Below are 115,343 nucleotides of genomic sequence, written 5' to 3'. Positions count from 1 at the left end.
CAATATATTTCACATCGTGTGGACCCGGGAGGCTCAAGTCGAGCCCCATGGAAAGCGAAGTACATGAAATGGAAATCAAAATACTTTTTTAACAGAGCCTTTAGAAAAAATAAAAAAACCACCACAAAATGAAAGTTCATCTTGTAATAGTTTTTTTAAAGTAATGGTGCCATTAATCTTGATAACGATTCCATTATTCTCTTATAAATTGGTCTTTTCTTAAATTCATTTAAAAGAATCGGGGCAGAATCTAATAGATCTTGCTGGAAGTCTTTTACTAAGTGCTTAATGCTTTCTTCTAAATATAAAAATGCTGTAACTTCAAAATTCAAATGAAAACTTCTCATATCCATATTGGCTGTACCGACAGATGCAACTTCTCCATCCACAATTAATATTTTACTGTGTAAGAAGCCTTGTTTATATTCATAAATCTCTACACCTGCTTCCAATAATTCTGGAAAGTATGAACGAGATGCATAGAAAACAATTTTCTTATCTGGTCTGTCTGGCATCAAAATCTTTACTTTCACTCCACCATTTGCAGCCACTTTTAGAGCAGTTAATAGATCGTCATCAGGAACAAAGTAAGGTGAAGCAATTAAAATGCTATCTCTTGCACTTGTAATCATCGCAAAAAACAAATCTTTAATGACTTCTTGTTTTCGATCAGGTCCACCAGATACTAGTTGAATGGCCCCTGTTGATTGTATATTCTCGGTTGGGATCTCAAAGTACTCAGGATCATCTATAAACTCATTCGTCATATAATACCAATCTTGTAAAAATACAAACTGTAGTGACCTAACACCTTCACCATTTAAATATAAATGAGTGTCTCTCCATTTACCGAAATATTGATCCTTACCTAAATATTCATCCCCGATATTTAATCCCCCGACAAAACCGACTTTAGAATCAATCACAACAATCTTACGGTGATTACGATAATTAATCGTATCGTTTAATACCGGCACTGTCACAGGTGAAAAAGCTAAAATTTCAACTCCAGCTTTTTTTAAATCTTTCACGAATGTTCTAGATAATTTCCAACTTCCAACTGCATCATATAGGAATCGAACTTTGACCCCATTCATTGCTTTTTCGATGAGTACTTCTTTTATTTTCTGTCCAATATCATCATCTCTTACAATATAGAATTCAATATGAATATGATGTTTGGCTTTTTTGAGTTCTTCGATTATTTTTGGAAATGTTTCACTTCCGTTTGTTAGTACTTTTGTTTGTGTGTTCATTGTGACTGGTATATTACTTTGCTTTGATGCAATATTTATTAAATACTCCAATCTTTTATGAGTAACTAAGAATTCTTTTACCTCTAGATTGTTGGATTGTCTTAATAATTCAGAAGCGTTTTGATCATTAATTGCTTTTTTTCTGTATACTCTCTTTTTTTGATAGTTTTGTCCAAAAAGTAAATAAAAGAAGAAACCTATGACAGGAAAAATCGCTAAAATGACAATCCATGTTAAAGTTCTTGCAGGATTTCTATTCTCGAGGAAAATGATAATTGATACACCTATTGCGGTTAATGAAAATAGAATACTAATTGTTCGAAATACAGTAGACTTCTCAAAAAAAGCAAAATTCATTAGCCATATAAACTTAATCGATGGAGAAGCAAAGTATAATATGCATAGTACTATTGATAAAAATATTAAAATTTTTAGTCTAAATTGCATAAAAAATCTCCTTTTAAAAGAAAAGAAACCGATACTTAAGGCATCGGCTATTACAGTAATGGAAAAATAGATTTAAAATGTGGTATTGCTGTACTTTGGTGAATTAATTTACCATATTCTTCTAATACATGTATAGTTACCTTGGAACGATGTCCGTATTCAAGCAACATTGATGATAAATAATCTATTTGTAGTTCATCGTAAGCACTATCGTCAAACTTCACATGTAGATAGTAATTACCTTGGTGTGAATATAATGAGCTTTCAAATGATTCTTGCTGAATTGCATGAGATAATGAGATAAAGTCTTCTAAACTTTTGAAGTACATAATGAGTTCATAGTCTTCTTCATCCATTACTTCATATATATCGTCATCTTCTTCATCATCTTCAGTATCATCATCATCATCATCGACATTTAGAAAAGGTATTTCTAAATTCTTTTCACCTTCACCTAAATTAACTTCAACTTTTTTGCCATCTTTAGAAATTACAGCTTTTGTGACGACAACTTCAAGACCATTGTCTAGTGCCTGTACCTGGATCCATAGGGGGCCACCAGCAATGAATTCCTCTGTTAAATGTGCTTCGTCTATTAATTCCCAGAAAAGTTCTTCACTTCTTTCTCGATCTAACCAGACTTCATCCTTCGAGAATCCTCTTTCTTCAATGTCTAAGTAGGATATGGAGAACTTAAACGTATTTTCATTGATTCTTTCTATTTCCATTGTTTTCCCCCTCCTTATTGAACAACAAGTAATTGCGTTAGACGAAATGGAATAATTACATTCATTAAAGTACATGTATTTATGACGAAAATATAAAATATTGAAATAGTAATTTAGTTAAGCAATTGATAAAAAATTAGCCTAAAAGGTAAATTTTTATCTATCTTACCATGAAAAAAAAGTAAATGCGAATAGTAACTACAATTATATTTTATGATATGAATTCAATTTATGGAAATAAAATTCACCTATTTTTTTAAAATCATCATATACCTATTATTATTAGGACAATCAGTTTTAAAGACAATACTTAGTGAGGTGAATTCATGATTGATCTACCGTACATATGGTCCATCTTTATGATTGTCACGATTGACATCGTATTAGGTGGAGATAACGCGATTGTTATCGCATTGGCGTGTAGGAAGCTGCCTTTAAAACAGCGTAATATCGCAATTATTTTTGGTAGTGTTACCGCAATCGTTTTACGAATTGTATTAACAGTTGGAGCAATTTATGTCTTAAAAGTTCCTTTCCTTCATTTAATCGGCGGAATATTACTTTTATACATAGCATGTAAGCTAATTATTCAAGAAGACGACAATTTGTCAGCTGTTAAAGAAAACTATACTGTTTTCCATGCAGTACGAACAATAGTGTTTGCGGACTTAGTGATGGGTATTGATAATGTTTTAGCAATTGCTGGAGCTTCCAATGGAAATCCAACGCTTGTTATTCTAGGACTATCAATTTCAATTCCAATTATCATTTGGGGAAGTAAGATTGTTCTTTGGTTATTAGAACGTTATCCAATTCTAAGCTTTGTTGGTGCATCAGTACTTGCTATTACAGCAAGTAAGATGTTAATTGAGGAACCGATTATTTATCAGTACATTAATGGAAGAACCGATTTGGAATTAATCGTTTGCCTCCTCTGCGTTTTTATCACTCTATTAATAGGTTTTTATTTTAATTCTATAAGATATCGAAGAAAGCCTTCTTAAATATTGTGAAAAAAATAAAGCTGTAAAAAGTATCAATGATACTTTTTACAGCTTTTTATTATTTTATGACTAGATATTTGTTCAATATGATTGAGAATGCAAATCAATAATTGTATCTTTTTTCACAATTCAGTTTATAATTTTACTCATTTACTAAGCGTTGAGCTTCTCGTAATTGATATGTTCTTACTGAACGTGGTAAAAATCTTCTAATTTCATCCTCGTTATAACCAACTTGTAATCTTTTTTCATCAATTATAATTGGTCTTCTTAATAAACCAGGATGTTTTTGAATGATTTCATATAAATCTTGCAGTGGAAGGCTTTCTAAATCTACATTTAATTCTTGGAATATTTTAGATCTCGTTGAAATAATTTCATCAGTTCCACTTTCAGTCATGCGTAAAATTTGTTTAATTTCATTGATTGATAATGGTTCTGAAAAGATGTTTCTCTCTTTATATGGAATATGATTCTCTTCTAACCACAATTTAGCTTTACGACAAGACGTACAACTTGGTGAATTATATAAAATTACCATATTGCTCTCCCCCTAACTATGTTATCCTTATGAAAAAGTTATATAGTTATTATGATGTTATTTATAAGAATTTGTTATTTATAATAAGTTTAATCTATCACTATATGTTCACATTATACCGTATTGTACGTTAGAAATATAGACCAATTTGTAAAAAAATTTAAAAAAACTTATACAAAAGGTGTACAATTTTCAGTAAATTTTAAAACTTATTAATATACTCATTATTAAACTAAATAACGCGATTACCCCTTTATTATTCTTTCACTTTCTAATACAATAGTAGTAACGCTTACATTTTTAGGAGGCACATCTAATGTACGAATATTTTATTGATCTTTCAATCGTTGCAGTATTAGTGATTGGAATCACTGCATTAAATGGTGTATTTACAAACGCTATAGGCGAAAAAATATTTGGCCGAAATAAAAAAAGCCAATTTGTTGATATGTCTAACAAAATGTCAGCCAATTTTAAACAAGTTGGTGGCAAAGGAAATTTCCGCAAAAAAACATATTGACCAACTGAGGAATAAGATCAATCTTATTCCTTTTTTTCTGCCATTTTTAGCACTTCTGACGAACTCGTCATTTATTCTATTTCTTGTTTATAAACATGTACAATTTTTGTATAACAAAAAACCTAGTGAAGACTCACTAGGTTTTTCTTTATTACTTATAAAGTTGTTGATAGTTTTTAAATTCTGCTTCAGAACAAAGTACGAAGTGTCCTGGACGAACTTCACGTAACTTTGGTTCTTCATTTGTATAATCATGTTGAGATGGATCATAAACGATACGTTTACGATTGCGCTCATAATCAGGATCCGGAAGTGGAATCGCTGATAATAATGATTTTGTATATGGGTGCATTGGATGATTATATAATTCATCACTATCTGCTAATTCAACGATTTTCCCATGGTACATTACACCAATACGATCACTAATGTACTTAACCATTGATAAATCGTGGGCGATAAATAAATATGTTAATCCTTTTTCTTGTTGTAACTTTCTCATTAAGTTAACAACCTGCGCTTGAATCGAAACGTCAAGAGCTGAAATTGGCTCATCGGCAATAATAAAGTCCGGTTGTACTGCTAGTGCTCTAGCGATACCAATACGTTGACGTTGACCACCTGAGAATTCGTGTGGGAAACGGTTAGCATGTTCTTTATTTAAACCAACTGTTTCAAGTAAATCATAAACCATTTTCATACGCTCTTCTTTGTTACGAGCTAAGCCATGAATATCAATACCTTCAGCAATGATATCTGCAACTTTCATACGTGGATTTAATGAAGCGTATGGGTCTTGGAAAATCATTTGCATACGACGGTTAAATTTCTTTAACTCTTTACGATTTTTCTTACCATGTACATCTTCTCCGTCGAAAATTACTTGGCCGTCTGTCGCATTGTATAAACGAATGATTGCACGTCCAGTTGTAGATTTACCAGAACCTGACTCACCTACTAAACCAAAAGTTTCACCACGATAAATGTCAAATGTAACATCATCAATTGCTTTAACAGTTGTTTTACCTGTACTAAAATATTGTTTTAAATTTTTAACTTCAACTAATTTATCTGCTTTATTTGACATTTACTTCACCTTCTTTCATACGTCGGATACGCTTCTGAACAGCCTCAGGTGGTAATACCTTTGGTGCATCTTCATGTAATAACCATGTAGCAGCGTAATGTGTATCAGACACTTTGAACATTGGAGGTTCCATTTCAAAATCAATTTTTAAAGCATTTGGGTTACGAGGTGCAAACGCATCACCTTTAGGTGGATTTAATAGATCTGGTGGTGTACCAGGGATTGCTACTAATTCCTGACCTTGTTCATTATCTAAATCTGGCATTGAAGCAAGAAGTCCCCAAGTATATGGGTGTTGAGGGTTATAGAACACATCATCAACAGTTCCAAATTCAACTACTCTACCTGCATACATAACCGCTACTTTATCTGCAACGTTTGCTACTACACCTAAATCATGTGTAATGAAGATAATTGCAGAATCAGTTTTTCTTTGAATATCTTTCATAAGCTCTAAGATTTGAGCTTGAATTGTAACGTCAAGAGCTGTTGTAGGCTCATCGGCAATTAATAATTTTGGATTACAAGCTAACGCCATCGCAATAACAACACGTTGTCTCATACCACCAGAGAATTGGTGAGGGTATTGTTTGAAACGCTCTTCAGCTTTAGGAATACCAACAAGATTGATTAATTCTAAAGCAATTTTTTTCGCTTCAGTTTTGCTCATCTTTTGGTGTTTAAGAAGACCTTCCATGATCTGATATCCAATTGTTAATGTTGGATTTAATGATGTCATTGGATCCTGGAAAATCATTGAAATTTCTTTACCACGAATATTTTGCATTTCTTTATCACTAAGTTTAGCCAGGTCTTTTCCGTCAAATAAAATTTCACCTGATTTAATTTTACCTGGTGGGTTTGGAATTAACCCCATTAAAGCTTTTGATGTAACTGATTTACCTGAACCAGATTCACCTACGATTGCTAATGTCTCACCTTTTTTAAGATCAAATGAAACTCCGCGCACTGCTTGGACTTCACCAGCATGAGTATAAAAGGAGACACATAGATCTTTTACTTCTAATAATTTACTCATCGTTCATTCCCCTTCCAGTCTTTATTTACTCATTTTAGGATCTAAAGCGTCGCGTAATCCATCTGCAATTAAGTTGAAACTTAAAATTAGTAAACTGATTACAATCGCCGGAATAATCATCATATGAGGGAAAGTTTGTAAAGACTTAAATCCGTCACTAACTAATGAACCTAATGATGCTTTTGGTGGAGCAATTCCTAGACCGATGAAGCTAAGGAATGCTTCAGCAAAGATCGCACTTGGAATAGTGAACATCATCATTACGATGATTGGACCCATAATATTAGGGATTAAATGTTTTCCAATTAAGCTTGCATTTGTTGCACCTAATGTTCTAGATGCTAATACGAATTCTTGATTTTTTAATTTTAACATTTGACCACGTACAATACGCGACATACTTACCCAACCGGTTATAACCATCGCTAAAGCGATTGAAAGAATACCAGGGTTTTTGAAAATTAAGATAAACAAGATAACTACGATTAAATATGGAATACCCATTAGGATTTCAGCAAAACGTTGCATAATCGTATCGACTCTACCACCGTAGAATCCAGAAATACCACCGAATGTTACACCAATTAACATATCAATTGTAGCTGCTAATAAACCGATTAAGATTGAAACTCGAGCACCAGCCCATGTTCTAGTAAAGATATCACGACCTAGATCATCTGTACCAAACCAGAAGTTCTCAGTAACCTTTTTCTTCTCATATTGGTCAATACCATATTGGTCAACGCCATCAAATGGTAAGAATTTAACATTTTCTAATACACCAATTTTTGGTGGTAATTTCGCTCTTTTTAAATCTTGATCATCATATTTGTGACCACTCATCATTGGCCCAAATAATACGAAAATTAGTAAGATACCTAAAATCGTAAATCCTAACATTGCACCTTTGTTTTTAAGGAAACGTCTTCTAGCATCCTTCCAAAATGAGTCAGAAGGTCTAGAAATTTTTTCAGCATTCATTAAATCCAATTCGGCAGGTTGGAATAAATCTGATGGTATTTTTTTTGCTGTGTTGTTACTCATTATTTATTACCTCCCGCTAAACGAATTCGTGGATCAATAACACCGTATAAAATATCTACTAAGAAAATAACTAATAATAATAAAGCACTATAGAAGATGGTAGTACCCATGATAACTGTGTAGTCATTTGTTACGATTGAGTTAACAAATTGAGAACCTAGTCCAGGTACAGCATACATATTTTCGATAACTAATGTACCAGTCATTAAGTTTACAGCCATTGGCCCTAAAATTGTTACAACTGGAATCAATGCATTACGTAATGCGTGTTTGATGATAACTCCTACTTTTGAAATACCTTTTGCTTTCGCAGTTACGATATATTCAGAGTTCATAACCTCGATTAACTCAGTTCTAGAGAATCGAGCAACGTTTGCTGTTACGAATACTGACAATGCAATTGTCGGCAAGATCGTATGTGCAAAGCTTTCCCAATATGCTACTGGGAAGATTGGGAATTTTACTGCTAGATATAACTGTAGAATTGCCCCAAATACGAATGATGGAATTGATATTCCTATAACAGCTAGAACGGTAGCACTATAATCATAAATTGTATTATTTTTAAGTGCTGCGATAATTCCAAAAATTAATCCCATAAATGTACCTAATAATAATGCTTGTGCTCCTAATTGAGCAGAAGGACCAATACGACCAACAATCATATCTGTTACTGGACGATTGTCGTATTTATATGAAACTCCTAAATCACCTTTTGCTAGATTTTTCATATAGTTCGCATATTGAACTGGTACTGGCTTATCTAGCCCATACTTATGAAAAATGATTTGCTTTTGCTCAGGTGTAAGTTTCTCCGCATTTCGTAAAGGAGAACCTGGTAATAACTTCATCAAGAAAAATGTAACAGTACAAATTAAAAATAGTGTGACAAACATGTAAATAAATCTTTGTAGCACGTAACGTCCCACAACAGCACCCCCTTGTAAATTTTAAAAAGTTTTGTTTTTTTTGACAATTCTTTCTATAAAAGGAGAATATGCGGACTTACCATATACTCTCCAGAACTACTTCTTTCATTTAAAACATGACTACTTAAATTCGACCCATTAATATGTGTAATCTCCACCTACTGGTGCTTTACAATTCCATTCACATATTCTACAAACGCCCGTCCTTTTTGATCAATTAGAGCAATTGCATGGTCGGTCTTCCATTATGCTGCACATACTTTCGAACTCGGTAATTCTCTAACCTTTTCATTAAAGCGGATAAAGAATAGAGTAGTTGTGTTTTCATGTTTAAGCTCATTAGAGTCTTTATATTTTTCTATTAACTCGGAGGTTAAATTTGAACCATCTTATTTACCTGTTTCGTATAAGTTTACTGCTGCATGGATATCTTTTACGATATTGTAGTAAAGCTCTTTTAACTTAACAGTACTTTTATCCCAAAATTGAACATTTTTAGTCAACTTAAAACTTACATCGTGTTTCCATTTACTTAATGAAAATGGCCCATTGTAAGTTCCTTTATTGGCTTCTAATGCATATTTTTCACCTTGTTCCTCGATAAACTTTTCATTTTGCGGGTAAAAAGTTGGGAAAGTAACAAGATTTAAGATATAAGGTACTGGACTTTCTAACTGTACTTGTAACGTTTTGTCATCAATTGCTTTAACACCTAGTTGATCACTAGGTATTTTCTTTAGATTAATTGCTTCAGCATTTTTAAAATCGCACATAATGTAAGCGTATTCCGAACCGTGTTCTGGGTCAATAGATTTTTTCAAAGAATATTCAAAATCTTTTACAGACACTAAATCACCAGTAGACCATTTGGCATTATCACGTATATGAAAAGTACAGGTTTTACCGTCCTTACTTACCTCATATTGTTCGGCCACTCCATCTATTGGTTGATCATTTTTATCTAATCTATATAATCCTTCCATTACATTTGTCATAACTTCAAATGAAATTGCATTTGTTCAATTTTACTCTTATGGCTCATGCTGTAAACCTCCTAGGTGCTATTCCATGTTGGTTTATATTGTAAGCAATTAATATACAATTCTGACATTTTGTAGTAGAATTTTCGATAAGTATCGATTATTTTCTACAAATTTTATTATACATTTTTAATTGATTTTTACAACAATTTTGACAAACAAAATTTAATAATTTGTTAAAATTAGCTGAATTCTCATAAAAATGTTAACTATTTATTATTTTATTGTAAAGTTAATTTGTAATGGCTTACAATATTATTATAATATAACAATATACAGCGTACAATATTTTTTTCTATTTGAAGGAGGAGCAGTAACAAACATGTCCAAACACTATATTTTATCACTATTTTCATCGATTATTTTAGCGATAATCCTAACTTTCATTCAAGGAACAGCAGATTTTTTCCTTCATTTGACAAACATTATTTTCTATATTGGACTAACATTATTTGTAATAGGTGGTTTTCTACTTATTGTACAAAGCGGTTTTTTCAACATTACTCGATATGGGATTAGAAAAGTATTTGGCTTAAGAGAAGAAAAAATTGCCAAAATGACTGGTGACGAAACATTAGCTGTAAAGAAAGAGATGTTATATAGACGTTATTCATTTACTTCTACTAAACCCTTATTAATGGCAGCTATTACATTAATCGTTTTATCTGTTGCATTCACTTTCATTATTATTTCTTAATCAATGTATCAACGTCTTGAAAATTGAATATAATTAAGATATTATCAATAGAAAGAATAGTATTGCTATGACGAAGAGTAGTACACAGAATTTGCATGTATAGAGAGCTTGTGGTTGGTGTAAACAAGCCATGTAATCTGATGGAATGGACTTCCGAGCTTCGAACCGAACAGTTTAACAAAAGTAGGCTTCGACGTAACTCTAACGATAAAAGAGAGCATGACTTCATGCGTGAGTGATTCCCTGATTTGGAATAACTAGAGTGGTACCGCGGTATAATCGTCTCTATTTAATAGAGAGATTATGCCGCTTTTTTATTTTTTCAAGGCAAATAGGAGGTAAATTAACGTGCAAACAATTTTTAGTGGTATTCAACCTACATCAAGTGGTGGTATTACATTAGGTAATTATTTAGGAGCAGTAAAACAGTTTATCGAATTACAAAATGACTATAACTGCTATTTCTGTATTGTCGATCAACATGCAATAACTGTTCCTCAAGACAGATTAGCTCTTCGAAAAAACATACAAAGTCTATCAGCAATTTACGTTGCTGCTGGTTTAGATCCTGAAAAATCTACTATCTTTATTCAATCTGAAGTACCTGCACACGCACAAGCTGGTTGGATGATGCAGTGTATTTCCTACATCGGCGAATTAGAACGCATGACGCAATTTAAAGACAAATCATCCGGTAAAGAAGGCGTATCAGCAGCTTTATTAACATACCCACCATTAATGGCAGCAGATATTCTTTTATATGGAACGCATTTGGTTCCTGTAGGAGATGATCAAAAACAACATTTAGAGCTAACAAGAGACCTTGCTGAACGATTTAACAAGAAATACAATGATATTTTCACAATACCTGAAGTAAGAATTAGTAAAGATGCAGCCAGAATCATGAGTCTTGCTGATCCAACTAAAAAAATGAGTAAATCGGATGAAAATCAAAAGGCAACAATTTTTGTATTAGATGAACCTAAGGTAATTGAAAAGAAAATTAAAAGTGCAGTGACAGATTCAGAGGGTATCGTGAAATACGATAAAGAAAATAAACCTGGAATCTCAAACTTATTAAGCATTTACTCCGCATTTACTGGCGAATCAATCTCAGAATTAGAGAATAAATATGTCGGAAAGAATTATGGTGAATTTAAACAAGACGTTGCAGACGTTGTCGTAGCAGGTTTAAAACCACTACAAGAACGTTATAAAGAAATTATTAATTCAACTGAATTAGAAGAAATCTTAGATAATGGCGCTTCTAAAGCTAATCATGTTGCAAGTAAAATGATTAAAAAAATGGAAAACGCAATGGGTCTAGGTAGAAAAAGAAAATAATGTGCAAATAAAAAAAGCTGCTATACTAGCAGCTTTTTTTTAATTAACTTTTTGTTCATGTTCCATTTCCCATAGTTTTTCAAAAAATGGCTGGCCTTTAACAATTCGGCCACAAAGTTGTTCATGACGATCAGACCATCCGCTCTTTATCTCTTCATATAATTGAGTCCAAATATCTTCAAATGTAGAATCTTGAATATGTTGATATGAAGTTGGATTCCATTCTGTATACCAATATCTGATTTCTGAAGGATTTTTAGACGAATGAAGCTGGTCTAAAGCCATAAATAATAATTGCTTTAATTGTCGTTCTTTTCGAGTTAACCCGCTCATGATTACTGGCGAAGGAGAAAGTATATGATGCTCTTTTTGCTCCTCATTTAAGAAGCTTAGAAGATTATAACTATTCCCTTCAACCTCTGCAGTCATATCATATACCATTTGTTCCTGCCTTGGAATTAAACGACTTTTTCTGATTGGAATATTGTACCCAATCGTATCTACTGCAATAATTCCATTACCATCAGTTACAACAAAGCAATAATCTAACTGAATGCGTTCATGATTTTTTCTTACATAAGACTTTTGAAATACTTCTGTTAATAGACCGGATGGAAGCTCTAATAAATCATTTTCAATATACTGAAATAACTCTGGAGTAACTTTAATGATTGGAACTTGGTCTAATAATTCAACACTGTCATCTTTTCTCCATTCGAAAAAGTGACAGACATTGTAACCATTTTCTTCACCTTCAAACCAATTAACCCATACATCATGTAAATACAACATTTACTACCCCTCACTTCACAACTGTATGTAACTTTCAGTATGGTCAGTGATTCACTAAATTATTCCATTTATCCACTGAATTACGAAAAGTGTTCTTCAAACAGGATGTTTTTAGTCTTCTATTTTAGAAAAATTGAAGCGATTCATTCACAAAATGATAGATATTAAACGTCTACTTATCTATATTTAAAAATGACAAATAATATGAAATCGCTTGCAGTTAAAATGCAATATAATTTAGTGCATTATCTTTAATTTTCTCACTCGAAGTTCGTATTAATTTTTCACAAGACCATTCCGTTTGTTCTAAACAGCTTTTAACAATATCATAGCCGACACCGTAACCCAATAGTTTTGGAATTCCATTTTCACCATACAAATATTTGGAGAATTGTTCATCATGATTCGTAATCTTTAGATTATCTTTTAAATATTTATTAAAATAAATTTCGCATTGTGAAGAAGAATACAATGTTGTCCATGGGGCCTGTACTTCTTGCCCGTATTTCTCTAAAACTGCTGTTTCAGCTAGTCCTTCTAGGATCATTGCATCCAAAAGTGTGACTTTATTATTTTTATGAAGTTTCTTCAACCTGACGATATGGTGATACTCATGTAATAATACTGCTTTGTGTTGCAAAATTCCTTCTAATGGAGATAAAAATAAACAAATACAATTTTTATACGCAATTCCGCCTCTATGATAACTCACCTTCTGAAAGATCCCACGCGTGGCATGACAAGGCAAAATAACAATAGGTATATCAGGTCCATTCAATTCATTTCGTAGTACATTAAATTCGATACTTAAACGTTTGAAGATATTTTGTTCAATCAATTGTCTCATATCTTCCTTACTATCCTTTGTCAGTTTAGCAAGCCCATGTGTTTGAAGATATTCATACAAACTCTCTTCGTCATGTCTAGGAAAATACGGCAGTAGTTTTTTCATCATGGCAGTCGGATTATCAAAAATATCCATCCAGTTATATGTCGCTATTATCCCAACTCACTCACCTCAATTTACTATAAATTATGATGAGACCTTGGACTCCGTTACTTGTATAAATAAAAAAGCCTAGGAATCATCCTAGGCTTTCAAAATGTTATTAAGATTCTTTGTTATATTCTTTAAATGCTAGCGTAACATTATGTCCACCAAATCCTAATGAATTTGAAATAGCTGCCTTAACATTAAATGGTCTAGCAACGTTTGGTACATAATCTAAATCACAATCGCTATCAGTTTCTTGATGATTAATTGTTGGAGCAATTACTTTATTGTGAATTGTTAAAGCTGTAATAATCGCTTCAATTCCACCTGCAGCTCCTAACATATGACCTGTCATTGATTTAGTTGAACTAATTGGTACATTGTATGCATGCTCACCAAATACTTCTTTGATTGCCATTGTTTCAAATTTATCATTTAGTTCTGTACTAGTTCCATGTGCATTGATATAGTGAATATCCTCAATTGATAAACCACCATCTTCAAGTGCCATTCTCATTGCACGTGCTCCACCTTCTCCACCTGGAGCTGGAGCTGTAATGTGATGCGCATCTCCTGTTGTTCCGTATCCAACGATCTCAGCATATATCTTTGCACCACGTGCTAAAGCATGCTCAAGCTCTTCTAGGAATACAATACCTGCACCCTCACCGATAATAAATCCATCACGTGCATTGTCAAATGGTCTACATGCAGTCTCTGGATCAGGATTTAATGATAATGCTCTAGCAGCACAGAATCCAGCTAGACCCATGTCAGTAATTGGCGCTTCTGCACCACCCGTGATCATTGCAACTGCATCACCACGTTGGATAAATTTAAAAGCATCACCAATTGAACTTGCACCAGAAGCACAAGCAGTTACTGTACAACCATTTGGTCCCTTTGCTCCTGTCATAATAGAAACTTGACCTGAAGCCATATCAGGAATCAACATTGGAATAAAGAATGGACTTACTCTTCTTGCACCTTTTGTTTGAAACGTATTAAATTGCTCTTCGTAAGTCTCCATTCCACCAATACCAGAACCAATCCAAACACCAACTTTTGGCCCGTTCTCTTCAGTAATTGTGAAATTTGCATCTTCTAATGCCATCTTAGATGCAGCAATTGCATAATGAGTAAAACGATCCATACGTTTTACTTCTTTTTTATCAATATATTTTTCAGGGTCAAAATCTTTTACTTCTCCAGCAATTTTCACTGGAAAGTTATCAGGATCTTTACGTGTTAATACACCGATCCCACTTTTTCCGTTCATCAGACTTTCCCACATAGTATTAATATCATTTCCGATAGGCGTCACTGCACCTAAACCTGTTATTACGACTCTTTTTTTCATGTGTATATACTCCCTTCTAACATGGTGATCTTATTTATCTTCCAAAACGAAGTGTAATTGCGCCCCAAGTTAAACCTCCACCAAATCCTACAAGTACTAGGAGGTCATCTTCTTTAATATTACCTTTTTTATATTCTTCAACTAAAGCAATCGGAATAGAAGAAGAAGATGTATTTCCATGACGATCAATGATCACACTCATCTTTTCTTTTGGTAGTTGTAATCTTTCTCTTGCAGCATCCATAATTCTCGTATTCGCTTGATGTGGTATTAAGAAATCAACTTCTTCTTTTGTTAAACCTGCTAATTTTAATACATTTTCGCATGAATCGCCCATTTGACGAACTGCAAATTTAAATACTTCACGACCATTCATCACAAGATGGTCTCCACCTTTATATAAGTGTTTTCCACCAGTACCATCTGCACCTAGTTCATAAGAAAGAATACCTCTTCCTTCACTAACAGGTCCAATAATTGCTGCACCAGCTCCATCACCAAATAATACTGCAGTATTACGGTCTTCCCAATTAACAATTTTCGTTAATTTTTCTGCACCAATTACAAGTATTCTTTTATATGTCCCAGTATTCACGAATTGTGTTGCTGTAACTACGCCATAAATAAAGCCAGCACAAGCAGCACTAATGTCCATCGCAGCTGCATTCTTTGCTCCAAGTCTTTCTTGGATTACACAAGCTACAGAAGGAAATGACATATCTGGCGTTACAGTAGCAACTAATATCAAATCTAACTCCTCAGCTAAAACATTTGCATCTTTTAAAGCCTCTACTGCTGCTTCATATGCTAAATGAGAAGTATCTTGTTCATCACTTGCTATTCTGCGTTCTTTAATTCCTGTACGACTTACAATCCATTCATCAGATGTATCCATCATTTGTTCTAAATCACTATTTGATAAGATTTTTTCGGGTACGTATGAGCCAATCCCTAAAATTCCAGCGTTCATTAATATCCCCGCCTAACTTTCATATTTTATAACTTATTATTATTATCTGGTACTAATTTTATGAAATTAAAAGCTTTTTGTCTACATTTTTATCTTTTTATATGTAAATCACTCATTAAAAATATTGGAAACAAAGAAGAATATGACCTAAAAACTTATCAGATATACCAAAAGGAAGAAAATTAGAATCGAATTGAAATACTAATAGATTAATCAAGAAAAAGACCACTAATTATTAGTCATTAGTGGCCTTTTGAAATATCTTTCTTCAAACTTCGAGAAGTAGTTATAATTATTACTTTTAAAAAAGATTGTTGCTTTTTGGATTGGAACTTTAAAGACAAAAGTTGGTACGATGGAAGGTGCTCGACTCCTGTGGAAATTCGGGAAGGCTGAGACCCCACAGGCTTGCCGCGGAGACTCAGCTCACGCCCCCACGGAAAGGGAGCAACCTGGAGTTATAAACAACTAACGCACTCTAAAATGGCAATAATATATACGAAACATTTTTACAAAGAGACATTAATAAAGATGAAAATATTGTTGTATTTGTTGCTTTTGTTTTTTTACTCCATCCTCAATTGACATTGTTTGAATAATGACATATGGAGTTGAATCAATTGTGTTTTTCATTCTTGAAACCTTTATTTCATTGATCAGCTGGGTTATCCCAGTAAAATCACTTTCTTCAGGTAAATACACACTTTGTTTTGCAGTTATTGTGTATTTTTGTTCTTTCAATTCTTTTTCCGCTATTAATCTGATTGCTTTGCCGACATCTTCAACATATAAGATTTCGTTTGGTCCATAAACATTATGAAAGGTTGTTCTCTTCTTACCTAATTCAGAAACGATTAATTCGTGAATCAATCCAGTAGGTGGTTCCCAAGGTCCATACAATGCCGGTAACTCAATAAAAGTTACTTTCGTTTCTGGATTTTTGTTTAACTCACTTACTTTTTTTTCAATTGAAGAAAGCTTTTTTGTTGTTGATGTAAGAAATATAAGTTCCTTACTTTTTGAACTAATCATTTTATATATTGATTCAAATTGTGCCAAATCTACTGACCCTTTTAACCTTAATTCATCGAAATATTGACAAACAAAAATATTATCGTATTGCTCATCTTCTGTTGTAAACTGTTCTTCATCCACAAAGATTACTTTTGCGTTTCTTCCGATAGAAAAAATTTTTTCTTCACTAATCACATCACTTTCATTACCTTTTTCCGTGACAACAGCAGTAACATCGTTATACTCCATTAACTGACAAACTAATTCATATCCAATAAATCCACTTGAACCAATCACAGCACATTTTTTCACTCGAGCCCTCCTCCTTAAAGATGATATTAGTAGTGTTTTCTCTATAATTTATAAAACTGTTTGATATTTTTTTAAGAATTTCACTAAGTTTTTTCCACATTCATATTTTTTTTCTTCTAAGGAAATTAAAATAGAAATCGGTAAATTATTTCTATTTCTTTCTTCTTCTAAAAGACGAATATCTTTTTTCCACTTAAAATGATTTCTTGTAGAAGAATAAATTTTTATTGGAGAAATCGTTTCATAAAAATAACAAGTTCGACCAATCGCATAATAAATATCAGTCGTTTTATAAGCTTTCAATATTTCATGTACAGTTCTCTTATAAAAAAGTTTATTTTCTCTTTCTAGATCTAATTCATTTTTTAAATTTAAAGAAGGATTTAATAAACAAATACTTCTGACCTTTTCTTTTAAATGCGCTAATAATTTACAAACAACTAATGCTCCGGTTCCTTCTCCAATAATATGAATTGATGGATTCAAAATTTCTTTTCTCATAACCGAATGATATAAAACCTCTGCTAGTTCAACTGCATCATCACTGCCCCAATTTTTACCATATAAATTCGAAGTGAATACTGTATAACCTTCTTCAGTTAAAACCGATAGAAGTTTTCTTTTATCAAAATGTTGAAGTAAACAGCTTTGTTCCTCATCTACATAATGAGTATTTCCTCCAATATATAGAACTCCAAATCCATTTGGTCTGATCGGTAAGTGAATTACCGCATATTGATTTTCTTGTCTGAAATACCTTTCTGTTACTGGCATTCTTATCACCTTATTGTCAAATTTAGTATTTTGGGAATAATAAAATGGTCAAGTGACATTTCAAAGTTAAATTTTTTTAATAAAAACTTCAATTATCAAATTTCTAGGTATATAATATGATAAGAACCAACTAGATAGGAGTGATATAAGTGCGCGTAATTATGGCATTTATCTGGTGCTTTATTTTATCTCATATGGGAGCTTATGTTTTAAGTTCAATGACTGGTGGAGAATACAATTTCACTAGTGCTTCATTAATGGCGATTGCCTTTACTGTAGTTATTGCAATTTTAAGCGAAGCAGTAATTCCAAATGAACCTGTAGCAAAACACCACTAAAATCTATATTTAACATATGTAAGAGAACCCAAAAATGTTCGACAGTATACATATGAAAGAATATCGATTGAACGAAATTTAAAATACATCCTAATGTAGTTTGTAATTTAATTTTTGTAAACGCATAAAAAAAGCGCCTCGAATTTTTCGAATAGCGCTTTTTTTCTTTTTATATTTGATTTTCTTTTAAGCAAATTAGTAAGGCGGAGCGAGACGCCTCCACTTTTCTTGGTGTCTAGTTCCGGCTCCTAGCTCCTCGAGGTCATAAGCCAAATCCCAACGAAGGTTAAAAAGCAACCTTCATCGTTCTTCGTCTTATGCTTGTCGGAGCTAAACAGTCGCCTCCACTTTTCGTTGTGTCTAGTTCCGGCTCCTAACTCCTTGAGGTCATAAGCCAAAGACCAACGAAGGTTAAATAGCAACCTTGATCGTTCTTCGTCTTATGCTTGTCGGAGCTGAACAGTCGCCTCCACTTTTCGTTGTGTCTAGTTCCGGCTCCTAGCTCCTCGAGTCATAAGCCAAAGACCAACGAAGGTTAAAAAGCAACCTTCATCGTTCTTCGTCTTATGCTTGTCGGAGCTGAACAGTCGCTTCCACTTTTCTTGGTGTCTAGTTCCAGTGTCTTGCCCTTCGAGCCATAAGTCAAAGCCCATTGAAAGTTAAAAAGCAACTTTCATTGTTCTTCGCTTTATGCTTGTCGGGGCAGAGCGAGACGCTTCCACTTTTCGTTGTGTCTAGTTCCGGCTCCTAGCTCCTCGAGGTCATAAGCCAAAGACCAACGAAGGTTAAAAAGCAACCTTCATCGTTCTTCGTCTTATGCTTGTCGGAGCTGAACAGTCGCCTCCACTTTTCTTTATGGCTTACGTTTGTATGACCATTTTCGGTTGTGGTTTTGGGTTTCAGGGAATACTTCTCCTGCTTGTAATCTGATTTGTTTTGGTCGAGTTACGTTGCTTCCTGTCTCGCCAATTTCAATATATACGCCATTATTAGGGGCTTTTTCTCCCGGGCGAAATTGATGTGGTTGTCCCATTCTAATCTCCTCCTTCCATAATGATTATTATTGTTCCTCTAAAATAAAAGATTTTTCTTTTAAAAAGATGGTAGTATTAGTAATTATTGGATGCTTATCCAAATATATATTTTAATTCACTTAGCCCACAATAAAAGATAAAAGGAGATAACGATGAAATCGAAACATTTAATTGCACTAGACTTAGACGGTACATTACTTACTGATGAAAAAATCATTTCCGAAAGAACATTAAGAGCAATTGAACAATTAAAAATTGCTGGCCATGAAATTGTTATTTCCACAGGTAGACCTTATCGAGCGAGCAAAATGTATTATGATCAACTAAAACTTACTACTCCAATCGTTAATTTTAATGGTGCATATGTTCATCACCCATTAGATAACTCGTGGGGAGTGTATCATGAATCATTACCACTTGAAGTTGCGAAGGAAGTTATTAGTTCATGTCGTGAATATGCTTTGAAAAATCTTTATGCTGAAGTTTTAGATGATATTTATGCGGATATGCATGAGGAGCATATTATGCCAATGTTCGAATATGTAAAGGATGAAATCATTCACGGTGATTTACTATCAAATCTACAACACGCACCTACTTGCTTACTAATTGATAGTGACGAAGCCCATGTTTCAAGTATTCGAGAGCATTTATCGGACGTGCATGCAGAAGTAATAGATCACAGACGATGGGCGGCACCTCATCATATTATTGAGGTAGTAAAAGCTGGAATGAATAAGGCAGTTGGCTTACAAAAAGTCGCATCTTATTATAATATTCCTCGCAAAAATATTATTGCTTTCGGTGATGAGGATAACGACTTAGAAATGATTGAATATGCAGGGCATGGTGTTGCGATGAATAATGCAATTGAACCGTTAAAGCAACTTGCAAAGCATACAACTCTTTCTAATCAAGAAGACGGTATTGCAATCTTCTTGGAAGATTTCTTTCAATTAAAAAGAAATTAATCATTAATATGCCGAATAAATCAGTCATATGGAAAAAATGACAGACAAGAGAATATTAACCAGTCATAACAACTTCAAATTTGTACAATCTATAAAGGACTTCTTCAAAAGAGTAACTTCCACTTTTTGATTTTATATCAATTCTATTTGGATTTTACTATGAAGATTTCAACTAAGCTTTCCTATCTGGGAGGGAATCATCATGGGCAAAAGTAATAAGTCTAAGCGCTTTATTCAACAAAGTTCTGATTCTGTTACAAAATACTCTGAAAAGTTCCCTTATCATTTTACTTTAGCTGAGGCTGAAGAGCGAAAAGCTAATAGTCAAAGCTACAACTACAATGCTTAAGCCAAATCAAGCATAAAAAGAAAACAACCATAGGTCCTAACCTATGGTTGTTTTTTTACATTTTTATTCAAATTGTTGAAGCGCAACATTAATTGATTTGGTTACTTGGTCATCTTGATTTTTTTCATAAATAATAAGAGTAACAACCCCATTATTCGGTAAACTCTCTTTTGGAATATCTAGGCTAAAATCTAATAAATTAACTGATCCACTTTTTATTTTTACTGGTAGAATTGTTTCATCGATTAGATTATTATGACCATCCTCTACTGAGTAGAAAATTTCATCTTGCTCTGATAAGTAAGTTCCCTTGATTTCATAGTGACCATTCTCTCCACTAATAACTACTTTTGATCCATTTTCATTGATCGTTGTTAACTTATGATAAGAAAGAGGTTGTGTCAGCGCAGTGATTTCACCATTTAACTTTTTATCATTTACAGCAGTTGCTACAAAGTTAGCTGTAACTTCATAATTACCATAAGGAATACTGTTATCCGGGAAATTAACTTGCTCTTCCCATACTTTAGCAGATTCATTTGGCACTTCGATATTTGTTAAGGCCTGTGCATATGACATATCCTTGGATGATTGGTAAACCACTTCACCTTTATCATTTTTAATCGTAAAGTCAATTATTTGAGATGAAGGGAATGTAAAGTTTGCTGGAATATCATCTGAATTACGCAGCGAATATTTCATTGTTACAAGTCCATTAGCTTCCGTCACTTCTAATTTAGTCGAAATTTTCTTCAAATCAATTTCATTATTTTGTTCAATTGTTTGTTTAGTACTTGGTGTTGGCTTTATCTCTTTTTCGCTATTTGCTCCGCAACCTGAAAGTAGAAGTGAACAAGCAAACAAGAGAACATATCTCTTTTTCAAAATAATCTCCACCTTTTTTATATCCTAGACCTAAATTATACCAAAAAACTGAAAAATAGGTTTAAAAATAAATAAAAAGGTAGGGAAGTCCTACCTTTGGTCAGTTCAATATTAGAATAAAGTTGGAAAAGCAACCTTGATCGTTCTTCGTCTTATGCTTGTCGGAGCTGAACAGTCGCTTCCACTTTTCTTGGTGTCTAGTTCCAGCTCCTTGCCCCTCGAGTCATAATTCAAAGCCCATTGAAAGTTAAAAAGCAACTTTCATTGTTCTTTGCTTTATGCTTTTCGGGGCAGACCGAGTCGCTTCCACTTTTCTTGGTGTCTAGTTCCGGCTCCTAGCTCCTCGAGTCATAAGTCAAAGCCCATTGAAAGTTAAAAAGCAACTTTCATTGTTCTTTGCCTTATGCTTGTCGGAGCTGAACAGTCGCCTCCACTTTTCTTTTTACATTTTTCTAAATTCACCTAGTACGTCTACAGTCTGTACTACGTTTGTGAATGCTTTTGGGTCTACTTTTTTGATGATTCGTTCTAGGTCGTATAGTTCGTATCGTGAAAGTACAATCATTAGAACGTCTTTGTCTTGGTTAGTGAACGCACCTCGTGCATCCATTTTTGTGATACCACGGATTAATTTAGAGTGAATTTGTTTGCTTAGTTCTTCACCTTTTGTTGTGATAATCATTGCAGTTAGCTTAACATGGCTAGTATGAACGCTATCGATTACACGAGTTGTTACGTATAAGTTAATTAATGTATAGAGAGCTTTCTCCATTCCAAAAAGTTGGCCAGCTGTAATGACAATAATTGCATTAAACAGTAAGAAATATGTTCCAACTGGCTTTCCTTTTGATCTAGATAACACTAAAGCAATAATATCTAATCCACCTGTTGAACCACCAAATTTTAAAGTCATCCCAATACCAACGGCAGCAATAAGTCCTCCAAATACGGCATTGAGTAAAATATCATCAGAAAATATAGGATCAACTGGTAAAACCTCTAAGAAAAATGTCATGATTCCTACACTTAGAAAACTAAAATACGTAAAAGAACGACCGACTTTTTTCCAAGCTAAAATAATAACTGGAATATTTAATATTGCTAATAAAATCCCTGTTGTTGCTGTGAACGGGGTAAAGACTGTAATAATATTTGCAAGTAACTGTGCTAAACCCGCAAATCCACTTGAGTAAATATTGGCTGGGATTAAAAAACAGTTCATTGCAAATGCATTTAAAAATGCCCCAATAACCACCACTACTAGCTTAATGATAAGCTCTTTATTTCTTTCCAACTCTCAACAAACCTCCCCAAATTAAAAACTACATTTTTCTATATAAAGTAGTAATAAAAGAACGAATACATATTTACAAAAATAAGGGCAAAAATATATTTATATTCAATAAAAAAGGAGCTTAACTATGCCTCATACTAGTGATAATGATAAAAAAGCTAAAGATAACAATGCAGTTCAAGCAAAGAAAAATGAACTAGAAAGAAAAAATGCAAAAGCTGGTAAAAAATCATTTTCAAAAAGCGTCGATCATCTTTAATCTACCTTAGAAATAACATGTTTTTTTGTTAAATTTAATAGCTTAATTTAGCAATATTGTAAGCCAATAGTTTAAGTATATTTATTTCTATATGAAAGACAACAAAAAGTTTTGTTACTTTAAAAAGCCTTATTATTAATAAGATTCAAAAAATGAGCTATTCATTTACTTCCATTCATTAGAAGTGTGAATAGCTCATTTCATTTTTCATTACATTTTTCTAAATTCACCAAATACATCTACTGTTTGAACGACATTTGTAAATGCTTTTTCATCAACCGATTTGATAATTCTAGATAAATCATACAACTCATATCTAGACAATACCATCATCAAAATCTGTTTATCTTGGTTCGTAAAAGCTCCTTTAGCATTAATCGCTGTGATCCCACGAACTAATTTAGAATGTATTTCTTTTCTTAGCTGGTCACCTTTTGTCGTCACTATAAATGCAGTTACTTTAATATGACTCGTATGTATTGCATCAATAAATCTTGAAGTTACATATAAATTAATCAATGTATAAAGTGCTTTTTCCATCCCGTAAATATAACCTGCTGTTAAAATAATGACTGCATTGAAAAGAAAAAAATAAGTTCCTACAGGTTTTCCTTTTGATCTAGACAGCACTAATGCAATAATATCTAAACCGCCCGTTGACGCACCATATTTTAAAGTATATCCAATCCCTATTGCCACAATTAATCCACCAAATACAGAATTTAACAATATATCCTTTGAAAATAAGGGTGTTACTGGAATCAATTCTAAAAATAAAGTCGTTATTCCAACACTTAAGATTGTAAAGTAAGTAAATGATGGACCAATTTTTTTCCAGGCTAGGATAATAACAGGAATATTTAAGATTGCTAATAACACACCCGTGGACAAATGGAACGATGTATAATCTGACGTCAAATTCGAAAGTAATTGCGCAAGTCCAGAAAAACCACTTGAATAGACACTGACAGGAATTAAGAAGCAATTCATCGCAAATGCATTTAACAAACCACCTAAGGTGACAACAATTATTTTAATTAATAACTCTTTCTTCTCCTCCACTTACTAGCCTCCTATTCATTTATATCCTTAGTATGCCTGTAAGTTAGAAAAAAATAGCAAAAAACCACTTCAATTATGAAGTGGCTAGTCATTATTCTTCTGATTCTTTTTTCTCAAACATTTCTTTTGAGTATGTCCATCCACCTTCTTGGTAGACTTTTCCCTCTTTCATTAAGCGTCCAATTGAACGTTTAAACGATGCTTTACTAACACCAAATCGAACTTTTATATCTTCCGCATCACTCTTATCCCAATAAGGCATAGCTCCACCACGACTCATAATATATTCATATATTTCTGCCGCTTCTTGATCCATTCCTTCATGTACTCTAGGTAAAAGTGAAACATTTGTACTGCCATCTTCTTTAATATCAATAATACGACCACTTACTCTTTGACCAATTCTTGGTTCTGTCTTCCGCTGGGATTCATGTATAAATCCGATAAAGCGTTCATCAGTTAAAATATATGAACCAACTCGTAATGTACGATAAATAATTCCTGATACATTTTTATTTAACATACTTTCTTCAGCACGAACAGAATATTCTTGCATAACTGGTTCAGTTGCTAATTTAATTAACAGTCGACCTTTGTTCGTACGCTTTAATGTACAAAAAACTTCATCATCTTCTTGTGGCCATACTTCCTCAAGAGGTGGTAGGTCCCCCTTTTCTAAAAGGATATCTTTTGATATTCCTATATTCACAAAAACACCAATTCCATCAAGTTTATCAACTACTTTTGCAAATCCATATCCTTCAGTCGTAATATGTGGCATTGACATTGTTGCAGATAATCTACCTTTTGAGTCATGATATAAGAACACTGTTACTTCTTGATCTAATTCAATTTCTCCAGCCGTTTCATTTCTATGTAAAAATACCTCTTCTTGATCTTGGACAAGCATATACCCAATATCTGTTTCACGACTGCACACTAAAGTGACAATCTCACCTGCTTGTAAACTCATTTTTGTTACATCCTCTCTTAACTTATAACTAAAAATTATTATATCATGCTAATTCAAAGTTTGTTACTTCGTCTATCATACACTATAATACAAGTATTAACGATTTGGAGGGATTCTATCTATGTCAAAAGAAAGTTCATTTGATATTGTTTCTAAGGTAGACTTACCAGAAGTCTCAAATGCAATTCAACTTGCAACAAAGGAAATTGCTACTCGATATGATTTTAAAGGTAGTAAAAGCTCAATTTCATTAGAAAAAGAAGAGCTTGTTTTAGTTTCTGATGATGATTTCAAATTAGAGCAATTAAAAGATGTATTAATTAGTAAATTAGTAAAACGCAATGTACCAATTAAAAATTTAGATTACAGTAAAGTAGAAGGTGCATCTGGTGGTACTGTAAGACAAAGAGCAAAATTAGTACAAGGTATTGATAAAGATAATGCAAAAAAAATCAATACGATCATTAAAAATAGTGGACTAAAAGTAAAATCACAAATTCAAGATGATCAAATCAGAGTAACAGCTAAGAGCAGAGATGATTTACAAGCAATTATTTCAGCTGTAAGAGCTGCTGATTTACCAATTGATGTACAATTTTTAAATTATCGATAATTGATTACATAGTAAAAAGGATGACGCTGATGTCATCCTTTTTTATATTTTGACTATAAAACACCCTAAATATTTTTAGGGCAATTCAAATAATCAAACTAGCTTTTCACTAATTCTAAATCTTCTTTTTTCATGCAAGTGTCTCGAACAATTAATTTGTAAGGAACAAGAATACTTTTTTCTGATCCATCTGGTTCTTCAATTTTAGAGATAATATTTTTAGCAGCTTCATAACCTAGTTGGAAAATATTAATATCTACCGACGTTAATGGTGGATTTGCAAGTTCTGCAAGAATAGCATTATTAAAGCTGATAATTGAAATATCCTTAGGAACAGAGATGCCATGCTCTTGAAAAACACTGATGATGCCAAGTGATAACACGTCATCTGTTACGACAATTGCTGATGGCAACTCAGTTAGTTCCATTAATTGATTTACAGCTTTTCTACCACCGTCTCTTGTAAACGAAGTAAATATTATTTCTTCCTCTTTAACTGATAGGCCATTTAATTGCATCGTATCCTGGAATCCACGTAAACGATTTTTCGTTACAAGTAGACTACTTTCTCCTCCAACAAACGCAATACGTTTATGGCCCTGATCTATTAAATAATTCGTCACTTCTCTTGCCGCTGCATAGTTATCATTATCTACATACGTAATATCTTCTATATAGTGATACGGTTTACCAACTAAAACGAACGGAAAATTATGCTCGCTTAAATAATCAATAATGTTATCATTTTCTTTCGAATAAAGTAATATGATTCCGTCAACTCGTCTTCCTCTAACTGTCTTATTAACAGTTTGTTCAACTTCTTCCTCATTTTTACCAGTGATGAAGTATAATGAATATTCTTTTTGATTTGAATATGCAGTAACACCTCTAATTACTTCTGCAAAAAACGGATTTTGAAAAGAAGCATCTAATGCAGGAGGTAATACTAATCCAATTGACTTTGTTGAACGGTTCGCTAATGATCTTGCATTTAAATTTGGATGATAATTTAATTCATCCATTACTTTACGAACTTTACGCTTTGTTTTTTCACTTATTCTAGGACTATTTGAAATAACTCGTGACACTGTTGAAGGTGCTACATTTGCAAGTTTCGCAACGTCCTTTATTGTAATAGTCATTTTTTTACCCCTTACTCCATTATGTTTGTAACCGTTCTCATTTCATGTTATAGGTTAAGCGCTAAAGAAACTAGTCTTATGTGAACGAATGACACGGAAAACTTTCAAAAGCGCTTAATCCAATTTATTTTATTTACTTTATTTTACTTTGACGACGTTTTGCTGCCCATAAAAATATGACAAAACCTATAAATATCGATGGGATTGCGATCATAACACCTAAATTGATATGTGTTTTTGGTGCAACCGCATATATATTTGATGATTCACGCTTAAGTACAATATCGAAGCCTTTTTTACTTGGTCTCACTAAATCATCATTTTGAAGTCCTCTTAACTCATTTGTGTTTTTAACAACATCAAAATCTAAGTGAATTTTTTGATCGTATGACGTATTGTTAATTGCGATAAATGTTGTTTCTTTTTTATAGCTTCTCTTAAATAAAGTCATACCTTTTTTATCATATATTACTTCAAAATCACCTTTTGTTAAAGATGGTAAAGTACTTCTTAATTCAGTTAATTTTATAATATAGTTTGAGAAATCTTCATCTGTTCTAAAATCCATGCTTTTTCGATTCTCAGGGATTTTTGAACCATTTACTGCAATTTCTGTACCATAATAATTCATTGGTAAACCAGGTGTTGAAAATAAGTAAACAAGTGCTAATTTTAATCTAGAAGGAGGGTATTCTCCTTTGCTTTGTGCAATTGAAACAAATCTATCTGTCATTTCATTATCTAAAAAATTAACGCTTTGTGTTGAACCTAATTGTTTTGATAATTCATTATGTGCATTGTATAAATCAGTAATGGGTTCATTTTGAGATGCAAAGGAATCACTCAATTTACTTAATAAAGATGCATTATTAATTGCATCAAAACCTACATTACTATATTTCTCCACTTGTACGTCACTTGTTTCATTTAAATCTGCTAATACAATAAAATTCGAATCTGCATTTTTAATACCTTTTGTAAAAGATTCTAAAAATGAAACTGGAACATAATTTACATCTTGTAAATAGTAACCATCAAAATCTGCTTCATTAATCCACCATTTACCTAAATCAAGAAAGTATTTTTCAACATCTTTATTATTTTGATTTAAATCTGGTAATCCATTAACCCACTTTTCTTCATCGCTTGTACTACTCTTAGGATTAAACCAGTTCGCATACTGATCATTTTTTGCTAAATCACTATTAGGTGAAACATTATTTATAACAAAATCAATGATAATCTTCATATCACGCTTATGTGCTTCTTTAATTAGTTTTTTTAAATCCTTCATTGTACCAAATCTTGGATCTATTTGTTTAAAATTAATTACTGAAAATCCATCATATGAATCTGCATCATTTTCAAATATAGGTGATAATGATATTGTCGTATAACCAAATTCTTTAATATAATCAAGCTTTTGAGTTATCCCTTCAAGATCTCCACCTTGGGATTTGTTTAAGTCATTTGGATTTGTGTCTTTATCATTCCTAGGGTTACCATCATTAAAACGGTCAACTAGAACCCTATAAACCATATCGTTTTTTAAATCCGTATTTTTTTCTGCAAAAATTTTATTCGGAATCATATTCAAGATGAATACAATCGCAATTAATAAATAACTAAACCGCTTCATTCATTTCTCCCCCTGCAACGTCTCGTGCATGTACATTTTTCAATCTCTATCATTATTTTGCAAAATATTACAGTGAAATACAAATACTTTATTAAATTAATAGAAATGGAAGCGATTGCACAAGCTATTTTTATTATACTGGTTACAGTTTAGATAGCAAGGTAATTTCTTATATTAAGATTTTTTATCATTTTTAACGTAAGGATGATTGTATGCAAAAAGAAACCATCTTCCATCAACCTTATGATCAATATGCTTTTGCAATTAATGATCAGACATATTGCCTAAGATTACGTACAAAAAAAGGAGATTGTACTGAGGTTATTTTATATTATGGCGACCCTTTTCATTTCAAAGAATCAAGATGGAATATTGAAGAACCAATTCCGATGTATAAGGCTTTTTCTACCGAACTGTTTGATTTTTGGGAAGTAAGTGTCATTCCCCCAAACAAGCGTATGAAATATCAATTTTTTATTAAAAATGATCATTTTTCACTCTTTTACGGAGAAGCTGGTTTTTCTGATCAGTTTAATGAACATGATCTTTCAAACAGTTTTACACTACCTTATTTACATAAAAATGAACTGATTTCTCCACCTAATTGGGTAAAGAAAACTGTTTGGTATCAAATTTTCCCGGACCGATTTGCAAGTGGGAATCAATTAAATAATCCAACAAACACATTAGCTTGGGGTAAAAGTCAACCCACATACACAAGCTTTTACGGCGGGGACATTGAAGGGATTATTCAAAAAATCGATTATTTGAAGGATTTAGGTATTTCCGGAATTTATCTAACTCCAATTTTCGAGGCAAGCTCAAATCATAAATATGATACGATTGATTATTTTAAGATTGATCCTTCATTCGGTGACGAAACTACCTTAAAAAGACTGATTCAAAAATGTCATGATCATAATATTCGAGTGATACTAGATGCTGTTTTTAATCATACTAGCTATTCTTTCCCTCCGTTTCAAGATGTTTTAGTAAATGGTAAACACTCTAAATATTATCATTGGTTTCATTTTCATCCAGATGAATTAAACAATGGGGATCCTTCATATGAAACTTTTTCATTTGTTAAAGAAATGCCTAAATTGAACACAGAAAATAAAGATGTCCAACACTTCTTAATGGAAATTGGTTCATATTGGATTAAAGAGTTTAATATTGATGGTTGGCGACTTGATGTCGCAAACGAAATTGACCATTATTTTTGGAAACTGTTTCATCGAAAAATGAAAGACATCAAACCGGATATTTTTATAGTCGGTGAAATTTGGCATCATGCAATGCCTTGGTTACGTGGTGATGAATTCGATTCTGTAATGAATTACCCGTTATTGAAGTCATTACTTTCTTATTTTTCCTACGAAACTATTTCCACTGTTCAGTTCAAACATTCAATCAATGAAATGATTTCACTATATCCAATACAAGTAATCAAAGTTTTATTTAATATTATTGGAACGCATGATACTCCGAGGATTCTAACTCAATCAAATCACCAGGATAAAAAAGTGATTTTATTATATGTTTTTCTTCTAACGTTTTTTGGAACTCCTTGTATTTATTATGGTGATGAAGTTGGACTTACAGGTGGAAATGATCCCGAATGCAGAAATTGTATGGTTTGGGACTCTTCAGATCATAATCAACTCATTTACAATTCATTAAAAAAGTTAATTTCACTAAGAGGCTTGTATCCAGTTCTGGAAAACGAAGGCGAGTTTAAATGGATAGATCCAATTGACGAACAGAGCCAAACACTGATTTATGAAAGAAGTAGTGATGAAATGTCTATTTTCGTATTCATCAATCCCTCTTATGAAAAAGCTTCTGTTACATTACCAATTAAGATGAGAAATAAAAGAATCACAAATTTATGGAATCATTCACAATTTGCTGCTGAATCTGATTCTATATTAATCGATATACCGCCAATTGATTTTTTCATATTAAAAATAGAATCCACAGACTCATTAAATTGAGTCTGTATTTTTATGCAACCACATAATTCACGTTACATTTTCTAACATCTTTTCATTTTGTTAGCGTTTTCATATGTTTTTACGAAAAAAAATTTATTTTTTTGTGAAAAAAACATTGAATTTTGCATATATTCTGAATATGATAACTTATATAACATTCGATGTTATAAAATATAACATAACAGAAAAGGGGAATGAAAATGAACGGTATTCAAGCAGCTGATAGTGTGTTTCTCTTTATTTCAACAGTACTTGTTATGATTATGACACCTGGTTTAGCTCTTTTTTATGGTGGCATGGTTAAAAGTAAAAACGTTTTAAGTACAACAATGCACAGCTATGCAGCAATGGCCATTGTTTCAATACAATGGGTTTTAATTGGTTATTCATTAGCATTTGGTCCAGATGTAAAACATTTAATTGGTGATTTTTCCTGGGCAGCATTAAAGGATGTTAGCTTTACTCCTAATGAAAATTACAGCGCAACAGTTCCTCATAATCTTTTCATGATGTTTCAACTAATGTTTGCAATACTTACTCCAGCTCTTATTTCAGGCGCATTTGCTGAACGAATGAAGTTTTCTGCATTTTTATTATTCACTTTACTTTGGACAACATTTGTATATGATCCGTTAGCACATTGGGTTTGGGGCGTTGACGGATGGCTTCGAAACTTAGGAGCTCTTGATTTCGCTGGGGGAACAGTCGTTCATATATCTTCAGGTGTTTCAGGTTTAGTATTAGCTCTTCTTTTAGGTAAACGGAAAGATTTTGGAACTACTTCTCCTCATCATTTACCTTTAACAGTATTAGGCGCAGGTTTACTATGGTTTGGTTGGTTCGGATTTAATGTTGGAAGTGCACTTACATTAAATGATGTAGCACTTACAGCATTTATTAATACAAATACAGCCGCTGCCGCTGCCTCAGTTGGCTGGGTATTAGTAGAATGGTATGTAAATAAAAAACCAACCATTCTTGGTGGTGTAAGTGGAGCAGTTGCTGGTTTAGTAGCTATAACGCCTGCATGTGGTTTTGTAACACCTTTATCTTCTATCTTAATTGGTTTCTTAGGTGGAATTATTTGTTTCTTAGCTGTCACATACTTAAAATACAAATTCGGATATGATGATGCTTTAGATGCATTCGGATGTCATGGTATTGGTGGTACATGGGGCGCAATTGCAACAGGATTATTTGCAACAAAATCTGTTAATAGTGCCGGAGCAGACGGGTTATTCTATGGAGATGCTTCATTATTGTTTAAACAGTTGATTGCAATTGGATCTACTTATGTATTCGCAGGAGTTGTTACATTCCTCATCATTAAAGTGATTGGCTTCTTTGTTAACGTTCGAGTTGATCAAGAAGAAGAGAACTTAGGACTAGATTTGGCGATTCACGGAGAAAAAGCTTATCACGATGCAAGTATATAAGGAGGCATTAACATGACTGCGAAATTAACGAAAATTGAAATCATTACAAGACCAGATAAATTCGATGTACTAAAAGATGCCCTTTCGAAAGTAGGGATTACTGGAATGACTGTCACTAATGTATTGGGTTGCGGTATGCAATCTGGCTATACTGAAGTTTATCGTGGCACGAAACGAACAATTAACTTACACGAAAAAATCAAAGTCGAAATCGTTGTATGCGACGTCCCCGTACAGTCAGTAATTGACGAAGCTAAAAAAGTATTAAAAACAGGTAAGCCTGGTGATGGGAAAATTTTTATATACCCTATCGAAAATGCAATTAAAATCCGTACTGGTGAAGAAGGTCGCGATGCCCTTCAAAACGATTATTAATCGTAAAAAAACCTAGTCATGTTCCTATGACTAGGTTTTTTTAATAATTGCTCACTTTCTCATCATGAGTTCCGTAACCAAAATTAACATTCTCAAAAACTATATCTTTATCATGCGGTTTCAATGTATAAAGTGGCTGTTATCATAAACTACATATTTACAAAAATATAAACAAACAGTGAGGTGAAAATTCACCTCACTGTTTGTAGACAAAATACCAATACTCCAGAGATTCAGACTGATCGAAAAAACAGCCTGAGAGGTGAAAATTCACCTCTTTCTTTTATGCTTTAATATTAATATTGTACTTTTTAAACCAAACATGAATTTGGTATAAATGAGCTAATAATTGCGGTCCAGACATCAATTGACCGTACCAAGGTACTTTAAATGCTGTACCTTCACTCTCAACTAAACTATTTAATTGTTCCTTATCAAAAAACTCATAGAGTGCTGACCCTTTATCGCTCAGACTCTCTTTAAGCTTTTGTACTACTAAATTAGTATAAACCGGATTATGCGTTTTAGGGTAAGGACTTTTTTTACGGTATAATATATCATCTGGTAATAACCCTTCTAGGGATTTCCTTAAAATTCCCTTTTCACGATTACCATACATTTTAATTTCCCATGGTATATTCCAAACATACTCCACCAATCGATGATCAGCAAAAGGAACACGAACTTCCAGACTTGCTCCCATGCTCATTCTGTCTTTACGATCTAATAATTGCGCCATAAACCATTGTCTGTTTAAGTAAAACAATTGTCTTCTCTTTGCTTCTAACGGGCTTTCTCCTTCAAGAATCGGTGTCTCTCTTACTGTTTCATCGTAACGATCTTGAACATATGCTGTTAAGTTTAACTTCTTACTCCATTCATCCTTTAGTAGATTCTGACGTAATTCAGTTGACCTCATCCAAGGGAATGCCGGTCTATTCAAGTCGTCTTCACGATGAAACCATGGGTAGCCTCCAAAGATTTCATCAGCACACTCCCCTGAAAGTCCTACAACAAAGTTTTGTTTAATTTTTTGGCAAAACCATAATAAAGATGAATCTACATCTGCCATTCCTGGTAAATCTCTACACTCAGTTGCCTCTTCCAAATAGTGCACTAACTCTTCATTTGTAATCACACATCTATGATGGTTTGTATTAAATGTTTTTGACATTAATTCAATCCACGGTGCATCTGAATTTGGTTGAAAAACGCTTGAAGTAAAATATTTATCATTTTCTTCATAGTCAATTGAGTATGTTGTTAATTGACCTTTACCTTCTTTTTTATAATGATTTGCTGCGATTGCAGTAATCGTACTAGAATCCACACCACCAGATAAAAACGTACAAAGTGGTACATCAGAAACCAATTGTCTCACAATCGCATCTTTCACAAGAAATTGAACCTTTTCTGCTGTTTCTTCTATTGAATCTGTGTGGATTTTACTTTCAACTTCCCAATATTTCCATATTTTCAATCCATTTTGTGAGAAAGTCATTGCGTGCCCACCACGAAGTTCTTTAATTCCATCAAATACACCATTTCCAGGCGTCCTAGATGGTCCTAAACCAAATACTTCTGACAATCCTTCTTCTGTCAATTCTGCCTTTACATCTTTATGCGCCAATATTGCTTTTACTTCAGATGCAAATATTAATCGTTTATAATCTTCTTTATAAAATAAAGGTTTAACACCTAATCGGTCTCTGGCAATAAATAAACTTTTGTTCTCTTCATCCCATATAGCAAATGCAAAAATGCCATTAAATCGATCTACACATCCTTCTTTCCATTCAATATAACTAGTAAGTAAAACCTCAGTATCTGAATGTCCTTGAAATGTGTATCCACGTTTTAATAGTTCTTTTCTAATATCCTCGGTATTGTATAGTTCACCGTTATAACAGAGAGTATAATTGGATTTTTCCTTTGATTTATTCATCGGTTGCTTTCCACCCTCTGGATCTACAACAACCAATCTTTTATGCCCAAAGCTACAATGATTTGATGTCCATACATTTGTATCATCTGGACCTCTTTTAGATAATGTTTCAGCCATTTTTTTAACTGTAGCACTTACATTTAATAAATTTTTATCAAAATCTGCCCACCCAGTTATACCGCACATAATTTTTTATCTCCTTTCTGGGCTTTTTCCCTAGAAAAATAAAGTTAATTCTATATCTTATTACCACCAATATTAATGCGTGCAATTATTAATAAAAAAATTGCAAAGCTATCCTTATTTGTCCATACGCTTTTTGAATTTTTGCATAGTTATAAAATAGTTAAGTTATGTCAATAAATGAAAAAAGTAGCAGCTATATTTTATCTCGTACCTTGAAGATTAAATCAGCTGAAAACTAATGAAGTATATTACGCCTACTTCAGGCAATTTCTGATTGAAAATTAATCCATAAAAAACAATATTCGAAAGTTAATAAATGGTTCGAAGGAAATTATTAATTTATATTCTCCTTCTATATTTATGTTAATTCTAAATGTCCAAATCACTAATTTTCCATTAAATCAATATTTGTCAAATTTTACGTAATGATATAGAACGTTCGTAACTGGAGGTTACTTAATGCATTATAAGCACCGATCACAACTATTTAAAGAGCAACCTCGTGCTTTTACAATTGGATCAATAGAAGAAATTAATGATGAATGGGTCTTCTTTGATGATGAAACTGATGAAGCATTTATTCTCGATGAACTAATCGAAAAGGATTTTGAAGTTTCTATTAATGAAGAATGGACACCAGCTTCATTTCAAGATGGAGCGTATCTCATATTCCATTCTAAAAAGAAAAAATTACAAAACGGGGATGTATTACGAATTCAAAGGAAACTTTTATATAGCTTTGATTCACTATTAAAAAATTTAAGTGATGAATCATTTTTCTCTTTAGCATACTTACTGAATACCCATGGTTTTTCATTATATGATTGTCTTTACTGTCATAATTTCCTTTCATTTCAACCAGAAAACACACCAACTGAAGGTGTAAATTTCATTGTTTTTGACAATGAAGAACTAGTTTGTTCAGTCTACCATCAATTTAAAATTTCACCCGAGGAACAAAATCATCGATTTGAATTAACAAAAGCAACAGGAAACCGCTATTTATTAACACAATTATCATAATAAAAAAACTGTCACAAATTAATGTGACAGTTTTTGTTTTGTTTTGTATTAAGCAAAGAAATCAAAATTAAGTGGTAATCTAAAGCCTAAATATAATAAAGCTAAAATAAGAATTGTAAAAATTGTAACCGGAACAAGCATTTTACGTTTTTTCTTTGAAGAAACCGTGAAATACTCAAATACTCCAAGCATAATGATCCCAAGTCCCATTTTAATGTTGTAAAGCATTTTTAAATCTGATGGCATATTGTCTTTAGGTAGATCGATAAAGATATACAATCCTGTACCTAAAATAACAAAGTATAATAATCGTAAAATCATGTGTGCAACTTTTACATTTTGACCATTTTTATAGCCATGTCCTACATAAAGGGCTAAAATAATCGCCAATACCCACGAAGTGATATGTAAGTGAACCATTTTGTTTCCTCCCAAAAATCAGTTTCTAAAATATCATATCACACTCTATAAGAAATTGATAAATTTACTATGATTACTTTTTGAACGATTTATGAACATGTACGGTAAGGATTTGAAATTTGTTTCAAAACTCTTCCCATAAAATTACTTTAAACTTATAAAAATATATAACTTAATTATCCATTTAAAAATGCACTTTTTTTCAGAATGTCCTATTTTTCTAGGTCTAAATTAAAGGGATTCCTCTATCAATATAACTAGATAAAAATAATCTTTACTAGGTTAAATTACCTTTTGTCAGAATTCAATGCGAGTAAATCGCTAAAACACTAAATTAACATGAGAATATACCCATAATACCAAGTACTAAAAATAAGACTTATGATGCATTTATATTATTTTTAAATATTAATAATATAGGAATGTAATCTACTGTCGAATTATACATATAAACCACTACTCCTTTTATTCATTCGACAACAGACACCTTTTATACTACAAAATCTATTAGATTACTACTAAACTGATGATGAAACCGGTTGATTTGTGTAGTATAGTGTAGTTTTTTGTAACATTTACACTTCTTTTAGCGAATCGCTTTTCATATGAAAATGATTTTGTATAATAGCATTACATACATCGTGAGACATAGACACAATTCCCTATTCTTGAACAAAGTTGGTGACTAAATTGCTACTTCATGTTATAGAGAAAAAGCGCGCTCGTATGGTTTATTTTGCGGGACGATATGGCTTTACTAACAAGAAAACCGTCTCATGCAGCCAAGAACTGGACAAGCTCATGAATATGATATCAATCTCAACATTTTCAAAAAAGAGAGCATAATAGCTAGTTGCAATTACGAATTTAATTTCTAATTGCACTAGCTTTTTTTTTGCTTTCTTTATATATGAAACAGATAGACTTCTATCACAATTATCACGTTTTGGGTCATTTAGCCATATAATACATAATCATAAAAAGAACAAAGGGTGTACAATCATGCCTGCTTATGTTGGAGTTATTAATATTGTAAGTATCGGAAGTAGCGCCGTCGTTAATGTCGGAGACGCATATAGCATTAAACCTATGAGTACTGCTCAGACATATGCTGGTGCTGGTTCCTTTAATACTGGTGATTCTGTTACTGTTTATAATAACAAGAGTATTTCGAACGTTTACGATCAAGATCAAATTGACCAACCAATGATAGGAAATATGTAAAGGAGGGAGTCTCATGAACATCTATATACACCAAACAATTATCATTAATCAACTAAAAACAGGTGGAATTGTAAACTCATCTGTATTTCAAATAGGTACCTCAGGAAATATTAACGCAAAAACTGTTACGAATAATACTGGAGAATATACGGAGCCTGCACCGATTTTATCAGAGGACGGCCAAATTATTGCAACTTCTCAAGCGACTTAACCAATTCCTGCTGCAAATTGAAAGCGAGGGAATGAAATGAATCAATTAGAAATTAGATACGCCCAAATTGAACATTTACTATTTGAGCAAGCTCAATTAATTGATCAACTCAAATGTAGAGTTGCACAGCTTGAGGCAACTGTTGAAGAATTGGCTAAGCGTCCAGAAACTACAATTGAAAAGATTGAATACAAATTCGATCAATTAAAAGTAGAAAATTTAAATGGCACACTAAGTATTGGTTTAAATCCATTACAAGCTCCTAGTTTCGATGACCTTACTGTAGAAAATCAACAAATTACCATAAAATCAAATGAACAAATAAAAGAATTAAAAGATTATATAGGGAAGCGAATTCATTATCATTTAGATAAAGAAGCGATTACCACAATTCATCAACTAGAGGCCGAGTTAAGATGTACTGTTGATGATTATTACCGACAGATGATGATTGATGATATCCGAAATCAAATGGATATCAGATTACCTTATTATATAGATCTTTATAAAAATCGTCCTAATTTTGACGAAAATCCAATGAAGTACGCCGAAGAAATTACTTTGCATATGCTACAAGATATTAAGAATGCTTATACGGCGTTTTTAAATAACCTACCAAATAATATCCAAAAGGGAGGGTAAGGAATGAATTTAAATGTAACAAATTGCAATTTACAAGTAGATGAAATTAAATTCGCAGCAGTTTCATCTTCTTCTTTGTTTCTGATTGGAGATGCTCATAACATTACATTATCTTCAATTTTTGATACACCACCAGAGTCTTTAATTATTGGGCCATTTGTTCCTTTATCAATTAGCTAATGTTTACGATTGATCCTCGTTTTAGATTAGCTTCCGTGGAAAGTTTTGATGTTAATTCTGCTATCACATCAAGCATACTTCAATTTGGTGATGTTTTTAGCATTACAGCTGAATCAAACGCACTTGCCGTTCAACAACAAACTGCAAATTTTACTGAATTTGAAAAAGATCCATTTGAAATGATGCCTTATTATAAAAAGAAACCTACTCATGCACCTGTCTATCCAGTTATATTAAAACGTGTAAATTTGAATCCTACTATTCAAGTTCGAAGGGTCACCTTTAATGGTATAAGTACATCTGGTGTTTCGGTCGTTGGATCGGTTCACAGTGCAACAATGATGTCTAGAGTACGTCAAATTAGGCAATTTGATCAATATCCTCAAACTGCCCCACCACTTCATAGAAAGGAGAATTAATATGCCTACATTTCTTGGTGCAATCGTCATCCAAACGAATGCTGGAAATATAAATACGGGAGATTTAAATAATATCTCTCCAAAGTCAGCAACGAAAGCTTATAACGGTTCAGGTTCGGGTAACACTGGATTTATCCCTGCTACTTTTAATGGTGCAAGTGCAACAAATACGATTGATGCAGATATTGCTGATCAAAACGATGTTGCTACTCTATAATTCTTTAATTCGAAATTTATTTGGCTCTGGTACAATCTTAAAAAATATATGGGCATACGTTTAGCCCACGAAAATAATCATAAAAAAATGGCAACTAATTAATTAGTTGCCATTTCGTTTTGTCTTCTTATGGTTCCACTAAGAGACATTTAGTATCTACATCAACATTTTATAATTCAATGATATGTCCACCATCAAAGAAATATAAAAATTTGGATGTTACTTTTTTATCCATACTTGCTTCAATTGCTCTAGAATAAAGGTCTAACTGAATACCATAGCGTTTTATCGCTTCCGTTTTCAACTCTTCATCACTTGTAAAAGATTTTGTTCGATCAGTTTTATAGTCTACTAATATAACCTCTTCACCTTCAATTAATAGTAAATCTATAATTCCTTGAACTAGTACAATCTCTTTTTCTTCTTGCCAGTCTTTATATATTTCATCTGTATAAACACCGTAGCTAAAAGGCACTTCACGCATTTTTTGAGTTGCATTTTGAACAATGATTCCAAGTCTTGATTGACAGAACTTATAAATATCAGCGCTATTAACAACAGCAGCCTGCTCATTTGTAATCAACTCTTTTAATACCATTTGATTAATCTGTTCCTTTATTTCATCAATTGTAGAAACAAACTGATAATCTAAATTTTGCATGATTGCATGGGTAGCTGTCCCTTTTTCAGCCTGATTCATTTTCTGTTCAGACATGAATTTAGGTCTCTCTAAAGGAAAGCTTTTCGATGATTGATATGATTGAGTATAAGGATCTTCTTCTAGCATTTTTCTTTTCAGTTCAGTAACTGACTGCTTTGGGCGATGTAAAGTAGCTTGTTCGAAGCCATATTTCCAGTTTAAATTACTTTCAAGAATCTCTTTAAATTGCTCGCTCTGTAGTTCAATAGCTTCTTGCTTTTGAATGGCTTGATAAACTGCTGTTTTACTAGTTTTCTCTTCTTCTCCTTCAAATGCTTGAACAATAGACGCATTTACGATTGAATAACTCCATCTACATGGATAAAATTGAATCTCATTTGTTGTATTCCATAAATCATCTTCAGTACGGATCGCATTACTTGAATCGTGTCGTATAATAGACGGTCCAATCCAATCCAAATAACACTTCGCTCCACTAATTATATTTAAAGGTAATAACCATTCTTTATAATTTTCAATTTCTCGCCACTGATCAATTGTTTTTTCTACATCTTTTACTCTACCGACTAAGATTAACTTTTCTTTTGCACGCGTTAACGCAACATACAGAATACGTAATTCCTCTGAAATTAGCTCCTCACGTTCTTTTCGCTTAATTGTTTCCTTAAGCAATGTACTATTTGTCGTACGATAAATCGGATGAACAAAATTCATACCAAGTCCTAACTCTTTTTGTAGAATGAATTTTGCAGATAAATCTTGCATGTTAAACTGTTTAGACGTATTCACAACAAATACAACCGGAAACTCTAAACCTTTACTCTTATGAATCGTCATCATTTGTACTACATTTTCTTGTTCACTTAACATTCGTACTTCGCCTAATTCTTCGCCTCTATCCTTCATACGATCCAAGAAACGTAAAAATTGAAATAAACTTCTATAATTTGTTTCTTCTAAAGCTTTAGCTCGGTCAAATATGGTAATTAAATTAGCTTGTCTTTGTTTCCCACCAGGTAGTCCACCAACGAAATCAAAATAGGTTGATTCTTTTAAGACCTTCCAAATAAAAATTGAAAGTGATTCTCTTTTTACTAGTTGTTTCCATTTCGTCAATTGTTGAAAGAAATCGTTTAACTTATTCGTTAATGGTTGGTTCATATTCTCAACATTATTGAGGTAAGCAAGACACGCATCATAAAATGAGCCTTTACCGTTTAATCGAATCTTAGTTAAGTCCCGCTCTGTTAACCCAACCATCGGCGAACGTAATACAGATGCTAAAGGAATATCTTGAATTGTGTTATCGATTATTTTTAATAAATTAATAAACACAGCTACTTCAATCGTTTCAAATAAATCACGTGATTTTTCTGCATATAGTGGAATTCCAAGTGCCTTACATTCTTCAATATATAAATCAGCATTAGACAATGAGCGACCTAAAATTGCCATATCACTATATTTAACTGGTCTCATAACACCTGATTTATCCGTCACTAAATAGTTACTTTCTACTAATTCTTTCATTCGATTTGCAACATATCTAGCTTCAATTCGTTCAAGCTTTTCCTCTACAATCATTTCATTTTCGTCTTGAGTGGCCTCTTCATCTTCTTTCGTTAATAGTACTAATTCAGAAGTACAGTCTGAGTATTCTGGGTAAGTTGCACCAAGTTTTAGCATGGCATCTTCATCATACTCAATTCCACCAAGTTCTCTGCCCATGATCTGTTTAAAGATAAAATTAGTCGCATCTAACACTTCTGCTCTACTTCTGAAGTTTTTAGATAAATCGATGCGTAAACCTGTATTCCCATTTTGTTCTTTTTCAAAAGTATTATATTTTGATATAAACAATTCCGGCTCAGCTAAACGGAATCGATAAATTGATTGTTTAACATCACCAACCATGAATAAATTACCAGAAGCACCAACTCCTCTAGTAATTAGCCTTAAAATCGATTCTTGAACATAATTTGTATCTTGGTACTCATCTACTAAAACCTCAGTAAACTTATCTTGATAAACCTTCGCAACAGAAGAAGGTATCAGTTCATTCTGTTCGTTTTTCTCCATTAAGATTTCCAAAGCATAATGCTCTAAATCGTTGAAATCAAGTATCCCATTTTCCAGCTTGGCTTGTTTAAATAAGTGGATAAATTGTTCAACAAGTGAAATTAACTTCTCACACAAAGGCTTGAGCTCATGTATTTGTTTTAAGTGAACATCAATACTTCGACTAAAAAATTTGTTTTTTAGATCCTCGATGGTAGTTTTTGCATTATCTCGGAAGGATTTTGCAAGCTCCTTCTTACGCTGATCACCTTCCGTTTTCTTTATCGTAGGGAGTCTATTAAACGAAATGTTTTGAAGTCTTTTATGAATTTCTTCCCATGATAATTCACTAGCATGAAACAATGACTCTAAAGCAAAATATTCTTGTGTAAATAAATCCCCATACTTTTCTGGCCCATCTGGGCTGTTTATTAATTCTAGCGCCTGCTTATAACCATTTATACAAGTAGTTAAATCATCTTGAATATATTTCTTTAACACTTCCATAAATGGAATTTCATCAACTTCTTTACCAATTACATCATATTGATTCACGAATGACTGTAAGAATTCACTTGGATTTGGATTAGAAATAGCATGCCTGTACAGTTTTAAAATTAATGATGGTAAATCTGAGTCATCTCGATCACTTGTATACCGATCAACAAAATCAAAAAAATGATTATTTGATTCATCACTATACTCTGCTTCTAATAATTCTTCTAAGACTTCATCCATTAAAAGTTTAATTTCTATTTCTTCAGCAGTTCTAAAATTAGGATCTAATTCTAATAAATAATAATTAGATCGAATCACTTCCGTACAAAATGAATGGATCGTCGAAATGGACGCCTTATTTAATAAAGAAGATTGTTTTCGCAAATGATTAGAACCCGGATTTAGCTCTAACTGTTTTTCTAATGCGATCCCAATTCTTTCTTTCATTTCTTGCGCACTTGCTTTTGTGAATGTAACAACGAGTAGTTCATCAACATTAATCGGATTTTCATCACGTATTATTTTCTGAATCATACGTTCTACTAAAACGGCAGTCTTTCCAGAGCCTGCTGCAGCCGCTACAAGTATATCAGAGCCCTCTTTATCAATTGCTTTTTGTTGATCAGCTGTCCATTTCGTCTTGTGCGCCTTCGTCTCTTCCTTACTCATCGACTCTCACCGCCTCTATCATTTTTTGTAATGCATCATCGTCTTTTAAAGGAGGTAAAACTCGGTATTCATTGCCTTTTACATTTTGATCAAACTGACAAACTGATTGAAAAGAGCAATAAGTACAAGGAATTTTATCTTTTTGCTGATAAGGGTTTGCTTCAACGTATCCTTTAAAAATTTGTTCCCCAGCTTTCGTAAACTTTTGCTTAATATAAGTTGTCATCATCGGATATTGTTCTAAATTGACAGTTTTACTATTTGCTGTATATTCACCACTTTTTTTAATTGAAACAGGAACAATATTTGAAGAGCCTCCATCTTCCATTAAGGCTTCATCCATTAAAACATTGCTATCTCTATTAGCGAGTAATAAACCGTTCATTTTAAACTTTTTAAATATTTCTGTTTGAATTTCTTCTATATCATGTTTATTTCCTACATCTACAATTGGATTTTGGACATGGAAATATAAAATACCTGCAGGATCTGCCGGTCTTCCAAGTAAATTTGTTGAATTCGCAACAGCTATATCAAGATATGTGAGCAATTGTAGAGCTAATCCATAATAAACATCAGATAGTTTTAACTCTTTACTAGTGGATTTATAATCTAGTATTCGTAAATAATCTCCTTTTTCACTAGATGCTTTATCAATTCTGTCAATTCGCCCATTCAATACCATCTTCTTCTTTTGATCTATCGGAAGTTCATATGAGTTTAATTGTTTGCCTGCGCCAAAAGGAACTTCAAGTGCAATCGGAATAAATTGACCTGAGCCTTCTTGTTGGCTCAAAATTGAAGACACCTTTGAAATAACGTCCTTCATCTTTCTTTTTAAGAACAAATAACGATTTGAACTTAATAAAATCTCACGTTGGAATTTAGGAGATATTTCATCTACAACTTTTGCTGCTAGCTCATCACATTCAGAATTGGTTAAATTACTCCAGCTTTTCCCTTCTTTAAGTAAATTCTCACCAATAATTGTTAGCGCACTATGAAATAACTGACCCATATCGAACGCTTCGAATTTATATACTTCACGATCTTGAAGCTGTAAACCATAACGAGCAAAATGAGCATAAGCGCATTGATGAAACAGTTCAATTCTGGAAACAGAACCTTTTAATTCTTCACCGTATAATTCTGTGCTTAATTCCTCACCAAGGTCTGGCGCAACATTACTATAGATAACACTGTTTAATACTTTATAAAGATTCTCTTTTACCCCATCTTGACTGCGAAGTAAATTATAAAGTGACCACCACAAGTCCATATCCTTTTCAATCAGATTGGTTGACCAACTTTGGATTTGAGATACCAAATTCGAGATTGCAGTTTCAGTGTTCGTGACAAATGAAAGCTGTTCTTCAGTTGAAATGAATGATAACTCACCGCTCTCAAAACGAGTACGAATAGTTGGAAATAGTGATTTCATTTTCTGCACAATACTTGATGGAGCAAGAACTTTTCCATCGTCACTTGTTAGTGGATATGTGATGATTAGCTTCTGACTTGCACGATTCATCCCAACATAAATATTAAAGTTCTCTACAAAAAGTTGCTGCTTACTAGTTGGCGCAACTTCAATTCCATAAGATTGTAAATACTCTCTAGCTACATCCCCTAATAATCCATCTTCACTGACTTTTCTTGGTATAATTCCTTCATTAATTCCAATTAAATATGCGCATTTCACATGCTGTAATCTAGAATGATCAAAATTAGCTATATTTACTTGATCTAAAGAAGCAGGTACATTTGCAAATTGAAGAGATATAAATCCAGTCTGTAGAATTTCAAAAAATGTTTTCCTAGACAGCTTTTCGTTTCCGATTAACTCAACACATTCATCTAATAGTTGGATGAAACCCTTCCATACCTGCTCATGATCCTTACTTTCAATTAAGTTTGAGCGATTTTCTGCTTCATCCTTTAATCGTTGGAGCTTACGAGAAATATCTAATGACTCGACATACTGAAATAAAGCTATGCACATTTCTTTCACATTGCTAGCTTTCTTTAATTCACTTTGGAATGTAAGAATTGGTTTTACTAATAAATCACGTTCTTCATTAATTAGTTGTTCGAATTCTAATTCTTCGTTTGTAACACCTTTGTTAATACCATCCGTAGAACGATATTTTCGATATTGCCAAGCTTCATCTATTGTCCATTTTTTACCTTGTTTCCCATATGCAATACAATAGTTTTCAAACAAATCCAGTCTTTCTCTATTTTTATTTGAATTACTTTCATACGGGTAGATTAACCCCGTTTTATAAGCATTGAATACTGCTTCGTATCGCCAATTTTTTTGAATAATATCAAATGTTGACTGAAGTAAAGTAAATAGTGGATGCATAATCATTGAACGCTTTTCTTCAATAAAAATAGGTATTTGATAAGTATGGAAAATAGTTGATAGTAAATGCGAATATGATTCTCCATTTCTTAAAAATATAGCTATATCTTTGTATCGGTAGCCCTCATCACGTACTTTTTTGATGATGTCTCTGGCAATTGCTTGTACTTCTGCTCTTCTATTTGTTGCAGAAATTATTTCGATTCCTTCTGTTTCAAAAGATGCTTTAATCGGTCTACTGTCGAAATGTTCTTCAAGATGAAGTAAAGCTTTCGTTTTACTTCTTTGATTATGATGACAGATGACTGGTGCTTCGATTGTTTGATGACTACTTAATGCACTTTGTTTCATTTGCTGATACAAAATAGCTGGTTTGTGAAATAAATCTAACTCGTTAGGTAATGTATCATCATATGGACGGTCAATCGTCAATGCAAACTTAACATCATGACAATAATTCATTAACGTTTCTACTACACTTCTCTCTTGAGGTGCTAAGTCATAATAACCATCGATATAAATGATGCTATCTTTTACGTAGTTACTTTTTGGAATTTCTTGAATTAGTAGATTTAAATAATCTTCAGAATCAAGATACTTATCTTTCATATAGTTTGAGAAAGCTTCATACACGATTTGAACATCATTAATTTTTTGTTGAATAAATGTTTTGTCATTCGAAGACTCATTTTCCATTTTTCCAATGGCTGAAACTAGATCCTCCGATGAAACTTGAAAACCTTTAAACTCGGCAATTAATGATGATAGTTCTTTGTAAAATCCTTGTTGATCTGCTACATGATGAAAAATCTTCAAGTCTTCTTTTCGTTCCTCAATGATTTTTCGGAGTATCATTGAGATCCCTATTTCACCAATATGTATTCGACTAATCCCACCAGTTTCTTGTAAAACCTTCCAAGCTAAACGTGTAAAACTAAATACTTGTGAGTTTAATAATGCTTTATTTTCTTGTTTTTTTACAAGCTCATATTCCATCTGAAACGTCATTTGATCAGGAACAATTAAAATCATATTTCTGTGTTCACTTTTCATTCTTTCAGTCATTTCATTTATAATTGCATGTGTCTTCCCACTACCTGTTCGGCCTAAAATAAACTGAAATGCCATATCTTAGGTAACCTCCTTCAATTTATTTTCTATTTTTACTTATAAAGAAAAGCCCCCTAAGGAGCTTATTTGTTAAAGTTCGTATCCATATTAGAAATTGGCCAATATAGTAAATCTACTTTCCCCACAATTTTATCAATTTTTACAAAACCAAACAATCGACTATCATAGCTTTTAGGTCGATTATCCCCTTCAACAAACACATATCCAGGTGGAACCTTTGTTTTACCAGTAATTTCATTCAAACTAAAATCACCAGTAAACGGTACGCCTTTTAAAACATTTTTATATTCATTTAAATATGGTTCTTTCATTTTTTCATTATTGATATAAAGATAATCATTTTTATATTCAATAGAATCTCCAGGCAAGCCAATCACACGCTTAACATAATCCTCTTCTTCATTTGCATGAAAAACAATTACATCAAATCGTTTAATGTCACCCAGTTGGTAACCAAACTTATTAATGACCAGTAGATTTCCATCCTTTAAAGTCGGCATCATTGATTCTCCGTCAACTACATAAGTGGAAAATAAAAAAGTACGTACAATAAAGGCAATTGCAACTCCTAAAACTATCGCTTTACCCCAGTCAAAAACTTGTTTTTTTAACATAGTAGCTCGCTCCCTTAGAGAAATAATAAAATTATTGCTCGTCAGACGGTTGAGGCATACCTTGATTCTCAGTTGATTTTTCGTGGATGTTCATGCGTTTCTCAATCACTTTTCCAACGATCCATAATGCAAAAATAAAAATACCTATGTACAATGCTTTGATTGGTTTATCAAACACTGCTGTTAAATCTTTTCCTAAGTAACTAATCATGGCAATCATTGTAAATTTACCTAGAACTAAAGCGATTAGAAATTGAGATATATTCATTCTTGATAAACCTGCTACAATATTAATCAAAAAAGAAGGTGAAAATGGAAAGGCAAACATAATGAAAATTGGTCCAAAGCCTCTTTTTTCAATCCATCCAATTGATGATTTAACTTTTTTGTGTTTATTTATAAATGAAAAAAATCGTTTCTGACCAAATTTTCTAACAATATAAAATAATAAAATTGAACCTAAGCAAGATCCTATCCATGAATATAAAAACCCTAGTAGTGGTCCAAAAGCTGCTGCATTTGCAAAAACAAAAACGACTAAAGGAAGTATTGGAAATATTGCTTCTATGAAAGGTATTGATATTCCAATTAACGGGCCATAGTCTTTATATTGTTCGATAAGATGTAGAAAGTGTTCTTCTGTAAAAAAAGACTTTATATCATAAACGTTCATTTAAATGTGAATCTCCTTAAGCCATTTTTCAAAATTGTATCCTTACTGTTAACATTATCACATATAACTATTTATTCAATAATAATAAATCATTATAAGGCTTATTTTTGTAGAAATATTTTTATATAACTTTAACAGTTTATTATTTACTTTTTTTATTGGATAATATTACAAATAATAGTCTAATTTACGCGTATTTTTCTTGTATTAAAAAAAAGTATTTCTGGATTTACACTTCAGAATGCTCGCTTTCCATGGGGCAGGCGGTGAGCCTCCTCGGCTTCGCCTGTGGGGTCTCACCTTCCCGCATCTCCCATAGGAGTCGAGCTTTCTTCCGTTCCAATCTTTCTTTTTTTTGAAAGAGTGTTGTTCAAACTTTCTTTTAATGCAGTGTTGCTATTTGTTTTGTTAAATTAATAAAGAATTTGCTAGATTTTCACTTTAGGTGCTTTGTGAGCCTCCTCGAAAAAGGTAGGCATGCTAAAACCACGACGTCCTGTCGTAACGCATGCATGACCCACATTTGTGTTGATATTTGTGTTTTATTTGACTCTATTCTAAACTGATAAAGACTGTCTTTTTTAGACAGTCTTTATAAATTGCTTAAGGAAATTACTGCATTAGTTCAATTCCCTTGGCGAATAAAATAATTATGAGGGCAATAATATTTATCCAAACCATATATTTTATAATCCATATAGCCCAAGCTTTTTTGCGTAAACCAAAATTTAGGATAATTAAAACAAATAGGAGACTACATATCCCCCGAAGAATTTCACCATCCATTAATAAGAAACTTAAATTTATTAATGCACTTATCATATATAAAATTATGTAATTCTTATATACTTTTTCTTTTCTCTTTATCTCATGTTCGAATTCATACATTGCTTTACCCCAGTTTTTAGAAATCGATCTTCAACTAACGAATACGTTAGTTAAACATACAATTCTATTTTTTTAAATACTTTTTAAAAATAAACAAATGTAAAATACATATTATTATTCCAAGAACCGCAGAGAGCATAAATAATAATGTTAAAAATGAAGCGTTTTTTGACAAGGGATTAATATTAGCTTGAACAGCGAAATAGTTTGAAGCAATCCTACTGCAAAACAAGACTAATTGAAACTCCAAAACTATAAAAACACAATAAAGGAACATAACCCCTTTTTTCATCCTGTATCACCACTTATAGAAGTATTTTTTATTAATTATACCAATCTAATTAGTCTTTTGGTTTGGGGAATTTTTCCTTCTTCATCTATCCTGCCTGTGACTAAAATAAAAAAAAGCCGCATTTGCGACTCTTGATTTTATGCAACTAAATTAAGCTAAATATGTGAACAACATCGTACCATTGATTTTAGTTAGTTGTAAGATTATTAAGGAGGCGATTCGATTCGTAAATCACTTTTTCTTCGTCAATCGATAAGCATTTACCATCCTTTACAATTGTTTTTCCATCGATGTATACATCGCATACATCACTTCCTCGTGCCGAATAAAGTAAATGTGAATATGCTGCAGTTATTGGTTGTAAATGCTCTTTATTATAAGGATAAATTGTAATAAAATCTGCCTTTTTATTTACTTCAAGAGAGCCTGTATGTCCCATCCTTATCACTTCAGCTCCACCTCTGGTAGCCAAGGTTAATGCAGTTTGTGCAGAGAATTTAGTCGCATCTTTATATATCCCTTTTTGTAGTAATGCAGCAGTTCTAACTTCCTCAAACATATCTAGATTGTTATTAGAAGCTGTGCTGTCTGTTGCAATTCCTACTTTAATTCCCGCATCTAAAAGACCAACAACATCAGCAATACCAGAACCTAGCTTCAAATTACTAATTGGATTGTGAGCAACTCGTACATCATATTGCTTTAATATTGCTCTCTCTTCATCGTTAAGAACCACACCATGAGCCATCACTGTTAGTTGATCAAATATGCCTAGTTTACGAAGGTGCTCTACAGGTCGATTTCCATAACGAGTTTCAATGTCTAAGATTTCATAATCAGTTTCTGATACATGGATGTGAATCATTAAATCATTTTCCTTTGCAATTCTAGCACTTTCAATAAGTGCTTCCGGGCTACATGCATATGGACTATGAGGTGCTACCATTGTTGTTAGTCGCCCATCAGCAAAATTTTTGTAGTCCTTAGAAAACTGTTCAGCACCTATTAGATTCATTTTTTGTTCTTGTTCTGTACCGAAACTAAAAATTGAATAAGAAAATGCCCCACGAATTCCTGTTTCAGCAATGGTCTCCATTACAACATTAGGATCAATACCGTTAGGATTAAACATATCTGAGAATGTAGTTGTTCCTGACTTAAGCATCTCCAAAATGCCCAGTTGTGCACTCACAGATGCAATTTCAGATGTAAATTGCTTTTCGATTGGCCATATTTTCGTTTCAAGCCAAGGTTTTAGTAGCATATCATCACCGATACCACGTAATAGTGTCATTAATATATGCGAATGAGTGTTCACTAGACCAGGCATCACCCATTTACCAATAAGATCCACTACTTGATCTGCATCTGCGAGTAGTTCTTCATTACGTTCACCAATATAGATAATTGATCGATTTTGTACAATCATCATACCGTTTGAAAAGATTCGATTTTCCTTATCCATTGTAAAAAAAGTAGCGTTAATATATATTGTTTTCATCTCAAATTCCTCCTAAATCTTGTTAAAATAAAAAAAATCCTGATTACGAAAAAAAATGTTAAAAAACATTTTTTTCGTAATCAGGATTTTACGGTTCCTGGTAGAGACCCTCATACCATATCAATGAGGTTATACAATCGATTTATGAATTTATATGACTTATCATAAATGAATAATGGGCAAAGTTCAATATTTTCTATAATTTAACAGATTTTAAGATGATTGAACGTAGTACATGTCAAATTCATTCCCACTAATTTGCAATGGGTCTTAGTAGTCAAGTATATAACAATTTTCTTAGAGATTCTTCAATTATGAAAATCAAATTCCTTATTAGACTAACGCGCCAGTTAGTTGAATAAGAAATTAAAAATAGATTGATTAACCACCAACTTATAGCAAACGTTTTTTTATTTTTCATTTAAAAATAACTAGGAGCAGTTATTCAACTATCACATGCAAAATAAAATAAATAAATATGCACTTTCTAATTTTATTAGCATAATTAATCCGATTCATCAGCTTTAAGAATTAATAGAAAAGGACATTCCCATTAAAGAAGAATATCATTTTTTAATCAAGTGTATTAATTTAATAGGATATATAATTTAATGGGTAAAATATAAAGGATTTATCAAGAAATGAAAAGAAAGGATGTATGAATATGGAGTATTCAAAAAACAAATCCCCCAAAACAAGCATTAACTGTCCAAACTGTAATTCAAACATTTCCACTAATGACGAATATTCAAATAGTAGTAAGGTAATTCAAGATCATTATGAATATGAGTGCCCAAATTGTGGAAAACCAGACCTTTTTTATAATAAAAATTAATTTTAAAAACGACTCTTATGAGTCGTTTTTCTAAAATAAACATAAAATTGACTATTTTTATTATGAAAAGGTTGGAGAAGGGAATTCATCAATTTTTATACGAAGTAAACTATAAGGTTTCTGTCGTAAGTCTTCTCCATAATGAAATCTAGGCTGTCGATGTAATTGGTTCACAATGAAATACAAATATTGATCCGGACCAATTGAAAAAGTATCTGGCCACAAAATTCTCGGATCATGTGCGATAGTTTCCATTATACCATTTGGAAATATCTTACGGATACTGTTGTTTTCATAATCTCCAGCATAAACAGTTCCCTTTGCATCGGTGATCATTCCATCAGACGCACCTTTTTCTCCCCAATACTTCACATGATAAGGTACATCCATGTCCGATATCGTTCTGTCTCTCAGGGCTTCTGTTGAAATCGAGAACAAATGACGACTGGTTAGTGGAGCAAAAAATAATATCTTTCCATCGGGAGAAATCGCAAGACTATCAGACGCCAATCTAAATGCAGAAGTTGAACCGTCTTTGTTTCGATTCATTAAAATTTGTCCTTCTACTTTCGGTAAAAAATAGGGATCGGGTGAAGTTGAATTTGCCCCGTTTAACCGTCTAAACGCATTTCCATTTGATAAATCTACGACGATAATAGCTCCTGGTCCTCTTGAAGAAGAATCCGTTATATAGGCATAACCTGCTTTTCCAACACGAAAATCAAAACGGACATCATTCAGATAAGTTGTAGGCAGGACCACCTCTTCTGTAAAGGTATATACTTTTCTTATTGTATTGGTATCTAAATCAACAGCGACTAATTTTGCCCCCCCCTTAATAGGTTCAGAAAAATTGGGTGCCGCTGTATCTAATATCCAAAGCGTTCCCCTTCCATCAGCAACTACACTTTGGACACTGATGAAAGTCATTGTGATATTCTCGGGGTTTACCAAATTGGTTTGTAAATTAGGATAAGGCTGCAATTTATCGCCAACAATTTCCCCCACCGTAAATTTAACATCGTCTCCCCATTTCGGAAAACAAATAAAAATACGACCGGTTTCTGAAACAGTAACACCTGTAGGCATAGCCCCATAAAATTCATAAACTAGTTCTAAATTACCGAAATATTTTTCACTAGGTAACATAGGTTTCATAATATCCTCCTCTAGTATTCAAACGGGATATCTCCTATATATGATTTATATTTTTTCTAGTGCATGTTTCTTAATAAGCTTTTTTCTCTATAATCCCACATTTTTACCCAAGGATAAGTTTTTTCTGGTAAAAAGAAAGAACGCTCTTCTAGTGGTTTTATTACACTCATATCACATTTTATAAATCGACTATTCAGCCAATCGAGTTTGTTCTAAATAATAATAACTCCTCCGATTACTCCTAAGCCAATGATTAGTATATAGGATTTTGTAATCAGTGCGTCTGGGAGGCTAATTAACACCCCTAACAAAATTCCTTTTGTCCAACCATACCGTGGAAGAACAGTTATTGATAATAAGAAACCAATTGTAAAACGATCAATAAATGAAAACCGATCATAGCAATGAGCTTATCTTCAGATTTCGTCGGGAGCATTAATATTACAGATATACACCAAATAATAGACCAGATATAAATCCAAAGAAACTGATATTCATTGGTAATAAATATCCTTTCTCTAACTAACACATCAATTGATATGATTCTTTTAAAAGAATTAAAAACTCTTGATTTAGCTCGTCCACATTATGGAATCTAAAATTATTGTGAAATCGTTTTTTGGAAACTTGTTCAATTTTAGTAATCTTTTCGTGTTCAATTTGATGGTTTGTTACTAAATTAAAATCTAACCATTTCTTTTTTGGATGAACTCCTCCAAAGGAAGATTTATTCAAAAGATGAATAGAAGTCTTTTTAAACTCAATTTCAAATGCACCTATTTCTTTCAATAAATCGAGGATCTTTGAATATATTTCATAAACATTAGATGCCTTATTTGAGAATAATTCATCTTCTGACATATTGTCATCTCCTTATTTCTTCTTACCACAGAAGATTGTATTATCATTTATTTTGCCTCTTTTTACATCATTTTACAATTATCTTTATTCAACTAAACTGTCATTTCGTATTATAAGGTTAGCCAGATTTTTCTGGTTGACCTATTTTTATTAGGTTTTAGTTGAATAAGGAAAATCAACAATCGACTTTAACAGAGCCTATGTTGCTTGTTACAAAAATAAAAAACTACTTTATTTAAAGTAGTTTTTTATCTTTTATCTTTTAATTCTATTTTTCGTGTATCATTTCACCCTTTAAATAGGATGTGATCTCTTTGTCTGGGATTAGCTTATATGTTTTCTGTTGAATGTTTTCAGGGTTTAAACGATCTTCATAGATGGCTCTTAGGTGTGCTGTTCTGTATAGTTGATTTTCAAAGGACCCGCGGGAAATTTCTAGAGGTATTTCTACTCCATTAAAAAATTGGACAATTGAACGATTGTATTTTCCACCTTTGAAGTTCGAGACGTGGTTGTAGGAAATCCAGGAACATTCAATTTTTAGTGATGAGGAAGTGGGGAAAAAGAATATTTGATTCATTGCACTTATGGCAATTGGTGGCTTGTGCGTAATTGATATCATTTGCTTGGTTCCTTCACGCCTGCCTTTGTAGCTGGACCCAAAATAAGCGCAGCTTCTTTCAATTATTTCGATTGGTTTCATTAATACATAGAAATTATCATCTGTTTCATATATTTTAGAAACAACTGCTAAATCAACTGTATACTCTGGAATGATTGCCATAGTCGATTTATTAATTTCGTACTCAGTTAATACTTTTACCTTACCTTTCACATGATTCATTCTTTGATTCCTCCTTTTAATTCATAAAATAGTAATGTCTTCATGCGATGAAATAAAAGATTACAATATTATTAAGTCGAAATTATGTAAATACAAGGTTGCTAGAAGTATATTAACATAATTCAAAGGGCGAAAATCTTTTTTGTGAAACCTTTAACAAAATTGTCGAAGTTTACTAAAGTTTAATTGCAAAAAAGCCACTTATTTCTACTTAAATGTGAAATAAATGGCTTTTTTTACTTATTATTTTTCTGTAAATTGTTCCTCTTCAGTAGATCCTTTTAATGCTGTAGTTGAAGAAGTTCCACCTGAGATTACTTGAGCAACTTCATCAAAGTAACCAGTACCAACTTCGCGTTGGTGACGTGTTGCAGTGTAACCGAATTGTTCACTAGCAAACTCTGCTTGTTGTAATTCAGAATATGCTCCCATTCCTCTTTCTTTGTACTTTCGAGCTAATTCAAACATCCCGAAGTTTAGTGCATGGAAACCTGCAAGTGTTACGAATTGGAATTTGTAGCCCATTTCAGCAATTTGCTGTTGGAATGTTTCAATTGTTTCATCATCTAATTTCTTCTTCCAGTTAAATGATGGAGAACAATTATATGCTAAAAGTTTCCCTGGGAATTGTGCATGAATTTCATCTGCAAAACGTTTCGCATCTTCTAAATTTGGTTCTGACGTTTCACACCAAATTAAATCTGCATAAGGAGCATATGCTAGACCACGAGCAATTGCTTGGTCTAATCCCGCTCTCGTACGATAAAATCCTTCAGGAGTTCTGTCTCCAGTAATAAATTGTTGATCAACAGGGTCGATATCACTCGTAATTAAGTCAGCTGCATCCGCATCAGTACGTGCAACAATGATAGTCGGAACACCCATAACATCAGCTGCTAATCTAGCAGAAATTAAATTGCGAATTGCAGTTTGAGTTGGTAATAGAACTTTTCCGCCTAAATGGCCACATTTTTTCTCTGAAGATAATTGGTCTTCAAAGTGTACTCCTGCCGCACCTGCTTCAATCATGCCTTTCATTAATTCAAATACATTTAATTGTCCACCAAAACCAGCTTCTGCGTCAGCAACAATCGGTGCAAAATAATCTAACTCTTCTCCACCTTCAACATATTGAATTTGATCCGCACGTTGGAAAGCTTGATTGATACGTTTTACTACCGCAGGAACTGAGTTCGCAGGGTATAGACTTTGGTCAGGATACATTTGACCAGATAAATTTGCATCAGCAGCTACCTGCCAACCACTTAAATAAATTGCTTTTAATCCAGCTTTCACTTGTTGAATCGCTTGGTTACCAGTTAAAGCACCTAATGCGTTTACATAATTTTCTTCATTTAATAATTTCCACAGTTTTTCAGAACCACGTCTTGCTAAAGTATGCTCTATATCAATAGAACCTCTTAATTTAATTACTTCCGCTGCAGAATATGGACGAGTAACACCATTCCATCTTGAGTCAAATTCCCAGCTTTCTTGTAATTCTGCAATACGTTTTTCACGATTATTTGTCATTTTCATTTCCTCCTTGGAATTATAGGTAGTCATATCCTTTTAAAGTTAGAAAATCAGCAAACTCATCATTGCTAATTAGATCATCAAATAACTCAATTGCTTTTTTAAAATGTTTTCGTTCAAAAAGCTCTTTGCCAAGCTCAAGTTCTAGCTTCATCATTTCTTCCTGTTTTAACAAATCAACAAACTCAAGCGTTATGTTTGTACCATCCTCTAACACACCTTTTTCATGACGGATCCATTGCCAAATCTGAGCACGTGAAATTTCTGCAGTAGCTGCATCTTCCATTAAATTGTAAAGTGGCACTGCACCACGACCACTTAACCAAGCTTCAATATATTGAATGGCAACTGTTATATTCGTTCGAAGTCCTTGTTCGGTAATTCCCCCACTAGGTAGCTCGACTAAATCCGTCTCAGTTACATTTACATCTTCACGTTTTCTGTGAATTTGATTTTGTGTTGGCATATAGCGGTTGAATTGTTCTAGAGCGACTGGCACAAGTCCAGGATGTGCTACCCAAGTTCCATCATGTCCGTCTCTTGCTTCACGTTCTTTATCTCGTTTAACTTTTTCAAATGCAATTTCATTTTTTTCTTCATCATCTTTAATTGGGATCTGCGCTGCCATTCCACCAATTGCTGGTGCATTTCTCTTATGACAAGTTTGAATAACTTTTTGAGAATAAGCGCGCATAAATGGAACTTCCATTGTGACAACAGATCGGTCTGGAAGAATCATAGTTTTGTCATAACGCATCATTTTAATAAAACTAAAAATATAGTCCCATCTACCACAATTAAATCCCGCAGAATGTTCTTTTAATTCGTATAAAATCTCTTCCATTTCAAACGATGCAGCAATCGTTTCAATTAATACAGTTGCTTTAATCGTTCCCCCTGGAATATTTAATTTATCCTGAGCAAATACAAACACATCATTCCAAAGTCGAGCCTCTAGATAGCTTTCCATTTTAGGTAGATAAAAATATGGGCCAGATCCATTTGCAATCGACTGCTTTGCATTGTGGAAAAAATAAAGTCCAAAATCAACTAAACTACCAGACATTGAAACACCATTAACAGTGATGTGTTTTTCATCTAAATGCCATCCTCTAGGTCTGACAATTAGTACAGCAGGCTTCTCTTTTAATGAATAGGTTTTTCCTTTTGATTCAAGTGATATTGTTCTGTTCACTGCATCTCTTAAATTAACTTGACCTGAAATGATATTTTCCCATGTCGGTGAAGTTGCATCTTCAAAATCAGCCATAAACACAAATGCATCTGAGTTTAATGCGTTTATGATCATTTTTCGATCGACAGGTCCTGTAATCTCTACTCTTCTGTCCTGTAAATCAGAAGGTAATGGAGCAATTGTCCAATCACTTTCACGAATATGCTTTGTTTCCTCTAAAAAACAAAGCCTCCCTCCATTTTGTAAAAAATTCATTCTCTCTTTTCTACTTAAAAGTAATTGCTGCCTACGATTTTCAAAATGCTCATGTAGCTCCTGTAGAAACCGTAGTGCTTCATTCGTCAAAATGTCAGCTGATCTCTCTACTTGATTACCAAGTACTTTAATTCCCGATAGCTCAGTAGTCATACATTTCCTCCGTTCCAGTTATATAACAGTTTTTACTTTCTTGATTTATTATATAACAGACTATTCAAAATGGATATTAAATTCAGAAAATTTTTCCAAAGAATTTTCGACAACAATAATCAGAAAAAAAAAGAATGTTCACAAACTATTTACCAGTTTTTTACAAAACATTCTGACTTCTTTATATTTCCTCAACATTTCAAATGTAGGATTAACATTGTAATAAACATTACTAAATTCCTAGGGGGAAAGAAAATGAAGAAAGTAATTCCAGCTCTTGTTGTAGCTTCTACAATCATAACGAGCCAAGTAATACCGACCCTTCATGATTCTGTGCATGCTGCATCCAAAGTATCATCAGTAAATTATGTAACAGCAAAAAAACAGATCTCAGTTGACGGTTCATTAAAAAATATTGCAACGATCAAACACGGTAGCAAAGAATTATATTCTTTAAAGGATTTAAGCACAGCTTTAAAAATTACATCTAACCTCAACAAGAAAACGAACTCCATTGAATATAAATTGGTCTCCGGTAAAACAAAAACAAGCTTACAATTCAATTTCAAATCAAACTCAACTCTGTTAAACAATAAGAAATTCAATCTATCAATCGTAAATCATAAGGGTGTTCCATTTGGTGATGCGAAGGTGTTTGCTTCTGTTTTTGGAAAAGAAGTTATAAAAACAGAAAATTCTTCAATGTTATATATCAGTTCAACAAAACTAATCCAAGCTGATACATATGAAACACAATTTATAGCTGGTGGAAAGCTATTAGTAACTGGTGATACAGAAGATACTTTACAATCTTATATTCTGAATCCAATTTCAATGAAAATTGAAAAGACATTACCATACCAAGACTTAATTGTTTCAAATAATGGTAACAGTGCTGTTTTCGTTGATGACGAAGGAATCATTAACACGATTGATTTAAAAACATTTAAAGTAACTAAGTTCGATAAAAATGTAGAACCAAAAACTGGTTTAATTTGGTCTGGGGATTCTAAGAAGCTTTTCTTTATTGAAGGAGATAAAAATACAACCATCTCACAACTAGATTTAGCTTCAGGTGAATTTAAAACATTAGCAGCTGACAAAGTAGAAAATAAATCAGATTTAGTGATTGCATCAGAAGCACCATTAAAATTTGTATATTCTGTTACAAAAACAGCGACTTCTACAGTTGACCCTGAAACAGGTGAAACGACAGTAATTGATGATTCAACTGCTGGCCAAGATCTATGGTCAATTGATACATCTGTCGCTACGGCAACCGCTGTGCAATTAACAAATACACCTGATAACAAAATTTATCCAACAGTTCTTCCAAGTGGTTTCATTAGTTATTTATCTCAAAATACGGATGATGAGAATGCATTAACAAAACTGCTTGTTCAAAACCCATTAAATAACCAAACGATGACACTCTTTAACGGAAAACAATTCCATATATTAACGAAAACAATGGATGGAAAAGTTTTGCTTGTACAGTCGTTCGCATCAGGTGATCAAGTATTTGAATTAACAGAAAGCGGCTTGTTAAAACCGATTTTTAAAACAAATAAAACAATCAACTCAATTACAGCAACTTCTACAACTAAGCTAGCCTTCACTTATGGAGATGATGGCGAAGAAAAAACAGCCTTCGTCAATAACGGAAAAGTACTTTACATTACTAAGTAAATAATAAAGGGGAAATCAAACATGAAAATGATGACAAAAAAACTATCTATCGCTGTATTAACAACTGCTCTTGCATTTGGTGCAAGTAATACTTATACAAAGGACAATGTTGGAGCTGCAATTGATAAAAATCGTATCGTTATCGCTGGTTCTACTGCATTACTTCCTTTAACAAACCAAGCTTCTAAAGAATTTAAAAAATCAAATCCAAAAATTAAAATTTCTGTATCTGGTTCTTCTTCAATCGCTGGACCACAGGCAGTTAAAAAAGGTTCAGCAACGATTGGTGCAGCTGACTGGGATGCGACATCTGAAAAAGTAACTGGATTACCTACATTCTCTGATTTAAAAGCTTACAAAATTGCGGTTATCCCGTTTGCAGCAGTGGTAAGTAAAAATAATCCTGTAAGTGATCTTTCAACTTCAGAGCTACAAGATATCTACACAGGTAAAATTACGAATTGGAAACAAGTTGGCGGTCCTGATAAAAAAATCAATGTTTACACTAGAAGTATTGGTTCAGGTACACGTGTAAACTTTGAGAAAAAAGCATTAAAAGGGGAAGATATTAAGGATTCTGGATCAAACGTAGAGAAGGTTTCAAGTAGTGGATTAATGAAATCTAAAGTTGCTGGAGACGATTATGGAATCGGTTATATTGATTTAGCTTATATTACACCTTCAAGTGGGTTAAAAGCATTAAGCTATAATGGCGTGAAAGCAACTGTTGAAAATGTAAAAGCTAAAAAATACCCAGTTTGGGGTTACGGATATTTAATTACAAAGAGTAATGTTTCAGAAGCGAATATGAAATTCATCAAATTTATGCAAAGCAGCAAATTCCAAAACAAATCACTTAAAAGCTTAAAATTCATTCCTGTTAGTGAGATGAAGTAATTTTATAAGAAGCATAGATAAAACAAGCCCCATATTTGTGGGGTTTGTTTTTTGAAAAGGAGGACATTCATGGCTATTCCACAAGTAGAAATATCTCAAGTTTTCAGACAAACTCAAAAGAAAACTACATTTCAATCTACTATTTTTAATCGTTCATTTCTAATAGCCTGTTTTTGTAGTTCATTAATATTAGGAATTATTTTATTTACAATTGTTTATTTTATTGGGAAAACCGGAATTCATGTATTTCATGATGTATCATTTAAAGAATTTTTCTTATCATTCAAATGGGAGCCTTATGAAAATCACTTTGGTGCTGGTTCTTTCATAATCGGTACATTGAGCTTAACAGCATTGACTTTATTATTTACAGTTCCAATTTCATTAAGTATTGCGATCTTTAATACGCAATTTGCGCCAGTATGGCTTCGCAATTTTTTGTCATTAACTTTAGATATTTTAGTTGGAATTCCATCCATTGTGTATGGTTATATTGGTTTAACTTTACTAATTCCATTAATTAGAGACACATTTCAGACAGGTTTAGGTAGTGGTTTACTAGCTGCTTCGCTCGTTCTTACATTGATGTGTATTCCAACTGTTGTAAAAATCTCAGAAGATTCATTTATGGCCGTTCCGAATGATTTAAAAGATGCAAGCTATGCACTTGGAAGTACACATTTTCAAATGATTCGTAGAGTTCTAATACCGGCTTCTAGCTCTGGGGTCACAACTGCAATTATTCTTGGAATGGCACGCGCAATCGGTGAAACGATGGCCGTAGTCATGGTTATTGGGAACACTGCACAAATCGCAAAATCATTAACAATGCCGACTTCTGTCCTTACAAGTAATATCGTAATGGAAATATTAAATGTATCCTATGACTCTACTTGGAATTACGCACTGTATATGATGGCCTTTATCTTATTATGTATCTCACTATTATTAATAATTATCATCCGAAATTTACGCAAAAAAGGAGCATGAAGATGACTAGGACTCCTATAAATATTGAAAAAAGCATTAAGAAAAACAGAACAATAAGTAAAGTTATGAAACTCCTTTTATCATCAATTACTATTTTTACTTTTGGGATCATTCTTTTCTTATTATTGAAGATTCTGAGTAAAGGATTAACAACGATTGATTTTCATTTTCTCGTAGGATTACCAGAGGAAATAGATGCTGGTGGAGGAGTAGGTCCTTTTCTTTTTAACACATTTTATATTTTACTCATTTCACTTGTTATATCAATTCCGATCGGACTTGGTGCAGGTATTTATTTAGCAGAGTATGCAAAACAAAATAAATTAACTGATTGGATTAGTACTTGTGTTGAAGCATTAGCATCCGTGCCTTCAATTATTTTCGGATTATTCGGCTATGTATTATTTGTAGAAGTTTTTGATGTTGGATTAACTGTTATTGGAGCTGCAATTACACTATCATTCTTAAATTTACCAGCCTTAACACGTATTATTGAAGAATCAATTCGTAATGTACCACTAAGCTATCGCGAAGCCTCTTATTCATTAGGTGCATCAAAAGCAACTTGTATTATAACAATCATACTTCCAGCAGCATTAAAAGGAATTTTCACTGGTATCTCATTAACAGCATGTCGAGCATTGGGTGAATCAGCTGTAATTTTACTTGCAGGTGGTACAAGTGCCTCTGATAAAATGTGGGACTTCTCATTAACTGGTCCTGGTGCTACCCTTCCTGTTCAGCTTTGGTATATTCAATCTGAAGCTTTAGTTGAGGATGCAATGAAAATTGCTGATCAATCAGCTGCTTTACTTGTTGTTATCATTTTATTATTATCTATCGTATTACGACTTCCTTTTATGTTTAAGAAAAAATAAATAAATTAGAAAAACACTTGGAGTATACCAAGTGTTTTTTCTAAACTACTATTAAGTTAGTTCTAAGTATTATTACGTTTTCTCTATTCATTTCTCACTGAAAATTATATTACTCAATTTAGAGTTATATTATTTTTTAGCTTCCTCCAAATATTTCATTCTTTCTAACATTGTAGGATGATCATATCGGAAGAATTTTACTAAGAATGGTGGGTCTACTTGGGTTAGGCTATTTTTTGATAATTTCTGAAAAGCAATGATACCTGCTTCTGCATCATTGGTCAGCTTAACAGCATATAAATCTGCTTTTTTCTCGGCATGCCTTGAAACTGCATTCGAAATTGGTTCCGAGATAAATCCTACGATTCCACTAAATAATAAAAATAACGTTAACACAACCATCATTTTATCAGGTGAATTATATTCTCTATTCCTTGATAGTGTAAGCTTCATTAATCTATCAATAATAAATAATCCGACTAAACTACCAACTAATGTTCCAAACATCGCTTTATAAATATCTTTATTAACATAATGAGACATTTCATGGGCCATGATAAACAATATTTCTTCATCTGTTAGCCCTTTAAGTGTAGTATCCCAAAGAACGATTCTAGCGTTTTTACCAATTCCAGTTACATACGCATTATATGTAGTTGTTTTAGCTGACATATTCACTTCGTACACTCTATGAGCAGGAATATTTGCTTCTTTTGCTAAAGATACGATTTTCTCTTCTAATTTCTTATCCTTTAATGGATAAAAGTCATTATATAAAGGGTCTATGATTACTGGTTGAATAAATGTAAGAAAAATAGTGAATGGAATACTTAATAACCATGTTGTGATCCACCATTTTTTCGGTTGTTTTTTAATTAATAGATACACAACATAAATGACAAAGTACATAATAGCGAAATTTACCCAAAATCCAATAATCTCATCCTTCATCCAACTATTAAAAGATTGTACGGTTAATCCATATTTCGTAGAAAGTTTAAAACGATATAAGTCTAGAGGTAATGTGATTAAATAAGTTAAGACTGAAACAAAAAAGAAATAGAGGAATACTTGAATAAAATGAAATCGAGTCAGTTTCTTTAATGATTCACCTAATTTCCCAATAATACCACTTAACAATAAAAGTGAAAGAACGATCCAATCCAATGGTATGCTAATAAAATACAAAACATTTTTAAGTGTACTATAACTTGTACTAATTTTAGCTTCTTTATGGTCCATAAATGTATTTGGATCAACGAATGTACCTTTGTATTTTGCTGGCAAGTTAGAATCTGTGAAAACATAAAAGTATAATAATACAAAAATGATATATGCAAGATAGCCAATCAAAATAAACTTTGATACTTTTGATTTCTTCGACTGTTTCATGTAATCCCCCCACTTCTATATTATCAACTTTGTCCAAAATTTTAGAACATAAAAAAAAAATAATAAAACACGCTCTTTTCATTTTATGAAATCATAGAACTTGTATGTATGCTTTCTAACAAAAAAAGGTATAACCCCAAATAGGTAGTACCTTTCAGACTGAATCTCTTAGCTTTTTTCTTTCCATACAAACTGAAAGGTACAACCTTTAACAGGAAGTACCTTTTCATTTTAGCTAATTATGATTGTGTTATTGAATCCTTTAATGCTCGTCTTAGAATTTTTCCAGTTGCATTCTTTGGAAGCTCTGAAATAAATTCAATAGATTTTGGCACTTTATATTTTGCTAAATGAGCTTTACAATATTCTACTAATGTTTCTTCACTTAATGAAGGATTTTTAGACACAACATAAGCTTTGACACTCTCTCCGAAGTTATCATCAGGCAATCCAATTACAGCACATTCTACAATCTCAGGATGATTGTAAAGGATCTCTTCTACTTCACGTGGATAAACGTTAAATCCACCCACAATAATCATTTCTTTTTTACGGTCTACGATATAGAAATAGCCATCTTCATCTTTACGTGCTAAATCACCAGTGTATAACCAACCATCACGAATTGTCATTGCCGTTTCTTCTGGCATATTATAGTAGCCCTTCATGATATTTGGACCACGTGCAATTAATTCACCAACGACACCAACCGGAACTTCTTCTCCTAGCTCATTGACAATTTTATTTTCTACATTGCTAATATTCGTGCCTATTGATCCCGCTTTTCGAGGACGATCTAAAGGGTTAAATGTCGTTACAGGTGAAGCTTCTGACAATCCATAGCCCTCTGAAATCATTACGTTAAATTTCTTTTCGAAATTCTCTAATAATGCTACCGGCAATGATGAGCCTCCTGAAATACATAAACGAATTGACTCAAAATCTTCAGTTTTACCTTCTGGATATTGATATAGGAAATTATACATTGTTGGAACGCCAGCAAATACAGTTGCTTTTTGCGTTCGAATGATTTTAAATATTTCACTTGGGCTAAACTTCGGTACAAATATAACAGTTGCTCCATACATTAATGGTGCATTTAGCGCTACAGTTAGACAGAAAACATGGAAAGCTGGTAGCGTTGCAATTACCTTTTCAGTGCTAGTAAATCCTAAGAAATGACCAGCATCCATTGCATTAGAATATAAATTCTTATGAGTAAGCATCGCACCTTTTGGTTTACCAGTAGTACCTGAAGTGTATAAAATTACTGCTAAATCATCTTCATGTAGTTCTGGTCCTTCGAATGTTAAATCTCCAAGGCCAACTACATTTGTAAACGATTTCAATTTATTGTCTGAAAAATCATAAGGATGTTCTTGCTTTGTTTCACAAATAATGTAGTGTTCAATGTTAGGAAGAATTGGTGAAGCTTTTTCAACTAGTGGAAGAAATAAATCTAATGTAATGACAGCTTTGGCATCACCATTTGTTAGAATATAAATTAATTCGTCTGGTGAATATAGTGGATTAACTGGTATGACAGCCGCTCCAGCTTTTAACGCACCATATAGTGCAATAATAAAATGTGGGGAATTACCAACAACTAATGCAACTTTATCCCCTTTTTCAATTCCTAATTTTGAAAGACCACTAGCAAACTTTGTTATGTATGTATTCAATTGTGCATAGCTAAATGATTGCCCTTCAAAAATTACAGCAGTATGTTCAGGATGTTTTAATGCAGTTTGTGAAAGCGTATGAACTAAATTCAAGAAATTACCCCCTTTTTAAAAATAATTTAAAATATTCTAAATATATTATATTGCTAGAAAACATTTCTGACAAGATAGAAATATTACTTGTTTAAAAGCAATAAAAAAAGAGTGGAGATCCACTCTTTTTAAACAAATAGGCTTAAAAATTCCTCTTTCGTTACATTTCCAAAATAATAACTTAAATTAACATCTTGTAATTTGCGCTCAATTTCTTGTTGATCAAATTTTGTACCAACTAGCGTTTGCTCTAAATCTGACACGTCACCAACACCAAAGAAGTCACCATAAATTTTAACAGATTCAATGACGCCTTTATTTACTTCTAAGCGAATATCAACTTGTCCTGCAGCAAATCTTTTACTTTGTTGAATATTACATTTAGGAGATTTTCCGTAATTCCAATCCCATGAACGGTATCTGCTATCTGCTAGCTCTTTAATATTTTTTATATCTTCATCAGACCATTCATAGCGCTCAATTGCCCCATGTTCTTTAAAAATAGATTGTAATAACAAATCTTTAAATTCTTCGATTGTTAAATCTTCTTTCAGAAATTCTTTAATATTAGCTACTCTACTTCTGATTGATTTAATTCCCTTTGATTGAATTTTATCAAGCTTTACATTCAATGCATTGACAACTTCGTCTATATTACTATTAAAAAGTAATGTCCCATGACTAAACATTCTGCCTTTAGTTGAGAATTGTGCATTTCCAGATATTTTTCTACCTTCTGCTAATATATCATTGCGTCCACTTAGCTCAGCATTTACTCCAAGTTCTTTAAGCGCTTCGATTACTGGCTCTGTAAACTTTCTAAAGTTATGAAAACTATCACCATCATCCTTCGTAATAAAACTGAAGTTCAAATTCCCTAAATCATGATATACCGCTCCGCCACCAGATAATCTTCTGACAACTTGTATATTATGATCATTTACATATGCTGCATTTATTTCTTCAGCTGTGTTTTGATTCTTCCCAATAATGATAGATGGTTCATTAATATAAAATAAAAAGTATGTATTTTCTGGATTTAGATGCTTTAAAGCATATTCTTCCATTGCTAAATTTAACGTTGGATCTGTAATTCCTCTATTATCTAAAAAAAGCATGTGAGTCCTCCTATATTAAATTGATTTCCATTCAAATCCTGTATAAGCAGTCTGAATAGGACCATTATAATACTTTTGTGCTTCATCTATTAAATGATTTGTATTTCCACTGTGAGGTAAATGTGATAAAAGCAATTGTTCTACATTTGAATGTTGTGCAATTGTCGCCACTTCTTTACTATTCATATGTCCTGCATTTGTGCCGTCTTGATTTTCATACATATTGCAGTCACAAATAAGTAAATCTGCATCTTTAGAAAAAGGAATAAATTCTTCCATATAACTAGAATCTGCAGTGTAAACAACTGTACTATCTGCTGTTTCAATTCTCATCGCAAAACAATCTACAGGATGCTTTGTTTTCAAAAAACGAATTGTAAATGGACCTAAGTTTAGTTCTTCATTAGGGTTATACTCGTATCCTATCGTAGCTTGCTTATTCGATAAAGCTTTAAATTTTTCTTGATCAAGTCCATGTCCGTAAATTGGTAATGCATAACCGTCATTTGCGGCATTGATAATTTTATAGTATTGTAGTACGCCAATATCAGCTATATGATCATGATGATAATGCGAAATAACTACACAATTTATGCTTTTTAAGTCTATGTAATTTTGCAAGCTTGCTAATGCGCCAGAGCCACAATCTACTAATAGTGAGAAATTTTTTTCCTGAAATAAATAACAAGATGTCGCTTCTCCTTTTTCTGGATAACCGCCCCAATAACCAATCACAGTTACTTTCATGAATTGTTTCACTCCTTCGATTTTATTATACCTTGGATATATTACTTTATTAGTTTTATTAAAGATTAGGCATTTATATTATTTTTAAAATTGTACTAATACAGATTGACATTTAATACATTGTAGTAATACAATGCTAATAAGATAACTCAAAGGAGTGGGTAGCGTGCTTGTTAAAATGTCCGAATTTTTAAAACTTTTACCTAAGAAAAAATGTTTACAATGTAATTCGACGATTGAAGAGCAACATGATTGCTACAGTAATACTTGTTCTAACTGTTTAAAAAATAGCTTCTAAAATAGAAAGAGCAGTCGAAAGTTGATTCAAGTTGCCCTACTTAAATCAACTTATAGACTGCTCTGTTTTCTTATTAATAACTTGGAACTACTTCTTTTTGACCACTAAATAAATATTGAATTGTATCTTTTACTGCTTTCTCACCTTGATCTATACAATCTGGTAAGCCTGAACCATAAAATGAACAACCTATAACAGATACACCAGGCATTTCATTTTGTAAGTAATGCTGCATATGTTTCGTACGCTCTTGATGATTAATTGTGTATTGAGGCATTGCTTCTTTCCATCTTGATACAACGTAAAACTCTGGCTCTTCTGCGATGTCCATAGTTTTCCTTAAATCCTCTAAAACGATTTTAACTAACTCTTCATCAGTTTGATCAACAATATCTTGATGCTTCGGTCGTCCTACGTAACAGCGAAGCAATACTTTCCCTTTCGGACAAGCATGTGGCCATTTTTTATGTGTCCAGGTACATGCCGTAATATTATAGTCGCTATTTCTAGAAACAACAAAACCTGTACCATTTATATCGTTTTTAATTGCACTTTCAGGAAAGGCAAGTGCCACATTGGCTACAGAAGTTGAAGGAACTTTTCGGAATGGCTCAAAAACAGTATCTTCATTAAATAAATCTGGAATAACACGATGCGGAAGTGCAACAATAATTGAATCTGCTTCGATTTTTGATTGATTGCTTAATGTAATTTCATATACATTATTCTTTTTATCAATCTTAATGGCTTGTACACCCTTTAAAATCTCATTTTGATCAAGTTCTTGTTCGATTCTTTCTACTATCGTTTCTAAACCCGTACTTACAGTCTGGAAAATTCCTTTTCTAGGACCTTTTGATTTTTTAACTGGCATTTCTTTTTTCATACCACGAACAATGCTTTGATACTTTTGCTCAAGATGAAAAAACTGAGGGAAAGTTGCCATTAAACTCATCTTATCAATATCACCTGAGTAAATACCTGATAAAAGTGGTTCAATTAAGTTTTCAACTACTTCATTTCCCAACCTTCTTCTAAAAAAAGCACCTAAAGACATATCGCCTTCAACTTGAGTTTTCGGAAGTACAAAATCAAGTCCTGCTCGTACTTTTCCTGCTGGTGAAAAAAGTCCAGAGAATAGGAATGGTTTTATTTGGGTTGGAATTCCCATATTTGAACCTTCTGGCATTCCATACAGTTGATTATTTACCAATACATAAGCTTTACCTGCTGTATTATGAACAATCTGATTTTGGATACCAAGATTTTCTGCAAGGCGATATGCGCTTTTTTTTCTAGCTAAAAACGAATCAGGTCCTCGTTCAATGACAAAACCATTTTTTCTAACTGTTTGTATTTTCCCACCAAGCTTCGTTGATGCTTCTATTAACTGAATATCAACTGGAAGGTTTTGTTTTTTTTGCTCTTGTTTCAAATAGTAGGCAGCTGTCAGACCAGTAATTCCTCCGCCTAAAATGACAACCTTCTTTTTCATCTATAGTCCTCCTATTTAGAAAACACTATTTATTGTTCATTCCACTTTCTTAAAACAACCGTACTTAACCCACTAATAAATAATGGATCTGTATTTGGCATTGGTGGACGAACATATCTTTTTTGTATTTTCTCTGTTACGTACTTACATTCTATATCGTTATCATAAAGTACTTCTAAGTGTTCACTTACAAATCCTAGAGGTAAATACACATACGTATCAAAATCATATTTTTCATCTAATTCATGTGTTAAGTCCTGTACATCAGGTCCAAGCCATGGTTCAGGTGTATTACCGGCACTTTGCCAGCCAAGATAATAATGCCTAATGTCTGCCTGTGCTACAACTAACTCAGCTGTTTGCTTTAATTGTTCTGGATACGGATCGCCGTAAGTAAGAATTTTTTCTGGTAAACTATGTGCTGAGAAAATAAAAGCAGTTTTTTCTCTTTCGTTATCATTCATAGGTTCCAGAATTTCTTCAACTTCTCTAACCCAATATTGAATAAATCTCTCTTCTCTATACCAATCATCTACATGTGTAATGATTGGGCCATCGATCTTTTCTGAATGATTTGTAGCACGTTCATTATAAGATTTCACACTGAAAGTAGAATAATGAGGAGCAAGTACAATACTAATTGCTTTTGTAATCCCATCATTTTTCATTTGGTCAACTGCATCTTCAATGAATGGTTCAATATGCTTTAAACCAAGATACATTTTAAATTCTACTTTATCCTGTATTTCATTTAGATCGCTTTCTAAAGCTTTCCCTTGTTCTAACGTTATTTTAGCTAATGGAGAAATTCCACCGATTGCTCGATAACGATCAGTTAGGTCCTCTAACATTTCAGGGGTAGGCTTTCTACCTCTACGAATATCTGTATAATATCGTTCAATATCTGATTCTTTATATGGCGTGCCGTATGCCATAACTAATAAACCAATTTTCTCTTTCATGTCATCACCATAGTCCTTTATTTTAAACTTGTACCCTCGAAGAATACTCATGTACAAAGCTAGTTAAACGTTTAAGAGTATCTGGATTTACTTCTGGGAATACCCCATGACCCAAGTTAAAGATATGACCTGGATTTGCCATGCCCTCATCAAGTATTTCCTTCGCACGAGCTTCGATTACTTCCCATGGAGCTAATAAGAATGATGGATCTAGATTTCCTTGAAGCGTTTTTGTAATTCCAAGTGAACGTGCTTCTGTGATAGAAGTTCTCCAATCTAAACCAATGACATTTATAGGAAGATCATTCCATTCATGGATTAAATGACTTGCTCCAACACCATACATAATTGTCGGGATATTGAAAGTTTTTAGTGCTGTAAAGATCTTCTCCATACAAGGTTTAATATAAATACGATAGTCTGCTGCATTTAATGCGCCAACCCATGAATCAAATAATTGAATTGCACTAGCCCCAGCATCAACTTGAGCTTTTACATATTTAATTGTCATTTCTGCTAAATGATCCATTAAAGCAAACCATGCTTCAGACTCTGCATACATAAATGATTTTGTTTTATTATAGTTTCTAGAAGGTCTTCATTCGATCATATAGCTTGCAACCGTAAATGGTGCGCCTGCAAATCCAATTAACGGTACTGAAAGCATTTCTGTTGTAAGTAATTTAATCGTGTCAAAGATGTAAGGTAATTGCTCTTCTGGATGAATATCAGTTAACTTTTTCACATCTGCTAAAGAACGGATTGGATTGCTAATAACCGGACCGACACCTGATTGAATCTCCACATCTACGCCAATCGCAGGTAGTGGCGACATAATATCCTTGTATAAAATTGCAGCATCTACATTATATTGATTTACTGGAAGCGCTGTTACATAAGCGCATAATTCTGGTTGATGAGTAATTTCAAATAATGAGTATTTTTCTTTAATTTTTCGATATTCTGGCTGAGAACGTCCTGCTTGTCTCATATACCAAACTGGCGTATGCGTTACTGATTCTCCTCTTGCCGCTCTTAGAAATGTATCGTTAAAATCTTTTTTCATCCTCAAAAGTCTCCCTTTCACTTTTCCAAACTCTACTATTAAATATACTGATTGGACCTTGAATTGTATAGATAACTTGATTAATGACACATAATGTTCACTTAATTTACATTTTTTATCAATTACTAGGTCGATTGAACTATTTGTCTTTTCCCATAAAAATTATATCAAAATATAACTAAAATATCGAATAATAAACTATATAATTTTTATTATTTAATAATTATTATAATTAATATTTTATCAGTTGATGAGTGTTGTTTGTCAATTGACTATAAATCCACAAATAAAAAGCTCTCCTTCAAATCTTTAGATAAGAAGGAGAGCCTTAAAATGTCTATTCTTTATTTCTTATGTTTGGATTGACAAGTTTAGACCTCTCACCCTCTTCTTTTGTTTGAGGATTATAAGGAACGACATAATATGAAGAAACATTAAATACATTTACAAAAGCATCACGATATTCGCCAACACCTGTAACTGTATCAATTAATTTTTCTTTTCCATCCTTTACTCGATAAATATGATATTGCTGTCTTTCATCAGTTGGTACTTTCCAAGTTAATTTCACCGAGAATAATCCAAATGGAGAGAAAGATACTTTCGATTTTAGATTACTAATCGGCTCTAGTTCAATTGGAGAATCTAAGTCTGCGATATTCTTAGGTTTTTCAAATTCAGTAGTCGGTTCTCTTCCAGCTTCTCTTAAAATCTTCTTAAATAAAATAGTTGGATAAGTACTACCATTTCGTAAAAAATGCTTCGCATCTGTCTTATCATAACCCATCCATATGGTACCAATTACATCTGGTGTATATCCTACGAACCATGCATCTTTATTACCGTTTGTTTGACCTGGAATATTTGTAGACCCTGTCTTTCCAGCTAAATCTCCTTCGAATACACCTTTATCGGCTGTACCTTCTTTTACAACACCACTTAGCATCTTAGTCATATACCAAGAAGTCTGAGATGAAAATACTTTATATTCTTTAATTTTCGCATTCGCTATTAATTCATTGTTATGATCATAGATAGCACTTATTACGAATGGTTCTAATGCATCTCCTTCGTGACCAAAGGTACTATATGCTTTCACGAGTTCTAATGGTGTTAACCCATTCTTAAGCCCACCTAATGCCATACTTAGTCCTCTATCTGGAATACTTATATTCATTTTCTCTAAGTAATTTTTAGCAACCTCTATACCAATATCGTTTAGTAGCCAAACTGCTGGCACATTTGCTGATTCAAGTATTGCTTTATACATTGTCATATTCTTTGAATACTCATTATTATAGTTTTTAGGCTTATAATCACCTAAGGCACTCTGTTCATTAGGTATTAATGAATATGGATTATAATTACCTGTCTCCAGTGCTGGCGAATAAACTAGTAATGGCTTAATTGTTGATCCTGGTTGTCTTTTTACATTAATTCGATTTAATCCTTGGAAGTAATAATTTCTTCCTCCAATGGCTGCTTCAACTCCACCTGTTTTTGAATTAATTAAAACAAATGCACCTTCCGCATTTTCATCAGTACCAGGAAAGTAGTTTCCATTTTTAAAATACTGATATGCTGTTAACTGTGTTTTCTTATGAATTGGTACAACTACTTTATAACCACCATTCAACAACTCATCATATGAGATATCGTATTTTTCCTTAGCCTCTTTAATAACCATGTCAATATAAGTTGCATAGCCGTTTTCAAACTTCTGCTCAGTAATATTCAACTCTGTAGGCTTGGCTTTTGTTTTACGATATTCCGCTTCAGTAATGTAATGATTATCTAGCATTTTATACAAGACTAAATTTCTACGTTCTAAACCTCTTTCTGGCTGAGAAACTGGATCATAATGTGAAGGAGCTTTTAATAATGCAGCCAAAGAGGCACTTTCTTCTAATGAGAGATTTTCTATATCCTTCCCAAAATAATACTTAGATGCACCACCAATACCATATACTCCATGTCCAAAATACACCTGGTTCAAATACATTTCTAAAATTTGATCCTTTGTATATTTTCTTTCGAGGTTAATGGCGATAATAACCTCTTTCGTCTTTCTCATAAATGTTTTATCATTTGTTAAAAACACGTTTTTAGCAAGTTGTTGTGTAAGTGTACTTGCACCTTGAACTTTACTAAATGCCTTTAAGTCATGTATGATTGCCCGAAATATTGATTGGACGTCGATCCCGTGATGCTTGTAAAAACGTTCATCTTCTATTGATACAATCGCCTGTTGTGTATATTCTGGAATATCATCTATCGAAACAATTTGATGGTTTTCATTATATAATTTCGAAACAAAGTTCCCTTCAAGATCAACCATTTCAGAAGAAGAGTGGATGACAAGCTTCTCTTCATCTATTACATAGTTTCCTAAAAAAACGATGAGTAAAAATCCAATAAAACTGATTAATAGGACACTTAACAGTCCTATTGCTAAATATCCCCATTTTTTCAAATCATTCACCTACATTTCTCATACCATTTCCATCATAGTATATCCATTTTTTCCCATTGATTAGTCACTAATTTCTTTTTTTCGCTACTTATTTCCTTGGAAATACATTTTTCGTCAATATATTCGTTAGCATTTTTTTAGAGGATTACCGATATATTTCTTGAATAGGTAAAGATAGATACATAGTAGGAGGAATGAAAGAATGTCTGATTTATTTACATTATTAGAATCATATTTTCCAGAAATGGTTTCCACACGGAGATACCTACATGAGCATCCGGAGCTTTCATTTAAGGAATACGAAACTGCCAAATTCATTCAAAACTTTTATAAGCAATTAGGTATTACATATCAATCTAATGTTGGTGGAAATGGCGTTGTTGCTACAATTCATGGTCGAAATCCTGGTAAAACAATTGCACTAAGAGCTGACTTTGATGCATTACCAATACAAGATGAAAAAAATGTACCATATGCATCTAAAGTTCCAGGGGTTATGCACGCATGTGGTCATGACGGTCATACTGCAACATTATTATATTTAGCAAAGGCCTTGAATGAACTAAAAGAACATTGGAATGGGAAAATTGTGTTGATTCATCAACATGCAGAAGAATATGCACCAGGAGGAGCAGTCTCAATGATTGCCGATGGTTGTCTAAATGGAGTAGATGAAATATACGGAACTCACTTATGGGCAATTGAAGATTTAGGTACGATTGGATACCGTAGTGGGCCAATAATGGCGGCTGCAGATCGTTTTTCAATTACGATCCAAGGTCAAGGTGGTCATGGTGCTGAACCTCACCGTACAAAAGATAGTATTGTTATTGCGAGTCAATTAGTTATGGCGCTTCAGCAAATTGTAAGTCGTGAAACAAATCCAATCGATACAGCTGTACTATCTATTGGAAGCTTCGAAGCTAAAAATGCATTTAATGTAATTGCAGATCGAGCAACTTTAATTGGAACAGTGAGAACGTTTAAGAAAGAAACGCAAGTAAAAGTTAAAGAGCAAATGGATCGAATCATTAAAGGAATCTGTTTTGCAAATGACGTAACTTATGAATTTAAATACGATGATGGCTATCCTCCTGTCGTAAACCATGAAAAAGAAACAGAATTATTAGTTCAAGTTGCTGCTTCTATCGATGAAGTTACACACGTTAAAGAAATGGATCCAAAAATGGGCGGAGAAGATTTTGCATATTATCTTCAAAAAGTTCCTGGAACATTCTTTTTCACTGGAGCAAAATCTCCAAACACATTGGAAACTTACCCGCATCATCACCCAAAATTCGATTTTGACGAAAAAGCAATGTTAATTGCTGCAAAAACACTTGGATCAGTATCTTTAAAGTCATTAATGAGTTCACATAAATTAGTTGAACAGAAATAAAAAAAAGGAGAACTTTAATTCAAAAGTTCTCCTTTTTTCTTTAAATGTCTAATTCTATATGCGTTTTTTGCTGTTTCTCCTAATTGTTCAAGAAGTTGGTAATTTACATACGCTCCTACAGGTGCACCTATAACAGGTACTAATTGTAGTAACTTCGCTAAATCTATGTGATCTCTATATTCCTGTTGTAAATGTTCCCAATTTATTTGTGGATTTTGATCTAGTTGATCTTCCCAATTTTCAATCACATGTAAAGTCTTTTTTCGATGTTCGTCACTTGAAAATGCTAATTGAAATATATACAACATAAATTGACGTTCAACTTCATCTTTTGGTGCATATCCATAAATTTTTGCTGCTTCAACTAAAAAGCGAATTTTAATTCCCATTAATAATGGAAAATCAGCAAGTCCTAATAAGATACCTCCTGCACCAGTTCCTGCACCTTCTACTGCAGAAATTTTCTTATATTCATTCAATTTTTTATCTAAGATTTCATCACGTTCCCTTAGTGATAAAGCATCATACTCTTCACTGCCACCACTAAAAACAGACGATCCACCGATAAACAATGTCATCATGTTTTTAATTGATTGGGTTAGTAAATCTTGAATTTGCTCTGGAAGTAAGGATTGTATCTTTAATTGTATTTTCTTAGCAGACGTTTTAAATACGTTTGAATCAGTTAAAATTTTTTGCTTCCATCTTGATAACTCGTATTGAATTCGCAGTTCATAAGAATCCATTTGGTTCACCCTTTACAATTTTTGTGATTGGCTCAACCTTTTTGACACATAAAATTTTATAAACCAAACTGAAAACACCATATAAATGAAGATCATCAAAAGAAAATTTAATGCTGCCATTCCCTTAACCAATGCAATTACACTAAAAACTACACTACATATTAACAGTAGTATATACAAAAGAGTTGAAATGGATTTTTTATTTTCGTCATTTGTATAAGGATATATTCTCCATAACATATGATAATTATATTGTTTTAAAATCGCCATATTTTGAATCCCAATCATATATAAAAATAAAATACCGATTATTAATTTCCCAATAACTGTAGGAACAAGATAGACAACAAAAGCACCGACAAATAATTGTCTAATAAACATGCTTAAGTAATTTCCATTTCTTATAAAAGTTCTTACTAATAAATAATCAGCTGCATTATTTGTTTTTATTTTCTTTATAATTGGATCAGCCCATCTTCGACGTCTTACTTGTTGTTGAATAGAAGGCACGTCTGTAAACAAATTCGCAAAACGATAAAAACTCGCTAAACGAGAAGTATCAAGTTTAACATTTCTTTCCCACTGTACCCTCTTATTCTGACTAATTGTTTGAATTAATATTGCATAAACTGCTAAACAAATAATCGGAATGAATAATAGGAAAATGTTCCATTTGCTTAATAAAGCATAGATAAAGAAAAATGAACCGATAGCTCTTACACAATAATCAAGACCTCGATTTAAAATTCCTTTATTTGATGTATGTAGAAATGACACAAATAAATGGTATGCCTTCAATAAGAAAATAATGATTATAAAAACAATAAAACTTGTTGTTTCCCCTAACATAAACTTCTTATAAATTGGATAAATAACACCCAAAAACATTAAAAGCAAATAAGCTTGCACTAAAAAAGTTATGAAATAGGATCTAATAAAATATCCTTTCATTCTTTTTTCTAAAGGCAACAAATAGTATAAGTCTGGCCCTTTAAAATATGTAGTGATTTGCCCAGAAGATACTAGTAAAGCAAAAACAATTGAAATAAATAAAACAGCTGGATAATCTAATGAGATTGTTTTCAATAGTTGTTGATAGTAATATGCTCCCCCACCGAATCCAAAAACAAGAACAAATTTAATATGATCATTAAAGATATAACGTCCATACTTACTAATTTCTTTTAGATAGCTTTTATATCTACTGGACCATAATTGCTTGACCGTTCTCATATTGTTTTTTCCTTAGTAGCAAAGATATAAATTTCATCCAATGACGCATTAGGCATGTTATATTGTTCCTGAAGCTCATTTAAAGTACCTTTAGCAATGATCACGCCTTCGTGTAATATAATAAAGGAATCACAATAGATTTGCGCAGTTGATAATATGTGCGTCGACATTAAAATGCCGGCACCTTTTTCTTTTTCCACCTTAAGTATTTCTAAAAGATCGTTTATAGCGATTGGATCTAACCCAAGAAAAGGCTCGTCAATTATGTATAGCTCTGGTTGTACGATTAATGAACAAATAATCATAACTTTTTGCTTCATACCTTTTGAAAAGGTAGATGGAAAATAATTTCTCTTTTCATAAAGACGAAATGTTTTCAATAATTCTTCGCTTCGTTGTTTAAAATCTTTTTCTGGAATGTTATATGCTAGTGCTGTCATTTCTAGATGTTCTTGTAAAGTAAGCTCATCATAAATCATCGGTGATTCTGGTACATAGGATAAGCTTGAACGGTAAACAGTCGGATCAGCATCAAAATTTCTTCCGTTAATTAAGATTTCTCCTTTTAATGGCTTTAATAGTCCTAAAATATGTTTAATTGTTGTACTTTTACCAGCTCCATTTAAACCAATTAACCCAACGAGCTCGTGTTTTTCTATCGTAAATGAAACATCTTTAATAACAGGCTGTCTTGTATATCCGCCTGATACATCTTGTACATGTAATAAAGTCATTATCTACAAATCCTTTCGAAAGTACTTTCAGATTTATTGTAACAAATATTAACTTTAACTTCCTTAATATCATATTTATCTTCCTCCCAAAAAAAATCCTTCTTTTTTTGAATACTATTTCTGCTAAAGGGTATTATAATTCTTGAAGGGAAAGAAACACTCTCTTTTCCGGTTTTTAACCACTTTGAGATGAGGTGTTTGTTAAAGAGTCAAATCAAGTTTGCGTTCAAACCATTGTAAGATAACTGTTTAAAGTGAAATGAGGTATCTCCGAAAGATAAAAACATCGTTGTATAAACAGCAGTGAAAACATCTAAGGGGATGGTGCGCTTGAACAATATCATTAAACACAAAGGTCATTAGTATACCAACTCGTAAATGAGGTGTCTCGAGCAGAGCATATATTTTTAATATAAGGTGTACAAATTAATTGAACATTATAGCAAATGAGGTGTCAGTTAAAGACAATTTAACTTAACAATTTAACAAATAATATCTTTCTCCTTCAGCAAGAAGCAACTATTAGTTGCTTCTTGTTTTATTTTCTGTTATCAGTAAAAATGGATTTTATGTTAGAATAGGAAAAAAATGTAAAGGATGTATGTTTACGATGGCACATGATTCTAATTGTATATTTTGTAAAATTGCAGAAGGTTCAATTCCATCTTCAAAAGTTTATGAAGATGACAATATTATGGCTTTTCTAGACTTAAGCCAGGTTACAAAAGGGCACACTTTAGTTATTCCAAAGGAACATGTAGATAATATATTTTCAATGAGTGAAGAAACTGCAGCTACATATTTTAGTAAAGTACCTGTTATTGCAAACGCAATAAAAAATGCATTTGATGTTGAAGGTGTAAATATATTAAATAATAGTGGTGAAGTTTCAGGTCAAACTGTATTTCATTATCATATGCATATTTTACCACGATATGGAAAAAATGATGGATTCGATGTAAAATGGCAGACCAATTCAGAAAAATACACAAACGAACTACTTCAAGAGATTGCAAAATCTATCGAAAATAATATTATTAAACAATAATAAATTACGACGATTATTAAATAAAAAAACAGGAGATCACAGATCTCCTGTTTTTTATTTTCCATTTCATGGATATTCCACATTTCGTTTCATTTACACTATTTTTTTTAGGTTATATAGTTTATATTTACTATATATCAATTAGTAAATTTATTATTATTTCCTATTTAAGATTCACTCAACATTATATAAGCATATCTTTTTTAACTTATAACATTCTATTATAATATAAAATTGTAGAATTTTATCAACTACTTTGTGAAAATTTTTAAAAATTCTAAATAAAAGTTCTTTATTTATTCAGATATTATTGGCATAATAATAAATAGATAGTTAAATAGAAAAGAAGGTGAATTGATGAAAACTGAACAAAAGATGTACACAATGAAAGAAGCTTTGATTTTTAGTCAAAGAATTGCCCAAATTTCGAAAGCATTATGGAAGTCAGTTGAAAAAGACTGGCAACAATGGATTAAACCCTATGATTTAAATATCAATGAACATCATATTTTAATGATCGCCTTCCATTTAAAGGGTGCCTCAATTTCTGAAATTGCTAAATTTGGTGTAATGCACGTATCAACTGCTTTTAATTTCTCTAAAAAGCTAGAAGAACGTGGTTTATTAGTATTTTCTAAAAAAGTTGAAGATAAGCGAAATACTTATATTGAGTTAACTGAAAAAGGCAAAAATATGTTATTAGATATATTAGAAGAATTCGATCCAGAAACAAACTCTGTTTTCCAAGGTACTTTGCCATTAAAAGAGTTTTATGGTAAATTCCCTGAGAATATGGAAATCATGGCTATTTTAAGAAATATCTATGGTAAAGATTTCATCGATATATTCGAAACAACTTTAGATAATATCGATAAAGAGTTTATTGAAGAAGATAATCGTCTGATTAAGAAACCTTAAATCACGAATCTTTTCCAAATTTTTTTCTTGAAAGCGTATCCTTTCTATATTCGAGCGACAAACATAACCTGTTAAGGATTTGACGATTGCTCAACCAAAAAGAAGCGGGTCAAAGATACTATATCCTACCGCTTTTTGTTTTTAGCCCACTTTGTTCAACGATTCACAAAAATTCCCCTCCAAAAAATCATCCTATTATCCTTCTATTATTCATTTCGACACTCAATTCTTTGTTCTATGTAAATCTTTTTTTAATCTCTATATAAACTCAACCGAAAGCATTTAGCTTTCGGTTGAATATTTTTCTTATTTACACATTATATGCAAGCTGCTCCAACGATTATTAATAAGATGAACAATACGACGATTAAAGCAAACCCACCATAGAATCCTGTGCTCATCATATACACCTCCTTTAGCTACATATCTTATCTTATGCGTGCATCATAAAATGGTCTGGGCAACAGTCCTAGTACTTCTCTAATTTCATAGATAGAGATCCACTTATAGACAAGAACACCCAATGATAATTAATAAGATAAATAAAACGACGATTAATACAAATTCATGTGATGAACTAGCTCCCATTTTTCCAACCTCCTAAAAGTAACTCTTTATAATATATAAACGAAAGTTACAAATGACTGTGCGAATGTCACGATTGGCAAGCTGTTTTTTAAACAAAAGCCTATTTAATTTTTGAGGACATACATAAACAAGCATCTTTTTAACAAATTTTTTTTATAAATACGTTCCAATTTCTTCTTTTTTTGGGATAAACTTTGTCACATTGAAGGAAAATATGATATATTAAGTGAAGTTATTTCCAGTTATTAGAAAGTTAGATATGTATTGGAAATGTAGTATACATACTTTGCTAGGTATTTTTCTTTTACGAAGAAATAAAGTCTAAATATTTATTAGGAGATGTTTAAATGAAAAAGTTAATCGTATCTGCAGTTTTAGCAACATCAGTATTTGGACTAGCAGCATGTGGATCATCTAGTATTGGTGATGACGTAGTTGCTAAAACAAATTCAGGAAACATTACAACAGAAGATTTATATAATAAAATGAAAGATACAGCTGGATTAGCAATGCTAAAACAAATGGCTATTGAAAATTATCTACGTAAAAACTTTAAAGTAAGCGATAAAGAAGTAGATAAAAAGTTCAATGAGTATAAAACACAAAATGGTGACCAGTTTGAAGCATTCTTAACTCAATATGGCTTTAAAGATGAAAAAGCTTTTAAAGAGCGTGTAGAGATTGATTTATTAACTGAAAAAGCTGCTCAAAAAAGTGTTACTAAAAAGGAAATTGAAAATTACAAACCAGAAATTAAAGCAAGCCATATCTTAGTAAAAGATGAAGCTACTGCTAAAAAAGTGAAAAAAGAATTAGATGCTGGTGGAGATTTCGCGGCACTTGCAAAAAAATATTCTACTGACACTGGGTCAAAAGATAAAGGTGGAGACTTAGGCTACTTTGGCGAAGGTGCGATGGTACCTGAATTTGAAGAAGCAGCATATAACTTAAAAGTTGGCGAAATTAGTGAACCAGTAAAATCACAATTTGGCTACCACATTATTAAAGTAGTTGATAAAAAAGAAGTAAATGAAAAGGAAGCTCGCGAAAAGATTGCTGCTTCTAAATTAACTCAAGAAAACTTCTCAGCGTTTTCAGACTCTCTACTTAAAGATGCAGATTTCAAATTAGAAGATAAAGATTTAGAAAAACAAGATAAGAAATAATCCATAAAAAAAACTGCCTAATTAAGTTAGGCAGTTTTTTTATTAATTTGAAGAAACTTCAGAGCTAATTAATAACTGCTCTCTTCTTTCTCTTTCTTCTTTAATTCTTTGCAAATAAATTTCTCCCTCTTTTTCAATGAAAGCTTCATCTGCATCTCTGTCTTGCTTAGAGGTATACAATACCATAAACCCACTCACAAATATCCCTAAAATAACAATATACATCCAAAACGGTAATAGTAACATATTTTTTCCTCCTTAGTAGACAAGCATTTGCTTCATTATATGGTCACTTCAGAAAAAGTATGATTATTTTAGTATTTTATTTGTAGAAATCGGTTTATTCATTTGTTCTGTTCTTCTTCAGGAACTCACTCTCTTTTGGAATGGAGGTGCACCACTAAAGTGAAATGATTCCAAAAAAAATCACAGTTCTTAGAACATAAGAACTGTGATCTTTAGTGAGTGTGAAACGCTTCACCCTTTTATAATGACTAATGATTAAAACTTAGGTTTGTAGAAACTACGATTTTCAAGTGGGAAAATGCGTTCTGTATATTCACCTGGCTCTACACGCTCAAGTGCACGATCTAACATATTCATTTTCGCATCAATATTATCAATATAATGTAAGATTTCTGCCTCTTTAATTAGTGGTAGTTTCGGGCTTCCATACTCATATTTACCATGATGACTTAATACAAGATGTTGAAGAACAGTTATTTCTTCCCCTTCTATTCCAAGTTCTATAGACGCATTTCCAATTTCAATTGCCATTAATGAAATATGGCCAAGTAAGTTTCCTTCTACTGTATATTTTGTTGAAACAGGACCAGATAACTCACGAACTTTACCTAAGTCATGTAAAATAATGCCGGCATATAATAAATCCTTATTAATTGAAGGATATAAAGTTGCAATTGATTCGCCTAGTTTCAACATACAATATACGTGATAAGCTAAACCAGATACAAATTCATGATGATTTTTTGTAGCTGCTGGAAACTCAAGAAAATCGTCTTCATTTTTTAATACTAAGTATTCGGTAATTTTTTTAAGTTTTTCATTTTCCATATTATTAATATAAGAAGTTATTTTTTCATATAGCTCATTTTTCGCGACTGGAGCTCTTGCAAAAAAATCTTCAGGATTTACTTCATCAGAATCTTTTGCAGGTCGAATTTGACGTAACTTTAATTGAAGCTTTCCTCTATAATCATGAAGCTCCCCTTCTACTTTTACAACTGCACCTTCTACATACGCTTCTTCTTGTTCAGAAGAAATATCCCAAAGTTTTGCTTCAATATCCCCACTTTGATCCTGTAATGTCAAAGATAAAAATGATTTTTGATTACTTGCTACACCTTTTGTAACAGCTTTTAAAAACAAAAACGTCACGAAGCGTTCGCCTACTTCATATTCATATACTTTTTTATCCATCATGTACCTCCAACAAGTCTATTTTTCTTCTAGTTCAGAAAGCCTCTACAACATCAATAAATTTGTAAACATAAAATGAAGAAAAATAATTCAGTTTTCCCAACAAATAAAACCATTTCGTATTATGTATTTGTTATGTCACGTACACTATTATACGTTAAAACACTCACTTATCCCAACAATGTTGGTACAAAAAATAAGACATAATGTAACAAATGGTTAGGACATCTACTTAAATTGAATTTACAACTTTCTAATTATTCAAATTATTACTTTACACTTCTTTTCATTTTATGCCAAAATAAGAATTATAGAGAATTTCAAGGAGGAAAAATCATGGCACTCTATCGTATTACTGCATTTGAGCAAAGTGGAGAATCTATTGTAGACGAACAATTTGAAGCTAACACCGACCTAGAAGCGAAAAAATTCGGAGAAGAAAAACTAGCTATCCTTGGTGCACTTGATAAAACTCACCGATGCATCAGTCCTACTGGAAAACTACTTTTATTTCATCCATAAAAAAGCTGCGAATGAATTTTCGCAGCTTTTTTCTATTTGCTTATGTTTTGAAGGAGCTTGCTTGTCGGAGCTTACCAGTCGCCTCCGCTTTTCTTTCTGTCTAGCTCCAGGCGTTAACCCCTCGAGGTCATAAGCCCAAGCCCAACGAAGGTTAAAAAGCAACCTTCTTTAAGATCGTTCTTATGCTTGTCGGGGCTGAGCGAACGCCTTCCGCTTTTCTTTCTGTCTAGCTCCTCGAGGTCATAAGCCAAAGCCCAACGAAGGTTAAATAGCAACCTTCATCGTTCTTCGTCTTATGCTTGTCGGAGCTTACCAGTCGCCTCCGCTTTTCTTATTTCCCAATAAATTCCGGTTTTCTTTTTTGTAGGAAGGCTTGTACGCCTTCTTTGTGATCTGCAGTTTTTCTCATTAGGCCTTGTCCGTTTTTTTCTGCTGCTAATACTTTTGTTAGTTTGTCTAGGTTATTTTCGTTATATATTTTCTTTGTTTGGATCATCGCACTTACTGGTTTTTGTAAGATACCATTTACGCGATTTTTGATTTCTTGTTCAAAGTCTCCTGAAATGACTTCATCAATTAATCCTAATTCTAGAGCGTTTGTTGCATTTAGTTTTTGGCCATCCCATATCAGTTGTTTGGCTTTCGATTCACCTATTCTTTTTTCAAGGAAATAATGTGCGCCACCATCAGGGATTAGTCCAATTCCAATAAAATTCATTGCTAATACGCCAGATTCGTGCGCTAAAACATAGTCACTTGCTAGCGCTAAGCTTAATCCAATTCCAGCTGCTGGTCCGTGAATTGCACTGATCACAATTTTTGGTAGCGTATACAATTTAATAACTAGTTCTGAAATTAAATCCATTACCGGTGAAAATGCACTTTCGTCAGTATTACTTAACATCGATTTTAAATCTCCACCTGATGAAAAGCCTTTGCCATTTCCACAAAGTACAACTACGTCTACTTCAGAATTATTAATGTCATCTAAAGCGTCTCTAAACTGTCTAAATGTTTCTTCGTTCATTGCATTTAATACTTCAGGTCGATTAAAAACAATTGTAGCTACACGACCCTCTTTTTTTAATAAAATGTGATCTGTTGTGTTAGAAATTGTCATAAAAAAATCCCCTTTATATTTATGTTTATTTTTAACATTAAACATTGAAAGGGGATTTTCCTTTATTTTATTAAATTGTTATATCACTTTTTTGAAAATAACTCGTCTAAAATTTTAATTTTTGCATTTGTATAATGTTCATAACCATCATTATACGATTTTGGATCCTTCGCATTTGCAAATCGAGTAATTTGACGTGTACCTGGATGAACAAACTTACTTGATGCGCCACAGCCTAATCCGATGATCGTTTGTTCTTCTTCCATTATTAAAATATTGTATAAGCTTTCTTGACCATCTACAGCATAGCCAATGTTCTCTAGATTACCTAATATATTTTTCTGACGGTATAAATAATAGGGATGATAGTTATGTTTTTCAGTCCAAACAGTAGCTTCATTCATCATTTGTTGTACTTCTTCACGATCAGCAACTTTGTATTTTTGCTTGTTTTGCGTCATTTCTGATGCTCTCTTAAATGATAATGTATGAACAGTTAAAGACTCAGGCATCAATTCTTTAGTCTCATCTAATGTGTATTGGAATTCTTTTAATCCTTCACCCGGTAAGCCGATGATTAAATCCATATTAATATTGTTCATACCCATTTCTCTTGCTAAATGGAATTTCGTGATTGTTTCATCAACAGTATGGTGTCGACCAATTGCTTTTAATGTTTCTTGAATATAGGACTGTGGATTAATACTAATACGGTCAATATTCCATTTATTTAATACATCAAGTTTTTCAGGTGTAATCGTATCAGGTCTTCCAGCTTCAACCGTTATTTCACGTACATTTTTCATATTTGGGAAAGATTCATGCATTTTAGCATAAAGTAAATCCATTTCTTCGGCTGTAATACTCGTTGGCGTACCTCCACCATAATAGATCGTCGTAATATTAATACCACGTTCTTTTAGGAATTCACCGACTTTTTCCATCTCATAATGTAATCCATATAAGAATGAATCAACCGCTCCTTGTTTACCTTGAATTGCATAAGCTGGGAAAGTACAGTAAGCACATTTCGTAGGACAATATGGAATCCCAATGTATATACTAACCTCATTTTCAAGGTTATAAAGATCAGGTATAACTTTAAGTTGACGGTCGACGATTGACTGCATCAATTGAATTTTCTCTTCATGAATTAAATAATCATTACGTAATTCATTATGAGCCATTTCTTTTGTCATACCGTTTTTTAATTTTGTATGAAGAAGTTTTGTCGGTCTAATTCCAGTAAGGATTCCCCATTTTTGCTCTATTTTAGTATGATCCTGCAGCAATGTTAAAAAGACGAAATTAACGGCTTTCTTTTTAAATTTAAAAGATTCCTTTTCATCTTTTCCTTCTACATAGGTAGTAGTAGATTGAATATCTTTTCCTAATTCACCTGATACTGCCTTTTTTGGTTCATCTAAATGGAATTGTATTTCTAAATCTGCATCTTCTATTTCATCTAACGATACATTACAATCTTCAAAGAATAATTGTGCTAGTAATTCTAAGGGTCTTTGGAAACGATGATCGTCTAGTCCTCTAATATATATTTTCATGTTTTATCACCTTTGTAAATTTATCACTTAAGTATAAAATTAAAGACAATGCAGGTCAATTAATAAAATTTGTCATTAAAAAACCTGGTTTCCAATGAATACATCTCAATGAAAACCAGGCTACATGTTATTTTTCAATTTTCAAATGTGATTTTAAGAATGGAAGTGGGAATTGTTTTCTAAAATGCTCTTTGATCATATAAGGTACACCATTTTGATCATTTGAACGTGTAATCCAATCAGCCACTTTTTTAATTTCTACTGGTGCATTAGACATCGCAACACCTAACCCGGCATGCTCAATTAGTGGTAAGTCACTGTAATTGTCTCCAATAACAACCATTTCATGATAGGATATACCTAAATGTTCACCTAAACGTTTTAAACCAGAATACTTTGAAATGCCTTTTCGAACGATTTCAATTTTCTTTTCTTCATCACTTAAACAATCTAAATGTGGATATTTTTGATTAATTTCTTTTTTAACTTTATTTTTTTCTACTTCATCTGAAAAATGACATTCTATTTTTAATGGAGAAATTGAATTCTCTAGAATACTATCTGAGAGAGATTCAACGAATTGGATTGGATAAAAAACAGGATCTGCGTTATTTAAAACCGCTTTAGCTACTAAATTAGACTGCAATTTTTTTCTATTTCCGATCGAAAAATGTTCGTGAGACAAACGTATATTACAATCATATTTTTCTAATTTCTTAACGATATCATAAGCTTCTTCTTCTTCAATTCTCTTTTCAAAGAATGGTTCATCAAGTTTAGAAGAAATAAATGCACCAGAGTGAGAGACTAGTAATGAAGGAATTTTCAAAGCTTTAGCTAATTTTTTTGTTGCTTGGAAATTTCTGCTTGTAAATAATGTAACATATATTCCTTTGTCTTGAACATATTCGACTGCTTCCTTAGTTTCTTTAGTGAGCTTTCCATTTGATTGTAATAACGTCCCATCTATATTAATTGCAAGTAACTTATAAATCATTAAGTTCTCCCCCATTTCACCAAGAATACCGATATTCAAAGATATGACATGCTTACATTAATTAGAACACATAGTAGTTTGATATTATTTCCAATTATCATAAAAAAAAGACCCCAATGTCATGGAGTCTTTTACTACATTATCGATTTAAACTACTGTATAAATCTTCTAATGGTTTCATGATAATTTTATTTAAATCTTGAATGACTAAGTTCATTCTTTGTTCAGCTTGCATTAAATTTGATATTAAAGGATTTTGTGAAACCTTTGCCATAAGCGCTTGAGCTTGTGTACTTTCTTCTGGAGAAATTTGTGCTCCTTGCATCATTTTTTGCTGCATTGTCATTTGAAAGTTTTGAAACTCCGAAAATAAAGGCTTAGCATTTGGATCAGCTAATATTTGTGCATATAAAGATTGTAAGTTTTTTAAATCTGGGTGCTCATTTAGCGCATTTTGTAGTGAATATGCAATATCATGAATGTTTACTGACATATTTCTAACCTCCTAATTACTTTGTAACTAACACTATAGCAAACATTCTATTATATGTCAGTTTTTCAGGTATAAAACTATTTATTCTTATCTTAGTAACTACATTTTATTGTCTCTCTTAAATAAATGCTTCATTAAATTCATTTTATGGACTTGTTTTACATAAAGAATTCAATTGATTATTAAAAGAAAAACATTCACCAACTAGGCGGATATCACATATGATACAACGATAATAATTTTGGAAAGGAGGAGAATCATTGCAATCTTTTCCTAAACATTCAAGTCCACAATCGTTTGTGATCGTAACAGATACTGTAAATGAAAAATCCATACAACCTCTTGGCACCATCACGAGCCTTTGTGAAGAGTTTACTGATTTATGCGAAGAGCATGAAATGAATTTCTATGTTACTACGTTTCAAAAGCTTATTAGCAATGAATTAGTTGGATATAAGCGGAATGAAAGTGGCTGGTTTTTAACAGAAGTAAATTCCCCTTCTATTATTCACAACAGAATTCATTCGAGAAAATTAGAACGCTCTAAAGAATTTAAGCAATTGAGTTCAGCTTTATCAAATCAAAATATTCCATTCTTTAACGCACGATTTTTAAATAAACTTGAAGTTTTTAAGTCCTTTATCGAATCACCGTATTTAAAACCTTATGTTCCATATACAGAAGAATGTATTTCTGAAGATCAATTAAACAGCTTTTTACAAAAATATCAGACCGTTTTTATTAAGCCAATCCATGGTAGCCAAGGGCGAAATATTTTTAAAGTAACAAAAGAAAAAGAACATTATCGATTGCAAAATAGTCAAAATTCAGATGAGGAAAAACAATTTGAAACGATTCATCAACTATTTCAAACAATTAAACCGCAATTAAAAAGAAGAACTTATATCATTCAAGAAGGCTTGCCTTTAATTATGAAAGATCATCGACTCGTTGATTTTCGCTTTCTTTGCCATAAAAATAAATTTAACAAATGGGAAGTAACCTCTACTGTTGCAAGAATTGGCCATCCAACACAGTTCGTTAGCAATTTAGCTCGTGGTGGTGATCTTGAAAAAATAGATGAATTTCTAAGTCAATACTTGCCAAAAAAAGAGAGAATTCACTTTAAAAAATTACTTACCGAGTTAGCAATAGAATGTTGTAAATGCATAGATATATCCTTTGATGGATTATTTGCTGAATTTGGGGTGGATCTTGCTATAGATGAGCAATTTAACCCATGGGTTATTGAACTAAATTCTAAGCCTTCAAAGGACTTACAAATAGTAGATCCACTTCATAAAATAAGACCTTCAACAAAAGCTATTTTTTCGCTTGTTCAATCATATTTATAAGTACAAGGAGTGAAGAAGATGAGAATTGGATATTTATCTCTGAAAGAAAGGCAAGAAGGTGAATACGTTCAGTATATGGCAAAGGAAGCAAGTAAACTTGGATATGAATTTGTACAATTTACACCATTTAGCATCCAACCTTCCACTGAAGATATTGTGGGTTGGAAGTATATCCCTGAAACTGAACAATGGGAGAAAACATCTTTTGAAATTCCTAATTTTATTTATGATCGTTGTTTTTATTCTCCTAATGTAAAAAGTAAGCAAGCAAAACCAATAGTAGATTGGTTAAAGAAACGTAAAGATATTACATTTTTAGGGTACGGTCTTCCTGGAAAGTGGGAAACTTATCAAGCCATTTCTACTGATGAAAGCTTAAGTCCTTACATTCCTAAAACGAAGAAATTGTTACACCTAGCTGTATTTTTTGAAGAGTTAAGAAAATCTCGAAGATTAGTGATTAAACCAATTCATGGTTCTAGAGGGATTAATATATATTTTGTGACTTTAAATGCCTATTCGATTAGTGTATCAACTCAAAAGCAAAAAGAAGTGATCGAGACGGTATATGAAACTCGAGATGAGTTTTTTGAATGGTTACAACCAATCGTTGAATCTAAAGGTTATGTTTATCAAAGTTATTTGGATTTAAAAACGAAATCACATGAAGCTTTTGACTTACGAATACTTTTACAAAAGAACGAAAAAGGTAAATGGGATACAGTAGGAAAAGGTATTAGAGTCGGTCAGCCTAATTCAATTATTTCCAATTTGAGTGGAGGAAGTAATGTTCAACCATTTGATGAGTGGATTAAGCAATTCAACCAAAGAACTGCATTAATATTGCAGGAGGATATTGAAACAATCTGCAATCAATTACCGCTTGTACTAGAGAAAAACTTTCTTCCACTATTTGAAATCGGCTTAGATTTAGGAATTGATTCCAATCAAGCCGTATGGATTTTAGATATAAATTCTAAACCTGGCAGAAAAGTATTACTTCAATCCGATCCTTCAATTCAACATAAACTTTATTCAGCACCAATTCAATATTGTCTCCATCTACAATCTAAATCTAAAAATGAAAGAAGTGAAATCAAATAATGAATGATGTTGTAAAAATCGTTACACATCGACAGAGTAAAGACTTAGTCTGTGTACCCGAAGCATTAACTTCAACTAGAAATATTGAATATATTGCATTTGGTCAAAAAAAGTACCCTTGTCAGCTCGTCACGATGAATACACTTCATGATGTCATTTCAATCTCTGAACAGTTAAAAGAAATGTTATGTATTCCATTTGAAGGCAATATCGAACCAATTATTATTGGAGATACACTTCAATTAGGCCCTTTAATTGGGATTTTTACGGCTGGCTTTACTGAATCACTACTTCGACCGATTGGTGATCGCAGTTTTATGTTCGCAAACTTAATGGCAGAAAATAATCTGCAAAATAGCTTTATTTTTATATTTGGAATGCATGGAATTGATTGGGAAACTGAAACAATTCAAGGCTATTTTTTCACAGAAAAAAGATGGGTTAAAGAAGTTGTCCCATTTCCAACTGTAATTTACAATCGTCTACCAAATCGAAAAATTGAAGAACATAAATTAATTAAGAAAGTTCGAAATCGACTTGAGACTGAGTATAAAATTCCTTGGTTTAATCCTGGATTTTTCAACAAGTGGGATTTGTATGTTAAGTTAAAAAACGAAATATCAGTGAAACATTATCTCCCAGTAACGGAAAAGTTTCATAATTTAGATACAATTGAGCAATTACTCTCTCAGCATCAATTCGTCTATATAAAGCCTGAAAATGGTAGTTTAGGTTCAAAGGTTATTGTCATCCGTTACCACCGCGAGGAAGATATTTATTATTGCCGTTATAGAGAAGACGGAGTAAATAAACTTCAAAAATTCTCATCGCTTAATGTATTAATAAATCGTGTATTTAGGAAAACGAAACTACATGATTTTATCGTCCAACAAGGTATTTCTTTAATTCGTTATGAACATCAACCAGTTGATTTCCGAGTTCATACAAATAAAGATGCTCATGGTAAATGGCACGTAACTGTCATAGCTGCAAAGGTAGCTGGTAAAGGAAGTACAACGACGCATTTAAATAATGGCGGACGTGTTAAAACACTTGATGAAATATTTGAAAACGATAAAGCAAAAAGAATACATGATAAATTATCTTTAGCTGCACTCAGAATTAGCGAAGTGTTAGACAAACAACTAGAAGGCCATATAGGAGAAATTGGGTTTGATTTAGGTGTTGATAAAAACGAAACAGTGTGGTTATTTGAAGCGAACTCTAAACCTGGGCGTTCAATCTTTACGAATCCACATTTCCGAGAACATGACAAAACGATTAAAAAGTTATTTTTGGAATATGCAACGCATTTGTCTAAACAAAGCACTAAGTCCAAGGTTACGATAAAATGACTTCCGTTTTTTATAATCTTGAATCAAATACATGGTCCCATAATGAAATTGATCGCCCTAAGGTTACGCTCGGTCATAATCGCTTATTAATTAACCATATTTCAATTCAAGATCAAGGCAAAAGCACCATAACATTTCAAGTAAAAAAAAATCAGCAACACTTAGGCCCAATTATTGGTATTTTAACAAATGAAGATCGTTTCCCATTTAGTGGCAATATCAAAACCTTTAAAAGAATTTGCAAAAAAATCATGAACGAAGGTGGCATCCCAGTTATCTTTACACCTTCTGCATTTTCTGGGACCTCCCTTAAATGTTATACATTTTGTTTTCAAACAAAAAAATGGCTTGAATTATTTTCACCTTTGCCAGATGTCATTTATAATCGCATACCATCCGTTCTATATGAATCCAATGAACAATACAAACAATTTCGTAACAAATTATCAGAGCTTAATATTCCTTTTTTCAATGAATCCTATTTATCTAAAATCGGAACAATGTCACTCCTCTCATCTGATAAGTTTTTATCAAAATATATACCTGAAACGATTGATTTAAAAACGGAAGAAGACCTTCGCATATACTTAAATAAATGGAATTGCATCTACATTAAAAAGCACCATTCCGCAAAAGGATTGGGCGTATTTAAAATTTCATTATTAAAAGATAATACAGCGAGTATCAGAAATGCATTTCATGTTGAACTGATAAAAGAGATAAAAGATTGTTGGAAATTTCTAACCTCTATAAGTGAGCCCTATATATGTCAGCAAGGGATTGATAGCAAATTGCCTGATGGTAGGAAATTTGATTTAAGAATCCTAGTTCATAAAAAAGACAAACAATTCATCATTTCTGGTATTGGGGTAAGAGTTGGCACACCTGGTGGAATTACTACCCATGTCCCTAGAGGTGGAAGCATCATCCCCCTTGAAGAGCTTCCTATTCAATTAAATGAACAACTACTTCAAAAGATTGTTCAACTCACTGGAGAAGCGTTAAATCAGCATCAAGGTCATTTCTATGAATTCTCTATGGATATTGGACTTCATAATGGTCAATATTATATTTTTGAAATCAATTCGAAACCAATGGTGTTTGATGAAGTTGAGATAAAAGAAAAAGGCATGGAAAATTTAATACATCTATTTTATGAACTTTCAAAATTCGAACCATAGTAACGTACTATGGTTTCTTTTTTATTCTCAGTAACAATGATAAAATGATATGAAAGAATGTGGAAAGGTACATAAATATGATTGAAAAAATTATAAATATATTTGGCACGAATTCTGTATCTGTTATACCTGATGAAAACACATACTTAGATTACACTTGGTTTCTCACAGATCACCAAGAATTATTTGGCATTAAAAACGAAAGTATTCAGGATGAACAAAAAAAACTATTATCTGGAATATTCACGGCATTAGATACAGAAGCCCTCTTCATTCCTACAATCAATAATGGATGGTTTGACTACTTATTTAATGATAATGAAAAGAATCCATTTACTGATGAAAATGAAGTAAAATTGCCAAGCTCCGTACGTTTTATTCATTTTAATAGCAAACAATTTTTCTCGAATAAAGCAGAATTTGAAGAAGCTATTTTGGCATTTTTCCATAAAGAGATCATCATCATTTGGTCTTCTGCTAGAGAAGGTGTAATTATAGAAAAAATAAACGATCAGCCAATCATGCAATCCTATCTTGAACATATGCAAGAAACAATTGCCGCTGACTTATATCACGATGTTACTTTTTTTGTAGGGAAATGTTATGCTCCTCTATCCGAATTGCAACAGGCATTTGAGATTGAACAACAATGCTTTAAGAAGGCTTTAAAGTTTAAAAAACATAAAAGTGTACTTTGGTTCTCAAAAGAAATGCTCCATTATTTTATGTCTTTCATTCCAGAAGATTTAAGAAATGTACTTCCTAATATTTTGTTAAATGATATGACATTAAATGATCAAACACTTTCAACTGTCAAAATTTATCTTCAACATAATATGAATGTAACAGCAACTGCCAAAAAAGCATTTCTTCATCGAAATACAGTTCAATACAGATTAGATAAATTTTCAGAACAAACTGGTATTGATTTAAAGCATTTCGAAGATGGACTAGTTATTTTTTTGGCGATTCAATTACTTGAGTTACGCGAAATGTCTTAATACAAGCCTCATTTGTGCAATATGTACAAATGAGGCTTGTATTTTTTGTAAACGTTTACTATTGTTAGAAAACATTTTAAACTGTACAATCTAGTTAATGAAACCGATTTCACAATTAGGAGGAAACGAATCATGGCAGAATTAAAATTAGATCATATTTTCAAAATTTATGATAATAACGTAACAGCAGTTGAAGACTTTAATCTTCACATTCAAGATAAAGAATTTATTGTTTTTGTAGGACCATCAGGTTGTGGTAAGTCTACTACACTTCGTATGATCGCTGGTCTAGAAGATATTTCTAAAGGTGATTTTTATATCGATGGTAAGCGTGTTAACGATGTTCAACCAAAAGATCGTGACATCGCGATGGTATTCCAAAACTATGCACTTTACCCACATATGACTGTTTATGATAATATGGCATTTGGTTTAAAATTACGTAAATTTGATAAAGCTGAAATCGATCGCCGCGTGAAAGATGCAGCTCGTATTTTAGGTCTAGAACAATACTTAGATCGTAAACCAAAAGCTCTATCTGGTGGACAACGTCAACGTGTTGCTTTAGGACGTGCTATTGTACGTGATGCAAAAGTATTCTTAATGGATGAGCCATTATCTAACTTAGATGCTAAATTACGTGTAGCAATGCGTTCAGAGATTTCTAAATTACATCAACGTCTTCAAACAACAACAATCTATGTAACACATGACCAAACAGAAGCAATGACAATGGCAACAAGACTAGTTGTTATGAAAGATGGTATCATCCAACAAGTTGGTACACCTAAAGAAGTATATGACAAACCAGAAAATGTTTTCGTTGGTGGATTTATTGGATCTCCTGCAATGAATTTTGTAAACGGAAAATTAGAAGATGGATACTTTAACTTAGGTAGCAAGAGAATTGCTGTTCCTGAAGGTAAAATGAAAACTTTAAGAGATCAAGGTTATATCGGAAAAGACATTATCCTTGGTGTTCGTCCAGAGGACTTACATGACGAGCCAGTTTTCTTAGAAGCTTCTCAAGGTACAATTCTAGATTTAGAAATTGAAGTTGCAGAGCTTTTAGGTGCAGAATCAATGCTTTACACTAACTTTGAAGGCAATCAATTAGTAGCAAGACTAGATGCACGTTCTAGCTTTACACATGGTCAAATCATCAAGTTAGCAGTAGATATGAATAAAGTACATTTCTTCGATAAAGAAACTGAATCACGTATTCGATAATAATTAGTAAAACAAATAACGCAGTACCATTTATATTGGTACTGCGTTATCTTATTTTATTGATTATTTTTAAGAGTCCCTCGTTACAATCTGGACAATTAAACATGTGAGTACAATATTGATTTGAATTTTCTGTTGTTAAACCATCAGATTTAGCAGAAATATCGTAATCCATATAAGGACTATATTTGTCTTCATAATCTATTGCTCTTCCCTGATCATCACATTGATTTTCACAAATTGGGCAAATTACTTTTAATTGTTCAATTCCATTACAAAGCGGGCATATTCCTTCCATCACCATACCTCCACTATGTATAACTCTTTTCATTAAGAAAGGATGGAGAAGAATCTCCATCCCTATATCCATAATTATTATTTTGAATATCCACCTAAGCTTTGTTCAGCCATTTGAACTAAGCGTTTAGTGATCTCTCCACCTACAGAACCGTTAGCACGTGCAGTTGCATCTGGTCCTAATTGTACACCAAATTCAGAAGCGATTTCATACTTCATTGAGTCTAAAGCTTGTTGAGCTCCAGCTACTACTAATTGGTTGTTAGAGTTGTTAGCCATCTGTGTCTCACCTCCTTATGTAAGTGTAATGATAGTATGACTCCAAACCGATTTCATATGTATTTAAAGACAATGTAAATTTTGGAAAATGAATGTAAAGTAAAAAAGACCAAAAAAAAAGCACTAGATCTGGCTCTAGTACCTTCAAATTATTGTATTAAACGTAAAAACTGCTTTGTTCGATCTTGTTTTGGTTTTTCTAATACTTCACTTGGATGACCTTGTTCAATAATATAACCACCATCCATAAAGATGACTTCATCTGCAACGTCTCGAGCAAATCTCATCTCATGCGTTACAACAATCATCGTCATACCTTCCTCTGCTAATTCCTTCATCACCTTTAAAACTTCCTGTACAAGTTCAGGATCTAATGCAGAAGTTGGTTCATCAAATAAAATGACAGTCGGTTCAAGTGCTAATGCTCTTGCAATACCTACTCGTTGTTGCTGACCACCTGATAACTGATGTGGCAATAAGTTGATTTTATCTTCTAATCCTACTTTAACTAGTAAGTCAGTCGCTTTTTTCTTCGCAACTTCTTTGTTAACCTTTTGTACTGTAACTAAACCTTCCATCACATTTTCAAGTGCAGTTAAATGTGGGAACAAATGGTGTTGCTGAAAAACCATACCTGTTTTACTTCTTAAAGATATAATTTCTTTTTTAGATACCTTATTTGAAAAGTCAATTGTCTGATCATCAATTGTTATTTTACCGTTATTAGGTTGCTCTAACACATTTATACATCTTAAAAATGTCGTTTTTCCTGAACCAGAAGGGCCAATAATTGCGGTTACAGTCCCTTTCTGAACATTTAAACTAACATCTTTTAATACTTCTAATTCACCAAAACGTTTTTGAATATTTTCTAACTTAATCATATCTCTCTTCCCCCATTATTTTGCAACATATCGTTCAACACGTGCTTCTAATCGTCCTTGGATGATTGATAGGAAGAAGCAAATAATCCAATATATAAAACCAGCTTCAGTATATACTAATAAAAATTTAAAGTTAACTGCTGCGATTTCTTGAGCAGTACGAAACATTTCAGTAACTAAAATTAATGAGGCTAATGAAGTGTCTTTCACTAAACTAATAAAAGTATTTGATAACGGTGGTAATGAAACTCTAGCAGCTTGAGGAATGATAATTCGTTTTAGTGTTTGATTATATGTCATACCAATTGAATAAGCAGCTTCCCACTGCCCTTTATCAATAGATTGGATAGAACCTCGTATAATTTCAGATGCATACGCGCCAACGCTTAATGAAAAACCAATAATCGCTGAAATATAAGGTGATATTGTTAGTCCAATTGATGGCAGTCCATAAAAAATAATAAATAGTTGAACTAGTAATGGAGTTCCTCTAATGATTGAAACATACACTCTTGCTATAGCATTTAAGAATTTATTACCTGATAGACGGAAAAGCGCAGTAATAAAGGCCAAAACTAAACCAACGATAAAAGTAATAATCGTTAATGGAATAGTTCCTGTTAAAGCAGTTTTAACCATTGGAAGGAAAGATTCCTTCACAATGGTTATTGAGTTACTCCAGTCTTGTTGTAATATACTACTTAGTACCATCTTTACCAAACCATTTAGTTACGATCTCATCATACGTTCCGTCTTCTTTCATTTCATCTAACGCTTTATCAACTGCTTTTACTAAAGAATCATCATCTTTACGGAACATAAATCCACTATCAGACGCATCAGCTTCTAATGCAGCGATTTTCACTTTAGTGTCGCCAGTTTCATTTAAGTAATTTTGAATTGATAATTTATCATTAACAGTCACATCAGCACGCCCAGTTTCAATTAATTGGATTGCTTGGCTAAAACCTTCAACACCGATTAATTTTGCACCATATTTTTTAGCGATATCACCATAGTTACTTGTTAATGATTGTGCTGCTGTTTTCCCTTGAATTTCTTCTAATGCTTTTATGTCACTATCACTTTTTACAACTAATGCTGCAGATGACGTAATATATGGCTGTGAGAAATAATAATCTTTTTCACGTTCTGGTTTGATACCTACTTCATTTGCGATCATATCAAAACGTTTTGCATCTAAACCTGCAAACATTGCATCCCATTGTGTTTCAGAGTATTTCGCTTTTACACCTAAACGTTTAGCAACTTCATTTGCTAAATCAACGTCAAAACCAGTTAATTTTCCATCTTTATCATGGAATGTGAAAGGTGCATATGTACCTTCAGTTCCAATTTTTAATTCTCCACTATCTTTAACTTGTGTTAATAAATCTTTTCCTTTTGCAGAATTGTCTTCTTTATTTGAATTGCAACCTGCCATAAAGCCTGCTGCTAAAACTAATGAACCTATTGCTAAACCAATTTTCTTAATTTTCATTTTTAAATCTCCCTTAACCTTATCGGAATTATTTGTTTTAAATATATTTCATGTATAGCGAAATTTCAACAAAAAACTACTATAAAATTATTATTTTTATTTTCTGCTTTTTAATTCTAACTTTTTTAAATGAAAAACTCGGTTCTTAAGAACCGAGTTTACTTTGCAAATTATGCTTACTAATTTTAACAATAACACTCTGAATTCTTCTATTTTGAATTTCATTTATGATGAAAGTTAAGTTTTTATATTGGAGTGTTTCTCCTATACTTGGAACATGTTTGAAGCATTCAAAGATCCATCCACCAAGCGTTAAATACCGGCTCTTTGGCATGTTCATTTTTACAATATGGAAAAAATTAGATAAAGACATAGAAGCCTGGAATTGATATTCATATTCGTTAACCTGAATAAATTCATTATTTTCGTGCTCATCAAACTCATCTCGAATTTCTCCAACCAATTCCTCTAAAATATCCTCTAATGTGACAATTCCTGATGTTCCCCCAAATTCATCAATAACAATTGCTAGATGGGCGTTCTCTTTTTGAAGCATTGTTAAAACAGTTGATATTTTCATTGTCTCCATAATAAAAATTGGTATCCTGATTAACTTTCTAATATTAACTTCTTGTTCCTGAAGTAAACTCGTTAAAAATTCTCTTTCTGACAATATCCCTATAATATGATCAATATCCTGATCGTACACTGGAATCCTCGAATAACGCTCATTCAGAAAAATATCTCGGACCTTATCGACAGTTTCATTCACATCAATTGCAACCACTTTTGTGCGGGGTGTGAGTATGTCATTAATTATTTTTTCCTTAAACGTTATAGATCTTAATAATAATTCATCTTCATACATATTTAGTTCATTCTTTTGGTTGATATATTCCTGAATTGATTGTTGTCGATTTTCCAGTATATTACTTTCATCTTCATTCAAATTATCCTTTTTAAAGAGGCGAAAAAAACCCAGTAATCCTTTTCCCGAGGGAGCATCTGCCAAACACTTCACGCCCTTAATATGAATTTTTGAAACTTAAAAATGTCGACAATCCTTTACAAATATTTAATTAATATGTATTCATGACAGGAAAAATTATGCAAAAAATTTCCTCTTACTTTTAAAGTAGCAAGAGGAAAAAAATGAGGTTTAGTACGAAACAATTTAATAATAAGATGATTATGATTCAATTCACTTACATTCTGAAGTGATCAAACAATCAAGCTTATGTTTTTATTTTATAATAAAATTCACATTAATTTAGAAGTAAAATGTTACCTTTTTGTGAATAATATCACAAGCATTAATTCTTACTAATCCTTACATTCTTGAAATACTCTCAATACTATTTGATTCAATAATCTGTTCACCTTTTCTACCACTTAATGCACTATTAATCATAGCTTTTGCAACTGTTTCTCCTTTAATTGGTCTATATTTCTTAAATGGTCCAGAAAATATAAATGGCATGATTGTTGAAAATTTTTCGGCCACTTTTTCCCCTAATCGTACTTCTTTTCTTTCACCTAATAATAACGACGGTCTAAATATAAACAGTCCTGAAAAGTGAAATGTTCTTATATCTCTTTCAACTTCACCTTTTACTTTGCTATAAAAAATATTAGAATGACTATTCGCTCCCATTGAGCTAATCAGAAGAAAATTTTGCACTTTTGCCTTACTAGCTAATTCGGCAACTTTTAATGAATAATCATAATCTACTTTCCTAAAATTTTCTTTTGTTTTCGCTATTTTAATCGTTGTTCCGAGACAGCTAAATACATCATTCACTTGAAAATATTGCTCGTATTCTTCTAGTTGATTAAAGTTTACAATGATTTCCTCTAACTTCTCATGTGTTAATCCACTGCTTTTCCTAACTAGAATTGTAATTTTTTCATAACCCTCATTTTGAATCAATTGATTTACTACATTTTTACCAATTAAACCTGTCGCACCAATAACTAACGCTTTTCTTTTCATATATGTACCTCTTTTTTAATTTAGTCACTAATCGGTTTCTTTCACTTATCTTTTAAAAAAACTTTGCTATGTTATGAAACTTATTATAGAAATCTTTACAGTTCCAATCAAATAAAGAAAGGATTAAAGACTTTTGCCTTTAATCCTTCTTAAAAGTTATGAGCTTACTGACTGTACAAACTCATTATTTTTTTTTATTTCAACTAATTTCACCTGATTTGAATCCAATTCAACTACTTTAAATTCATAATCTTCGAAAATGATGGACTCACCTTGTTGTATATCATGGTTTTGAGTTAATATCCATCCACCAATTGTGTCTACATCGTCTTCTTCAACATAAAGACCAAACAGATCATTGATTTCAGAAATTAAAACTTTCCCTTCAACAATTTTATGAGACTCTGTAATATGTTGTACGGCTGGTTTTTCATCATCATCATACTCATCTCTAATCTCACCAACAATTTCTTCTAGTATATCTTCCATTGTTAGTAAACCTGCTGTTCCCCCATATTCATCATATAAAATCGCAAGAGGAATACGTTTCTTTTGCATCTCAAGTAATAAATCATGAATTGCGATGGTTTCAATTACTTGGATAACAGGTCGAGTATAATTTGTTAATTCGTATGAGCTATCAACTTTTCCATCTAAATAACGAATAAAAAAGTCTTTAACGTTAACCATACCGATAATTTCATCTTTATCTTCACCAAAAACTGGGTATCTCGTATATTTTTCATTCTTTATCGTTTCAATTTGTTCCTCAATTGGATCTTCTGCATACAATCCAATAATTTCAGTACGAGGGACCATAATTTCTTTAGCAAGTCGGTTGTCAAACTCGAAAATATTATTTAAATATTTATATTCAGCTTGATTAATTTCTCCACTTTCAAAGCTTTCAGATAAAATAATTCGCAATTCTTCCTCAGTATGAACTTCATCTGATTCCGATGCCGGTTTAATTCCAAATAATCCTGTAAAAAATCTTGCAGAACCATTTAAAGCCCAAATAAATGGGTAAGCTATTTTATAGAAAAGAATTAAAGGTGCAGAAAGAAGCAATGTAATTGTTTCAGCTTTTTGAATTGCTACCGTTTTTGGGGCTAACTCACCAATAACAACATGAATAAATGTTACTAATGCGAATGCCAGAGTAAATGAAATAGAAGAAGCAACTGTTCCATTTAATCCTAAATATTCTACAACTGGATGTAAAATATCATCAAAAGTTGGTTCCCCTAAGTAACCTAAACCTAATGCCGTAACAGTAATACCTAATTGACAAGCTGATAAATATTCATCCAAACTCGCCGTAACCCTTTTCGCAGCTAATGCGCCTCTTTTTTTCTCAGCTACCAGTTGATCGATTCGACTCGATCGAACCTTTACTATTGCAAACTCCGCTGCAACGAAAAATGCTGTAAGTGCGATTAAAACTGCAATCAAAAACAAGTTAACTATGTCCAATGACGAACCCGAGTAATTTACTCGAGTATTCACCTCCTGAGAATTTCAATCTTTATTATTAATTTATGAAACTACTAATACATTACCATATTCTGTCAGAATATTCATATTTCAACTCTTACATATGGCCTTACTAAACAATCACTGAGAAAAGATTCTATTTTACAAAAAACTTTAGTGTTTGTAAAAGCGGAGATGTATGATGTGATAATGTACTAACTAAAGCATTTTTTTCACTTTCATCCATATCTGAAATAACAGGTACTAATTGTTGTAATTTAGACTCAAGTTCAATAATCTGGTTTGAAATCATTTGAATTTGTTCAAAAACACAATTTTTTTGATTATAGTTATTTTGTATTAAAGATTTTATCTCGTCTAAAGAAATCCTCATTTGTTTACAATGTTCAATAAACCGTAGGGTTTCGATTGCCTCATTGGAATAATATCGATAGTTTGATTCAGATCGTTTTGCTTCCAATAACCCCAGTTTAGTATAATAATCAATTGTTCTTTTTGAAACTTGCGCTACTTCAGCTAACTCACCAATTCGATACTCGATCCCAAGTGACAAACCTCCCCTCATTATAGATTAATATTATTATATAGTTTAGAAACTATACAGTCAAACGTTCCAGTTTAAAAAAGAAATAGTCATTTGTCATATATTTTCATTATAGATAGATGCACGATTAGTCAATATATTGAGAATAATCGGGAAATGATAAACTTTTTATTTACTATTTATAGTATGATTTAGTAGATTTCTATATAACCGCAATGGAGGTGTTTCATGTGAGATTAACTGATGATATTATTCAAAAAGTTCCGGTGTTATGCTCTGCTAAATCATTTACTCAAATTACAAAGGGATTCTCTTTCGAGGAAAAATGGAAAGTCATTACAGAAAGTGGCGATATTCTATTTTTAAAGATTTATGATTTTGCTCGTTTAGATACAGCTAAATCAGTTTACAAATATCTAGAATATTTTGAGCAAATCGGCTCACTCGTACCTAAGCCAATACAATTTATTGAACTACCCAAGGATTCAATTTGTATCCAAATTGTATCAAGCATAAACGGAGTTGATGGTGAGGAGTCTTTACATAACTTTTCAAGTGATACGCAATATAAGTTAGGTTATCATGCCGGCAAGGAATTGAAAAAACTTCATTCTCTTTCAGATCCTTCTTCATTACAGACATGGGAAGATTATAAACTGAATAAGCACAATAGATACTTACAATTATTTAGTGAGTCAACAATTTCATTCCCTGAAATAAACGATATTTTACATTTTATTGATCAGCACATTCATTTATTAAAAAATCGACCAGTTCGGTTTCTTCACGATGATTTCCACCCATCAAATATCATTATTAACGAAGGTGAACTTGCAGCAATTATTGACTTTGATCGCTTTGAATGGGGTGATCCATATCATGATTTTCACAAAGTTGCCTTATTTACAAGTGAGATTAGTAAGCCTTTTGCGATTGGTCAAATTGACGGTTATTTCTCTGACAACATCCCGGATGAATTTTGGCAATATTACACACTTTATGCTGCAATGATCATTCCTTCAGATATTATTTGGAGCTATAAAACAACACCACATTTAATTGAGACAATGTGGAAACGAGTATATAGAATCTTAGAAGATCATGACAACTTTAAAAATATGATTCCTTCGTGGTATGTAAATAAGATTAATCATCTTTAATTACATTTACTACTCTTTACATATCTGACTATTCAATTAAATATAACGAAAAAGTAGCTTGTCACAAGACAAGCTACTTTCGTTTTACTTATTCGGATAAATTATTTTCTTTGTTTTTTCATCTTTTACAACTCGTTTACTGTTTAACTTTGCAAATTTTATCGCATCATTGCTTGAAGTAAATATATCAAGTTTATCTTTTCCTAGATAAACACTATATCTAAAATTAGCATTTGATTTAAAATATACATTTTTATTTGTCTTTAAATCTAATACTCTTCTTCCAGCCTGTACATTTGCAAATTTATCAGCTGTTTTTCGATCTGGAAAAGTATATAAAAGTTTTTCATGTAAATAAACTGCATAACGATTGTCGTTTTTCCATATTACTTTACCATCTAAATTTTTTATCGTTGTTTTTAAATTCATACTCGCTAATTGTTTTGCATTATTTACATTATAAAATGTTTTTAATAGCTTAGTATTTTGATAGACTGTATACGTCTTTTTTGTGTATGTGTAAAAATTAACTAATTTATGTTTCTCTTGATCTGAAGTCACATTCGGTAATAACAATGTATATTTGTTACCTAAGCTTGTGATTAAATATAATTTATTGTATTTATCAACAAATTCTCCATCTATAATGAAGTTCATATTTCCTTGTAAATAATTAGCATAATCAGACAATTTTGCTTCTGTCACAACACCCAATGAATTGAATGTAACAACCTTTGTTCCTTCAAGCTTTAAGTCTATTTTAGTTCTTTGCGCTAAATGACCACCTAATGAATGACCTGTTAAGGTAAATGTCGCGCCTTTATATTTGCTTAAAATTGATTGTGTAAATAATACAGCATCAGCATCTTGTGGATGATAGACAACACCTGTTTTTTGTGTTAAATCAGTTGAAATTTTAGAAATTGCTTCAGAGTTATCCTTCCAATCTTTATCTGTTAAAGAACCCGCAGAACCTTTGTATGCGATAATATATTCATTTTTTTCTTTATCTGGATTCTGTAAAACGATCGCCTCAAAACCTACATTAACTGAGCCACCGTTTTTTGATACAGAAACTACTGTCCATTCACCTAAGGCATCTTTTATATCTGAACTAACTCCTACAATATCTTTTACCTTTTTTCCTTCACTCTTATATACACCGTTTACATATGACAAATCTGATGCATACAATTCTTTGTATTGCCCATTTATGTCCTCTAATTCACTAGCTTGAGCTGTCGGTAATACATGAAAGAATAATACAAAACTAAGTACTAATCCAATAATCTTTTTCAATTTTTCCTCCTGTGAAACATTTATTTATTCTTAACTTAAGCATATTTCTCCATATCACGAATGTTTCCTTCTTTTATTTGAAAATATTTCGTAAAAATAGAATTTATTTTGACAAAAACAAACCTTTTATTGACCTTCAGTTTGCCTTGGTTTAAAGTTAGAATATTATAAAAAATCAGGTGAGGATGATATTATGGAGCGTGTTTATAATTTCTCTGCTGGGCCCTCTGTCTTACCAGTTTCAGTGTTAGAAAAAGTACAGAAAGATCTAGTTTCATTTGGTAATGCAGGAATGTCGGTAATGGAAATGAGTCATCGTTCTAAGGAATTTGAGGAAATCATTCAGAAATGTGAAGCTTTATTAAGGGAAATTTTAGAAATCCCAACAAACTACAAAGTATTATTTTTACAAGGTGGAGCTTCAACACAATTCTCAATGGTACCATTAAATTTATTAAAACATTTCCAAACTGCTGCGTTTATTAATACAGGTTCTTGGTCTAAAAAAGCTATTTCTGAAGCAAAAAAATATGGAGATGTTAAGATTATTGCATCTTCAGAAGACAAAAATTACTCCTATATTCCTAAATTAGAAGATTTATATATTGATCCTTCCATTGATTACTTACATATCACATCAAACAATACAATTGAAGGAACAAAATTTTCTTCTTTTCCAACTACTAAAGCACCTTTAGTTGCTGACTTTTCATCAAATATTCTCTCTGAACCAATTGATGTTTCTAAATTTGGGTTAATTTATGCTGGAGCTCAAAAAAATATTGGTCCTGCTGGATTAACGATTGTCATCATTCGTGATGATTTAATTGGCCATGCAAACACTCTTTGTCCAACTATGTTAGATTATAAAACTCATGTTGGGGCATCCTCACTTTATAACACACCGCCTACATTTAGTATCTATGTTTCTATGCTCGTACTAGAGTGGATTAAGGAACAAGGTGGACTTAAACAAATTCATGAAAATAATCTATTAAAAGCAAAATTATTATATGACTTTATCGATCAATCACCTTTGTTTTCTTCACCAGTTGAAATCGAAAGTAGATCATTAATGAACATTCCATTTTCAACATCTTCAGAAGAAATAAACAAACAATTTTTAGTTGAAGCTTTAGCTAATGGATTTGTGAATCTTGAAGGCCATCGCTCTGTTGGTGGAATGAGAGCAAGCATATACAATGCAATGCCGGTTGAAGGAATTGAAAAGTTAGTTCAGTTTATGAGTCAATTTGAAAAGAATATAGTAGAGGTGATTGAATCATGATTAAAATTCAAACTTTAAATAATATTTCTAAAAACGGTATAAATGAATTTCCAATACAAAATTATACAATTGAAAACGATATGAATGAACCGGATGGCATTCTATTAAGAAGTTATAGTATGCATGAAATGAATATACCTGAAAGTGTAAAAGCAATCGCAAGAGCAGGTGCTGGTGTAAACAATATTCCGATCGACGATTGTACAGCAAGAGGAATAGTTGTATTTAATACACCTGGTGCAAATGCAAATGCAGTGAAAGAGCTTGTATTAACTAGTCTACTACTATCATCTCGTCGTATTCTTGAAGGTGTTGAATGGACGCGTTCTTTATTTGGTGAGAGTAATATTACAAAAATAGTTGAAGCTGGAAAAAAAGAATATGCAGGTGTAGAAATCGCTGGAAAGAAATTGGGTATTATCGGATTAGGAGCAATTGGAGCTCTCGTTGCCAACGATGCTTTAGCACTAGATATGGAAGTATATGGTTATGACCCTTATATTTCAGTGGATACAGCTTGGCGATTATCAAGAAATGTGCAACGCATTGATAATCTTGAAGAAATTTTCTCAACTTGTGATTATATTACAATTCACGTACCTCTAACAAATGAGACAAATCGATTTGTGAATGAAAAATTATTATCACTTATGAAAAAAGGAAGTCGACTGTTAAATTTCTCTCGTGCTGAATTAGTTGATGATGCCGCTCTTGAAAATGCCTTAAATGATGGAACTGTTGGTGTGTACGTAACTGATTTTCCAAATGAGAAGGTCATTGGAATGCAAAATGTAATCCCAATTCCTCACTTAGGTGCTTCTACGAAAGAATCAGAAGAGAATTGTGCTCGAATGGCTGCAAAACAATTAAAGAATTACTTAGAAACAGGCAATATAAAAAACTCAGTCAACTTCCCTAATGTAGAACTTCCTTATACAGGAAAGAAACGAATTACGATTTCTCATAAAAACATTCCAAATATGGTTGGGCAAATTACTGGGCTACTAGCAAAATATCATGTAAATATAGCGGATATGCTTAACCGTAGTAAAGGTGCATATGCCTATACAATGATTGACCTTGATGACATGATCAACGAGCAAGTTGAACAATATATTAAGCAAATTGAAGGCGTCATTAGTGTGAGAATTATTTAATAGATTAATTGAAAAAAAAGAGGCTGTCTCATAAGTCAATTTGACATGAGGCGCCTCTTTTTTTTAGCTTAAATATTAATTTCGAACAATTTATTGTATTAAAAATGCTTGCGTTGATTTCCACTTCAGGCAACTCGCTTTCCGTGGGGCTAAGCTTGAGCCTCCTCGGCAAGCCTCCGGGTTCTCAACCTTCCCGCTATTCCCACAGGAGTCGAGTGGCCTTCCGTTCCAATCACATTCTTTGTCATCAGTACACTCAAAAAAACTGTTTTAAACAAGACCCCTTAAAAAGCGATAATCTTATCTAATTAGAGTCTTCTTTTAATAAAAAATGACAACTAATTACCTTTCTAATTAGTTGTCATAACTTGTGATATTTTATTGTTTTCTCCCTACAAAGGGAAGTCGTTTATTTAATAAGCATCTTGATCAATATTAAATTAGATGAACAAACTAATTACAACTGATATCTATTACTTACTCGTCAAAGTACCATTGGTTGTAAATTTCGTATTATAGGAAATCTTATTTAATTTATTTATTATCGTTTGATTATATGAATTGTTTACTGGTCGCGGAATACCATTCGTAATTTTTAAAGGAATAATAGAACTTTTTACTTTATTATTTTCTAGCGTCAGTTTAACGATCATACTTTCTTGGCCCTTTTGGTCATTTGCGCCATCAAATATAAAGTTTCCTAGGCTGTAATAAATAGGTGCCCCTTTATACATCTCTGTTCCCATGAGTGTATGACTATGACCTCCAATAACTGCATCTACTCCGGCATCAATAAATTGTTTTCCTAGTTGTCTAGCATAATCCTCTGGATAATCTTTTCTTTCCTTATTCCAGTGAATCATAATGATTGTATAATCCGAATATTTTACAGCAGTTTTTACATATTGCATCATAGGATTTGTTGTATATGCAGAAGCAATACCTGCTTTATTCGTAGAAGCGAACCAAGAAGCTTCAGGTAATACTCTACTAAAACCGAGAATAGCTACTCTCTTCCCATTAATTGTTCGATACTGTGCAGAAAAAGCTTCCTTCGTATTCTTACCAGCACCAACTGTACCAATATTTGCTTTCTTAGCATAATCAATTGTGTCCATCAAAGCTGTATTTCCATAATCAAGAGAATGATTGTTTGCTAGTGAAACAACATCAATCCCTGAATTTTTAATTCCTTTGACAATTGAAGGATCTGCACGAAATGTAAATTGTTTATTTTCTGCTTTTCCTCTTTTTGAGATACTTGTTTCTAAGTTTACATATGTAAGGTCAGACTGTTTAAAATATGGACTAACATACTTGAAAGGATAGTCAACTCCATATTTATTGATCTGTGATTTAATTTTCCCTTCAAACATGATATCCCCTGCTAAAGTGATCGTGATCGGTTTTTGAGCTTTTTTTGTTGTAGTATTCCCAGCTGCAAATACCGTTCTATCAATCTTAAAACCTACTCTACCAATATCTGTCATAAATAGAGAAGATAATAGTATCGTACTGCAAATAGTAGTCAAACTAAATTTAAAGGCTTGTCTCATCTTATAATCCCCTCTCTAACATGATGTTACTACTATTTTCATCATACCACTACAAAATAAAAAAACTGTCAAAATTTGACAGTTTTTCTTAAGATTGTTTCTTTTTTTGTTTTTTCTTTTTTATATCCTTAGGGTCCAAAAGCACTAAAAAACACGGTACGAAAATACTCATCAGTAAGTAAGAAAGAAACATTTCACTCATAACAATCCACTTTAAATCTGACCCTATAATAGCTACGTCATCAATTCCGATTGTAAATATGACAATGCTACTAAAGTACAAAAGATTCGTTATCCCAAATACTCTTTCATTGCCTTTAAATATCCCATGATGATGTAATGGGTCTATGTCCTTATAGTAAATATTATAATCCTGATATATATTTCCATAAATTAAAACAGAAGTCACTACTATCAATGAAATAAAAAATAACCCAAATATAATTGATTTTATATATCCTGTATATTGTGGAAGCTTATTAATGATATAGAGATTAATAATGATCCAAATCGTATTTAAAACGATAATTAGAAAAATAACCATCCCTACTATTAACTTATACTGAATTCCCTTTTCATCTAATAAGGGGAAAATGACTTTTGCTGCTTTCAATGAACTGATCCAAGTACATAACAATAATAGTAAGTATAAAATAAGTATTTTAAAGCCATGACCGATATATTTCTTACTTTTTTCAAAAAATTTTATTAAATTTTTATATAAGTAAAAAAATATTAGAAACCCAAATACAGAATAAATTAAAATAATAATTGCATTTGAATACACTTTTGCACAACCTTTACCGTCCTTTTTTTATAGTATGAACTAAAAATTGGAAAGTAATGAAAAAAGAGCCAAACGGCTCTTTTACAGTTAATTAGATGATTAAATTTTATTCAAAGCAATTTTCAATGATTGTAGCTACTCCTTGGCCTCCGCCAATACAAAGTGTTGCAAGCCCATATCTAGTCTCTCTTCTCTTCATTTCATGAATTAAAGAAACCAATATTCTTGTTCCACTTGCCCCGATTGGATGACCTAATGCAATTGCACCACCATTTACATTAACAATATTCTCATCAAAGCCACATTCTTTCATTACTGAAAGTGATTGTGCAGCAAACGCTTCATTTGCTTCAATTAAGCCAATTTCACTTAATTCTATATTTGATTTTTCAATTACTTTTTTAGCCGCAAATGCAGCACCAATTCCCATAATGCTTGGATCGACACCTGCACTACTATTAGCACTGATCTTTACAAGTGGCACGATTCCTAGCTCTTTTGCTTTTTTCTCACTCATGACCACAACCGCAGAAGCACCGTCATTTATTCCAGAAGCATTTGCTGCAGTGACTGTACCATTTTTATTAAATGCCGGTCTTAATGTAGATATTTTCTCAAATGATGATCCAAATTTTGGATACTCATCTTCTTTGAAGATAATAGGATCTTTCTTTCTTTGTGGAATTTCAACTGCAACAATTTCTTCAACAAAGTTACCGTTTTTAATTGCTTGTTCAGCTTTTTGCTGGCTATGAATTGCAAATTGGTCTTGCGCTTCTCTAGAAATCTCATATTGGTTTGCTAAATTCTCAGCAGTAATTCCCATATGATAATCATTAAATGCACACCATAACCCATCTGAAATCATACTGTCTACTACTTTTTGATGTCCCATTTTATAACCTTCTCTTGCTCCTTGAAGCAAGTAAGGTGCCTGACTCATATTTTCCATTCCACCTGCAACGATAATGTCAGCATCTCCAGCTAAGATTGCTTGTGTTGCTAGGTGAATAGTTTTTAATCCAGATCCACATACTTTATTGATTGTCATAGCTGAGACAGATTGAGGTAATCCTGCTTTAATTGCGGCTTGCCTTGCTGGATTTTGTCCTAAGCCAGATTGTAATACATTCCCCATAATTACTTCATCAACTTGATGTCCATGAATACCTGCTCGATTAAGTGCTTCTGCAATTACCTTAGCTCCTAATTCGACAGCAGATATATCTTTTAAAGATCCATTAAAATTTCCAATCGCCGTTCTGACAGCGCTTACAATTACAACTTTTTCTCCCATTTTTAATCCCCCTAATTTAATTAGTTTTTAATGAATTCATCAATTTCATTTCTATGAATGTTATAGTATTTAATTTTTTCATAAAAGGTTGATTTACTAATATCTAATAGTTTAGCAGCCTCTATTTTATTACCATTTGCTTCAACTAATGCTTGTATTACTGCATTTCGTTCAGTTTCTTCAATTAATTCTTTTAATGACTTTGTTAATTTCAAATCACTTTTTATGTAGTGTGATGGATCATGATTTAGTAAGATTTTATTTGATGGATTTTCGTATAAGTAAAGAGGTAATTGCTCAGGTGTAATGACATTACCAGTTAAAACATTCACACATCTTTCAATCACATTTTCTAGCTCTCTAACATTTCCCGGCCAATGATGAGACTTTAAAATTTGAAAAACCTCATTAGAAATTTGTATTCCATGTCTATGAAACTTTCTTTCTAGCTTTTTTAATAAGGCATTGGCAATTAAAGGAATATCTTGAATTCGTTCACGTAATGGTGGAATATCTACTTTAATCACATTTAATCTGTAATATAAATCTTGGCGAAATTCTTTTAATACAACCATATCTTCTAAGTTTCGATGAGTAGCTGCAATGACGCGAACATCAATGGAAATCGGTGAATTTCCACCCACACGTTCAATTTCTTTTTCTTGAAGAACTCGAAGTAATTTACTTTGCATATTTAAGGACATATCTCCTATTTCATCAAGAAAAATTGTCCCTCTATTTGCTATTTCAAATTTCCCTTTTTTTCCACCACGTTTTGCACCTGTAAATGCACCTTCATCATAACCAAAAAGCTCTGATTCTAGTAAATGTTCTGGTATTGAAGCACAATTAACTCTTACAAAAGGAAATAGTCTTCTTGGACTAGCATCGTGAATTGCATGAGCAAATAATTCTTTTCCTGTACCAGATTCTCCAAATAATAGAATGGCAGATGAACTCGCCGAAACTTTTTCGGCTAATTGTTTTGCCGCATGAAAAGATGGAGTTGACCCTATTAATTGGCTAAAACTATATTTACTTACTAATTCTTTCTCGAATCTTTTTTTATAATAATTTAATTCTTCGATAAGAGGTTCTACCTTTTTAGAATACTCCAGCCAATCTTGTGCATTTCTAAACATGACAGTTCCAACTGCACCGACTAATTCATTATCTATAAATAATGGATATCGATTCGCTACCATTTCTGTATTTTTTATCGGATGAATTTCTGCTACTTCAGCCTGCCCTGTTTTCGCTACAAAATGCATTCGTGAATTCTCAATTACATCTTGAACATCCATACCAATTACTTCATCAGGATCTCTATCAACAAATTTACAATATGATTCGTTCATATAGAGTACTTTTCCGTCACGATCAACGACTACAATCCATTCGGCAGCTATATTAACTATTTCTTGAATCCAATTAAATGGTAGGCATTGAAGCATTTTATTCATTCGTGTTTCCCCCACTTTTTAAATCAAGTATAATTTTATGCTACCTCTATTATAACTTAAATATTGAAAATAATCAGAAAAAAATAAAGAGGGAAAGGCAGGATAAAGAGAAGGAAAGGAAACAATAGCCTTAGACTGTTACAACTATTTCCCCTAACTTTACGTTTTTCCTTACTCTTTTCCTCACTTCCCTACTTTTCAATCCTTACTGTACTGTATAACCTCCATCGATTACACTCGCTTGACCCGTTATTCCACTCGTATATTGACTTGCAAGAAATACTGTATAATTTGCAATTTCTTGTACTGACAATAAACGCTTCTGTGGAACTAATGGATAAATGACTTCTTCAATAACACTTTCTAATGGAACATTTCTAGTTTTTGCTAAATCAGCTAATTGATTTTGAACTAATGGCGTATCAACATATCCCGGGCAGATTGCATTCACTGTAATACCATGCTCTGCTCCCTCTAAAGCTGCTACCTTCGTTAATCCAATCACGCCATGTTTCGCAGAGTTATACGCTGCTTTTCCTGCAAAGCCGATCAGTCCATTGATAGATGACATATTAATAATTCGACCATAATTTTGTTTTTTCATAATCGGAAAAGCATGCTTAATGCCAATAAATGGTGCTGTTAACATGACTTTTAATAGCAATTCAAATTTCTCAGTTGGAAATTCCTCAATCGAGGAAACGTATTGTAATCCAGCATTATTGATTAAAATATGAAGTTCTCCATATTGCTCTATTACTTTATCGAATACCTCTTTTACTTGCTCTTCATTTGTCACATCACATGCATAGGCAGTGGCATCAAAACCTAATTCCTTTAATTCGTTTGATGCATTTTGAACGTTCTTTTCATTCAAATCTGTTAATACTACTGTTGCACCTTGCTCAGCAAATGTTTTGGCAATTTCAAAACCAATTCCACTACCGGCTCCAGTAATTAATGCGACCTTTTGTGAAAGCATGTGTTGCATTTTTCATTCTCCTTTCACCCTTAGTTCACATTATTTAACAACTGAGGGCTAACGATAAATGCTGCTTCAGTTTTTTCACGGATTTCCTGAATTGTTGCTTCACCAACACACTCTACTAAAACCATACCTTTGTCAGTAAAATCGAATACTGCTAATTCAGTAATCAATCTATGAACAACACCCTTACCTGTTAAAGGTAAAGTACAGGCTTTCTTCACTTTACTCTCACCGTACTTATTAACATGCTCCATGACTACAACAATTTTCTTTGCACCATTTACTAAGTCCATGGCACCACCCATACCTTTTACCATTTTCCCAGGAATCATCCAGTTAGCTAGATCACCAGTTTCAGAGACTTCCATGCCTCCTAAAATAGCCAAGTCAATATGACCACCTCTGATCATTGCAAATGATTCAGCACTATCAAAATATGAAGCACCTCTAGTAGCAGTAACTGTTTCTTTACCTGCATTAATTAAATCAGCATCAATTTCAGCTTCAGTTGGATAAGGTCCAATACCTAATAAACCGTTTTCAGATTGAAGCATTACTTCAATGCCTTCTGGGAGATAGTTAGCTAATAATGTCGGTAGACCAATTCCTAGATTAACGTACATGCCATCTTGAATTTCTTTTACAGCAGTTTGAATGATTAATTGACGAATATCTTTCATGTTTAGCTCCTCCTATACTCCAGTTGTCATTCTGCGTTCAATTCTTTTTTCATATGTCTGACCATGAAACACATGTTGTACATAAATACTAGGTGTATGAATTTCATCAGGATTTAAATCGCCTGTTTCAACTAATTCTTCAACCTCAGCAATTGTAATTTTTCCAGCCATCGCTGCAAGAGGATTAAAATTACGAGCAGTTTTTCTAAACACTAGATTTCCTTGTTTATCACCTTTCCATGCTTTAACAAATGCATAGTCTCCCGTAATACCTTCTTCTAAAATATATGTTTTTCCATTAAATACTTTATGTTCTTTTCCTTCAGCAATTGGTGTGCCTACTCCAGTAGCTGTGTAAAAGCCAGGAATACCTGCACCACCAGCTCGTATACGTTCTGCAAGCGTTCCTTGTGGTACAAGTTCAACTTCAAGCTCTCCACTTAAAAACTGCTTTTCAAAAATTTTATTCTCACCAACATATGAAGAAATCATTTTTTTAATCTGTTTATTTGCAAGTAAAAGTCCTAGACCCCAATCATCTACACCACAATTATTACTAACGATCGTTAAGTCTTTTGTTCCCTTGTCTCTTAACGCTAAAATCATTTTCTCAGGAATACCACATAACCCAAAACCACCAACAATAATCGTAGCTCCATCTTGAATATTTGCTGCTACCTCTTCAATTGATGTAATAACCTTATTCTTGCTCATAATACTGCTCCCTTCAAAAGTAAGATTAATAGAATAGATTTTAATAAAGCCCTGTTAGTTTAAATACTGCGATGACAAAGAATACTGCAACTGTTTTTATTATTGTAATAGCAAAAATATCTTTATATGACTGGCGATGAGTTAATCCAGTTACAGCTAATAATGTAATAACAGCACCATTATGAGGTAATGTATCCATACCACCAGATGACATTGAGATAACACGATGCATTACTTCAGGTGGAATATTAAATTTATTAATTGCTTCAACGTACTTTTCTGACATCGCACTTAAAGCAATTCCCATACCTCCAGATGCTGAACCTGTAATACCAGCTAGCGTAGTCGTTGTTACAGCTCCATTTACAAGTGGATCAGTAAATGTTGTTGAGATTCCTTTACTAACTACCCCAAAGCCTGGTAATGCTGCAATTACTCCACCAAAACCATATTCCGCTCCAGTGTTCATTGCCGCTAATAACGCGCCACCGATACTTGCATTAATACCTGTTTGAAGATTTTTACGGATTCGTTTGAAACCATAAATCATTGCTGAAAAAATACCGATAATTAATGCACATTCAACTGACCAAATACCAACAACTGCTGGAATTTGAACTACTCCAAATGCTTCTAATCCGATTGATTTGAAATCAAACCCATTTGGATACCATTTTGGAAATGACGTAACAAAAAACTTATTTGAAATACCAACTAATAATAATGGCACAAATGCTAACACTTGACTTAATACTGTAGATGTATTTGTCGTTAAAGATGTCGCTTCTTCATTGTTCACCTGTGGTTCGTTTGCTGCAGCAAGCTCCCCATTAAAACCTAAGTAACCTTCACCAGCTTTTTCAGCTTTTTTACGTCGAGATTCTAAATACCACATACCTATTGCGATAACAAAAATCCCTCCAAGAATCCCTAAAATTGGAGCTGCATAAATATCTGTCTTAAAAAATGTAGTAGGAATGACGTTTTGAATTTGGGGTGTACCAGGTAAAGCATCCATTGTAAAAGTAAAAGCACCAAGTGCAATTGTTCCAGGAATTAAACGTTTAGGAATATTTGCCTCACGGAATAAATTAGCAGCGAAAGGATAAATTGCAAATACTGCTACGAATAAACTAACACCACTATATGTTAAAATTGCACCCATTAATACGATTGCTAAAATCGCTCTCTTTGCTCCAACTACATTGATAATTGTTTTCGCAATAGATTCTGCAATCCCAGACATTTCAACAATCTTACCGAAAATAGCTCCAAGTAAGAATACAGGGAAATACAGTTTAATAAAGCCAACCATTTTTTCCATAAAGATATTACTAAAGAATGGAAGAACATAACTCGGCTCTGTTAATAATACAGCGAATAAAGCACAAATTGGCGCGAATAAAATAACAGAAAAACCACGATACGCCACAAACATTAAAAGTCCTAAAGATAATAAAATAATTAAAATTTCCATAATACCCTCCCTTTAATACGAACATATTGGCATTTTTGTTAACGCTTACATTTACTAATAATTAACCTGTTATGTAGGTTTTGTTAGATCTATTTCTCCTTTCCTAGAAAAATACTATCTAACATCATATTAGCAAGTAGTGTGCCAAGTTATATTTGGAATGATAGAAATCTATAATACTAGCTATATCAAGTAAATTTACAATATTCAAACATTTTAGTTTAAAAGAGTTTCCGAAAAACCGGAAAACTTCATCGATTACGTTCCGAATTCTCGGAAATTCCAGAACTTCGGAATTGTATTCAACCTAACTTTTTGAACATTTTGTGAAATTTGAATCAAATATTCAGGAAAATGCCTAATTCGAAAGTTTGGATAAATAAGTACTTCTTCTATAAAAAGAAAATGACACGTATTATATTTCTCCATAAAACTACAAAATACCTTTTTTCATAGTTCATAAAATGATTAGAACAAGAAAAAGAAGAGAATTTAATTCTCTTCTTTTTTTATTTTATCTCTTTTAGTACTCTTGCAGGATTGCCACCAACTACTACATTGTTAGGTACATCTTTCGTTACAACAGCACCTGAA

The 115,343-nt window shown here is 32.5% G+C and carries 110 protein-coding genes, 1 pseudogene, 1 riboswitch and 1 other annotated feature (1 of these 113 running past the window's edge); of the genes and pseudogenes, 39 read left to right on the top strand and 72 right to left on the bottom strand.

All coding sequences use genetic code 11. From position 1 onward, the window contains the following. Positions 1-155: 155 nt before the first annotated feature. Positions 156-1,703 carry a cardiolipin synthase gene (cls, locus tag CAB05_RS11530; protein WP_087999981.1) on the bottom strand — a complete coding sequence of 516 codons (1,548 nt, stop codon included), beginning with the start codon at positions 1,701-1,703 and terminating at the stop codon, positions 156-158. A gap of 50 nt (positions 1,704-1,753) precedes the next feature. Beyond that, positions 1,754-2,431: an adaptor protein MecA gene (gene mecA, locus CAB05_RS11525; protein ID WP_087999980.1), complete on the bottom strand. Its 678-nt coding sequence runs from the start codon at positions 2,429-2,431 to the stop codon at positions 1,754-1,756. Positions 2,432-2,760: 329 nt separating this feature from the next. Here mecA and CAB05_RS11520 point away from each other — a divergent pair, with 329 nt between their 5' ends. Then, positions 2,761-3,435: a TerC family protein gene (locus tag CAB05_RS11520; protein WP_088000425.1), complete on the top strand. Its 675-nt coding sequence runs from the start codon at positions 2,761-2,763 to the stop codon at positions 3,433-3,435. A 142-nt stretch (positions 3,436-3,577) separates the two neighbouring features. On the opposite strand, the gene spxA is transcribed toward CAB05_RS11520, so the two are convergent. Next, a complete protein-coding gene (gene spxA, locus CAB05_RS11515) occupies positions 3,578-3,976 on the bottom strand; it encodes a transcriptional regulator SpxA (RefSeq protein WP_087999979.1) in 399 nt (132 codons plus the stop codon). Positions 3,977-4,292: 316 nt separating this feature from the next. On the opposite strand from spxA, the gene CAB05_RS11510 reads away from it, so the two are divergent. Further along, a complete protein-coding gene (locus CAB05_RS11510) occupies positions 4,293-4,496 on the top strand; it encodes a hypothetical protein (RefSeq protein WP_087999978.1) in 204 nt (67 codons plus the stop codon). A gap of 151 nt (positions 4,497-4,647) precedes the next feature. On the opposite strand, the gene CAB05_RS11505 is transcribed toward CAB05_RS11510, so the two are convergent. The 5 genes from CAB05_RS11505 to CAB05_RS11485 all read right to left on the bottom strand — a co-directional run bounded on the left by CAB05_RS11505 (position 4,648) and on the right by CAB05_RS11485 (position 9,590). Further along, on the bottom strand, positions 4,648-5,583 hold the full coding sequence (locus tag CAB05_RS11505) for an ABC transporter ATP-binding protein (RefSeq protein ID WP_087999977.1): 936 nt from the start codon (positions 5,581-5,583) through the stop codon (positions 4,648-4,650). Then, entirely contained in the window at positions 5,573-6,622 is a 1,050-nt protein-coding gene (locus tag CAB05_RS11500) for an ABC transporter ATP-binding protein (RefSeq protein WP_087999976.1), read from the bottom strand. Before CAB05_RS11500 ends, CAB05_RS11505 begins: the two co-directional genes overlap by 11 nt. Before the next feature lie 21 nt (positions 6,623-6,643). Beyond that, entirely contained in the window at positions 6,644-7,666 is a 1,023-nt protein-coding gene (gene opp3C, locus CAB05_RS11495) for an oligopeptide ABC transporter permease (protein ID WP_087999975.1), read from the bottom strand. Beyond that, positions 7,666-8,595 (bottom strand): oligopeptide ABC transporter permease, encoded by a 930-nt coding sequence (gene opp3b / locus CAB05_RS11490; RefSeq protein ID WP_142283088.1) that lies wholly within the window; start codon positions 8,593-8,595, stop codon positions 7,666-7,668. The genes opp3C and opp3b overlap by 1 nt, the downstream gene beginning before the upstream one ends. Positions 8,596-8,984: 389 nt before the next feature. Continuing rightward, positions 8,985-9,590, bottom strand: a complete 606-nt coding sequence (locus CAB05_RS11485; protein WP_087999974.1) for a peptide ABC transporter substrate-binding protein — start codon at positions 9,588-9,590, stop codon at positions 8,985-8,987. A 367-nt stretch (positions 9,591-9,957) separates the two neighbouring features. Between CAB05_RS11485 and CAB05_RS11480 the strand changes: the two genes are divergently transcribed. Both CAB05_RS11480 and trpS read left to right on the top strand, forming a co-directional pair. Then, on the top strand, positions 9,958-10,332 hold the full coding sequence (locus tag CAB05_RS11480) for a DUF3899 domain-containing protein (RefSeq protein WP_158093252.1): 375 nt from the start codon (positions 9,958-9,960) through the stop codon (positions 10,330-10,332). Positions 10,333-10,390: 58 nt separating this feature from the next. Then, positions 10,391-10,622: a binding site (T-box leader), on the top strand. Between the two features lie 58 nt (positions 10,623-10,680). Continuing rightward, entirely contained in the window at positions 10,681-11,676 is a 996-nt protein-coding gene (gene trpS / locus CAB05_RS11475; protein WP_087999972.1) for a tryptophan--tRNA ligase, read from the top strand. A 39-nt stretch (positions 11,677-11,715) separates the two neighbouring features. On the opposite strand, the gene CAB05_RS11470 is transcribed toward trpS, so the two are convergent. From CAB05_RS11470 to CAB05_RS11445, 6 genes are all read right to left on the bottom strand, one after another. Further along, on the bottom strand, positions 11,716-12,468 hold the full coding sequence (locus tag CAB05_RS11470; protein ID WP_087999971.1) for a YjbA family protein: 753 nt from the start codon (positions 12,466-12,468) through the stop codon (positions 11,716-11,718). A gap of 220 nt (positions 12,469-12,688) precedes the next feature. Continuing rightward, entirely contained in the window at positions 12,689-13,420 is a 732-nt protein-coding gene (locus tag CAB05_RS11465) for a DUF2268 domain-containing putative Zn-dependent protease (RefSeq protein WP_158093251.1), read from the bottom strand. A 157-nt stretch (positions 13,421-13,577) separates the two neighbouring features. Next, positions 13,578-14,822 carry a beta-ketoacyl-ACP synthase II gene (gene fabF, locus CAB05_RS11460; protein ID WP_087999969.1) on the bottom strand — a complete coding sequence of 415 codons (1,245 nt, stop codon included), beginning with the start codon at positions 14,820-14,822 and terminating at the stop codon, positions 13,578-13,580. A gap of 34 nt (positions 14,823-14,856) precedes the next feature. Beyond that, positions 14,857-15,792 carry a beta-ketoacyl-ACP synthase III gene (locus CAB05_RS11455; RefSeq protein WP_087999968.1) on the bottom strand — a complete coding sequence of 312 codons (936 nt, stop codon included), beginning with the start codon at positions 15,790-15,792 and terminating at the stop codon, positions 14,857-14,859. 522 nt (positions 15,793-16,314) lie between these two features. After that, positions 16,315-17,118 (bottom strand): hypothetical protein, encoded by an 804-nt coding sequence (locus tag CAB05_RS11450; RefSeq protein ID WP_087999967.1) that lies wholly within the window; start codon positions 17,116-17,118, stop codon positions 16,315-16,317. 48 nt (positions 17,119-17,166) lie between these two features. Continuing rightward, the gene (locus CAB05_RS11445; RefSeq protein WP_087999966.1) at positions 17,167-17,892 is read right to left on the bottom strand and encodes an alpha/beta hydrolase; all 726 of its coding nucleotides are present in this window, start codon (positions 17,890-17,892) and stop codon (positions 17,167-17,169) included. A 149-nt stretch (positions 17,893-18,041) separates the two neighbouring features. Between CAB05_RS11445 and CAB05_RS11440 the strand changes: the two genes are divergently transcribed. Further along, positions 18,042-18,230, top strand: coding sequence for a YjzD family protein (locus CAB05_RS11440; RefSeq protein ID WP_087999965.1), 189 nt, complete (start codon positions 18,042-18,044; stop codon positions 18,228-18,230). Positions 18,231-19,083: 853 nt separating this feature from the next. Here the strand turns inward: CAB05_RS11440 and CAB05_RS11435 are convergent. Beyond that, positions 19,084-19,263: a YjzC family protein gene (locus CAB05_RS11435; RefSeq protein ID WP_087999964.1), complete on the bottom strand. Its 180-nt coding sequence runs from the start codon at positions 19,261-19,263 to the stop codon at positions 19,084-19,086. A 153-nt stretch (positions 19,264-19,416) separates the two neighbouring features. On the opposite strand from CAB05_RS11435, the gene CAB05_RS11430 reads away from it, so the two are divergent. Both CAB05_RS11430 and CAB05_RS22300 read left to right on the top strand, forming a co-directional pair. Beyond that, complete coding sequence (locus CAB05_RS11430) at positions 19,417-20,235, top strand: Cof-type HAD-IIB family hydrolase (RefSeq protein WP_087999963.1); 819 nt, start codon at positions 19,417-19,419, stop codon at positions 20,233-20,235. Positions 20,236-20,437: 202 nt separating this feature from the next. Further along, entirely contained in the window at positions 20,438-20,584 is a 147-nt protein-coding gene (locus CAB05_RS22300; RefSeq protein ID WP_167374466.1) for a hypothetical protein, read from the top strand. Positions 20,585-20,647: 63 nt separating this feature from the next. Here CAB05_RS22300 and CAB05_RS11425 read toward each other — a convergent pair whose 3' ends face one another. Continuing rightward, the gene (locus tag CAB05_RS11425) at positions 20,648-21,469 is read right to left on the bottom strand and encodes a BsuPI-related putative proteinase inhibitor (RefSeq protein WP_087999962.1); all 822 of its coding nucleotides are present in this window, start codon (positions 21,467-21,469) and stop codon (positions 20,648-20,650) included. Positions 21,470-21,911: 442 nt separating this feature from the next. Then, entirely contained in the window at positions 21,912-22,763 is an 852-nt protein-coding gene (locus tag CAB05_RS11420; protein WP_268876398.1) for a YitT family protein, read from the bottom strand. Positions 22,764-22,890: 127 nt separating this feature from the next. Between CAB05_RS11420 and CAB05_RS11415 the strand changes: the two genes are divergently transcribed. After that, on the top strand, positions 22,891-23,022 hold the full coding sequence (locus CAB05_RS11415) for a DUF3941 domain-containing protein (protein WP_087999961.1): 132 nt from the start codon (positions 22,891-22,893) through the stop codon (positions 23,020-23,022). A gap of 210 nt (positions 23,023-23,232) precedes the next feature. On the opposite strand, the gene CAB05_RS11410 is transcribed toward CAB05_RS11415, so the two are convergent. Beyond that, on the bottom strand, positions 23,233-24,084 hold the full coding sequence (locus CAB05_RS11410; protein WP_235821434.1) for a YitT family protein: 852 nt from the start codon (positions 24,082-24,084) through the stop codon (positions 23,233-23,235). 91 nt (positions 24,085-24,175) lie between these two features. Beyond that, positions 24,176-25,057: a CvfB family protein gene (locus tag CAB05_RS11405; RefSeq protein ID WP_087999960.1), complete on the bottom strand. Its 882-nt coding sequence runs from the start codon at positions 25,055-25,057 to the stop codon at positions 24,176-24,178. A 121-nt stretch (positions 25,058-25,178) separates the two neighbouring features. Between CAB05_RS11405 and CAB05_RS11400 the strand changes: the two genes are divergently transcribed. Next, complete coding sequence (locus CAB05_RS11400) at positions 25,179-25,670, top strand: YajQ family cyclic di-GMP-binding protein (RefSeq protein WP_087999959.1); 492 nt, start codon at positions 25,179-25,181, stop codon at positions 25,668-25,670. A 98-nt stretch (positions 25,671-25,768) separates the two neighbouring features. On the opposite strand, the gene CAB05_RS11395 is transcribed toward CAB05_RS11400, so the two are convergent. Then, positions 25,769-26,812, bottom strand: coding sequence for a LacI family DNA-binding transcriptional regulator (locus tag CAB05_RS11395; RefSeq protein ID WP_087999958.1), 1,044 nt, complete (start codon positions 26,810-26,812; stop codon positions 25,769-25,771). A 133-nt stretch (positions 26,813-26,945) separates the two neighbouring features. Continuing rightward, positions 26,946-28,451: an alpha-amylase family glycosyl hydrolase gene (locus CAB05_RS11390; protein WP_087999957.1), complete on the bottom strand. Its 1,506-nt coding sequence runs from the start codon at positions 28,449-28,451 to the stop codon at positions 26,946-26,948. A gap of 212 nt (positions 28,452-28,663) precedes the next feature. Here CAB05_RS11390 and CAB05_RS11385 point away from each other — a divergent pair, with 212 nt between their 5' ends. The 3 genes from CAB05_RS11385 (at position 28,664) to CAB05_RS11375 (ending at position 32,259) form a co-directional block, all read left to right on the top strand. Beyond that, positions 28,664-30,448, top strand: a complete 1,785-nt coding sequence (locus tag CAB05_RS11385; RefSeq protein WP_087999956.1) for an alpha-glycosidase — start codon at positions 28,664-28,666, stop codon at positions 30,446-30,448. Between the two features lie 209 nt (positions 30,449-30,657). Further along, the gene (locus CAB05_RS11380; RefSeq protein ID WP_088000415.1) at positions 30,658-31,884 is read left to right on the top strand and encodes an ammonium transporter; all 1,227 of its coding nucleotides are present in this window, start codon (positions 30,658-30,660) and stop codon (positions 31,882-31,884) included. A gap of 12 nt (positions 31,885-31,896) precedes the next feature. Continuing rightward, entirely contained in the window at positions 31,897-32,259 is a 363-nt protein-coding gene (locus CAB05_RS11375; protein ID WP_087999955.1) for a P-II family nitrogen regulator, read from the top strand. 283 nt (positions 32,260-32,542) lie between these two features. Here CAB05_RS11375 and asnB read toward each other — a convergent pair whose 3' ends face one another. Then, positions 32,543-34,390: an asparagine synthase (glutamine-hydrolyzing) gene (asnB, locus tag CAB05_RS11370; protein ID WP_087999954.1), complete on the bottom strand. Its 1,848-nt coding sequence runs from the start codon at positions 34,388-34,390 to the stop codon at positions 32,543-32,545. Between the two features lie 459 nt (positions 34,391-34,849). On the opposite strand from asnB, the gene CAB05_RS11365 reads away from it, so the two are divergent. Continuing rightward, on the top strand, positions 34,850-35,413 hold the full coding sequence (locus CAB05_RS11365) for a DUF2777 family protein (protein WP_087999953.1): 564 nt from the start codon (positions 34,850-34,852) through the stop codon (positions 35,411-35,413). Between the two features lie 48 nt (positions 35,414-35,461). On the opposite strand, the gene CAB05_RS11360 is transcribed toward CAB05_RS11365, so the two are convergent. Next, a complete protein-coding gene (locus CAB05_RS11360; RefSeq protein WP_087999952.1) occupies positions 35,462-35,833 on the bottom strand; it encodes a DUF1516 family protein in 372 nt (123 codons plus the stop codon). 690 nt (positions 35,834-36,523) lie between these two features. On the opposite strand from CAB05_RS11360, the gene CAB05_RS11355 reads away from it, so the two are divergent. The 7 genes from CAB05_RS11355 to CAB05_RS11325 all read left to right on the top strand — a co-directional run bounded on the left by CAB05_RS11355 (position 36,524) and on the right by CAB05_RS11325 (position 38,726). Next, entirely contained in the window at positions 36,524-36,679 is a 156-nt protein-coding gene (locus CAB05_RS11355) for an aspartyl-phosphate phosphatase Spo0E family protein (RefSeq protein ID WP_087999951.1), read from the top strand. A gap of 156 nt (positions 36,680-36,835) precedes the next feature. Next, complete coding sequence (locus CAB05_RS11350) at positions 36,836-37,057, top strand: spore germination protein (protein ID WP_087999950.1); 222 nt, start codon at positions 36,836-36,838, stop codon at positions 37,055-37,057. Between the two features lie 13 nt (positions 37,058-37,070). Then, positions 37,071-37,268, top strand: a complete 198-nt coding sequence (locus CAB05_RS11345) for a spore germination protein GerPB (protein WP_087999949.1) — start codon at positions 37,071-37,073, stop codon at positions 37,266-37,268. 36 nt (positions 37,269-37,304) lie between these two features. Next, the gene (gene gerPC, locus CAB05_RS11340) at positions 37,305-37,910 is read left to right on the top strand and encodes a spore germination protein GerPC (protein WP_087999948.1); all 606 of its coding nucleotides are present in this window, start codon (positions 37,305-37,307) and stop codon (positions 37,908-37,910) included. Positions 37,911-37,913: 3 nt separating this feature from the next. Beyond that, positions 37,914-38,090, top strand: a complete 177-nt coding sequence (locus CAB05_RS11335) for a spore germination protein GerPD (protein WP_087999947.1) — start codon at positions 37,914-37,916, stop codon at positions 38,088-38,090. Continuing rightward, positions 38,090-38,509, top strand: a complete 420-nt coding sequence (locus tag CAB05_RS11330) for a spore germination protein GerPE (RefSeq protein ID WP_087999946.1) — start codon at positions 38,090-38,092, stop codon at positions 38,507-38,509. Before CAB05_RS11335 ends, CAB05_RS11330 begins: the two co-directional genes overlap by 1 nt. A 1-nt stretch (position 38,510) precedes the next feature. Then, positions 38,511-38,726: a spore germination protein gene (locus CAB05_RS11325; protein ID WP_087999945.1), complete on the top strand. Its 216-nt coding sequence runs from the start codon at positions 38,511-38,513 to the stop codon at positions 38,724-38,726. A 169-nt stretch (positions 38,727-38,895) separates the two neighbouring features. Here the strand turns inward: CAB05_RS11325 and addA are convergent, their stop codons facing one another. From addA to aceB, 11 genes are all read right to left on the bottom strand, one after another. Then, a complete protein-coding gene (addA, locus tag CAB05_RS11320) occupies positions 38,896-42,612 on the bottom strand; it encodes a helicase-exonuclease AddAB subunit AddA (RefSeq protein ID WP_087999944.1) in 3,717 nt (1,238 codons plus the stop codon). Continuing rightward, on the bottom strand, positions 42,605-46,108 hold the full coding sequence (addB, locus tag CAB05_RS11315) for a helicase-exonuclease AddAB subunit AddB (RefSeq protein ID WP_087999943.1): 3,504 nt from the start codon (positions 46,106-46,108) through the stop codon (positions 42,605-42,607). Before addB ends, addA begins: the two co-directional genes overlap by 8 nt. A 65-nt stretch (positions 46,109-46,173) precedes the next feature. Next, entirely contained in the window at positions 46,174-46,725 is a 552-nt protein-coding gene (lepB, locus tag CAB05_RS11310) for a signal peptidase I (RefSeq protein ID WP_087999942.1), read from the bottom strand. A 31-nt stretch (positions 46,726-46,756) separates the two neighbouring features. Continuing rightward, on the bottom strand, positions 46,757-47,398 hold the full coding sequence (locus tag CAB05_RS11305) for a TVP38/TMEM64 family protein (protein WP_087999941.1): 642 nt from the start codon (positions 47,396-47,398) through the stop codon (positions 46,757-46,759). Positions 47,399-48,010: 612 nt separating this feature from the next. Next, entirely contained in the window at positions 48,011-48,286 is a 276-nt protein-coding gene (locus tag CAB05_RS11300; protein WP_087999940.1) for a hypothetical protein, read from the bottom strand. A 479-nt stretch (positions 48,287-48,765) separates the two neighbouring features. Beyond that, positions 48,766-50,079, bottom strand: a complete 1,314-nt coding sequence (locus tag CAB05_RS11290) for an amidohydrolase family protein (protein WP_087999938.1) — start codon at positions 50,077-50,079, stop codon at positions 48,766-48,768. Positions 50,080-50,136: 57 nt separating this feature from the next. Next, positions 50,137-50,236, bottom strand: a riboswitch (purine riboswitch). A gap of 738 nt (positions 50,237-50,974) precedes the next feature. Continuing rightward, on the bottom strand, positions 50,975-52,072 hold the full coding sequence (locus tag CAB05_RS11285; RefSeq protein ID WP_087999937.1) for an L-dopachrome tautomerase-related protein: 1,098 nt from the start codon (positions 52,070-52,072) through the stop codon (positions 50,975-50,977). Positions 52,073-52,594: 522 nt separating this feature from the next. Then, positions 52,595-52,933, bottom strand: coding sequence for a DUF5655 domain-containing protein (locus CAB05_RS11280; RefSeq protein WP_087999936.1), 339 nt, complete (start codon positions 52,931-52,933; stop codon positions 52,595-52,597). A 268-nt stretch (positions 52,934-53,201) separates the two neighbouring features. Beyond that, positions 53,202-53,777, bottom strand: a complete 576-nt coding sequence (locus CAB05_RS11275; RefSeq protein ID WP_087999935.1) for a competence protein ComK — start codon at positions 53,775-53,777, stop codon at positions 53,202-53,204. Between the two features lie 243 nt (positions 53,778-54,020). Next, a complete protein-coding gene (gene aceA, locus CAB05_RS11270; protein ID WP_087999934.1) occupies positions 54,021-55,310 on the bottom strand; it encodes an isocitrate lyase in 1,290 nt (429 codons plus the stop codon). Positions 55,311-55,329: 19 nt separating this feature from the next. Further along, on the bottom strand, positions 55,330-56,916 hold the full coding sequence (aceB, locus tag CAB05_RS11265) for a malate synthase A (RefSeq protein ID WP_087999933.1): 1,587 nt from the start codon (positions 56,914-56,916) through the stop codon (positions 55,330-55,332). Between the two features lie 255 nt (positions 56,917-57,171). Between aceB and CAB05_RS11260 the strand changes: the two genes are divergently transcribed. The 4 genes from CAB05_RS11260 to pstA all read left to right on the top strand — a co-directional run bounded on the left by CAB05_RS11260 (position 57,172) and on the right by pstA (position 61,370). Continuing rightward, a complete protein-coding gene (locus tag CAB05_RS11260) occupies positions 57,172-58,605 on the top strand; it encodes a hypothetical protein (protein ID WP_087999932.1) in 1,434 nt (477 codons plus the stop codon). Positions 58,606-58,626: 21 nt separating this feature from the next. Then, positions 58,627-59,502 carry a phosphate ABC transporter substrate-binding protein gene (locus CAB05_RS11255; protein ID WP_087999931.1) on the top strand — a complete coding sequence of 292 codons (876 nt, stop codon included), beginning with the start codon at positions 58,627-58,629 and terminating at the stop codon, positions 59,500-59,502. A gap of 69 nt (positions 59,503-59,571) precedes the next feature. Next, entirely contained in the window at positions 59,572-60,492 is a 921-nt protein-coding gene (pstC, locus tag CAB05_RS11250) for a phosphate ABC transporter permease subunit PstC (protein WP_087999930.1), read from the top strand. Between the two features lie 65 nt (positions 60,493-60,557). Continuing rightward, positions 60,558-61,370: a phosphate ABC transporter permease PstA gene (pstA, locus tag CAB05_RS11245; RefSeq protein ID WP_235821433.1), complete on the top strand. Its 813-nt coding sequence runs from the start codon at positions 60,558-60,560 to the stop codon at positions 61,368-61,370. 129 nt (positions 61,371-61,499) lie between these two features. Here the strand turns inward: pstA and CAB05_RS11240 are convergent, their stop codons facing one another. The 4 genes from CAB05_RS11240 to CAB05_RS11225 all read right to left on the bottom strand — a co-directional run bounded on the left by CAB05_RS11240 (position 61,500) and on the right by CAB05_RS11225 (position 66,402). Further along, on the bottom strand, positions 61,500-62,762 hold the full coding sequence (locus tag CAB05_RS11240; RefSeq protein ID WP_087999928.1) for a M48 family metallopeptidase: 1,263 nt from the start codon (positions 62,760-62,762) through the stop codon (positions 61,500-61,502). Positions 62,763-63,001: 239 nt separating this feature from the next. Continuing rightward, positions 63,002-64,537: a fatty acid--CoA ligase family protein gene (locus CAB05_RS11235; protein WP_087999927.1), complete on the bottom strand. Its 1,536-nt coding sequence runs from the start codon at positions 64,535-64,537 to the stop codon at positions 63,002-63,004. 128 nt (positions 64,538-64,665) lie between these two features. Beyond that, positions 64,666-65,655 (bottom strand): lipoate--protein ligase, encoded by a 990-nt coding sequence (gene lplA, locus CAB05_RS11230; RefSeq protein WP_087999926.1) that lies wholly within the window; start codon positions 65,653-65,655, stop codon positions 64,666-64,668. 15 nt (positions 65,656-65,670) lie between these two features. Then, positions 65,671-66,402 (bottom strand): MBL fold metallo-hydrolase, encoded by a 732-nt coding sequence (locus CAB05_RS11225; RefSeq protein WP_087999925.1) that lies wholly within the window; start codon positions 66,400-66,402, stop codon positions 65,671-65,673. A 178-nt stretch (positions 66,403-66,580) separates the two neighbouring features. Between CAB05_RS11225 and yhfH the strand changes: the two genes are divergently transcribed. Next, a complete protein-coding gene (gene yhfH, locus CAB05_RS11220) occupies positions 66,581-66,700 on the top strand; it encodes a protein YhfH (RefSeq protein ID WP_371870381.1) in 120 nt (39 codons plus the stop codon). Positions 66,701-66,773: 73 nt separating this feature from the next. Here the strand turns inward: yhfH and hemY are convergent, their stop codons facing one another. The 4 genes and pseudogenes from hemY to CAB05_RS11200 form a co-directional block, all read right to left on the bottom strand. Then, on the bottom strand, positions 66,774-68,195 hold the full coding sequence (gene hemY / locus CAB05_RS11215; protein WP_087999923.1) for a protoporphyrinogen oxidase: 1,422 nt from the start codon (positions 68,193-68,195) through the stop codon (positions 66,774-66,776). Positions 68,196-68,224: 29 nt separating this feature from the next. Continuing rightward, a complete protein-coding gene (hemH, locus tag CAB05_RS11210; protein WP_087999922.1) occupies positions 68,225-69,157 on the bottom strand; it encodes a ferrochelatase in 933 nt (310 codons plus the stop codon). A 22-nt stretch (positions 69,158-69,179) separates the two neighbouring features. Then, positions 69,180-70,223: pseudogene (gene hemE, locus CAB05_RS11205) on the bottom strand (uroporphyrinogen decarboxylase). 337 nt (positions 70,224-70,560) lie between these two features. Beyond that, positions 70,561-72,696 carry a transglycosylase domain-containing protein gene (locus CAB05_RS11200; RefSeq protein WP_371870399.1) on the bottom strand — a complete coding sequence of 712 codons (2,136 nt, stop codon included), beginning with the start codon at positions 72,694-72,696 and terminating at the stop codon, positions 70,561-70,563. A 202-nt stretch (positions 72,697-72,898) separates the two neighbouring features. Here CAB05_RS11200 and CAB05_RS11195 point away from each other — a divergent pair, with 202 nt between their 5' ends. Further along, entirely contained in the window at positions 72,899-74,095 is a 1,197-nt protein-coding gene (locus CAB05_RS11195; protein WP_087999920.1) for a M20 family metallopeptidase, read from the top strand. A 14-nt stretch (positions 74,096-74,109) separates the two neighbouring features. Here CAB05_RS11195 and CAB05_RS11190 read toward each other — a convergent pair whose 3' ends face one another. From CAB05_RS11190 to CAB05_RS11180, 3 genes are read right to left on the bottom strand one after another with little or no spacing between them, the layout of a single operon-like run. After that, positions 74,110-74,841, bottom strand: a complete 732-nt coding sequence (locus CAB05_RS11190; protein ID WP_087999919.1) for an EcsC family protein — start codon at positions 74,839-74,841, stop codon at positions 74,110-74,112. 12 nt (positions 74,842-74,853) lie between these two features. After that, positions 74,854-76,074: an ABC transporter permease gene (locus tag CAB05_RS11185; protein ID WP_087999918.1), complete on the bottom strand. Its 1,221-nt coding sequence runs from the start codon at positions 76,072-76,074 to the stop codon at positions 74,854-74,856. After that, complete coding sequence (locus CAB05_RS11180) at positions 76,071-76,811, bottom strand: ABC transporter ATP-binding protein (protein ID WP_087999917.1); 741 nt, start codon at positions 76,809-76,811, stop codon at positions 76,071-76,073. Before CAB05_RS11180 ends, CAB05_RS11185 begins: the two co-directional genes overlap by 4 nt. Before the next feature lie 607 nt (positions 76,812-77,418). Here CAB05_RS11180 and CAB05_RS11175 point away from each other — a divergent pair. Next, complete coding sequence (locus tag CAB05_RS11175; RefSeq protein WP_087999916.1) at positions 77,419-77,856, top strand: HIT family protein; 438 nt, start codon at positions 77,419-77,421, stop codon at positions 77,854-77,856. Between the two features lie 357 nt (positions 77,857-78,213). Continuing rightward, the gene (locus CAB05_RS11170; protein WP_087999915.1) at positions 78,214-78,774 is read left to right on the top strand and encodes an HTH-type transcriptional regulator Hpr; all 561 of its coding nucleotides are present in this window, start codon (positions 78,214-78,216) and stop codon (positions 78,772-78,774) included. 317 nt (positions 78,775-79,091) lie between these two features. Here CAB05_RS11170 and CAB05_RS11165 read toward each other — a convergent pair whose 3' ends face one another. Together CAB05_RS11165 and CAB05_RS11160 are read right to left on the bottom strand one after the other, a co-directional pair. Beyond that, on the bottom strand, positions 79,092-79,175 hold the full coding sequence (locus CAB05_RS11165) for a YjcZ family sporulation protein (RefSeq protein WP_142283097.1): 84 nt from the start codon (positions 79,173-79,175) through the stop codon (positions 79,092-79,094). A gap of 103 nt (positions 79,176-79,278) precedes the next feature. Next, a complete protein-coding gene (locus CAB05_RS11160; RefSeq protein ID WP_087999913.1) occupies positions 79,279-79,362 on the bottom strand; it encodes a YjcZ family sporulation protein in 84 nt (27 codons plus the stop codon). A gap of 347 nt (positions 79,363-79,709) precedes the next feature. On the opposite strand from CAB05_RS11160, the gene CAB05_RS11155 reads away from it, so the two are divergent. Beyond that, the gene (locus tag CAB05_RS11155) at positions 79,710-80,528 is read left to right on the top strand and encodes a peptidylprolyl isomerase (protein WP_087999912.1); all 819 of its coding nucleotides are present in this window, start codon (positions 79,710-79,712) and stop codon (positions 80,526-80,528) included. A gap of 42 nt (positions 80,529-80,570) precedes the next feature. Here the strand turns inward: CAB05_RS11155 and CAB05_RS11150 are convergent, their stop codons facing one another. Both CAB05_RS11150 and yhaM read right to left on the bottom strand, forming a co-directional pair. Continuing rightward, positions 80,571-80,774: a sporulation YhaL family protein gene (locus CAB05_RS11150; RefSeq protein ID WP_087999911.1), complete on the bottom strand. Its 204-nt coding sequence runs from the start codon at positions 80,772-80,774 to the stop codon at positions 80,571-80,573. A 255-nt stretch (positions 80,775-81,029) separates the two neighbouring features. Next, positions 81,030-81,968 carry a 3'-5' exoribonuclease YhaM gene (gene yhaM, locus CAB05_RS11145; protein ID WP_087999910.1) on the bottom strand — a complete coding sequence of 313 codons (939 nt, stop codon included), beginning with the start codon at positions 81,966-81,968 and terminating at the stop codon, positions 81,030-81,032. Between the two features lie 336 nt (positions 81,969-82,304). Here yhaM and CAB05_RS11140 point away from each other — a divergent pair, with 336 nt between their 5' ends. Continuing rightward, positions 82,305-82,490, top strand: a complete 186-nt coding sequence (locus CAB05_RS11140; protein ID WP_087999909.1) for a YhzD family protein — start codon at positions 82,305-82,307, stop codon at positions 82,488-82,490. 331 nt (positions 82,491-82,821) lie between these two features. Here CAB05_RS11140 and CAB05_RS11135 read toward each other — a convergent pair whose 3' ends face one another. The 4 genes from CAB05_RS11135 to CAB05_RS11120 form a co-directional block, all read right to left on the bottom strand. Beyond that, positions 82,822-83,610, bottom strand: a complete 789-nt coding sequence (locus tag CAB05_RS11135) for an enoyl-CoA hydratase (protein ID WP_087999908.1) — start codon at positions 83,608-83,610, stop codon at positions 82,822-82,824. Between the two features lie 83 nt (positions 83,611-83,693). Continuing rightward, positions 83,694-85,172, bottom strand: coding sequence for a coproporphyrinogen III oxidase (locus tag CAB05_RS11130; protein WP_087999907.1), 1,479 nt, complete (start codon positions 85,170-85,172; stop codon positions 83,694-83,696). A gap of 127 nt (positions 85,173-85,299) precedes the next feature. Beyond that, on the bottom strand, positions 85,300-86,169 hold the full coding sequence (locus CAB05_RS11125) for a Cof-type HAD-IIB family hydrolase (protein ID WP_087999906.1): 870 nt from the start codon (positions 86,167-86,169) through the stop codon (positions 85,300-85,302). 139 nt (positions 86,170-86,308) lie between these two features. Then, positions 86,309-86,662 carry a YlbF/YmcA family competence regulator gene (locus tag CAB05_RS11120; RefSeq protein WP_087999905.1) on the bottom strand — a complete coding sequence of 118 codons (354 nt, stop codon included), beginning with the start codon at positions 86,660-86,662 and terminating at the stop codon, positions 86,309-86,311. A gap of 260 nt (positions 86,663-86,922) precedes the next feature. Between CAB05_RS11120 and CAB05_RS11115 the strand changes: the two genes are divergently transcribed. From CAB05_RS11115 to CAB05_RS11090, 6 genes are all read left to right on the top strand, one after another. Further along, the gene (locus CAB05_RS11115; protein WP_087999904.1) at positions 86,923-88,017 is read left to right on the top strand and encodes a YheC/YheD family endospore coat-associated protein; all 1,095 of its coding nucleotides are present in this window, start codon (positions 86,923-86,925) and stop codon (positions 88,015-88,017) included. 18 nt (positions 88,018-88,035) lie between these two features. Beyond that, a complete protein-coding gene (locus CAB05_RS11110; protein WP_087999903.1) occupies positions 88,036-89,121 on the top strand; it encodes a YheC/YheD family endospore coat-associated protein in 1,086 nt (361 codons plus the stop codon). Then, a complete protein-coding gene (locus tag CAB05_RS11105; protein ID WP_087999902.1) occupies positions 89,121-90,476 on the top strand; it encodes a YheC/YheD family endospore coat-associated protein in 1,356 nt (451 codons plus the stop codon). The genes CAB05_RS11110 and CAB05_RS11105 overlap by 1 nt, the downstream gene beginning before the upstream one ends. After that, complete coding sequence (locus tag CAB05_RS11100; RefSeq protein ID WP_087999901.1) at positions 90,473-91,657, top strand: YheC/YheD family endospore coat-associated protein; 1,185 nt, start codon at positions 90,473-90,475, stop codon at positions 91,655-91,657. The genes CAB05_RS11105 and CAB05_RS11100 overlap by 4 nt, the downstream gene beginning before the upstream one ends. Before the next feature lie 77 nt (positions 91,658-91,734). Beyond that, a complete protein-coding gene (locus tag CAB05_RS11095) occupies positions 91,735-92,658 on the top strand; it encodes a PucR family transcriptional regulator (RefSeq protein WP_087999900.1) in 924 nt (307 codons plus the stop codon). A gap of 132 nt (positions 92,659-92,790) precedes the next feature. Next, on the top strand, positions 92,791-93,888 hold the full coding sequence (locus tag CAB05_RS11090; protein WP_087999899.1) for an ABC transporter ATP-binding protein: 1,098 nt from the start codon (positions 92,791-92,793) through the stop codon (positions 93,886-93,888). Positions 93,889-93,934: 46 nt separating this feature from the next. On the opposite strand, the gene CAB05_RS11085 is transcribed toward CAB05_RS11090, so the two are convergent. From CAB05_RS11085 to CAB05_RS11045, 9 genes are all read right to left on the bottom strand, one after another. Then, a complete protein-coding gene (locus CAB05_RS11085) occupies positions 93,935-94,186 on the bottom strand; it encodes a hypothetical protein (protein WP_088000413.1) in 252 nt (83 codons plus the stop codon). A gap of 77 nt (positions 94,187-94,263) precedes the next feature. Beyond that, positions 94,264-94,464, bottom strand: a complete 201-nt coding sequence (locus tag CAB05_RS11080; RefSeq protein WP_087999898.1) for an alpha/beta-type small acid-soluble spore protein — start codon at positions 94,462-94,464, stop codon at positions 94,264-94,266. Between the two features lie 149 nt (positions 94,465-94,613). Beyond that, positions 94,614-95,348, bottom strand: a complete 735-nt coding sequence (locus CAB05_RS11075; protein ID WP_087999897.1) for an amino acid ABC transporter ATP-binding protein — start codon at positions 95,346-95,348, stop codon at positions 94,614-94,616. A 15-nt stretch (positions 95,349-95,363) separates the two neighbouring features. Then, positions 95,364-96,059 (bottom strand): amino acid ABC transporter permease, encoded by a 696-nt coding sequence (locus CAB05_RS11070; protein ID WP_087999896.1) that lies wholly within the window; start codon positions 96,057-96,059, stop codon positions 95,364-95,366. Then, positions 96,046-96,843 carry an amino acid ABC transporter substrate-binding protein gene (locus tag CAB05_RS11065; protein ID WP_371870400.1) on the bottom strand — a complete coding sequence of 266 codons (798 nt, stop codon included), beginning with the start codon at positions 96,841-96,843 and terminating at the stop codon, positions 96,046-96,048. Before CAB05_RS11065 ends, CAB05_RS11070 begins: the two co-directional genes overlap by 14 nt. A 151-nt stretch (positions 96,844-96,994) precedes the next feature. Then, positions 96,995-97,861 carry a hemolysin family protein gene (locus CAB05_RS11060; protein ID WP_087999894.1) on the bottom strand — a complete coding sequence of 289 codons (867 nt, stop codon included), beginning with the start codon at positions 97,859-97,861 and terminating at the stop codon, positions 96,995-96,997. Between the two features lie 318 nt (positions 97,862-98,179). After that, positions 98,180-98,842 carry an oxidoreductase gene (locus CAB05_RS11055; RefSeq protein WP_087999893.1) on the bottom strand — a complete coding sequence of 221 codons (663 nt, stop codon included), beginning with the start codon at positions 98,840-98,842 and terminating at the stop codon, positions 98,180-98,182. 156 nt (positions 98,843-98,998) lie between these two features. Further along, positions 98,999-100,318, bottom strand: a complete 1,320-nt coding sequence (locus tag CAB05_RS11050; protein WP_087999892.1) for a hemolysin family protein — start codon at positions 100,316-100,318, stop codon at positions 98,999-99,001. Between the two features lie 157 nt (positions 100,319-100,475). Next, positions 100,476-100,892 carry a MerR family transcriptional regulator gene (locus CAB05_RS11045; protein WP_158093249.1) on the bottom strand — a complete coding sequence of 139 codons (417 nt, stop codon included), beginning with the start codon at positions 100,890-100,892 and terminating at the stop codon, positions 100,476-100,478. A gap of 221 nt (positions 100,893-101,113) precedes the next feature. On the opposite strand from CAB05_RS11045, the gene CAB05_RS11040 reads away from it, so the two are divergent. Beyond that, positions 101,114-102,043, top strand: coding sequence for an aminoglycoside phosphotransferase family protein (locus CAB05_RS11040; protein WP_158093248.1), 930 nt, complete (start codon positions 101,114-101,116; stop codon positions 102,041-102,043). 84 nt (positions 102,044-102,127) lie between these two features. Here the strand turns inward: CAB05_RS11040 and CAB05_RS11035 are convergent, their stop codons facing one another. After that, positions 102,128-103,342: a Tle-like phospholipase domain-containing protein gene (locus CAB05_RS11035; protein WP_087999889.1), complete on the bottom strand. Its 1,215-nt coding sequence runs from the start codon at positions 103,340-103,342 to the stop codon at positions 102,128-102,130. A gap of 193 nt (positions 103,343-103,535) precedes the next feature. On the opposite strand from CAB05_RS11035, the gene serC reads away from it, so the two are divergent. After that, the gene (gene serC, locus CAB05_RS11030; RefSeq protein WP_087999888.1) at positions 103,536-104,630 is read left to right on the top strand and encodes a 3-phosphoserine/phosphohydroxythreonine transaminase; all 1,095 of its coding nucleotides are present in this window, start codon (positions 103,536-103,538) and stop codon (positions 104,628-104,630) included. Continuing rightward, on the top strand, positions 104,627-105,787 hold the full coding sequence (locus tag CAB05_RS11025; RefSeq protein ID WP_087999887.1) for a phosphoglycerate dehydrogenase: 1,161 nt from the start codon (positions 104,627-104,629) through the stop codon (positions 105,785-105,787). The genes serC and CAB05_RS11025 overlap by 4 nt, the downstream gene beginning before the upstream one ends. 473 nt (positions 105,788-106,260) lie before the next feature. Here CAB05_RS11025 and CAB05_RS11020 read toward each other — a convergent pair whose 3' ends face one another. The 9 genes from CAB05_RS11020 to maa form a co-directional block, all read right to left on the bottom strand. Then, positions 106,261-107,343 carry a CapA family protein gene (locus CAB05_RS11020; protein ID WP_235821432.1) on the bottom strand — a complete coding sequence of 361 codons (1,083 nt, stop codon included), beginning with the start codon at positions 107,341-107,343 and terminating at the stop codon, positions 106,261-106,263. An 88-nt stretch (positions 107,344-107,431) separates the two neighbouring features. Beyond that, positions 107,432-107,980 (bottom strand): ion channel, encoded by a 549-nt coding sequence (locus CAB05_RS11015; RefSeq protein WP_217348564.1) that lies wholly within the window; start codon positions 107,978-107,980, stop codon positions 107,432-107,434. 256 nt (positions 107,981-108,236) lie between these two features. Beyond that, positions 108,237-109,427: an acetyl-CoA C-acetyltransferase gene (locus tag CAB05_RS11010; protein WP_087999885.1), complete on the bottom strand. Its 1,191-nt coding sequence runs from the start codon at positions 109,425-109,427 to the stop codon at positions 108,237-108,239. A gap of 20 nt (positions 109,428-109,447) precedes the next feature. Continuing rightward, positions 109,448-110,890, bottom strand: coding sequence for a sigma-54 interaction domain-containing protein (locus CAB05_RS11005; RefSeq protein WP_087999884.1), 1,443 nt, complete (start codon positions 110,888-110,890; stop codon positions 109,448-109,450). A 205-nt stretch (positions 110,891-111,095) separates the two neighbouring features. Next, positions 111,096-111,881, bottom strand: coding sequence for a 3-hydroxybutyrate dehydrogenase (locus tag CAB05_RS11000; protein ID WP_087999883.1), 786 nt, complete (start codon positions 111,879-111,881; stop codon positions 111,096-111,098). A gap of 20 nt (positions 111,882-111,901) precedes the next feature. Next, on the bottom strand, positions 111,902-112,558 hold the full coding sequence (locus CAB05_RS10995; protein WP_087999882.1) for a 3-oxoacid CoA-transferase subunit B: 657 nt from the start codon (positions 112,556-112,558) through the stop codon (positions 111,902-111,904). Between the two features lie 12 nt (positions 112,559-112,570). Further along, the gene (locus CAB05_RS10990) at positions 112,571-113,272 is read right to left on the bottom strand and encodes a CoA transferase subunit A (protein WP_087999881.1); all 702 of its coding nucleotides are present in this window, start codon (positions 113,270-113,272) and stop codon (positions 112,571-112,573) included. Between the two features lie 40 nt (positions 113,273-113,312). Then, positions 113,313-114,749: a GntP family permease gene (locus CAB05_RS10985; protein ID WP_087999880.1), complete on the bottom strand. Its 1,437-nt coding sequence runs from the start codon at positions 114,747-114,749 to the stop codon at positions 113,313-113,315. 509 nt (positions 114,750-115,258) lie between these two features. Then, on the bottom strand, positions 115,259-115,343 hold the 3' portion of the coding sequence (maa, locus tag CAB05_RS10980) for a maltose O-acetyltransferase (protein WP_280527176.1). 470 nt of this gene lie beyond the right edge of the window; 85 of the gene's 555 nt are visible here — the last part of the coding sequence; the start codon falls outside the window, past its right edge; the stop codon is at positions 115,259-115,261.

Source organism: Gottfriedia solisilvae (assembly GCF_002128405.1).
In the GTDB taxonomy this organism is placed as follows: domain Bacteria; phylum Bacillota; class Bacilli; order Bacillales; family Bacillaceae_G; genus Gottfriedia; species Gottfriedia solisilvae.
Note: the sequence above shows the minus strand (reverse complement) of the source record. Positions and strands in the feature narration are given on the sequence as shown.

Excerpts from the sequence above, each read along its gene's own strand:
- CAB05_RS11120 (WP_087999905.1), bottom strand. The coding sequence starts at position 86,662 with ATGTCAGTAAACATTCATGATATTGCATATTCACTACAAAATGCGCTA.
- CAB05_RS11390 (WP_087999957.1), bottom strand. The coding sequence starts at position 28,451 with ATGAAGCGGTTTAGTTATTTATTAATTGCGATTGTATTCATCTTGAAT.
- gerPC (WP_087999948.1), top strand. The coding sequence starts at position 37,305 with ATGAATCAATTAGAAATTAGATACGCCCAAATTGAACATTTACTATTT.
- CAB05_RS11260 (WP_087999932.1), top strand. The coding sequence starts at position 57,172 with ATGAAGAAAGTAATTCCAGCTCTTGTTGTAGCTTCTACAATCATAACG.
- CAB05_RS11360 (WP_087999952.1), bottom strand. The coding sequence starts at position 35,833 with ATGGTTCACTTACATATCACTTCGTGGGTATTGGCGATTATTTTAGCC.
- cls (WP_087999981.1), bottom strand. The coding sequence starts at position 1,703 with ATGCAATTTAGACTAAAAATTTTAATATTTTTATCAATAGTACTATGC.
- hemH (WP_087999922.1), bottom strand. The coding sequence starts at position 69,157 with ATGAAAGAGAAAATTGGTTTATTAGTTATGGCATACGGCACGCCATAT.
- CAB05_RS11345 (WP_087999949.1), top strand. The coding sequence starts at position 37,071 with ATGAACATCTATATACACCAAACAATTATCATTAATCAACTAAAAACA.
- lplA (WP_087999926.1), bottom strand. The coding sequence starts at position 65,655 with ATGCTTTTTTTAGATAATAGAGGAATTACAGATCCAACGTTAAATTTA.
- CAB05_RS11135 (WP_087999908.1), bottom strand. The coding sequence starts at position 83,610 with ATGACAATTTCTAACACAACAGATCACATTTTATTAAAAAAAGAGGGT.
- CAB05_RS11130 (WP_087999907.1), bottom strand. The coding sequence starts at position 85,172 with ATGAAAATATATATTAGAGGACTAGACGATCATCGTTTCCAAAGACCC.
- CAB05_RS11505 (WP_087999977.1), bottom strand. The coding sequence starts at position 5,583 with ATGTCAAATAAAGCAGATAAATTAGTTGAAGTTAAAAATTTAAAACAA.
- CAB05_RS11025 (WP_087999887.1), top strand. The coding sequence starts at position 104,627 with ATGATTAAAATTCAAACTTTAAATAATATTTCTAAAAACGGTATAAAT.
- fabF (WP_087999969.1), bottom strand. The coding sequence starts at position 14,822 with ATGAAAAAAAGAGTCGTAATAACAGGTTTAGGTGCAGTGACGCCTATC.
- CAB05_RS11165 (WP_142283097.1), bottom strand. The coding sequence starts at position 79,175 with ATGAGCACAGGATTCTATGGTGGGTTTGCTTTAATCGTCGTATTGTTC.
- serC (WP_087999888.1), top strand. The coding sequence starts at position 103,536 with ATGGAGCGTGTTTATAATTTCTCTGCTGGGCCCTCTGTCTTACCAGTT.
- CAB05_RS11400 (WP_087999959.1), top strand. The coding sequence starts at position 25,179 with ATGTCAAAAGAAAGTTCATTTGATATTGTTTCTAAGGTAGACTTACCA.
- aceB (WP_087999933.1), bottom strand. The coding sequence starts at position 56,916 with ATGACTACTGAGCTATCGGGAATTAAAGTACTTGGTAATCAAGTAGAG.
- CAB05_RS10995 (WP_087999882.1), bottom strand. The coding sequence starts at position 112,558 with ATGAAAGATATTCGTCAATTAATCATTCAAACTGCTGTAAAAGAAATT.
- CAB05_RS11170 (WP_087999915.1), top strand. The coding sequence starts at position 78,214 with ATGAAAACTGAACAAAAGATGTACACAATGAAAGAAGCTTTGATTTTT.
- CAB05_RS11005 (WP_087999884.1), bottom strand. The coding sequence starts at position 110,890 with ATGAATAAAATGCTTCAATGCCTACCATTTAATTGGATTCAAGAAATA.
- CAB05_RS11125 (WP_087999906.1), bottom strand. The coding sequence starts at position 86,169 with ATGATTTATAAGTTACTTGCAATTAATATAGATGGGACGTTATTACAA.
- CAB05_RS10985 (WP_087999880.1), bottom strand. The coding sequence starts at position 114,749 with ATGGAAATTTTAATTATTTTATTATCTTTAGGACTTTTAATGTTTGTG.
- CAB05_RS11455 (WP_087999968.1), bottom strand. The coding sequence starts at position 15,792 with ATGAACGCTGGAATTTTAGGGATTGGCTCATACGTACCCGAAAAAATC.
- CAB05_RS11335 (WP_087999947.1), top strand. The coding sequence starts at position 37,914 with ATGAATTTAAATGTAACAAATTGCAATTTACAAGTAGATGAAATTAAA.
- CAB05_RS11300 (WP_087999940.1), bottom strand. The coding sequence starts at position 48,286 with ATGTATGAATTCGAACATGAGATAAAGAGAAAAGAAAAAGTATATAAG.
- CAB05_RS11280 (WP_087999936.1), bottom strand. The coding sequence starts at position 52,933 with ATGTCAGAAGATGAATTATTCTCAAATAAGGCATCTAATGTTTATGAA.
- CAB05_RS11510 (WP_087999978.1), top strand. The coding sequence starts at position 4,293 with ATGTACGAATATTTTATTGATCTTTCAATCGTTGCAGTATTAGTGATT.
- yhaM (WP_087999910.1), bottom strand. The coding sequence starts at position 81,968 with ATGGATAAAAAAGTATATGAATATGAAGTAGGCGAACGCTTCGTGACG.
- CAB05_RS11160 (WP_087999913.1), bottom strand. The coding sequence starts at position 79,362 with ATGGGAGCTAGTTCATCACATGAATTTGTATTAATCGTCGTTTTATTT.
- CAB05_RS11085 (WP_088000413.1), bottom strand. The coding sequence starts at position 94,186 with ATGGAAGGAATATGCCCGCTTTGTAATGGAATTGAACAATTAAAAGTA.
- addA (WP_087999944.1), bottom strand. The coding sequence starts at position 42,612 with ATGAGTAAGGAAGAGACGAAGGCGCACAAGACGAAATGGACAGCTGAT.
- pstA (WP_235821433.1), top strand. The coding sequence starts at position 60,558 with ATGAAACTCCTTTTATCATCAATTACTATTTTTACTTTTGGGATCATT.
- hemY (WP_087999923.1), bottom strand. The coding sequence starts at position 68,195 with ATGAAAAAGAAGGTTGTCATTTTAGGCGGAGGAATTACTGGTCTGACA.
- CAB05_RS11375 (WP_087999955.1), top strand. The coding sequence starts at position 31,897 with ATGACTGCGAAATTAACGAAAATTGAAATCATTACAAGACCAGATAAA.
- CAB05_RS11070 (WP_087999896.1), bottom strand. The coding sequence starts at position 96,059 with ATGGTACTAAGTAGTATATTACAACAAGACTGGAGTAACTCAATAACC.
- CAB05_RS11305 (WP_087999941.1), bottom strand. The coding sequence starts at position 47,398 with ATGAACGTTTATGATATAAAGTCTTTTTTTACAGAAGAACACTTTCTA.
- CAB05_RS11350 (WP_087999950.1), top strand. The coding sequence starts at position 36,836 with ATGCCTGCTTATGTTGGAGTTATTAATATTGTAAGTATCGGAAGTAGC.
- CAB05_RS11010 (WP_087999885.1), bottom strand. The coding sequence starts at position 109,427 with ATGGGAGAAAAAGTTGTAATTGTAAGCGCTGTCAGAACGGCGATTGGA.
- CAB05_RS11405 (WP_087999960.1), bottom strand. The coding sequence starts at position 25,057 with ATGAGTTTACAAGCAGGTGAGATTGTCACTTTAGTGTGCAGTCGTGAA.
- CAB05_RS11100 (WP_087999901.1), top strand. The coding sequence starts at position 90,473 with ATGACTTCCGTTTTTTATAATCTTGAATCAAATACATGGTCCCATAAT.
- CAB05_RS11480 (WP_158093252.1), top strand. The coding sequence starts at position 9,958 with ATGTCCAAACACTATATTTTATCACTATTTTCATCGATTATTTTAGCG.
- CAB05_RS11435 (WP_087999964.1), bottom strand. The coding sequence starts at position 19,263 with ATGGGACAACCACATCAATTTCGCCCGGGAGAAAAAGCCCCTAATAAT.
- CAB05_RS11385 (WP_087999956.1), top strand. The coding sequence starts at position 28,664 with ATGCAAAAAGAAACCATCTTCCATCAACCTTATGATCAATATGCTTTT.
- spxA (WP_087999979.1), bottom strand. The coding sequence starts at position 3,976 with ATGGTAATTTTATATAATTCACCAAGTTGTACGTCTTGTCGTAAAGCT.
- CAB05_RS11095 (WP_087999900.1), top strand. The coding sequence starts at position 91,735 with ATGATTGAAAAAATTATAAATATATTTGGCACGAATTCTGTATCTGTT.
- CAB05_RS11185 (WP_087999918.1), bottom strand. The coding sequence starts at position 76,074 with ATGAGAACGGTCAAGCAATTATGGTCCAGTAGATATAAAAGCTATCTA.
- CAB05_RS11105 (WP_087999902.1), top strand. The coding sequence starts at position 89,121 with ATGAATGATGTTGTAAAAATCGTTACACATCGACAGAGTAAAGACTTA.
- CAB05_RS11275 (WP_087999935.1), bottom strand. The coding sequence starts at position 53,777 with ATGAATCATGTGAAAGGTAAGGTAAAAGTATTAACTGAGTACGAAATT.
- CAB05_RS10990 (WP_087999881.1), bottom strand. The coding sequence starts at position 113,272 with ATGAGCAAGAATAAGGTTATTACATCAATTGAAGAGGTAGCAGCAAAT.
- lepB (WP_087999942.1), bottom strand. The coding sequence starts at position 46,725 with ATGTTAAAAAAACAAGTTTTTGACTGGGGTAAAGCGATAGTTTTAGGA.
- aceA (WP_087999934.1), bottom strand. The coding sequence starts at position 55,310 with ATGACAAATAATCGTGAAAAACGTATTGCAGAATTACAAGAAAGCTGG.
- CAB05_RS11470 (WP_087999971.1), bottom strand. The coding sequence starts at position 12,468 with ATGTTGTATTTACATGATGTATGGGTTAATTGGTTTGAAGGTGAAGAA.
- CAB05_RS22300 (WP_167374466.1), top strand. The coding sequence starts at position 20,438 with ATGGGCAAAAGTAATAAGTCTAAGCGCTTTATTCAACAAAGTTCTGAT.
- CAB05_RS11190 (WP_087999919.1), bottom strand. The coding sequence starts at position 74,841 with ATGGATTCTTATGAACTGCGAATTCAATACGAGTTATCAAGATGGAAG.
- CAB05_RS11430 (WP_087999963.1), top strand. The coding sequence starts at position 19,417 with ATGAAATCGAAACATTTAATTGCACTAGACTTAGACGGTACATTACTT.
- CAB05_RS11330 (WP_087999946.1), top strand. The coding sequence starts at position 38,090 with ATGTTTACGATTGATCCTCGTTTTAGATTAGCTTCCGTGGAAAGTTTT.
- opp3C (WP_087999975.1), bottom strand. The coding sequence starts at position 7,666 with ATGAGTAACAACACAGCAAAAAAAATACCATCAGATTTATTCCAACCT.
- CAB05_RS11075 (WP_087999897.1), bottom strand. The coding sequence starts at position 95,348 with ATGATTAAGTTAGAAAATATTCAAAAACGTTTTGGTGAATTAGAAGTA.
- CAB05_RS11155 (WP_087999912.1), top strand. The coding sequence starts at position 79,710 with ATGAAAAAGTTAATCGTATCTGCAGTTTTAGCAACATCAGTATTTGGA.
- addB (WP_087999943.1), bottom strand. The coding sequence starts at position 46,108 with ATGGCATTTCAGTTTATTTTAGGCCGAACAGGTAGTGGGAAGACACAT.
- asnB (WP_087999954.1), bottom strand. The coding sequence starts at position 34,390 with ATGTGCGGTATAACTGGGTGGGCAGATTTTGATAAAAATTTATTAAAT.
- CAB05_RS11055 (WP_087999893.1), bottom strand. The coding sequence starts at position 98,842 with ATGAAAAGAAAAGCGTTAGTTATTGGTGCGACAGGTTTAATTGGTAAA.
- CAB05_RS11090 (WP_087999899.1), top strand. The coding sequence starts at position 92,791 with ATGGCAGAATTAAAATTAGATCATATTTTCAAAATTTATGATAATAAC.
- CAB05_RS11150 (WP_087999911.1), bottom strand. The coding sequence starts at position 80,774 with ATGTTACTATTACCGTTTTGGATGTATATTGTTATTTTAGGGATATTT.
- yhfH (WP_371870381.1), top strand. The coding sequence starts at position 66,581 with ATGTCCGAATTTTTAAAACTTTTACCTAAGAAAAAATGTTTACAATGT.
- CAB05_RS11255 (WP_087999931.1), top strand. The coding sequence starts at position 58,627 with ATGAAAATGATGACAAAAAAACTATCTATCGCTGTATTAACAACTGCT.
- CAB05_RS11415 (WP_087999961.1), top strand. The coding sequence starts at position 22,891 with ATGCCTCATACTAGTGATAATGATAAAAAAGCTAAAGATAACAATGCA.
- CAB05_RS11395 (WP_087999958.1), bottom strand. The coding sequence starts at position 26,812 with ATGACTATTACAATAAAGGACGTTGCGAAACTTGCAAATGTAGCACCT.
- pstC (WP_087999930.1), top strand. The coding sequence starts at position 59,572 with ATGGCTATTCCACAAGTAGAAATATCTCAAGTTTTCAGACAAACTCAA.
- CAB05_RS11080 (WP_087999898.1), bottom strand. The coding sequence starts at position 94,464 with ATGGCTAACAACTCTAACAACCAATTAGTAGTAGCTGGAGCTCAACAA.
- CAB05_RS11240 (WP_087999928.1), bottom strand. The coding sequence starts at position 62,762 with ATGAAACAGTCGAAGAAATCAAAAGTATCAAAGTTTATTTTGATTGGC.
- CAB05_RS11365 (WP_087999953.1), top strand. The coding sequence starts at position 34,850 with ATGCATTATAAGCACCGATCACAACTATTTAAAGAGCAACCTCGTGCT.
- CAB05_RS11140 (WP_087999909.1), top strand. The coding sequence starts at position 82,305 with ATGGCACTCTATCGTATTACTGCATTTGAGCAAAGTGGAGAATCTATT.
- CAB05_RS11020 (WP_235821432.1), bottom strand. The coding sequence starts at position 107,343 with ATGAGACAAGCCTTTAAATTTAGTTTGACTACTATTTGCAGTACGATA.
- CAB05_RS11225 (WP_087999925.1), bottom strand. The coding sequence starts at position 66,402 with ATGAAAGTAACTGTGATTGGTTATTGGGGCGGTTATCCAGAAAAAGGA.
- CAB05_RS11325 (WP_087999945.1), top strand. The coding sequence starts at position 38,511 with ATGCCTACATTTCTTGGTGCAATCGTCATCCAAACGAATGCTGGAAAT.
- mecA (WP_087999980.1), bottom strand. The coding sequence starts at position 2,431 with ATGGAAATAGAAAGAATCAATGAAAATACGTTTAAGTTCTCCATATCC.
- CAB05_RS11485 (WP_087999974.1), bottom strand. The coding sequence starts at position 9,590 with ATGACAAATGTAATGGAAGGATTATATAGATTAGATAAAAATGATCAA.
- CAB05_RS11500 (WP_087999976.1), bottom strand. The coding sequence starts at position 6,622 with ATGAGTAAATTATTAGAAGTAAAAGATCTATGTGTCTCCTTTTATACT.
- CAB05_RS11000 (WP_087999883.1), bottom strand. The coding sequence starts at position 111,881 with ATGCAACACATGCTTTCACAAAAGGTCGCATTAATTACTGGAGCCGGT.
- CAB05_RS11195 (WP_087999920.1), top strand. The coding sequence starts at position 72,899 with ATGTCTGATTTATTTACATTATTAGAATCATATTTTCCAGAAATGGTT.
- CAB05_RS11445 (WP_087999966.1), bottom strand. The coding sequence starts at position 17,892 with ATGCCAGTAACAGAAAGGTATTTCAGACAAGAAAATCAATATGCGGTA.
- CAB05_RS11285 (WP_087999937.1), bottom strand. The coding sequence starts at position 52,072 with ATGAAACCTATGTTACCTAGTGAAAAATATTTCGGTAATTTAGAACTA.
- CAB05_RS11290 (WP_087999938.1), bottom strand. The coding sequence starts at position 50,079 with ATGAAAACAATATATATTAACGCTACTTTTTTTACAATGGATAAGGAA.
- CAB05_RS11110 (WP_087999903.1), top strand. The coding sequence starts at position 88,036 with ATGAGAATTGGATATTTATCTCTGAAAGAAAGGCAAGAAGGTGAATAC.
- CAB05_RS11465 (WP_158093251.1), bottom strand. The coding sequence starts at position 13,420 with ATGAAAAAACTACTGCCGTATTTTCCTAGACATGACGAAGAGAGTTTG.
- CAB05_RS11175 (WP_087999916.1), top strand. The coding sequence starts at position 77,419 with ATGGCACATGATTCTAATTGTATATTTTGTAAAATTGCAGAAGGTTCA.